Source organism: Sphingomonas sp. IBVSS2, from assembly GCF_002127225.1.
In the GTDB taxonomy this organism is placed as follows: Bacteria; Pseudomonadota; Alphaproteobacteria; order Sphingomonadales; family Sphingomonadaceae; genus Sphingomonas.
This window is the reverse complement of the sequence record NZ_NFUR01000006.1, coordinates 114,533-202,804: the sequence shown is the minus strand read 5'-3', so window position 1 is coordinate 202,804 and position 88,272 is coordinate 114,533. Positions and strand designations below refer to the sequence as shown.

Here is an 88,272-nt window from a genome sequence, read left to right as displayed (position 1 = left end):
AAAACTACCCCTGACCCTTTCCACGGCCGCAATACAGGGGAGGCACGCCGCAGCATCAAGTCTCGACGCGACACGCCACCAATGCCAACCAACCATCGTCGTCGAGCGCCGAGCGCCTGGGAAGAGAACGCGCCGGTCCTTCCTTCCGTCATCCCCCGGCTGCCCAATGGCAGACCGGGACAGACGCGCTTCCCGCCCAGGCCCCGCGCCTCGCTCCACTCCGTCATCCCGCCCAAATCGTCATCTCCGCCAAAGCCGGGATCTCATGCCGTAGCGCAGGACAGGAGCCGCACGAGACCCCGGCCTTCGCCTGGGTGACGGTGGGCGCTTGCCGGGGAATCACCGACCGCGCCGAAGCTCAGGCCGCGGGCGGTTCCCACAGCTCGATCGGATTGCCCTCGGGATCGTGGATGCGGGCGAAGCGGCCGGTCTCCGGCGTGTCCCACTCGTCTTTCGTGGTGATCTCCACGCCGCGCGCATTGAGCTGCTCGAGCAGGCTGTCCAGGTCGCGCACGCGGAAGGTGAGCATGCAGCTCTTGTCCGACGCGAAATAGTCCGTCGTCGCCTTGAACGGCTCGAACACCACCGGGCCGGGTTCCGGATGCCAGAACCACGGGCTGGTCTGGCCGCTCTCGTCGGTCCCGAAGCCGCCGCCCACGCCGAGCACCTCGCCGTACCAGGCCTTGAGCCCCTCGGGATCCTGCGCCCGGAAGAAGAAGCCCCCCAGTCCGATCACCGGCATTCTCGATCTCCTTCTGTCAGGCGGCCTCGGCCACCGTTCCATCGCCCGTCGCGGCCTCGAGCAGGCGGCGCTCGATCGTCTTCAACCGGCCGCCGCTCTCGATCTTATCGCCGATCAGATCGGTCAGATAGAAGGTATCGACCGCGCGCTCGCCATAGGTGGCGACATGCGCGGAATGGATCGTCACCTTCGACTGGAACAGCGCATAGGCGAGGTGGAAGAGCAGGGCCGGCCGGTCGCGCGCATTGATCTCGACCACGGTGAAGCGGTTCGAGGCATTGTTGTCGATCAGCACGTTCGGCTCGATCGCAAAGGCTTCCGCGCGGGGGCGGACGAGCGGCTTGGCCTTGAGCCGGTCCTGGAGCTTGGCGCGGTTGGCCAGCGCATCGGCGATCGTCGCCTTGATCCGGTTGAGCCGCGCCTCCTCGTCAAAGGGGCGCCCCAGCGGGTCCTGGATCAGGAAATTGTCGAGCGCCATGCCGTCGCGGGTGGTGTGGATGCGCGCATCGATGATGTTGCCGCCGGCGACATGGATCGCCCCGGCGATGCGATAGAACAGGCCGGGATGGTCGGCGGCATAGACCGTCACCAACGTCGCGCCGCGCTCGGGATAGACCTGTGCCTCGACCGAGAGCTGCGCATCGCCCGCCGCGTCGATCTGGCGGGCATTGCGCTCGAGCACGTCGGCCGGCTCGGCGATCCAGTAGCTCTCGGTCATCCGCTTCCTGAACGCGGCCATCCGCGCCTCGTCCCAGCGGAGCAGCTGGGCGAGCTCCTCCTGCTTGGCGGCGATCCGCTCGGTCCGTCCGCGCTGCTTGTGGCCGAGGCGGAGCACTTCCTCGGTGGCGTCGTACAGGTCGGCGAGCAGCTGGCGTTTCCAGCCGTTCCACACGCCCGGCCCCACTGCACGGATGTCGACGATGGTGAGCAGCAGCAGCATGCGCAGCCGTTCGGGACTCTGCACCTGGCCGGCAAAATCGAGGATCGTCTTGAAATCGCTCAGGTCGCGCTTGAAGGCGGTGGCGGACATGATCAGGTGCCAGCGCACCAGCCAGGCCACTGTCTCGGTCTCGGCCGGGCTCATCCCGAGCCGCGGGCATAGCCGCCCGGCCACGTCGGCGCCCAGGATCGAGTGGTCGCCGCCACGCCCCTTGGCGATGTCGTGCAGCAGCACCGCGACATAGAGCGCGCGGCGCTGGGCGATCTGCTTGAAGATGCTGGTGCCGAGCGGGTGGTCGTCCTTGAGCTCGCCCTTCTCGATCTGGTTGAGCAGCCCGATCGCCCGGATCGAATGCTCGTCCACCGTATAATGATGGTACATGTCGAACTGCATCTGCGCGACGACCCGGCCGAAATCGGGCACGAAGCGGCCGAACACGCCCGCCTCGTTCATCCAGCGCAGCACTGTCTCCGGATTGCGCGGCGACGTCAGCACGTCGAGGAACAGCGCATTGGCGCGGGGATCGTCGCGCACTTCGTCGACCAGCTTGGCATCGCGCGCGGCGGCGCGCATCGCCAGCGGGTGGACTTCGAGATTGTGCAGGTCGGCCAGCTGGAACAGCTCGATCAGCCGCACCGGATCTTCGCGGAAGAAATCGTCGCGCGGCAGGGCAAGGCGGCCGCGATCGAGCGTGAAGCCCTTGAGCTTGCGGGGGCGGCGCCACAAGGTCGGGAAGCCGAAGCGGCTGCCGCGGGCCGCGAACTTCTCGTCCAGATGGGCCAGGAACACGCCGGTCAGGTCGCCCACCACCTTCGCCTGGAGGAAGTAGAAGCGCATGAACCGCTCCACCTTCGACATGCCGGGCCGGTCCGCATAGCGCATCCGCTCGGCGATCTCGCGCTGGACGTCGAAGGTCAGCCGGTCCTCGGCGCGTCCGGTGATCAGATGGAGATGGCAGCGCACCGCCCAGAGGAAGTTCTCGGCCCGGCGGAACTGGCGGAACTCCAGCTTGGTGAGCAGCCCCTTCTCGACCAGCTCCGCGGGCTCGCGGACGTTATAGGCGTATTTCCCGATCCAGAAGAGCGTGTGCAGGTCGCGCAGCCCGCCCTTGCCTTCCTTGACATTGGGTTCGACGACATAGCGGCTGTCGCCCATCCGCTTGTGCCGCGCCTCGCGCTCGGCAAGCTTCTCGGCGATGAAGGTGCGCGCGGTATCGGCCTGGACCTCCGCCTTGAAGCGCGCCGCGGCCTCGTCGTAGAGCGCGGTGTCGCCCCAGACATAGCGCGCCTCGAGCAGGGCGGTGCGCACCGTCACATCGGCCTTGGACTGGCGCACCATCTCGTCGAGCGAGCGCGACGAATGGCCGACCTTCAGCTGCATGTCCCACAGCGAATAGAGCATCGATTCGATCACCTGCTCGCACCAGCCGGTGACCTTCCAGGGCGCGAGGAAGCCGATGTCGATGTCCGAATGCGGCGCCATCTCGCCGCGGCCATAGCCGCCCACCGCGATCAGCACCATGCGCTCGGCGGCGCTGGGATTGGGGTTGGGGTGCAGCCGCTCCGTGGTGAAGTCCCAGAGCAGGCGCAGGAGCTGGTCGATCAGAAAGGCGCCCGCCGCCGCGATCTCGTGCCCGCGGGAAGGATGCTCGGCGAGGCGGGCGGCGATCTCGGCCCGTCCGGCATCGAGCGCCGCCTTGAGTTCCTTCGTCCCGGCCGCGCGCAGCTTCGCCCCGTCCTTGGCCTGCAGCGCATGCAGCCGCTCGGCAACGCCGCGCCGGTCGATCAGCGCGCGGCGATTGGGGACATTGTCGAAGCGGCTGGACATGCCGCGGAGATAGAGGCTCGCGGCGCGCGCGTCATCCACTCAGTTCCTCCCCCAGGCAAGCCGGGGGAAGAATTGCAGAATCAGCCGACGAAGGCGCGCTCCAGCACGAAGCTGCCGGGGTTCGCGTTCGAGCCCTCGGTGAAGCCATGGCCCTCGAGCATGTGCGCGAAATCCTTGATCATCGCGTTCGAGCCGCAAAGCATGATGCGGTCGGTCTCGGGGTTGAGCTCGGGATGCCCCTGGACCGGTGCCTTGAACAGCCAGCCATTCTCGATGAGCTGGCCGATGCGTCCGCTGGTGCGGAACGGCTCGCGAGTCACGGTGGGTATATAATGGAACTGGAGCAGCGCCTGGTCCGCCACCAGCGGATCCCCCGCCAGCTGCGCGGTCAGTTCGTCATGATAGGCAAGGTCGCTCACCCGGCGCGTGGAATGGACGATCACCACCTGGCTGAACCGGTCATAGATGTCGGGATCGCGCGCCAGGCTCAGGAACGGCGCCAGGCCGGTGCCGGTGGCGAGCATGAAAAGCCGCTTGCCGGGCAGCAGCGCGTCGGCGACGAGCGTGCCGGTCGGCTTCTTGCCGAGATACACCTGATCGCCCGGGCGGACGAGCTGCAGGCGCGACGTGAGCGGGCCGTCCTCGACCTTGATCGACAGGAACTCGATCTCGTCCGACCAGGTCGGGCTGGCGATCGAATAGGCGCGCATCAGCGCCTTGCCGTCCACTTCGAGCCCGATCATCACGAACTCGCCCGCGCGGAAGCGGAAGCTCGCCGGGCGCTCGATCGCGAAGCTGAACAGATGCTCGTTCCAGTGCTTCACCCAGCGGACGGCGCACGTCTGAAACGCGGCGTGCTCGGGAAGGACGATCGGCGGGCGGGCATGCATGTTCACGGGGTCAGGTCTCTCTAATTTCACTTCAACGCCCGATTGCGACGGCAATCCGCGCCACCGCTACAGATAGCGGAAGGCGCGCTTCGGGCTTCACGATCTGCTCGATGATGGCATCGACGCGCGGCTGCGCGCCGGCGCGTGCTAGCGCATGCAGCGAAAGGAGCAAGGCCTCGTCGTCGCCTATTTCCGCCGCGAAAGGCGGTTTGAAGCGAAGTTGGGACAATGACTCGCGCTCGAGCAGCAGCATCGCCATGTTGAGATCGGGGAGCATGTTCGCAAGCCCCTGTCCCTGCAATACGGGTCCCAGCGCCGAGCACGGGCAGCGGCCGGCACGCACGCTCGCCACCCATTGCCGCATCGAGCAGAGCAGCAATCGGTCGATCGGCACGACCTCGGCGACGGAGCGATCCAGGAACTGGTACAAAGGCGATCCCCATGCCCCGGGGGGAATCCGGGCACGCGAATCGCCTTAGCGTTTGTTGCGAATGATTAGCAATAGCGTAGTTTTTATTCGACGCGCGAAAGCCTGGCTATCTCCGCGGTCAGCGCATCGATCTTCGCGTGCAGGCTGTCGATCTGCACCTCCGTGCGCAGATTGGTCTCATAGTCGAGCCGCGCCTCCAGCCGGTCCTTCGCCGCCTGGCGATTCTGGCTCATCATGATGATCGGGGCCTGCAGCGCCGCGAGCATCGACAGCATCAGGTTGAGGAAGATGAAGGGGAACGGATCGAAGGCATGCGCGCCGAGCAGAATCGTGTTCAGCAGCGCCCAGGCGCCGAGGAACAGGCCGAAGCCGATGATGAAGCTCCAGGAGCCGCCCACCGCGGCGACGCGATCGGCCAGCTTCTCGCCAAAGGTCAGCCGCGCGTCGAACAGCGCGTTCGGATCGCGCCCGATGCCCAGGCGGCGGAGATCCGACAGGAAACGGATGGCTGCGTTCATGTTACACCTCACTGCCGACCGGCCGCCCTTCCCGATTTCTCAGGCGGCCGGTACGCGAGGTGAGCGGATCAGCTCAGCGCGGCGGCCCTGGGCGGCACGGTCGATCGACTATGATCGTTGCTGGACATGACCCCATTCTCGGAGTTGTGGCGGTTGCGGGCGCACGACTGTGCGTCCACGGTCGAGATGGCGGCGGCGCCCCCGGATTTCAAATGAAAAAGCCGTCATGTTCGCAGGGGCCGCGCAGGCGCCGAATCCGCTCCCGGTCCCTTCCGGATGCTTAAGCAGTTGATGGGCACCCCGTCCGGGTGCGATGACGGATATGTCTGAGCAACAGGGATTGGATAGTCGCGATGCTTCGGGGATGGGGCGATCTCTTGCCGCCGGATGAAAGACTCCGGGCCTTCGGGCCGGAATCCCGGCGCGCGGTCGCGGCCATCGCGATCGCCGCATGAACGAGTTGCCGGCCGGGCTCACCGCCGAGCAGGTCGAGGTGTTGCGCCTCGTCCAGCAGAATCTTTCCTCGAAGGAGATCGCCCGCCTGCTCGGCATCTCGAAATCGGCCATCGACCAGCGGCTCGACCGTGCACGCCAGGTGCTCGGAGCTTCCTCGCGGCGCGAGGCGGCACGCATCTTCGCCGGGCTCGAGCCGGGATATGACCGAATCACACGTGACCCGGCGGCGCTTGTCTATCCGGCCCCGGCGACTGCATTTCCGTCGGCGGCGGACAGGAACGACATGCCCGTCCAGCGGGTCCAGGCGACGCGGAGCGCGTTCGACATGGATCCGGGGGTTGGACATGTCAGCCTGCGCCAGCTGTTGAAGGGGGTACGGCCACATGATCTCGGTACCGCACAGCGGTTCATCCTCACGCTGCTGGTCGCCATCGGCGTGCCGATGCTGCTCGGCGGATTGAGCATGCTGCTCTACGGCGTCGTCGCCATAGGCCGCCTCTTCCTCCGCTAGCCCTCGCCAAAACCCAATGTCGCAACAACCTGCGCCGGCCCTGCCGCGCGGGGAAAGGAAAACGCATGTCCAATCTCCCGCATCTCGACGCCATCACCATCGTGGCCAGGGCCACCATCGCCGGCGAGCAGGCCTCGGACGCCGCATTGCGCAATCTGGCGGACCTGGTGAGCGCGACCACGACGCAGGCCGAGGCGATCCAGCTTCCGCCCCATGCCACCCAATCCACGCTCGACCATCTCCGCACCGCGATGATCGCCGCCTTCGACAGCCGCCGGGCCGTGGTGATGGCCCATCAGGAACTCGGCGCGCTCGCCCAGCGGCTCGGCGCATCGCCGGAGTCGTTCGGCGACCTCTGGCCGTGCCCGCGCTTCCCGACCGGTGCCACCGAGCAGGCGCCGCGCCTGCGCGCCGCCGCCTAACGGCTTGACCGCGCCCCATGGGACGGGCAGCCGTCCGTCCCATGTGGCACGTCGCAGTCTTTCTGATCCTGCTCCTTGCGAGCGTCGGCTATGCGTTCTGGCGTCGCGGCGCGCCCGAGAGGATCGGAGCGGCAGTCGTGCTGGGAGGCACGCTCGGGTCGTTCTTCGCCGTGTCCGGCGCGCATGCGCGCTGGCTCAATCTGGAAACGGGCCTGCTGATCGTCGACGCGACGATGCTGGCCGCGATTCTGATCCTCGTCGTGCGGGCTAACCGATTATGGCCGATTCCCATGGCCGCGTTGCTGATCGTTCAGGTCGCGGGGCATTTCCTGAAGACCCTCGATCCGCACATCTATCCGTTCCTCTACTGGCTCACCAGCAGCCTGTGGAGCTATCTCGTCACGGCGATCCTGATCGTGGCGACGCGCAACCATCGCAGACGCCTGAAGAAACGGGGGCAGGACGCCTCGTGGAACGCCTCATCGCGCCGTTCCTTGGCGAGCGATCCGGCGATCTTGCGCGAACCCTGATCGCGGCGCACGGCTCGCTCGCCGCGGTGCTGAACGCGGACGAGACGCTGCTCGGCGAGGAGCTGGACGGCGACGATCGTGCCGCCGCGCTGCTCGCGGTCACGCGCGAGATCCACCTGTTCCTGCTGCGCGAACCCATCCGGGACCGCGAGATCGTCGGCAACTATGCCGACCTCGTCGCCTATCTGCGCGCGGACCTGACGTACAAGCGCACCGAGCAGGTCCGCATACTCTTTCTCAGCTCGGCCAACCGCCTGCTCCGCGACGAGATCGTCAGCGAAGGCTGTCTCGACGAAGCGCCGCTCTATGTGCGGGACATCCTGCGCCGCGCCCTTCAGGTGGGGGCCGGCGCGATCATCGTCGTCCACAATCATCCGTCAGGCGACGCGACGCCCAGCAAGGCCGATATCGACATCACCCGGCAATTGATCGACGCGGGCAGGACGCTGGGCGTCGTCGTCCACGATCACCTAGTCGTTGCCGGCAGCGGAATCGTCAGCATGCGGAATCTGGGGCTCATCTGAACCCCAGATCCAGCGATCCTGCCGGACTCGCCCCGGCGTCTGGGCAATCAGATCATGCCCGTGCTGGAGATAGGTCGCGGCAATGTCGAGCCCCGCTTCATCGCAGATCTCGATGGCCTCGGCGGCCAGGCGCAGGGCGCGGGCGCGCGCATCTTCGTTGGACATGCGGGGAAAATAGAGTCGCGCCGGCGCAGGGTAAAGGACGCGTCCCCACAATCGCTACCGTTACGGATGCATCCCCGCTCAGTCCGCCTTCTTCGCCACGCCCACCAGCGCCGGGCGGAGCAGCCGGTCGCGGATCATGTAGCCCGACTGGATCTCCTGCACGATCGTACCCGGCTCGGCATCGGCGCTCGGCACTTCCATCATCGCCTGGTGGCGATTGGGATCGAGCGCCTCGCCCAGCGCGACGATCTTCGAGATGCCGTGGCGCGCAAAGACCGAATCGAGCTCGCGGCCGGTCGCCTCCAGGCCGGTCACCAGGCCCTTGAACTTCTCGTCGTCCTTCAGCTCGGCCGGGATCGCGGCGAGCGCGCGCGAAAGATTGTCGGCCACCGACAGCACGTCGCGCGCGAAACCGGTCGCGGCATAGGTCTTGGCGTCCTGCGCCTCCTTCTCGGCGCGGCGGCGGACATTCTGCGTCTCGGCCTGGGCATACATCACCGCCGACTTCGCCTCGGCGAGCTGCGCCTCGAGTTCCGCCACGCGATCCTGCTCGGCCGCTTCGGGCGCAGCCTCCGCGGTTTCCGCGCGCAGCGTCGTGTCGTCCGTATCCGTCACCTTCGATTCTTCCGTCATATTTCCCTGTTCAGGTCAGCAATCGGGCCAATGTGGCCGCCGTGAAATCCACCATGGGGACGACTCGCGCATAGTTCAACCGCGTCGGCCCGATCACGCCCACCACGCCGACCACGCGCCCGTCCAGCGCACGCACCGGCTTGGCGATCACCGACGAGCCCGACAAGGCGAACAGCTTGTTCTCCGATCCGATGAAGATGCGCGTCGCTTCGCCTTCCCGGGCCGAATCGAGCAGCCGGGCGATCTCCTCCTGCCCTTCGAGCTCGTCGAGCAGCCGGCTGACCTTGTCGAGATCCTCCGTCGCGGCGGTATCGATCAGCCGTGCCTGGCCGCGCACGATCAGCACCGGCCGGCGGCCGCCATCCTCGCTCCACACCGCCAGCCCGCGGGCCACCAGCGCGGCGGCGGCACTGTCGAGCGCCGCGCGCTGCTGGCCGAGCTCGCGCTCCACCCTGGCCCGCGCCTGGCTGAGCGTGAGCCCACCAAAGGTGCCGGTGAGGTAGTTTGCCGCGCGCTGCAGTGCCGCCGGGTCCATACCGGGCAGCTCGACCACCCGGTTCTCGACCGAGCCGTCCTCGCCCACCAGCACCGCCAGCGCGCGGTCGCGGCTGAGCGGCACGAACCCGAACTGGCGGAGCACCGGCTCGGCCTTGGGCACCAGTACCAGCCCCGCACATGCCGACAGGCCGGAGAGTGCGGCGGTGGTGTTGGCCAGCGCCTCCTCCACCGGGCCATGCTCGGCGGCGTTGCGCTCGATCGCCGCGCGCTCCTCGATCGAAGGCTCACTCGCCTGCATCATGCCGTCGACGAACAGGCGCAGGCCCGTCTCGGTCGGCATGCGGCCGGCGCTGGTGTGCGGCGCGGCCAGCAGCCCCAGCTCCTCCAGGTCCTGCATCACGTTGCGGATCGAGGCGGGCGAGAGGTTGAGCCCGGAGATCTGGGCGATCGTCCGCGATCCCACCGGCGCGCCGGTGTCGAGATAGGACTCGACCACCATGCGGAACACGTCGCGGGCGCGGTCGGTCAGTTCGCGGATCGGCGGGGTGATCATGCCTTTGATCTAGGGGCAGCCGCCCCTCGGCTTCAAGGCCGCTCGCCGATCAGCGCCTGGATCGGCAATGCCTCCACGGCATCGCCCAGCGCCTGGCCGAGCGCCCGGTTCTTCTCCGCGAGGCAGCCATAATAGAAATAGAGCCCCTGGCTGTCGCCGATCGCACGGGTCCAGGTGACGTCGACGCTGGGCATGTCGGTTGCCGCCGGCTCGCAATTCTTCTCGCCCGGCGCGTAGCGGACCTGGCCGCTCGCCGGCCGGTACGGCGCCAGCTTGGCGGCAAAGGCGTCATATTGCGCGGGGCTGAGCTTGAACGCCCTCTCGCCGGTCACTGCCGTGAACCGCTTGCCCTCGAACATGCCGGTGCCATCGGGGCGCACGGTGACGGCGTAGATCGGGCAGCGGCCGAAACAGGCGCCGGTCTCGTAGCGGATCGAATCGCCTTCGATCGGCACCGGCCTGCCCGGCCCGCCGCTCGGCTCGACGCAGCCCGCCAGTGCCAGCGTGCCGAATCCCATGATCAAGAGCCTGCGCATTCCCCTGTTCCTCCACGGATCACCCGCCAAGACTGGCGCGTTCCCACCGTTACGTCTACGTGCCGCTGCGAACCTTGCAGGAGACTGAAGCAGATGCGCCCTTCCGGCCGCGCCCCCGACGAGATGCGTACGATCACGATCGAGCCCCATTTCACGCGCCATGCCGAGGGTTCGGTGCTGATCAGCTTCGGCGACACCCGCGTGCTCGTCACCGCCAGCGTCGAGGAACGGCTGCCGCCCTGGCTGAAGGGCAAGGGCGAGGGCTGGGTCACCGCCGAATATGGCATGCTCCCCCGCGCCACCCATACGCGCGGCCAGCGCGAGGCGGCCAAGGGCAAGCAGTCCGGCCGCACGCAGGAGATCCAGCGCCTGATCGGCCGCAGCCTTCGCGCCGTGACCGATCTCAAGCTGCTCGGCGAGCGCCAGATCACGCTCGACTGCGACGTGATCCAGGCGGACGGCGGCACCCGCACCGCGGCGATCTCGGGCGCCTTCGTCGCGCTGCGCATCGCAGTGAACAAGCTGATGGCGGCAGGGCTGATCAAGGAAGACCCGATCACCGCGCAGGTCGCGGCGGTCTCCTGCGGCATCTACAAGGGCATTCCGGTGCTCGACCTCGATTATGACGAGGACAGCGCCGCCGACGCCGACGCCAATTTCGTCCTGCTCTCCAACGGCAACATCGCCGAGGCGCAGGCGACTGCCGAAGGCGCGACCTATGACGAGGAAGGGCTGCTTCGCCTGCTCCGCCTCGCGCGGATCGGCTGCAACCGGATCTTCGACGCACAGCTGAAGGCAATCGGATGACCAGCGAGAGCGAAGTTCCCAAGGACATCGGCCCCCAGGCGATCCGCAAGCTGAAGCCGGGCAGGCTGGTGATCGCCAGCCACAATGCCGGCAAGGTGCGCGAGATTCGCGAGTTGCTCGGCCCCTATGGGGTCGAACCGGTCTCCGCGGCCGAGCTGGACCTGCCCGAGCCCGAGGAGACGGGCACCACCTTCGTCGCCAATGCCGAGTTGAAGGCGCTGCAGGCGGCGGACCTTTCCGGCCTGCCCGCGCTCGCCGACGATTCGGGGCTGTGCGTCGAGGCGCTGAACAACGAGCCCGGCATCTTCTCCGCGCGCTGGGCGGGGGAGAGCAAGGACTTCGGCTTCGCGATGCGGCGGGTGGAAGATCGGCTAGCGGCGTTGCCGCCCGAGACCAGCCGTGACGCGCATTTCGTCTGCGCCCTCGCCCTCGCCTGGCCCGATGGGCATGTCGAATGGTTCGAGGGCCGGGTCGACGGCACGCTCGTCTGGCCGCCGCGCGGCGGCCAGGGCTTCGGCTATGATCCGATGTTCGTGCCCGCCGGCCATGCGCAGAGCTTCGGCGAGATGGAGCCTTCGGCCAAGCATGCGATGAGCCACCGCGCCGACGCCTTCCGCCAGCTCGTTGCCGCGGTGCTCGACCAGGAAAGGTGATTCGCGCCGCGTTAAGGATTTATTTCCCGCAACCTCGAACCCAAAGTTAAGTTATGACCCCTGCAATCAGAGCCAAGCGAGGGGTCGCAGAAATGGGTTCGTTCCGCCAGCTGGCGACGATGATACGACACGTCCACGAGACGCATATCCACGGCATCGCCGAAGAGGATGCGGAGGGGATCACGCTCGAGCAAGGCGGGGCCGGTGCCGACCAGCGCGGATTTGCGGAGGATGCGCAGGTCGCCGAAACGGAGAAGGTGCAAGCCTGACTGCCCTGGGAGCCCGGTCTCCCGGGCCCTTTCCCTGTTCTGCGGAGAACCCCGGGGCTGAGCCTCGCCGGGGGGCGGTGGTGGACAGGGCTGGATTCGAACCAGCGTACGCTTGCACGGGCAGATTTACAGTCTGCTGCCTTTAACCACTCGGCCACCTGTCCATGGCGCCGTTCGGCGAGAGGGGGCCCATTGCCGAAGCCCTGCGCCCCTGTCAACGCCTTGCGCGCAACCTTTGTGCGGCATAGCGTCCGCCGCTTCCATGCAGAGACTTCATTGGGGGGCACCCATGCGCCGACTTTCCTTCGCCATCGCCACGCTGCTCGCGGCCACCGCCACGGTGCCGCTCGCCATCGCCAAGGGCCCGGACGGCCCCAGCGCGCCGGTCGACCAGATCGTGGACCAGGGCACCCGCCACGGCGAAGTGATGCGCATCGCCCAATATCTCACCGATGTGATCGGCGCGCGCCTCACCAATTCGCCCGGCATGCGCCAGGCCGAGGAGTGGACCCAGGCCAAGTTCCGCGAATGGGGCCTGGTCAACGTCCACAAGGAAGGCTTCGAGTTCGGCCGCGGCTGGTCCGCCAGGAACGCCAGCGTGAAGATGGTCGCCCCGCGCCCGCTCACCCTGATCGCCGCGCCGCTCGCCTGGACGCCCGGCACCAACGGCCCGATCACCGGCCAGGTGGCGCTCGCCCCGATGGCCGACGAAGCCGCGTTCGACCAGTACAAGGGCAAGCTCAAGGGCAAGATCGTGCTGATCACCGAGCCTGCGGACATCACCGACGCGACCAGCCCGGACTTCCGCCGCTATGGCGACGCCGATCTCGACAAGGCCGACACGTTCGAGCTGCCGGGCGGCCCTTCCGCCGCCACGCGCCCGCAGCGCGGCCCCGCGCGCCAGATCTTCCTCGCCAAGCGCGACGCCTTCCTGAAGGCCGAAGGCGCGATTGCCTATGCGACGATGTCGTCGCGCAACGGCAAGCTGATCCATGGCCAGAACAGCCAGTTCAGGGTCGGCGCCACGCCGCCGCTTCCCGGCTTCGAGATCGCCGCCGAGGATTATCGCCGCCTTGCCCGCCTGGCCAAGATGGGCGCGACGCCCAGCCTCGAGCTGAGCAGCGACGTCACTTATGACGACAGCGACACCAAGGCCTACAACATCATGGCCGACATTCCCGGCACCGATGCCAAGGCAGGCTATGTGATGGCCGGCGCGCATATGGACAGCTGGGCGATGGGCGACGGCGCGGCGGACAATGCCGCGGGCGTATCGATGGTGATGGAAGCCGCGCGCATCATCAAGGCTTTGAATATCAAGACGAAGCGCGCGATCCGCTTCGTGCTGTGGTCGGGCGAGGAGCAGGGCCTGCTCGGCTCGATGGCCTATATCGAGAACCACATCGCCACCCGCACGATCGACCCGACGCTGACCGGCCCCGCCCGCTATGCGGCCTGGGGCAAGTCCTACCCGATCAAGCCGGGCCCGGACCATGCCAGGCTCGCCGCCTATTTCAACCTCGACAACGGCTCGGGCAAGATCCGCGGCATCTATACCCAGGGCAACACCGCGGTGGTGCCGATCTTCCGCGACTGGCTGGCGCCGTTCAGCTCGTTCGGGGCCACCAAGGTGGCGACCGCCCTCACCGACAGCACGGATCACGTGTTCTTCGACGTGGTGGGCATCCCGGCCTTCCAGTTCATCCAGGATCCGCTCGACTATGCCTCGACGGTGCACCACACCGATGTCGACACCTTCGATCACCTGAAGCCCGAGGACATGCGCCAGGGCGCGATCATCCTCGCCGCCTTCCTGATCAACGCGGCCAACACACCCGATCCGCTGCCGCGCGTGCCGCTGGCGACCCAGCCCAAGACATTGAGCGAATTCTACCCGGCACCGGGAGCGAAGTGATGGCCAAGCGTGGACACCGGCCGAGCCAGGCATCGTCGAACCGCCCGCGTTTCTACGGGCGGCACGCGGTGCTGGCGGCGCTCGACAATCCCGAGCGCACCGTGCGCAAGATCTGGGGTACGCACGAGGCGCTGGCCGGGCTCGACATTCCCTCGACGATCCCGATCACCTTCGCCAATGCCGCCGATCTCGGCCGGCTGGTGCCCGGCGACGCGCCGCATCAGGGGCTGGTCGCCGAAGTCGATCCGCTCGAGGAGATGTGGCTGGGCGACCTGCTCGCCCAGGGCGCGGACGACAACCGCCCGCTGCTCGTGCTCGACCAGGTGACCGATCCGCACAATGTCGGCGCGATCCTGCGCTCGGCGGCGGCATTCGATGCGCTCGGCATCGTCACGCAGGACCGGCATGCCCCGTCCGAAACGGGTACGCTCGCCCGCTCGGCGGCGGGCACGCTGGAAGTGGTGCCCTGGTGCCGGGTGGTGAACCTTGCCCGCGCACTCGAAGAGATCGCCGAGGCGGGCTATTGGCGGATCGGGCTGACCGGGCACGCCAAGGGCACGCTGGCGCAGGTGATGGGCGGCCAGCAGAAGATCGCGCTGGTGCTCGGCGCCGAGGGCGAAGGCATGCGCCAGAACACCGAGGCGCATTGCGACGAGCTCGCGAAGCTGCCGATCTCGGACAAGGTCGAGAGCCTGAACGTGTCGAACGCGGCGGCGATCGCGCTCTATGCGGTGACGGTGCGGTAAATATCTCCCTCTCCCCTGCGGAGAGGGGGAAGCCTCAGTCCTCCTCGGCGATCCGCACGCGCAGCCCGTCGAGCTCGGGTCCGAACGGGATCTGGCACGACAGCCGCGACGTCGCGTCGCGGTCGCCGGCGCTGTCGAGCAGATCGTCCTCGTCCATGCTCATCTTCGGCAGTTTGGCCGCAAATTCCGGATCGACATGGACGTGGCAGGTCGCGCAGGAGCAGCAACCGCCGCACAAAGCGAGCAGCTCGTCGAAGCCGTTCTCGCGGATCACTTCCATCACGCTCAGGCCCGCTTCCCCCATGACCTCGCGCTCTTCACCACTCCTGGTCACGACGATAAGCTTGGGCATGAGATTCTCCTGTTCCGGCCCCGTCCATGCCGCCGAAAACGGCGCTTCGCAAGGCAGGCGCGCATGGGCCTGACCGCTGACCAGCTCAAGGCGTCGCTCGATGCACTGGCAAAGCGCGAGCCGCTGATCGCCGCCGCGATCGGGCGCGTGGGCTATCCCCCGCCCCGCATCCGCGACCGCGGCTACGAGACGTTGCTGCGCACGATCATCGGCCAGCAGGTGAGCGTCGCCGCGGCGCAATCCATCTGGAACAAGATGGCTGCGCAGCTGGGCGCGCTTGCCGATCCCGGCAATATCGCCCGTGCCAGCGACGAGGATCTGCGCGCCGCCGGCCTGTCGCGGCAGAAAACGGCCTATGCACGCAGCCTGGCCGAGGAGGTGACGAGCGGCCGGCTCGATTTCGCCCGCCTGCCGGAGGATGACGAGGAAGCGATCGCCCAGCTGATCCGGATCAAGGGCATCGGCCGCTGGTCCGCCGAGATCTACCTGCTTTTCGCCGAGGGGCGCCCCGACATCTGGCCTGCCGGCGACCTGGCCGTGCAGATCGAGGTCGGCCGGATCATGGGCCATGCCGAGCGGCCGAGCGAGAAGCTGACGCGGGAAATCGCCGAAGCCTGGCGCCCCCATCGCGGCGCCGCGGCGGTGCTGGCCTGGCACCATTACAATTCCGAGATGGACGTGATCTGAGTGCGAGGATGGGCTAGTTCCCTTCCCATGCATGCGGAGGACAGCATCACTTCGGCCGAACTGCTCGTACGCTACGCGCGTGGTGTTCGCGAATTCAGGAATCTGGAGGTTTCGGATGCGGACGAAACCCCGTTGGTCGACGCGGATCTGCGCGGCATCGTGATCGAAGATTGCTTCGTCACCTGCGACTTCACCGGTGCCGATCTGCGTGGCGCTCAGGTTCATGCCAACGTCAAGACCTGCATCTTCGCCAACGCGGATTTGCGCGATGCCGATTTCGCCGGCTCGGCGCTGTGCAGTACGACTTTCATCGGTGCGAAGATGGAAGGCGCAAACTTCGAAGACGCCTATTATCACGGCATCGATTTCGCCGCGGGGTATCTGCCCGAATGGTGATCGTCGGCGGGATGGGACTCAGGCGCTCGCCCCCAGCCCCACCGCGATCGCGCCCAGCGGCCCCGCCATCGTGCCCAGCCCCGGCGTGCCCAGCCGCGTCTCGATATCCTCCGCCCATTCGGCCAGCGCGCCATAGCCACCCAGGCTCTCGACCAGCCGCGCACGCAGCTTCGGGAACAGATAGGGCCGCGCGGCCGTCACCCCGCCGCCGATCGCGATGCGCTCGGGCGCGGCGGTGACGACGAGATTGTGGAGCATGCCGGCCAGGTCGTGCACGAACAGATCCCATGCCGGAGCCTCGTCGGGCAGCTGGTCGCCCGGCATGCCGAAACGCTCGGCGAGTGCCGGTCCGGCGATCAGCCCTTCCAGGCAATCGCCATGGAAGCGGCACCAGCCCGGATAGGTATCGCCCGGCGCGCGCGGCAGGCGCATATGCCCCGCCTCGCCATGCGCCCAGCCCATCACCGGCCTGCCGCCCGTCACCAGGCCCACGCCCACGCCGGTGCCGATGGTGATATAGGCGTGCGCGGCCATGCCCTGGGCGGCGCCCCAGCGGCCCTCGGCGAGCGCGGCGCCTTCCACATCGGTCTGGAAGCCGATCGGCTTGCCGTAGCGCGCCTTCAAGCGGCCGATCAGGTCGGTGCCGCTCCATCCGGGCTTGGTCGTCGCGGTGATCGTGCCATAGTCGCCACGCGCCGGATCGAGCCCCAGCGGCCCGAAGCTCGCCACGCCGATCGCGTCGCAGGTCCAGCGATCGAGCACCCCCTCGATCGCCGCCAGCGTCGCCCGCGGATCGGTGGTGGGCACGGTCACCCGGTCGCGCACATCGTCCGGCCCGGTCGCCAGCAGCGCCACGCATTTTGTGCCGCCAAGCTCGATGCCCGCGATCAGTTTCGCCTCAGTCATGGGGCCCGTTAACGCGGTTCGGCGCGACAAAAAAGGGGCCGCCCGCAGGCGACCCGACTCCCTTGGGGGATTGGCCCGGCAGTGGCGGCCGGTGCAAGGCAGGCCGCCACTCCCCCTTTGCAGTGAAGCCCTAGAACCGGCCCCGCAGCCCGATCATGACCTGGCGGCCCGGATCGTAGAGCGTGAAGGCGGCATTGTTGAACTGGAAGTAGCTGCGCTGCTTCGACTTGGTGAGGTTGATCACGTCGAGCGTCAGCTCCGGCGCCCATTTCAGGTCGAGCACCTTGGCGAAGTCGACGCTCGCCGACATGTCGAACTGCTGATAGTCGTTCGAATAGAGCCGGGCGAGCGCGATGCCGTTCTGGTTCGCATCGGACGAGACCGAACCGCGCTGGAAGGTGGTCGACAGGCGGATGTTGATGCCGCCCTGCTCGTAATAGCCGGTGATGTTGTAGGTCACCGGCGACACGCCCACCGCGACCGCCGGGGCGGCGCCCGAGCCGGTCTGGTCGATCAGCGTCAGGTTGGCGTTGAACCCGAAGCCGTTCAGCCCGATCCTGCCCAGCAGGAAGTCGAGCGGCTGCACCCAGTTCACTTCGAGGCCGTTGACCTTGAGCGTGCCGGTCGCGTTCACTTGCTGGTTGAGCACCACGGTGGCGCCGGTCGGGCCGCCGCGCGAATTGATCGCGGCCTGCTGGGTGGGGGTCAGCGTGTCGAAGGTGACGCCGTACGCGCCCAGTGCCGAGAAGGGCACCGTTACCGTGCCGGTGGTGGTGAAGCCGGTCACTGCCTTGCGGAAGGCCGTGAAGCCGACATAGCCTTCCTTGCCGGTATAATATTCGAAGCCCAGGTCGATATTGGTCGAGAGATAGGGCTGGAGCGACGGATTGCCGACCGAGCCGACATCGGCCGAGGGGCTGGAGAAGTTGAGGCCCGGCAACATCGTGTTCGGGTTGGGCCGGGTCATCGTCCGCGATGCCGCGGCGCGGACCACGGCGGCGTCGCCGATGTGGAAGGCACCGCTCACCGAGGGCAGCCAGTTCGTGTAGCGCGTATCCGTGTAGACGAAGTTCGTGATGTTCGGATAGCAGCTGCCGTCGCGCGGATTGCCCGTGCCGGGGCACGCGGCCGGCAGCGGACCGGGGCCGTCCGGGTCCTGCGAATTGCGCGGATCCGAGATCGAGACGCGGCCGCCGATCGTCTGATCGGTATGCACGTAGCGGACGCCGGCATTGTAGTTGAGGTGATTGTCGCCCAGCTGCAGGTCGCCATTCACTTCGGCATAGGCGCCGATCACCTTCTCGCGGACATAGCCGCCGCTGGCGCCCGTGTTCGACGAGCCCGCCTCGGGCGCGGCATTGTGGAAGGCGTCATAGTTGGACGCCGCCTTGAACGCGTTCCAGTCCACGGTGACGAAGCCCGCCGATGTCGGGCGCAGCAGCCCGGCGAGCTGCGCATTCGAGATCAGCGAGCCGCCATAGGTCACCCCGCCGCTCGCGCCGGAGGAATAGCCGGTGCCATAGGCCGGATAGCTGGGATAGCCCGCCGGCGCCGCGCCGGGCTGGACCAGGCCGTTGCACGGCGGCTGGGTGTTGGGCGAGGGCAGGAACACGCTCGGGCGATTGCCGCACACCGCATTCTGCCAGGCCTGGCTGTTGTCATAGGCGTTGATGCGCCGCGACGTGTCGTCATAGGCGGCGCCGACCTTGAGGTTGAACGCATTGTCGCCCCAGGTCAGATTGCCGCGAACGCCCTTGGTCTCGGTCTGGCGCTTCTCGTCCTGGATGTTCACGCGCCCGCCCGGCCAGGCGAAGTTGGCGGGATTGTTCAGGTCGATGTTCGTCGTGATCGACGGCACGTCGCCGCCGCTATTGTCATAATTCACCACCACGCCCGCATTGGGCGCGGTGAGCACCACGACGCTCGGCGATTCGCGGTGGAAGCTGGACCAGGTGTAGTTCGCCGCGACGTCGAGCTTCAGTTTGTCGGCGATCTCCCAGTCGAAGCCGGGGTTGACGCCCCAGAACTTGGTCTTCTCGATGAAGGGGCGATATTCGAGGAACCACTGCGCATTGGCATAGGTGCCCTTGGTGACCACGCAGCCCTGGGTACAGTCCGAACGGTCATATTGGGTGTTGATCGGGATCGCCGCGCCGTTGCGGCCCACCCAGTTCATGTCGACGCGCTCGAGCTGGTTGTCCTTCCAGCCGAACATGCCGTCGACATAGGCGTGGAACCGGTCGCCCTTATATTCCAGGCTGGCGATCGCGTTGATCCGGTCCTTGGTGCCTTCCTCGAACATCGGGCGGCCCAGGCGCGGGATGATGCCGTTGTCGATCTGCGAGATCGACGCCCCCGGATTGCGCGCGAGCAGGAACGCCTGGTCGATCGTGGTGCCGGTGACCAGGCCCGCTCCCGAATTGGCGGGCACCGTCCCCGGAATCGTCCAGTTGCCGCCGCCGGTGGGATTGCAGCCGCTGGTCGCGCCGCACTGGGCGGCGGACAGGTTCGGGTTGGTCCAGCCGATCGTCTCGAAGCCGGTGGTGCGCACCTTGTTGTGCACGCCGGCAACGCCGAGCAGAATGCCGAAATCGCCCATCGTGGTGCTGCCGAGCAGCGAGCCGCGATAGCCCCAATCCTTCGAATTGGTGTTCTTGGTCAGCTGTGCGCCATAAGTGACGCGCGTGCCCGACCGATCGAACGGCCGCGCGCTGCGCATGTTGACCGTGCCGGCGGCGCCGCCTTCGACCTGGTCGGCGATGCCGCTCTTGTTCACCGTCAGCGACGTGAACAGCTCGGTCGGGAACATGTCGAGATCTACTTCGCGATTGGTGTTCTGCGAGTCGGTGCGGCCCGTCGAAGCGACGGCCACCGGCGCGCCGTTCAGCAGCACGCGCGTGAAGTTGGTGCCAAGGCCACGGATCGTGACGTTGAGGCCCTCGCCCGTCACTTCGCGCGCGATGGTCACGCCCGGAATGCGGTTGAAGCTCTCGGCGATGTTGGTGTCGGGGAATTTGCCGATGTCCTCGGCGAAGATCGAGTCGGTGAAACCCACCGAGTTCTTCTTCGCATTGGTCGAGCTCTGCAGCGACGCACGATATCCGGTGACGACGATCGACTGCTCCGCTTCCGGGACGCTCTGGTCCTGGGCGGCGGCGGGCGTGTCGCCGGACTGGGTCTGGGCGAGCGCGGGCCAGGCCGTGCCGGCGAGCAGCGCGGCGCCGATCACTCCCAGACGGCGCGCAGTGAAACGAGGCGCAACTCGAGCGTGCATATTCCCCTCCTGTGAAGGCCTCTTCCCGGGCCATTGAGCCAATCGCGCGGATCGCGATGTTAGCGGTCACATTTGGCTATGCCGCGCCTGTCATGCTGTCAACTCATACATTTGTATCGCGTTAGTTTGACGCAGGAACAATCACTTATCGGATCGCGACGGGAGAATTGCCGCATCGCACCATATTGTATGAGTATAGTGACACCGTTGCCAGCGCCCGACTCAGGTCGATTTTAGCCGCACCGGGCCATTGCGGAGCCGCCGCCCGGACCACATCTGCGGGCCCTCTCCCTTTCGCTCCCAGGGGTATTCCATGCGCTACAACCAGCTCGGCCGCTCGGGCCTGATCGTCTCGGAACTCTGCCTCGGCACCATGACCTTCGGCGGCGATGAAGGCATCTGGGGCCGGATCGGCCAGCTTCGTCAGGAAGAGGCCGACGGGCTGGTCAAGGCGGCGTTGGATGCCGGCATCAATTTCTTCGACACCGCGAACATCTATGCCGAGGGCCGCTCGGAACGGATCCTGGGCCAGGCGCTCAGGAACCTGGGCGTCGCACGCGACGAACTGGTGGTCGCCACCAAGGTGGTCGGCCGCATGCACGAGGGCCCCAACGGCGCCGGCGCTTCGCGCGGCCACATCCTGGCCCAGGTCGAGAAGAGCCTCGAACGGCTCGGTACCGGCCATATCGACCTCTACCAGATCCACGGCTTCGACGCGGCGACGCCGATCGAGGAGACGCTCTACGCGCTCGACAGCCTGGTGCGGCGCGGAACGGTGCGGTACATCGGCCTCTCCAACTGGGCGGCGTGGCAAGTGATGAAGGCGGTCGGCATCGCGGCGGCCCGGGACTATGCCCCGATCGCCTCGCTCCAGGCCTATTACACGATCGCCGGGCGCGACCTGGAACGCGAAGTGATCCCGATGCTCGGATCCGAAGGCGTGGGCCTGATGGTGTGGAGCCCGCTCGCCGGCGGCTTCCTTTCCGGCAAGTACACGCGCGAGGGCGACGGCGAAGGCCGCCGCGCCGGCTTCGACTTCCCGCCGGTGGACAAGGCCCGCGGCTATGACGTCATCGACGTGCTGCGCGAGCTGGCCGTGGCCAAGGGCCGCTCGGTCGCCCAGCTGGCGCTGGCCTGGCTGCTGCATCAACCTGCGGTCTCGAGCGTGATCGTCGGCGCCAAGCGGCCCGAGCAACTGGCCGACAATCTCGCCGCGGTGGACGTCACCTTCACCGCCGAGGAACTCGCCCGGCTCGATGCGGTGAGCAAGCTGCCGGCGGAATATCCCGGCTGGATGCTCGAGCGCCAGCGCGACTATCGCGGCGGCCCGTCGCCGCGGCGCTGACGCTCAGTCGAACACCAGGGTCAGCGCCTCGGCGAACGGTCCATTCTTGGCGAGGCGCCCCGCTTTGCCCGGCGCCCTCCGCAGATTCGGACGCTTCAACAACGGCTTGAGCATGAGGTGCAGCGTCGCGCGATTGATGTGGCGGCCGAAGCACTGGTGCAGATCATAGCCGAAGTGAATGTAGTCGCTCGCCGGGCGATGCGGATCGAAACGGGCGGGATCGGCCAGCCGGCGCGGATCCATCATCGCCGAGGCGAAGGCGGCGAGCACCGTGTCGCCCGCCTTCACCACGGCCGCATGCGCAGTGCCGCGCGCGATCACGCCATCGGCCAGCACGATGCGCGGCAGCCCCGGCGCGAGCGGATCGAAGCGCATCGCCTCCTGGACATAGCCCCAGAGCAAGTCGTCGTCCCCTGAGCGTGCTGCCGCCTGCGCCCCGGCCAGTGCCTTCGGCCGGCGCAGCAGCTGCTCCATCGCCTGCGGCACGACCATCGGCGGCTGGGGCGGCCCGCCCACGATGAAGCCCATCAGGTTGGTGCGGATCTCCACATCGGAAAAGCCCGGCACGCCCCGCTTCTGCTGGGCCAGGCAGCGCGACAGCACATCGTCCTTGCCCGGCGCCGCCTTCCGCCTGGCGATCTCCCGGTCGATGTGCGCGCGCAGCGCCGGGGCAATCTGGTCGACCTCCGCGCGCAGCGCCGGATCGCCCTTGGGATCGGCGAACTGGAACTCGAACAGCCGGGTTCCCCATACCCGCAAATCGCCCCCCGCCGGATCGGGCACGCCGAAATAATCGCCCAGCACACTGAAGGTCACCCGCCGGACCAGCGTGTCCACCACTTCGATCCGCCCCGGCGCCGCCGCCACGATCGCCTCGGCCATCGCCTCCGCCTTCTGCGCCAGCCCGGGCAGGTCGCCGGGGCGCACCACGGTGCGCATCGCATCGGTGTCGCGGTGATAGAGCGGCGTGTCGGCCATGCCGAGGAAGAAGGGCTCGCCGCCCATGATCACGTCGAGCTTGGGCTTGTAAGGCGCGCCGAACACCGGATCGGTGCCGAACACTTCCTTCACATCGTCATAGCGCGACGTCAGCACCATGCCGCCGAACTTCGCCACCGGCTTCCAGCGCCGCAGGAAGGCGAAGGCGTAGGGCATCAGCGCGAACACCCGCCCCTCGATCCAGCGCGCGATCCCCTTCTTGCCGGGGCGCAGCACCTCGCGCGAAGCCAGCGCGTTCACAGCGCCCCCAGATAGTCGAGCGCCGGCATGCTCGGCAGGAAGAAATATTCCCCGCCCGCCATCTGCACGAAAGTCTCGACGTCGATGATCCGCCGCAGCGGATCCTCGGGAATCGTCATCGTGCCCTTGGGGCCGATCAGCGGATCGGTCTCGTCATAGAGCGTCGCGAAGTTCGGGTTGAGCACCCAGGTCTGCTGGACGAACTCGAACTGGCGGGTGATGTCGGTGTTGAGGCAGATGAACAGCAGCCCGCGATCGACATCGTCGGGCGTCGGCGGCACGCTGATCGTCCTGCCATATTTGCGGCCCCGGCGCAGGATGCGGTGGTTGTTCGCCGCATCGAGCAGGGTCTGCTTGTCCGCCTCGGTCGGCGCCAGGCCGTCGCGGGGATTGGCGCGGCGGACATGGCTGCCCAGCGGGCAGCCCATGCCGTGGGGATCGCGATCCCAGAAGCCGAAATCATTGTCTGCCACCGGGATCGTCCCGCCCAGCGGACAGAGCAGGTTGCCATGCGTGTCGCGCCCCACCACCCGCTCGGCGAGCCAGGTGGTGGTGACGTGCGCCGCCCCCTCGGGATCGCGCTCGCGGATGTGCCGGGCGGCGGCGCGCATCGATTCCCAAAAGGCATAGACGTCCTGCTTGAGCTCGCGCACCACCATATAGCTGCCGTTGCGCCCCAGATCGCGGAAGCCCACGCCCTTGGGATGCGGCGGCAGCCCGGCGGTGTCGCCGATCCCGTCCGCGACCACCGGCCCCTGCGCGATCTCGTTGTGCCCGTTGCGATGGCCCATCAGCACCTCGCCCAGCGGCACGCCGTTCCAATAATCCTTGGGCACGTCGCCGCCATCCCGGTAGACGACGGTGCCCGCCTCGAACGGGATCGGCTGCGAGATGCCGTCGGCGAAACCGAAATGCTCGCGGGCGATGCCCTGCGGATCGAGCCGCAGGTCGAGCGGCAGATGGTGGACCACCCGCACCTCGAACGGCGCCAGCGCGGCGCTCACCTGCTCGCACCAGCCCTCGGCCGCTTCGTCATGCTCGCAATAGAGCAGCAGCAGCGCATGGACCGTCAGCGGCGTCTTCACCCGCTGCTCGGGATTCTCCTGCCGGTCGTCAAAGGCGCGCGCCTCGTCGTCCACCGCGGCGCCGTCGAGCGGCGTGTTGCCGCTCCACCGCGGGCCGCCCGGAATCACCGTGCCCTGCCAGGCATCGCCGCGCCGGTCGCCCAGCCGGCGCAGGCGATCCTCCTGGAACATGCCTTCCTTGAACGGGCGATCGAACGAGGCGAGCGCATTGGCGTTGAGCCCCATCTTCTGGAGCCCCGACCAGGTGAAGCCCATCGCGGCCGCGCGCGGATCGGGCCTTTCGGCATCGCTCACCCGCGCCACCTTGCGCAGCGCTTCCAGCCAGGCGCCGCCGCCCTTCTTCTTCACGCCCTTCCAGCCGAGCTCGAGGAACAGCGCGCGGCCGGTGGGCAGCGCGGCGAAGCCGCTCACCACCAGGCCCTGGGTCTGCGCATTGTCCGGCGCGGCGAGATGCCAGCTCGGCGTGCGGCCGCCCTCGCTCACAGGTCGTTGATCCACGCCGCGGCCTCCTTCTCGCTGAGCTGCTTCTTCCTCAGGCCGCAGGCGATGCGGTAGTTCCGCTCCACCTGCTCCGCGGTGAGGTCCTTGTAGGCCGAATACCAGAAGCGGCTGACCGCCATCGAATGGCGCGCCCATTCCTTGAACTGGCGGCCATGGCTGGCGCCGTCCTTCACCAGGAAACGCGTCGGCGGGAAGCCCACTCCGCAGCTCCAGGCGAGCGTGAGGCCGGCATGCGCCTTCTCGATGAAGTCGTCGAGATAGCTTTCCCAGGTCTGGTCGAAGTTCGAGAAGAACATCAGCCGGCTGTTGTTGTTCACCCGCGCCCAGTGCGCGAAATGGATCGTCCGCATCGAACCGAGATAGCCCTGGCGCGTCCTGGGCAGCACGCGCAGCAGCAGGTGCAGGCCGAGATGCCCCGCGCGGATGATCACGGTCCGCAGCACGCCCGGCTTGATCAGCACCACCGAGCCCATGTGGTTCTGCGGAATCCAGTCCTCGCGCCGCGCCATCTCGCGCAGCATCCGGGGATCCACCGGCGGCGCGTCCTGCGACGCGTCGCGCCGCTCGAGCCAGCGCAGCCAGACGAGCAGGCCCGCCACCACCACCGCGACGCTGCCCGCGCTCCATCCGGCCCAGATCGCCATGTCCCGCCACGCCGACCAGAAGGGCCGGTGCGCGATCGCCGACCAGAAGGGCGCGGCGAGAAAGGCCGCGACCACGACATAGGCCGCCGCCGCGAGCGCCACCGGCCCCAGCAGCTTCTTCAGGAAGAAGCCGAGAAAGCTGAACCGCGTCGGCGTTGCCGTGCCGGGCAGCGCCTTGCCCATCCGGTAGAGCATGCCGGTGAACAGCGCGAACAGCGCCAGGCAGAGCAGCACATAATGCGGCCAGGCGAGCTGGCTCTTGAGGACCAGCCCGGGGATCGACAGCGCAAACACCAGCGCCAGCGCGAACAGGGCGAGCCGGGCATAGTCGCCGATGCCCTGCGCCAGCGGGATGCGCGCCGGCGCCTTCTGGGCCAGCCAGCCGAATTGCGGGAGCAGCGCCGCGCGCAGCCGGGCGTGGATCTCCACCGGCGTGAGCTTGCGATAGGGGCTCGGCCCGCCATCGTTGCTGTGCGCCAGCTCGGCGCGGGTGGCGAGGAACAGCTTGCCCTCGTCCAGGATGCGGTCGCGCGTCATCCCGCGATTGCCGTGGTGGAACACGGTGGGGGCAAGCGTCCGCGCCTCCAGATAGGGGGCGATCGGCGCCCGGCTGCCCGGCGCGGTCACGGCGTCGAACAGCGGGCCCGTATGATCGAGCGGGCATTTGCAGCAGCACAGGAAGCTCCGCAGATCGGGCCCGATCGCGGCTTCCAGCTGCGCCCAGAAGGGCCCGGGCGCGCCGTCGAAATTGGCCTCGATCACGAAGAGCGGGTCATAGTCGAAGCCCGGGAACACGCTGAGCGACAGGAAATGCACCGCCGGCACCGTCGTCAGGAAATCGGCGAAAGGCCCCTTGCCCCCCGACGGATCCTGGCTGCGCCGGTCGCGCAGCGCGTCGAGCAGGCCCGACAGATGGTCGAAGCTCTCGGGCTTCACTTCGAGTGCCACCGATAGCGTGGTCTGCCGCATCCGCGTCCGCCCCCTCAAACGTGCGATGTTTGTAGGCACGGCATTTCCAACAATAATAGGAAATATTCGACTTCACGCCGAAGTGGACGAAACGGTCACCAAAAGCGGCTGCATCCGCAGGGTCGAGGCCCCTTCCCCCCGAATGACATCGGTGTCATAAGCTCCGGCAAAAGGAGAGGAACTGCATGGACATCAGTCGGCGCGCGGCATTTGGGGCGGCTCTGGCGGGCGGCGCGGCATTGGCGGGCGGCGCCGCGGCGCTGCTGCGACCCGGCGAGGCGGAGGCCGCTCCCGACCGGACCCTGCCGGGCGCTCCGGCCCCCGATCGGCAGCGCGGTTTCGACAACCAGCGCATCTGCGATCTGGGCGACGGGCGCTTCCTGAACCCGCTGCTCGCCGGCGACCATCCCGATCCGGCCATCCTGAAGGACGGCGCGGACTATTACATGACCTTTTCGAGCTTCGATTCCTATCCGGGCCTGACCATCTGGCACAGCCGCGACCTGGTGAACTGGCAGCCGCGCGGCGCGGCGCTCACGAAGAACATCGGCGCGGTCTGGGCAGTCAGCCTGGAGAAGCACAACGGGCGCTACTTCCTCTACATCCCGGTAAAGGCCAGCCCGAACTCGATCTTCGTGATCTGGGCCGACCATATCGACGGGCCGTGGAGCGAGCCGATCGACCTGGGCCTGCACGACCATATCGACCCTTGCCACGCAGTGGGCGAGGACGGCTCGCGCTGGCTGTTCCTTTCCGGCGGCGACCGCGTGCGCCTTTCCGAGGACGGGCTGTCCACCATCGGCAAGGTCGAGCATGTCTACGACCCCTGGCACTATCCCGAGGAATGGGACGTCGAGAGCTTCTCGCCCGAGGGGCCGAAGATCCATCGCCACAAGGGCTGGTTCTACATGATCACCGCAGTGGGCGGCACGGCCGGCCCGCCGACCGGGCACATGGTGATCGCGGCGCGCGCACGCTCGATCCACGGGCCCTGGGAGCAATGCCCCGCCAATCCGCTCGTCCGCACCGTCCGCAACGACGAGGCCTGGTGGTCGCGCGGCCATGCCTCGCTGGTCGAGGCGCCGGACGGGAGCTGGTGGTCGGTCTATCACGGCTTCGAGAACGGCTATTGGACGCTGGGGCGCCAGGCGCTGCTCGATCCCGTGGAATGGACGGCGGACGGCTGGTTCCGGATGACCGGCGGCGACCTCTCCGGGCCGATCCGCAAGCCCGGGGGCGGCGCGGCCCTGCCGCATGGCCAGGCGCTGTCGGACGATTTCTCGGGGCCGCTGGCGCTCGGGCGGAAATGGAATTTCTTCAAGCCCGCGCCGAGCGAATCGGACAGAGTGTCCATCGAAGCCGGCACGCTGGTGCTGAAGGCGTCGGGCAAGGCGCCGGCGGACTCCTCCCCGCTGCTGCTGATCGCCGGGGATACCGGCTATGCGTTCGAATGCGACATCGAGATTGCGCCGGGCGGCACGGCGGGGCTGGTGCTCTTCTATGACGAGAAGCTCTATTGCGGGCTCGGCTTCGACGAGAAGCGCTTCGTGACCCACCAGTACGGCATGGAACGCGGGCGGCCGGCGAATCCCCATGGCCGGCGGCTGCGCATGCGCGTGACCAACCGGCAGCATATCGTCTCCTTCCACCTCTCGGGCGATGGCGGGAAGACGTGGAAGCGCTTCGACCGGGGGATGGAAGTATCCGGCTATCACCACAATGTGCGCGGCGGCTTCCTGATGCTGCGGCCGGGGCTCTATTCGGCCGGCGCGGGCGCGGCGAAGTTCCGGGATTTCCGGTTCCGGGCGCTGTAGGTCGTTCTCCCCTCGCTGGAAGGGAGGGGGAACTAACGCAGGTGCGGCAGCCGCCACGCGCCGAGGAGCGCGGCGGTCCGCAACGCGAAGATGGCAATGCCGCCGATCGCTCCCGCCAGGTCCGGGCGCACCCCGAAGCGCCGGACCAGCAGGACGAGCAGCGTCGCGCCGGCGATGGCGGCGGTGGCGTAGAAATCCTCGTGCAGGACCCGCGGGACCCGCGCGATCAGCACATCGCGCAACATGCCACCCCCGCATCCGTTGACCGTGGCGATGATCACGACCGAGGCGCTGTTGAGCCTGTAGTCTAGGCATTTGCGGGCACCGGCAACCGCCGCGAGCGCGAGGCCGCCGCCTTCGAACACGTCGACGAGGAGCGGCGGCGTGAAATTCGCAATCCGGCCGAGGAGGAGCGACGCGACGATGACGACGGACGTCGCCGCGAGCGCCAGCGCCGCATAGCGCCAGTCGCGGAACGGCGCGGGAGGATGCTCCCCGAGCAGGAGATCGCGAAGGACCGCGCCGCCGACCGAGCCGACAAAGGACAGCACCAGGATGCCGAACAGGTCGAAGTCCGCCCGAACCGCCGTCAGCGCGCACTCCATCGCCAGGACGAAGGTGGCGGCGAGATCGACGGCGTCCAGCATCCGGTCGCGGATGCGGCTCGCGGCACTGTCGTCGAGCTTCATGGAGCGGTCCTCCCTCGGGCGGCTCAGGCTAGTGGAGCGGGGCGCAGTGCTCAACCGGGGGCTCCGGGTCCGGAATGGAGGAGGTTGGAGCGATCGCCCGCCGATGCCCCCGGCTTCACGGCCCCCTCAGGCGCGGACGAACAGGTTCTTGAGCCAAAGCGGGCCGGTGCGGGCGGCATCTCGCCAGTCGCCTTCGTCCTCGGTCGCGTCGGCCGCATAGCCCCGGGGGTCGAACAGCTTCACGCGCGCGCCGCGATAGGCGGCGGTGTTGTGCGTCACCAGGGTAAGGCCGTGCTCGAGCGCGGTGGCGGCGAACAGTGCGTAACGCGTCTCGGCAAGCGCGAGCTGGCCACGGCGGCGGGCGATCGCGGCGTCGAGCGGCAGGACATGCCCCTCGAAGGCGGGGACGAGCTGCGCGTCGATCCAGCTCCGCAGCACCGCACCCGCCGCCTTGTCGCGCCGCGTCGCCTCGGCAACGCCGGCCTCCAGCTCGACCAGCGAGATCGCCGAGAGGAACAGCCGCTCGCGCGCCACGCCCGATGCCCAGGCGGTGAGCCCCGCCTCCGCCCCGCCGGCGCGCGCCCTGCGCAGCTCGAAGACGATCGGCGTGTCGAGCAGGAACATCACCAGCGCTCCGGCGGCGCCAGCACGGCGTCGGGCGCGCCGGCGGGCAGGGCGAGCAAGTCGACGATGCTTTCGCGCTGGCCGTTCAGCTGGCGGAACAGGTCGATGCTCATCAGCACATGGGTGGGGCGCCCGCGATCGGTGACGAACACCGGTTCCGCCCGGGCGAATCGCTTCGCCGCGCTGACGTCCTGGTTGAATTCGCGGCTGGTGATCACCTTCATTTCGTACCTATGTACCTAGATTGTCTGCGTTGTCATGTAGGTACGTTACTACTATGTGCGCTCCGCGCAACACAAAGCGCTGCGGAGCCGGAAAAATAAGGGGGGTCGAGCGATTTGCAGTTGCACGCGGCCTGCGCCGTGCGCTCCCTGAAGGCTCGCGACGGGCGGGAAACGCACCGCGCGGGGAATTGGGGGGAGGTAACCATGCTCGATCTGCTGAACAGTGCCTGGCACGCATTGACCGATGTTCTCAGCCCGCACGGGCCCGCGGTGAACGCCGCGAAGAGCTATGCGCCCGGCGACTACAGCATCCATTTCTTCCTGCAGCTGGCGATCATCATCCTGGCGTGCCGCGTGGTCGGCTGGCTCGGCCAGAAGCTGCTCAAGCAGCCCCAGGTGGTGGGCGAGATGATTGCCGGTGTGGTCCTCGGCCCATCGCTGTTCGGCCTGTTCTTCCCCGATCTCCAGCTCGCGATCTTCCCCAAGGAGACGCGCAACGTGCTCTATACCGGCGCGCAGCTGGGTGTCGGCCTCTACATGTTCATGGTCGGCCTGACGCTGCGGCTCGACCATTTCCAGTCCAAGGCGAAGAGCGCCGCCGGCGTCTCGGCCGCGGGCATCGTCGCGCCGTTCCTGCTCGCCGCGCTGATCACGCCCTTCCTGCTGACCGTGCCCGGCCTGTTCACCCCGGGCATCAGCCAGGCGAACGCCACGCTGTTCATGGGTGCCTGCATCGCGCTCACCGCCTTCCCGATGCTCGCGCGCATCATCAACGAGCGCGGCCTCGCCAACTCGTCGCTCGGCACGCTGTCGCTCACCGCCGGCGCGTTTGACGACGCCGCGTCCTGGTGCGTCCTCGCCGTGGTGCTCGCCACGTTCGGCGCCGGGCCGGGCGTGGCGGTGCTCGCGATCGGCGGCGCCGTGCTCTACACCGCGTTCATGCTCCTGTTCGGGCGCAAGCTGCTCGCCCCGCTCGGCCGCATCGTCGAGGCGAAGGGCGAGATGAGCACCGCGATGCTCGCCGTCACCATGATGCTGTTCTGCACCTCCGCCTTCATCATGGATGCGATCGGCATCCACGCGATCTTCGGCGGCTTCCTGATGGGCGTGTGCATGCCGCGCGGCCTGTTCGTCGAGGAGTTGAAGCGCAAGGTCGAGCCGCTCGCCGTCGTGCTGCTGCTGCCGATGTTCTTCACCTATTCGGGCCTCAACACCCGGATGGACATGGTCAACTCGGTCGAGCTGCTGCTGATCGCGCTGGGCGTGCTCGCGGTGTCGGCCCTCGCCAAGTTCGGCGCCTGCTGGGCCGCCGCCCGCATCGCCGGCGAGGACAATCGCACGGCCCTCGGCATCGGCGCGCTGATGAACTCGCGCGGGCTGATGGAGCTGATCATCATCAACATCGGCCTGCAAAAGGGCATTATCGGCCCCACGCTCTTCTCGATGCTGGTGCTGATGGCGATCGTCACCACCGTGATGGCCACGCCCCTGTTCGAAGCGGTCTATGGCCGCAAGGCCCGCGAGAGCGGCGAGCTGGAAGCGCTCGACCCGAAGCTGGCGGCCGCCGCCTGAGGTCCTCCTCCCCGTCCCGCAACACCCCTGCGGGACGGGACTTTCCGAAGGAAGCATGATGAGACGAGCGCTTCTCTGCGCCACGGGGCTGCTCGCCGCCGGCGCCGCCCATGCCCAGGACGTGAAGCTGACGCCCACCGCCGAAGTGCGGCTGCGCTACGAGCATGTCGACCAGGACGGGCTCCCCAGGGACGCCGACGCCATGACCCTGCGCGTTCGTCCCGGCCTGGCCGCCAGCTGGCAGGGCTGGTCGGCGCTGGTGGAGGGCGAGGGCGTGGTCGCCCTCGCGCGCGGCTATAATGACGGCACCAACGGCAGGACGCGCTATCCGCTGGTCGTCGATCCCGAGAATATCGAGCTCAACCGCGCGCAGCTCCGCTATGCCGGCAAGGACGGGCTGGCCTTCACCGCCGGCCGGCAGCGGCTGAACTTCGTCGACGACCGCTTCGTCGGCAACGCGCCCTGGCGCCAGAGCGAGCAGACCTTCGACGCGGTGCGCGTCCAGTATGGCAAGCCGCTCGGGCTCAATCTCGACCTCGCCTATAGCTGGGACGTGCGCACGATAAACGGCCGGGGCGGCACCGGGGCGCGGCCGGTGTCGATCGGCGGCGACAATGTCTTCGCGGTGATCGGCTATGGCACAAGGGCCGGCACGCTGAGCGGCTTCGCCTATCTGGTCGACCAGGACCTGGCGGCGCTGCAGGGCTATCGCCTGTCGAGCCAGACCTATGGCCTGCGCTTTGCCGGCCGGCAGGCTTTGGGCAAGGACCTCACGCTCGGCTATGTCGCCAGCTGGGCGCGGCAGAGCGACTGGCATCGCAATCCCAATCGCTATGCCGCGGATTACTGGCTGGGCGAGCTGACCCTCGCCGCGAAGGCGCTGAGCCTGACCGCGGGCTATGAGGTGCTGGGCGCCGGCACGGGCGCGGCGCTGACCAGCGTGCAAACGCCGCTGGCATCCTATTTCAAGTTCAACGGCTGGGCCGGCAAGTTCGGCACCACGCCGCCGGGCGGCTTGCGCGATCTCTACGGGACGCTGGGCTATGGCTGGAAGAAAGTCGGGCCGCTCGACGCAATCAACCTGGGCGCCACCTGGCACCGGTTCGGGAGCGATCGGCTCGACCAGCATTATGGCGACGAGCTCGACCTGATCGCCGGGGTGAAGCGCGGCCATTATGCGCTCTCGGCCCGCTATGCGCACTACAAGGCGGACAGGTTCGCGACGGATACCGACAAGTTCTGGCTGCAGCTGGACTGGACGCTGTAGGGATTCTCGCGCTCGATTTCCCCTCCCTTCCAGGGAGGGGAGTGACCGATCAGCCGTTGATCGCCCGGATCAGCGCCCGGTGCGTCGGCAGGTCCTCGGTCGCGCGTTCGCTGAAATTCCGGATCCGCGCGAAGAGCCTTTCCGCCGCCTCGACATTGGGGAAGTCGCCGCGCCCGCCCGACAGGTCGGTGCGATAGTCCATCCCGTAGAGGATGTACTGATAGTTGAAGAAGGCGAAGCTCTCGAGGTCGAGCAGGAAGTCGAAGCGCCCCGGCGGGCGGTGGCGCCACTGGCGCAGCAGCTCCTGCAGCCCCTCCGGGATCGAGGCGGGATCGGCATTGTCGCGCCAGAAGGGCTCGTCGCGCCGGCTCAGGCAATAATGCAGCTTGAGAAAGGCGATGATCCGCTCGTAGCGCCCGACGATCAGCTCGTTGAAGCGCCGGGCCGGCGCATCCACGGGGCCGTTGTGCGGGAACAGCTCGGCGATCATCCCCACCGCCGCCTCGATCAGCACCACGCCGGTCGATTCCAGCGGCTCGAGAAAACCGCCCGACAGCCCGACGGCGACGCAGTTCTTCACCCATTGCGCCTCGCGATAGCCCGGCTCGAACGGGATGATGCGCGCCTTGTAGTCGCCATGCCCGACATAGGCGCGCAGCACCTGCGCGGCCTCGTCGTCGGACATGTGGGTGGAGGAATAGACCGTGCCGATGCCGCGCGCGCCTTCCAGCCCGATGTCCCAGGTCCAGCCCGCCTGGTGCGCGGCGGCGATGGTGAAGCTCTCGATCGGTGCGTCGGGCTCGGCATAGGGGATCTTGCAGGCGAGCGCCCGGTCGGTGAACAATATGTCGCGCACCGACTTGAACCGGGCGCCCAGTGCCTTGCCGATCAGCTCGGCGCGGAAGCCCGAACAATCGACATAGAGGTCCGCTTCCAGCGCGCCCTGCTCGCGGGTGACGATGCGGGCGATCGCGCCGTCCTCGCCGAGCTGGACATCGGTGAGCAGTCCGGCGACGTGGCGCACGCCCAGTTCCTCGGCGCGCTCACGCAGGATGCGCGCGAGCCGCGCGGCGTCGAAATGATAGGCATAGTTGAGCGGGCCGGAGAATTCGCCCTCGCCCTGTCTCTTGGGCGCGCGGCGGCTCTCGGCGACGCGGTTCTGGATCGTCACGGCCTCGGCGAAGGGCGGGCGCGTCGCGGCGTCCTGAAGCAGCCAATAGGGCACCAGGCTGGTGCCCTCGGTGTAGAAGGGGGCCTCGAACGGATGGAGATAATGGTGGCGCGTGCCGTCGGGCAGCGGCGCGTGCAGCCAGTCGTTGAAACGGATGCCCTGCTTGAACGTGGCCGAAGTGGCGCGGATGAAGCGCGTCTCGTCGATGCCGAGGAACTTCAGCGTCGAGCGGATGGTGGGGAAGGTGCCCTCGCCCACCCCGATGATGCCGAGCTCGGGCGATTCGAGCAGGGTGATCTCGATCTGGGCCTGGTCGGCCAGGTCGAGGAAGCGCGCGAGATAGGCTGCCGCAAGCCACCCCGCGGTGCCCCCGCCGACGATCAGGATACGCCTCTTGCCCATGCGGCGGGGAGCTTAGCCTTGGGGTAGGAGAAGGGCCAGCGCGTATGGACATTCAGCGATGCGAGATGTCGTTCGCATTCCTCCCCCTCCGAGGGAGGAACGCTGGTGGCAGATCGCATCGCGGAATACCGACGAAAACCCCTACGCGCCCGCGTCGTCCGGCAGGCTGTCGTCGTCCAGCATCTCGGCCACTCGCCGCACCAGCAATTCGGGTTCGAACGGCGTCACCAGGCAGGCATTGGCGCCGGCCCCCATCGCCTCGTCCGCTTCCGCCTCGCCGCCCTTGGCCGAAAGCATCAGGATCGGCGTGCGGCAAAGCGCGGGCAACCGCCGCAGCGCGCGCAATATGTCGAGCCCCTGCGCGCCGGGCAGCGACTGGTCGAGGATCACCAGATCCGGCTTGTTGAAGGCGATCGTGTCGAAGGCCAGCATGCCATGGTCGATCAAGCCCACCATATGCCCCGCCTCGCGCAGCGCCTGCCGCACCGCGGCCCCGGCCCGTTCGTCGTCCTCGACATAGATGATCCGGGCCATTCCACCTCGCATGCCGGGGCGGACCGGGCGCCGCCCCTCTGGATTATCACGCACGGATGACAGTTGATTGCGCATCCGTTTCCACCTCTGTGGCGCGCATGCCTTTCCGTCGTTTTGCAGGAACGCACCGAACCGCGCGTTAAGGCTTTTTCCGCAGAATCAGCGCGATGGCCGGGATAGTTCGCCCCGCGGCCCCGATGGCGCACAATGGCTGCGCGACGAACCGATATCGCGCTACCCTCGCCCGACAACGCCGATTCGAAAGAGAACGGGAGCAGGATCATGGGAGCAGCCACCGCCTATATCGTCGATGCCGTGCGAACCGCCGGGGGGCGGCGCGGCGGCAAGCTGGCCGGATGGCACCCGGTGGATATGGCAGCGGCAGTCCTCGACGCTATCGTCGAGCGCAGCGGCATCGATCCCGCCGCGATCGAGGACGTGATCATGGGCTGCGTCGGCCAGGGCGGCGAACAGGGCTTCCAGGTGGGCCGGGGCGCCGTGCTCGCCTCGCGCCTGCCCGAAAGCGTGCCGGCGGTGACGATCGACCGCCAATGCGGCAGCTCGCAACAGGCGATCCAGTTCGCGGCCCAGGCGGTGCTTTCGGGCACGCAGGACATGGTGATCGCGGCGGGCGTGGAGAGCATGACGCGCGTGCCGATGGGCGCCACCGTCGCGCTCTTCGCCCAGGCCGGGCTGGGCGGCCCCAAATCGCCGCGCCAGGAAGCGCGCTATCCGGGCGTGCAGTTCAGCCAGTTCCTGGGTGCCGAGCTCGTGGCGCGCAAGCACGGCCTCGGCCGCGCCGAGCTCGATGCCTATGCGCTGGAAAGCCATCGCCGCGCCGCCGCGGCGACGGAGCGCGGCGATTTCGACGCCGAGATCGTGCCGCTCGCGATCGATACGCCGGAGGGGCCGGCGCTCCACCGCCGCGACGAGGGCATCCGCTTCGACGCGACCGCCGAGAGCATCGGATCGGTCAAGCTCCTCGCCGAGGACGGCGTGATCAGCGCGGCCAATGCCAGCCAGATCTGCGACGGGGCCAGCGCGGCGCTGATCGTCTCGGAGGCGGCACTGAAGGCGCACGGCCTCACGCCTCTTGCCCGCATCCACAGCCTCACCGTCACCGCGGGCGATCCGGTGATCATGCTCGAGGAGCCGTTGTTCGCCACCGACCGGGCGCTGCGCCGCGCGGGCATGACCATCGACGAGATCGACCTGTTCGAAGTGAACGAGGCCTTCGCCTCGGTGCCGCTCGCCTGGCTGCGGCACACCGGCGCCGATCCCGAGCGGCTCAACGTCAATGGCGGCGCGATCGCGCTGGGCCACCCGCTCGGCGCCTCGGGCACCAAGCTGATGGCTACGCTGGTCCATGCGCTCCGCAGGCGGGGCAAGCGCTATGGCCTGCAGACGATGTGCGAGGGCGGCGGCATCGCCAACGTCACCATCGTCGAGCGGCTCTGAGAAAAGGGAGGGAAGGATGAAGCTCGACGACAGCATCGCCGCGGTGGTCACCGGCGGCGCCTCGGGCCTCGGCGCGGCCACCGCGCGCGCGCTCGCGGCCAGGGGCGTGAAGGTGGCGATCTTCGACCTGCAGAGAGAGAAGGGCGAAGCGGTCGCGGCCGAAATCGGCGGCCTGTTCTGCGAAGTGAACGTGACGTCGGACGACAGCGTCGACGCCGGCTTCGCCCGCGCGCGCGGCGCGCACGGCCAGGAGCGGATCCTGGTCAATTGCGCCGGCACCGGCAACGCCGTGAAGACCGCCAGCCGATCGAAGGAAGACGGCACCATCCGGCATTTCCCGCTCGAGGCGTTCAACTGGGTGATCCAGATCAACCTGGTCGGCACGTTCCGCTGCATCGCCAAATCGGCCGCGGGCATGCTGACGCTCGATCCGCTGGAAGAGGGCGAGCGCGGCGCGATCGTCAACACCGCCAGCGTCGCGGCCGAGGACGGGCAGATCGGCCAGGCGGCCTATTCGGCGTCGAAGGGCGGCGTGGTCGGCATGACGCTGCCGATCGCGCGCGACCTGATGGGCGAAGGCATCCGGGTGAACACGATCCTGCCCGGCATCTTCGATACGCCGCTGCTCGCCGCCGCGCCGCCGAACGTGAAGGAGGCGCTGGCCGCCTCGGTCCCCTTCCCCAAGCGGCTCGGCCGGCCCGAGGAATATGCCAAGCTCGCGCTCTGCATGATCGAGACCGGCTATTTCAACGGCGAGGATGTTCGCCTCGACGGCGGCATCCGCATGGCACCGCGGTGATGTCCCTCTCTGCACGGAGAAGGCTTGTGCATTGAGCGATGCGAGATTTGCCCAGCTTCCTTCCCCTCCGGGGGAGGATTGGTCGAAGGTCGATGTCGCCCCCCCACCCACCCCCATCCCCTCCTTCCAGGGAAGGGAGCCGAAGGAGAAATCATGGGCCCGCTGACCGGCATCCGGATCGTCGAACTCGCCGCGATCGGCCCCACGCCCTTTTGCGGGATGATGCTGGCCGATCATGGCGCCGAAGTGCTGTACGTCCATCGGCCCGGCGCTCCGCCCGATCCGCGCGACCCATTGCTGCGCGGGCGGGTGCCGGTGGAGGCCGATCTCAAATCGTCCGGCGGCGCCGCGCATGTCCGCGCCCTGGCGGCCGGTGCGGACGGGCTGATCGAGGGCTTTCGCCCCGGCGTGATGGAACGGCTGGGCCTCGGGCCGGCCGAGCTCCACATCCTCAATCCGCGCCTCGTCTATGGCCGGATGACCGGCTGGGGGCAGACCGGCCCGCTCGCCCAGGCCGCCGGGCACGACATCAACTATATCGCGCTCGCCGGCGCGCTCCATGCCTTTGGCCGCGCGGGCGACAAGCCGACCCCGCCGGTGAACGCGGTCGGCGATTTCGGTGGCGGCGGCATGCTGCTCGCCTTCGCCATGGCGGCGGGGCTGCTCCAGGCGAGGACCGGCGGACGGGGGACGGTGATCGACTGCGCGATGAGCGAAGGCGCGGCGCTGCTGATGTCGATGGTCTGGGGCTTTCGCGAGACGCTCGGCTGGCGCGACGCGCGCGGCGTCAACATCCTCGACGGCGGCGCGCATTTCTACGACAGCTATGAGACGGCCGACGGCAAATATGTCGCGATCGGCGCGATCGAGCCGCAATTCTATGCCCGGCTGCGCGCTGCGACGGGCCTGGCCGACGATCCGGACTTCGACGCGCAGATGGATCCCGCCGCCTGGCCGACGCTCAAGGGCAAGCTCGCCGCGATCTTCCGCACCCGGACGCGCGACGCCTGGTGCGCGCTGCTCGAAGGCTCCGATGCCTGCTTCGCCCCGGTGCTCTCGATGGCGGAAGCGCCCGCGCATCCGCACAATGTCGCGCGCGGCGCCTTTATCGAGCGCGCCGGCGTGGTCCAGCCGGCCCCCGCCCCGCGCTTCTCCCCGCCTCAGGCTTCGACCAGCGGCACCACTTCGAAGTCATAGCGTTCCCAGCCGCGCTGCTTCGCCGCCTCGGCGAGCGCGGCCTGCTTGCCCGTCGCTTCCCTGAGCGACTTGGCATGCCCCCAGAACACTTCGGTCCGGCCGCCGCCGAGATGCGCGACGATCCGCCAATAATGGGTGAAGGGTACCGCGGTCGGCCCGATCGTCTTCACATAGCCATCGGCCATGGTCGCGGTGAGGATGCGCTTCTTCTTCGCCATGCCCCGACGATAGCGCGCGCCCGTGGCGTTGGCACGCCGGCGTCCCCACATAGCGTGGCGAAACGGAGACTCCGCATGACCGACTATCGCAAGACGCCCGAGGCCGTCGCCGCGCTTTCCCCCGAACAATATCGCGTGACCCAGCAGAACGGCACCGAACGCCCCGGCACCGGCGCGTTGCTGCACAACAAGGCGCCCGGCATCTATGTCGACATCGTCTCGGGCGAGCCGCTGTTCGCCTCGAGCGACAAATATGAATCCGGCTGCGGCTGGCCGAGCTTCACCAGGCCGATCGCGAACGTGACCGAGCTGCGCGACATCAGCCATGGCATGATCCGCACCGAAGTGCGCTCCGCCCAGGGCGACAGCCATCTCGGCCATGTGTTCGACGACGGCCCGCGCGATCGCGGCGGCCTGCGCTATTGCATCAACTCGGCCTCGCTGCGCTTCGTGCCGCGCGCGGAGATGGAAGCCCAGGGCTATGGCGCCTGGCTCGACCAGGTCGAGGACCCCGCCTGAACCGGCCGGGCGCGGGCCCGCCGCCCGCGCCCGATTCGCCGGATGCCCATGGCACCGATCCGGACAGATAACCCCCGCCAGCCCGCAACTTGCCGGCCGTCGGCAGGCGATGCCGCGCCACATTCTGTCGCAGTAATGCAACAGTTTGCATCAATCCGAATTTGGAAGCGGTTCCAATCATTTCAGCCCGATTGACAGATGGCTTCATGATGATAGCGATAACATCAGGGAGGCATTTCGCTCACCCGAAATAAAAATAAAGTCGCGTTCGACATGGAGCGCGCTGGAGGAGGGGTTATGACTAGTCACAGGCGCGTGCCTATACTTGCGCATTCCGTATCCGTCTTCGCCGTCGCCGCTGGCCTCGCCATGCCTGGCCTTGCCCATGCGCAAACCGACAACGCTGTCACCACACAGGCCACGGAGGGCGGCCAGGAAGACAGCCAGGAAATCGTTGTTACCGGTATCCGCGCCAGCCTGGAGCGCGCGATCGCAATCAAGCGCGAGGCACCGGGCATCGTCGACGCGATCTCGGCCGAGGACATCGGCAAGTTCCCCGACACCAACCTGGCGGAATCGCTGCAGCGCATCCCGGGCGTGTCGATCAACCGCACCAACGGCGAAGGCTCGCAGGTCACGGTGCGCGGCTTCGGCCCGACCTACAACATGGTCACGCTGAACGGCCGCCAGCTCGCCACCTCGACCGTGTCGGTGGTCGGCGGCGACCAGAATGCCGACGGCGCGCAGGGCACCAGCCGCTCGTTCGACTTCTCCAACCTCGCCACCGAAGGCGTGCGCACGCTGGAAGTCTACAAGACCGGCCGCGCGGCCGTCCCCTCGGGCGGCATCGGCGCCACGATCAACATCGTCTCGCGCCGCCCGCTCGACGACGGCAAGAGCGGGCTGGACGGCAGCATCGGCGCAAAGGCAGTCTATGACACCAGCGTCAACGACTGCCTCGATTGCGGATCGAAGGTGACGCCCGAATTCTCCGGCGTCCTCAGCTGGAGCGATCCCGACCAGCGCTTCGGCGTCATGCTGTTCGGCAGCTACCAGAAGCGCAACTATACTTCGATCGCCGCCACGTCGAACGACTGGAACATCGTGTCCTACGACACTTTCCTGACCGGCGGCTTCGCCCGCTCGGGCGGCGCCTGCCCTGGCTCCACACCGGGGCCGAACTGCACCGTGGTCAACAACGCGCCGTCGAACCCCAACCAGCTGGTCGCGATCCCGAACGACAGCCGCTACCATTATGCCGAAGGCACGCGCGAGCGCATCAACGGCCAGGCAGTGGTGCAGTTCAGGCCCACCGATGCGCTGACGATCACCGCCGACGCGCTCTATGCGCAGAACAAGCAGCGCGAGACGCGTTCGGACCTGTCCAACTGGTTCAGCCGCCCGTTCGACGTGGTGACCTTCGACGGCAATCCCACGGTCGCTACCGCCACTTATCTGCATGAGACGATCAACGGCCAGAAGGACGAGGGTTTCGAGGCCCAGTCGCGCGCGCAGAGGGGCAAGCTGGAGGATTACGGCCTCAACCTCGAATGGGCGCTGGCGAGCAACTTCTCGCTGAAGCTCGACGGCCATATCTCGACTTCGTCGAGCACGCCGGACAATGCCAATGGCAACTCGTCGACGCTGGTCGGCATGGGCGCCAATGTCGTCGCCGCCCATTCGGTCGATTATTCGGGCGGCATTCCGCGCCAGGACATCACGCTGGGCGCCAGCGGCCCGCTCGACGTCAACGATGTCGGCTCGCAGGTCGGCCGCACCTTCCGCTCGACCCAGCGCCAGCGGGTGAAGGAACTGCGCGCGGACTTTGGCTGGGATCTGGGCGGCGAGAGCCGCTTCGACTTCGGCGGCAATTATCGCACCACCGACATGCGCCAGACCTTCGTCGCCACGCAGCAGACGCTGGGCGACTGGGGCATCACCAGCCCGGGCGACGTGCAAACGCTGGCGCCGGGCGCGCTCCAGGCCTTTTGCCTCGAGTGCAAGTTCCACAAGTTCAATCCCGGCGGCGATCCGGAATCGCAGATCGCCTTTCGCGGCGTCGCCTCGGATCTCTATGCGATCCTCTCGCCTTATTATGCCAATCGCGGCAATGCGGTGGGCACCACCGGCAGGCAGGACAACCAGGTCAAGGAAGACATCTGGGCAGTCTATGGCCAGCTGACCTGGAAGGGCGAGCTGGGCGGCGCACCGGCGCGCCTGGTCGCCGGCATCCGCTACGAGCACACCAAGTCGCACACCACGTCGCTCGAAGCGATCCCGGCGGGCATCGCCTGGGTGTCGGACAACGACTTCACCGTGTCGATCTCGAACCAGACGCAGTTCGTCAGCGACGGCGGCAGCTACAGCAACCTGCTGCCCCAGGTCGATTTCCAGGTCGAGTTCGCCAAGAACCTGATCGGACGCCTGTCGTACAGCAAGACGATCGCCCGGCCGAACTACAACAATCTCTACACCTCGACCACCGTCGGCGGCCCGCCGCGGCCGACCTTCAATGGCGGCATCCCCGGCGCAACCACGGGCAACGCCCGGTTGAAGGCACTGGAATCGGACAATTTCGATGCCTCGCTGGAATGGTATTTCAAGCCGGACAGCTATGTGTCGATCGCCTTCTTCGACAAGCGCGTGCGCAACTTCATCGGCAACGGCCAGTTCAACGCGACGCTGTTCGGCCTGCGCGACCCCAGCTCGGGCGCGGCGGGCAGCCGTTCGGGCCAGGCCAGGACCGCGCTGGGCGGCCTGGGCGCCGATACCAGCGACGGCAATCTATTCGTGATGTCGGCGCTGATCCAGGCCACCGGATCGGTCGCCGCCGCCACCGCGCAATTCGCGGCGCATTACAACGCCACCACGCGCCAGCTCGACGACGACTATCTCAAGCTGATCAACAACACCTACGACCTGAACGGCATCGCCAGCGATCCGCTCTACCAGTTCCAGGTGACGCAGCCGATCAACAACAAGGACGCCGAGATCTACGGCGTCGAGCTTGCCGGCCAGTATTTCTTCGGCCGGACGGGCATCGGTGTCGCGGCCGCCTATACGCTGGTGCGCGGCGATGTCGGGTTCAACCTGGGAGCCAGCCCGGCGGAAGACCAGTTCGCCCTGCTCGGCCTTTCGGACACGATCAGCGGCACGCTGATCTACGAGAAGCACGGCATCTCGGCCCGCGTCGCCTATAACTGGCGCGACCGGTTCCTTTCGGGGATCAACCGCCAGGGCTCGCGCAACCCCGAGTTCACCGCGCCGTTCGGCCAGCTCGACGCATCGATCAGCTACGAGATCACGCCGCAGGTCGCGATCACGCTGGAGGGCATCAACCTCACCGAGACGGCGGTGCGGACCTATGCCCGCGACAAGAAGGAGCTCTGGTACGCGCAAGAGCTCGACCGGCGCTTCCTGCTCGGCGCGCGCTTCAAGTTCTGAAGCCCTTCTCCCTCTCCCCGATCGCGGGGAGAGGGAGTTCAGGGACCGCCCCATGCGTCCCCAAGTTGAGGCTGGCGGTGCTTTGCGCCATGCTGGCCACCCATAGCTGGACCTGCCCGATGCCCCGACCGGTCGCGCTCGACAATGTCGCCCATGCGGATCTCCGCGTCGCGTTCCGCCACGGCGCCGCTTATGGCCATGCGGTCAACCGGGCGCTCGTCTTTCCCACCGAATTCGCCGAGGCGCAGCGCGACTTCCCCATCCTCTTCCGCCGCGACCCCGCCAAGGGGCTCCAGGCCGTCGCCCTGCTCGGGCTCGACCGCGACGAGAACCTGTTCCTCGAGGGCGATCGCTGGACCAGCGGCCATGTTCCGCTGAGCCTCCAGCGCGGCCCCTTCCTGATCGGGCTGACCGCCGATGGCGCCGCGCCGGTGATCCAGATCGATCTCGACGATCCGCGCGTCGGCACCGGGGACGGCGAGCCGCTCTTCCTGCCCCATGGCGGCCAGACGCCCATACTCGACCATGCCGGCCGCCTGCTCGCGGCGATCCATGTCGGCATGGCCGATGCCGGGCCGATGTACGCCGCGTTCGACGCGCTCGGGCTGATCCAGCCGGCCACGCTCGAGCTGATGCTCGACGATGCGCGCCGCTATGCGATCGCCGACCACGAGGTCCTGGCCGCCGAGCGCCTCGACGCGCTCGGCCCGGCGGCGCTCGGCGACCTCCACCAGGCCGGCCATCTCGGCGCCGCCTTCCTGCTCGCCGCCTCGCTCGGCAACCTGCCGCGGCTGATCGCCCGCAAGAATGCGCGGGACGCCGCGTGAACGCCGCGGCAGCCGGCGCCCCGCGGGTCCGCGCGCTGGACGGCGTCGCGCCGAGCGCCATTCCCTATGCCGAATTGCTGGCGGGCCAGGCCCCGGTGATCCTGCGCGGCGTTGCGCGGACCTGGCCGCTGGTCGCCGCCGCCCGCGCGGCCGATACGGCAGCGATCGCCTATCTCCGGGCCTTCGATTCCGGCCAGCCGGTGGTGGGCTTCACCGGCCCGCCCGCGATCCAGGGCCGCTTCCACTATGACGCCGGCCTCACAGGCTTCAATTTCGCGGGGGCCCGGATCGGCCTGGCCGATTTCCTCGCGCGGATCGGGGCTAGCCTGGAAGCGCCCCGCCCCGAGAGCCTCTATGTCGGCTCGGCCGATCTCGACCGCCATCTTCCCGGCTTCCGCGCCGCGAACGACCTGCCGCTCGACGATCCGATGTTCGTGCACGGCGTGCTCGCCAGCATCTGGATCGGCAACCGCACCACGGCGCATGCGCATCACGACATGTCGCACAATTTGGCGGTCTGCGCGGCCGGGCGCCGGCGCTTCACCCTGTTCCCGCCCGACCAGGTCGCCAATCTCTATCCCGGCCCGCTGGAGCCGACCCCCGGCGGCCAGGTGATCTCGATGGTCGACTTCGCCGATCCCGATTTCGACCGCCACCCCCGCTTCCGCGAAGCCATGGCCGCCGCGCAGGTGGCGGAGCTGGAGCCCGGCGACCTGCTCTTCTATCCCGCGCTCTGGTGGCATCATGTCGAGGCACTGGAGCGCTTCAACGTCCTCGTGAACTATTGGTGGAACGAAGCGCCCGCCTTTCTCGACACGCCCCAGACCACCCTGCTCCACGCCATGCTGAGCCTGCGCGATCGTTCGGATGCCGAGAAGGCCGGCTGGAAGGCGATGTTCGACTATTATGTCTTCGGCCCCGCCGGCCGGGCCGCGGCGCACCTGCCCGCACACGCGCAGGGCCCGCTCGCCCCGATCGACGCGACTTTGGCACGGCGGCTGCGGGCACAGCTGATCAACAAGCTCAATCGCTAGGGGGATGGGAATGGACCAGGCACCGATCCGGCGGGTCGTGATCGCGGGCGGCGGCACCGCGGGCTGGATCGCGGCGGCCGCGCTCGCCAAGCTGCTCGGGCCGCTGCTCGACATCGCCCTGGTCGAGAGCGACGAGATCGGCACGATCGGCGTCGGCGAGAGCACCATCCCCACCGCACGCACCTTCCACCAGCTGCTCGGCATCGACGAGCGCGCCTTCCTGCGCGACACACGCTCGACCTTCAAGCTCGGCATCGCGTTCGAGGATTGGGCGCGGGAGGGTGATCGCTACATCCACAGCTTCGGACAGATCGGCAAATCGACCTGGATGGGCGATTTTCACCATTTCTGGCTGGAGGCGCGCGCGGAAGGCTGGGGCGGCGACCTGGGTGACTATTGCTTCGAGCTGCAGGCGGCGCGGGCCGGCCGCTTCGCCATCCCCGAACAGGGGCACATCAACTATGCCTATCACCTCGATGCCGGACTCTATGCGCGTTTCCTGCGCGATTTCGCCGAGCCGCTGGGCGTGCGCCGCATCGAAGGCAGGATCGACGCCGTCGAGCAGCATCCGGAGACCGGCTTCGTCACGGCGCTCCGCCTGGCTTCGGGTGCGCGGATCGAAGGCGACCTGTTCCTCGACTGCACGGGTTTCCGCGGCCTGCTGATCGAGCAGGCGCTGCGGGCGGGCTATGAGGAATGGGGCCATTGGCTCCCCACCGACAGCGCGATCGCGGTGCAGACGGCGTCGACCGGGCCCGCGCTTCCCTATACCCGCGCCGCCGCGCACCGGGCCGGCTGGCAATGGCGCATTCCGCTCCAGCACCGCGTCGGCAACGGGCTGGTCTATGCCAGCGATTTCCTCGACGACGATGGCGCCCGCGCGCTGCTCGATGCCCGGATCGAGGGCGAGAGGCTGATCGAGCCGCGCATCATCCGCTTCAAGGCCGGGCGCCGGCGCAAGCTATGGGATCGGAACGTGATCGCGCTCGGCCTGGCGAGCGGCTTCGTCGAGCCGCTCGAATCGACGAGCATCCACCTGATCATGATCGCGGTCACCCGGCTGGTGCAGCTCTTCCCCTTTGGCGGGATCGGCGAAGGCGTGGCGGCGCGCTTCAATGCGCTCGGCCGCGTCGAGATCGAACGGATCCGCGATTTCATCATCCTCCATTATCACCTGAACCAGCGCGCCGACGGCGGCTTCTGGGACCGGTGCCGGACGATGGCGATCCCCGACAGCCTCGCCGAGCGGATCGCCGCCTTTCGCGACGGCGCGATCGCGTGGCAGGCGTCGGACGACCTGTTCCGGGTCGACAGCTGGGTGCAGGTGATGCTGGGCCAGCGGCTGGCGCCGGGCAGCCATCATCATATGGGCCGGATGATCGTGGAGGGCGAATTGCGGAGCGCGCTGGGTGCGCTGAGGTCCGGCATCGCCGACGCCGTGGCGCGGATGCCGGCGCACCAGCAATTCCTGGAGGGCTACATCGCCGCCTGACGCGATGCCGGCAGCCACCTGATCTTCTCGACAGTCACCGGCGCCAGGCCATCGCGCTCGCACTTCACCAGCCATTCCTTGGCGACCAGCTCGAACGTGTTGGCTGCCGCATATTTCGCGGCGATGCGCACGCGCTTCTTCTCGATCGCCGGATCGAAGCCGGCGGCGACTTTCTGCCTTGCCTCGTCGCGCTTGGCGCGCGCGTCGGCGAGGCCGACTTCAAGCCACTTCCCCAGATGGAGGGTCTTCTGCTTGTCGAGGAAGCGATAGTTCATGCGCCACAGCTTCAAGCCGTTGGGCTTAACCTGGAGGTACAGGCTTTGGGAATCGCGCAGGAGGTAGGGCTTGGTCGCAGGCTTTGCGGCGTTGATCTGGATGTAGGTCAGCATGTCGTTTCTTCCCAGCAAAGCCGGGTCGATCCGGGACAAAAGAGGCACCAACAAAATGATGTGCTGTTGATGGTCTTGGCCGGACGTCACCGGAATTTTAGCCGGCGAGCTTCCGTCGATTTATGCTGTAAAACCAGCCATTTGCTGGACGCCCCCGGACATACTTAGCCCGGGAAAAATGGTGCCAGAAGAGGACCGGCGCGTTGCAACTACGTAACTAATTTCACAGTAAATTTTTCTGCGCCGAGCTTTGTCGGCCCCCGGATTGGCCCCACCTCTGTTCCAATAGCGGTTCTTGGGCCGGTCCCGGTCTGATTGCTTTCAGTGGCCGGCTCGCGAAATCGGACATGATGAGCTCGACCAGCCGCGAAACTGTTGTCTTAAGGATGTTTCGGCGTGCCGGCCGCCAGCTCCGCGGATCTCATAGGCTTACGGGGAGGTTCACGATGGCGCCCGATCTGTTACACCAACGCAATGTCTGCTGATCTGATCAACCGGGAAAAAGCACTCATCTTCCGGATTACCCACCGGGCCAATGTTCCCTGGCTCACAGCGAACGGCATTCACTGCGCTACATCTCCGATGCAGGATCCGGCGTTCCGGCCTATCGGCAATGCTGAATTGATTGGAAAACGCCGGCACCGTGCGCTTCCGCTCGCTTATGGAGGCGTCCTCAGCGACTATGTCCCTTTCTACTTCACGCCGTACTCACCGATGATGTATAACATTCATACGGGCTATGGGGGGATCGAGAAGCAGCACAATGAGGATATCGTGATCCTCGTCTCCTCGATCTCTCGCTTGGGCGAGCTCGGCCTCCCGTTTGTATTCTCCGATCGTCATGCCTATCTCCAGGCGGCTCAGTTCAGCGCCAATCCCGACGATTTGGGTTGGATCGACTGGGGAATGCTTGCGGCACGCAACTTCAAGCGCGACCCCAATGACCCGTCGAAGTTCGAGCGCTACGAGGCGGAGGCACTCGTCCGCACGCATGTACCGGTCGAAGCGTTGATCGGAATCGGCTGCTACAGCGATAAGGTCACCGCATCCGTCGCAGCCGAGTTGACGGCGGGCGGAACAGAAGTGAAGGCACGCACCCGTCCCGGATGGTATTTCCCATGATTCGTTACACCACAGGCAATCTGCTCGACGCGCCCGCTGATGCGCTAGTAAATACCGTGAACACGGTGGGCGTGATGGGCAAGGGCATCGCACTGATGTTCAAGGAGAGGTATCCGGAGAATGCGAAGCTCTACGAGCGCGCTTGCGCGGACGACGCGCTGGAGCCCGGCTCGATCTTCGTCACCCAGAACAGCGACATGTTTGGTCCGCGCTGGATCGTGAACTTCTCGACTAAGAAGCATTGGCGCCACCCGTCGCGGATCGAATGGATCCGCTCGGGGCTCTCGGAGCTGCACCGGTTCATCACCACCAACCATGTACGCTCGATCGCGATTCCGCCGCTCGGCGCGGGCAATGGCGGGCTCGAATGGGATCAGGTTAGGCCCGAGATCGAGCGTGCTTTTACAGATCTGTCGGATGTCGAGATTATCGTCTTCGAGCCAACGTCCAAATATCAGAATGTCGCCAAGCGCGCCGGGGTGGAGAAGCTCACCCCCGCGCGTGCATTGGTCGCGGAGATTGTGCGCCGCTATTGGGTGCTCGGCATCGAATGCACGCTTCTCGAGGTCCAGAAGCTCGCATGGTTCCTCGAATCCGCGACCAAGCGGCTTGCCGAGAAAGACCCGCTCGACCTGCACTTCGCGGCCAATCGCTATGGCCCCTATGCCGATGACCTGCGCCATCTTCTGAACTCGCTCGATGGCAGCTATCTGGCCTGCGACAAGCGCATCAACGATGCAGGCCCTTTCGACGTCATCCGTTTCAATGACGAGAAGAAGGACAAGCTGCAGGCCTACTTCACCACGGACGAAGCGAAGCCCTATAGGGCAGCGCTCGAGGCCACGGCGCAGCTGATCGACGGGTTCGAGTCACCGCTCGGCATGGAATTGCTGGCGACGATCGACTGGTTGATCGCGGTCGAGGGTGTCGAGGCGACGCTGCCGGCAATCCGCCAAGGCATCAAGGCCTGGCCGGGCGGCCCGGATGCCGCACGCCGTAAGGAAGCAATCTTCGAGGATCGTCTGATCGACCTGGCACTGCGGCGACTGTCGCCTCCGGCCGCAGTCGCCCACTGAACCGCCCCTTGACAAGTTTGATCCTATGGCGGCCCTAGATCAGATATTGCGCCGATACGGCGGCGAACCGGATTCGCTGATTCCGATCGATTGCGATGGCCCCGCGCTGCTGCCCTATGCGACGATAACCGCAGCGCGCTCGGCCGAGGATTCAGATCTGGCTCCGCTGATTGGTGTCTACGAGTGGCATGATCGTCCGCTATTCTTTCTCGTCGATGGCGCTTCCGTCGCGATCAATGCCGACCAGCTGGCGCGCATTCGCCGAGTGCTCGCTATGCGAGGCGACACGCCCTATCTCGTCGTTGTTGATGCCGGAAGGCTCACCGTCTACGACATCGCACTCGATGGCCCGGCCGAAAGCGCGCGACTGGCTCTCGGCGACCTCGGGATCGACGAACAGATCGTCATTCCCCATCTTGGCAACATTCGTCCGAGATTGTCAGCGAGCCGCCGCTGGATCGGCGAGGTCGTCCTGCGGCTTCTCACGGGAGCGCTGGATGATCTCGACAGGCTGGACGTCGCGAGCGGCGACGCGATCTCACTCGTCGGGCGGGCGCTCTTTCTCCGCTTCCTCGCGGACCGGGAGATGTTGCCTCTTGCGGTCACCGCGCTGGCAAATGGCGATGCGGCAGCCCTTTTCGACGAACCGGCAAGCGCGGTGGCAGCCTCAGCCTGGCTCGACGCAACCTTCAACGGCGATTTTCTTCCCCTCGCTTCTGAGACGATCGGCTCGCTCCCATCCGACGCGTTCCGGATTCTTGGGAGCATCTTGCGACGGGCGACTGGTAATCAGCTCCATATCGGATGGCACGAGAAATGGGACCAGCTCGACTTCGCCCATATTCCAGTAGGCGTTCTCAGCCAGGCCTATGAGCGATATCTCAGCCATCGCGATCCCGAGACCCAGCGCAACGAAGGCGGCTATTACACGCCTCGCCATATAGCGGACCTCATGGTGCGTGCGGCGTTTGGCGCGCTGGCTCGCGAAGGCGAAACGCATGGCGTGAAAGTGCTCGATCCGTCGGCCGGCGCCGGGGTGTTCTTGCTGACCGCGTTCCGGCAACTCGTTGCCGAGCGTTGGCGCAGTGACGGCTCACGTCCCGACACGAAGATATTACGCGAGATCCTGTACGGTCAGATCACCGGGTTCGATATCAACGAAGCGGCGCTTCGTTTTGCTGCACTTGGCCTGTATCTGATCTCGATCGAGCTTGATCCCAATCCCGAACCGATCGAAAAATTACGGTTCGACGATCTGCGGCCAAATGTGCTTCGCAATGTCGGTTCACTGACCGCCGGCCCGGACGACGACCCGGAACAACCCAAGGGGCTCGGTAGCCTCGGCGATACCGTCGGGGCCGAACATGAAGGCCGGTACGATCTCGTCATCGGCAACCCGCCGTGGGCAACGGCGACGCGCCTCACGAACTGGTCGAATCTTCAGGAAAGAGTTCGGCGACTCGCTCGTCAGCGCTCGGGCGAACCGGCACTCGCCGCTCCGATACCGAATGAGGTTCTGGATCTTCCCTTCGTCTGGCGCGCGATGGAATGGGCGCGCCCCGGCGGCCAGATCGCTTTCGCCCTCCACGCCCGCCTGTTATTCCAGCGCGGCGAGACCATGCCCGACGCGCGCAATGCGCTGCTCGCATCCCTTGATGTTACGGGCATCGTGAATGGCACCGAACTGAGGCGTACCCGCGTCTGGCCTGAAATCACCGCTCCATTCTGCATACTCTTCGCCCGTAATACAGCCCCTCCGCCCGGAGCGGGTTTCCGCTTCACAAGCCCCCATCTCGAGGGCCCGCTCAATGCCAGCGGAGACTGGCGCGTCGATGCAGCGAATGCCGAGGTGCTGCCCAATCGCGATGTCAGGGCCCGCCCCGAGCTTCTCAAGATTCTGTTTCGCGGATCCAGGCTCGACCTCGAGTTGTACGATCGCATCGCCAGCAAGGGCCTGCCCACGCTTCGCGATTACTGGGCAGAACTGTTTGGCGCCGAGAAGGGGCGCCCGCGCAACATGGGCAATGGCTACCAGCGCCTCAGGAAAAGTAGCCGCATCCGCAAGGGCGAGGAGGAGCCGGGAGCATCCGCCGCCTACCTCCATCACCTGCCCGAGCTTCCGAAGGGCGCCGACCTCAGCCTCCTTCTCGACGTTTCGCCTTTTGACCGGTTCTCCGCGAACCGGATACACGACCCGCGTCCGATTTCGCTATTCACTGGACCGCTATTGCTGGTCGCAGAATCTCCTCCCGTCCGGCACGGGCGGATCAAGGCTACGATCTCACTCGGCGACGTCGTCTTCAACCAGAGCTTTCACGGCTACAGCACCCATAATCATCCAGACGATAGCGACCTAGCCAAATATCTTTCCCTGATCCTCTGCAGCCGCATTGCATTGTGGCACGCTCTGATCACGAGCGGGCGCTTCGGTTTCGAACGCGAGGTAGTGGAGAAATTCGTTCTCGACGAGATCCCTCTGCCCAGGTTCGAATGCCTCGGATCCCAGGATAGGCTCCACCTATCTCGATTGTTCGACACTCTTGCGCAACGCGAGACGGACGCAGGATGGGCGGCGGTCGATCTCTGGGTGGCCCAACTTTATGGTCTCGATGCGGATGATCTGGCTGTCATCGAGGACACGCTTCGCTTCCGGCTCCCGTTCGCCGCGAATGTGAAAGCCGCGCAGGAACCGGCGACGCCCCTAGAACTTGGCGGGTTCGTCGATCGGCTGGCCCGCGACCTCGGGCCGTGGGGCATACGCTACGGCCGTGAGTTCACCGTGAAGATACTGGAAACTCCGCTCTTGTCTCCCTGGCGCTTCGTAGCATTGGAACTGGCTGGTTCGCTTCAGTCGGGGAACCTAGCCTGGACGGAGGTGATCGCGGCCGCTGATCAGCTATCGGCGACCGAGATCATTTATGCATCGCAAGATGCGAACCGACTCGTCGTCGGCCGCCTCAACCAGGCGCGCTACTGGTCGGAGAGCCAAGCGCGCCTTGTCGCGCGGCGGCTCGTCTGGGATCATATGCCCTTTCTGTCCGGAACGACGCCCCGGTGACGGGTACCGTACTCAGCCCCCGCCCGGACCTCGTGACCGAACTGACCGCGGGCCAAAAACTGCCGCTTGCCGCCGTCGGGGCAGAACAACTCGATATCATTCTCGAGACCGTGACCCGCGTCTGGCTCGACCTGATGCGAGACCAGCCGACGTCGCTGGATCTCGATGAGGCCGAAATCAACATGATGCTCGCCGCGAGACTCAACAATCTGCGATCTAGTGATCCACTCTGGACCCAGCTGGTATCAACGGTAGCGAGAGGGGTGGAAAGCATCAGCTTCGACGGCGCCCATCTCGAGCGGCGCCCTGATCTTTCCATATTTCTCACAGGCCGCCATCCTTCCTTCCCCATCGTCGTGGAATGCAAGCTCATCGACCGGTCCACCTCCAAAGGCGCCGACCTATATTGCAGGAATGGACTCGCCCGTTTCGTCGAGGGGCAGTATGCTTGGGCCAATCGCGAGGCGGTGATGATCGCCTATGTCCGTGACGATTCCACGCTAGAAGCCCACCTGACGCCGTTGCTGGAACGGTCGATGTCCGGCAACACAGATCCTTGGCACACGCGCGAGCTGCCGATTGCGAGCCCGGGAGCCTCGCTTCCAACCGCCTCCTCCAGCCATGGACGGCCTTTTTTCTACCCGAGCGAAATCGGTGGCAGCACCCCGGGCGACATCGCGATCTGGCATCTCTGGCTTCGCGGAAACTCTCCAGAAACCGGAGACATCGGCCAAGAGTGAGATCACGACTACAAGGTAGTTGAGTGCGAGGTACCTTTGGTAGTCAACCCGCAGCTCACTGGCACGTAGTTTGACGGCCATTGCCGGAGCGTCGTGAAATCGAAAGAAACGACTTAGACTGAGGCGCATCAAGGGTTTCTAGGTGAGGAGTGCCTCTTTGCGTGATCGACTGTCTAGTTCTCCAATCAGCGAATTCCTTACCCTGAGCGAGAACCTAGAAATATATGAGTGTGAAAATTTCTTACTCGATGGCGTAGTCGAAAAGCATGGCCTCGCTTATTGGGCGGCACACACGCTTCATTTCCATCTGGAGCTAGATGGAAAGAAACCTTACACGGCTGAAGAGCATTTTCCTGCTGTGCGAGACCTCATCGCGAGCGGCCTCAAGGCCGCAGGCTTCGTTCGTCAAGGAGGAGATGTCAAGGCGTGTAGTGATGAATTAGCGATGAACGCTTGTCTCATTGGCCAATACACCGAGGAGTGTAGCCTTTATTATCAGGTCAACGCGCTCTTACGCAAAGGCCATCATGGCGAAGATGTGAGTGCACATCCTTTGGTTCCGTGGATTGCGCATCTCAATGCCATCATTCGAAATGAACCAGAGCATCTCGGCGTCACCTTCCGAGGCGCAGCTTTCGTTATTGAGACGATAGAAAAATATATACCCGGGCAGCAATTCGTCTGGGCAAGCTTTACATCGGTCTCGACGCGTATCGATGCCTGCCTTGATGGAAACGTCACTTTCCGCATTCAACCAAAAAGCGGGATTTCAATGCACGGAAAACGCGCCCCACGCTTGATAGCGCGCTACTCTCAGTTTCCAGAAGAGGACGAAGCAATCTTACCGCTGGGGTGCGCATTTCGGGTCATCCGCAATGAGAAGGTCGGTCCGCACCATGAGATCGATCTCGACCTTTATGATCATTGGTAACGAGCGATTGCTAATCTCGTGATACTCGCGTTGCTGGGCAACGGCCTGAAATAACGTCGGCTTTGAGGCGATGAACCGCCATCGCCGAACGACCAGAATTGGGGCGCTTTGCTGACACAGAGAGCACCGGCGCCATTCAAGCAACGCCTTCAATATTAATATTTTTATTACGGGACCGATCGAGTCCGCCCCCAAAACGGCCCCCGTGCAAGCTCCATCCGCCGCGATAGGCATCGCCGGAGGGCTGCCGGCCATCTAGCGCCCGCCCGCTCGCGCCGTAATGGATCATAAAGCAGAACTTCCGCCAACACTTATCATCGCGTCGCGCTTGACGGACTTGGGTTACAAGAACCATTCAGGAACGCGCTGAGGCGGCCGGGAGAGGGTCGGGGTGCGGGGGCGATGTTCGAATGAGTGAAGCTTTTTTTCAGTCGCCAATCTTGAACTCTCCGTATGAAGAGCCGGGTCGTCATTGGGAGCTTGATGGAAATGGCCAGCCGACGAGCGTAATCGTGTCTCGTCGTAGGCCCAGTGCACTTGTGTCGCCTATTCCCAAGGCGCGAAAGGTCCGCGGTAAGGCGATGCAGGCGGACCTGTTAGCCGACGACACGGGCCAGGAGTATAATCCGACGGAAGTCGTCAATGGCATTAGGTCCGCGGTCGAGAGCTGGCGGACACTGCCCGAAAGCCAATGGCAAGTAACCGCGACTACCGCGCGATTGCTTCGTCACTGGCGCACCCACAAGTTCGCCAACCAGAAGCCGTTTTTCTGCCAGGTCGAAGCAGTTGAGACAGTGATCTGGCTGACCGAGGTAGCTCCGCGGTCTTCTTCGCAAGGCAAGCGCTTCTGGACGCATCTCGAAGCCGCCAATGCCGTGTCGAACCCAGAACTCATGCGCATGGCGCTAAAGCTGGCAACTGGCGCAGGTAAGACGACCGTCATGGCGATGTTGATCGCATGGCAAACGCTGAATGCGGTGCGACACCCTAGCGCGAAACGCTTCTCCAAGGGCTTCCTGATTGTCGCCCCTGGGATCACCATCAAGGACAGACTGCGGGTCCTCCAGCCGAACGATCCAGAGAGCTATTATAAGGGCCGTGAGATCGTACCCGAGGACATGCTGCTCGATCTTGGTCGCGCAAAAATCGTCATCACAAATTATCATGCCTTCAAGAAGAAGGACGAGGTGCCGCTGAACAAGGTGCAGCAGGCCGCGCTTCGCACCACTCCGAAGCCGGAGAGCGATGGAGCGATGATCCGTCGCGTGGCGGGCGAGCTCATGGGCCTCAAGAACATCGTCGTTCTCAATGACGAAGCCCATCATTGCTACCGGGAACGCCCGCCGCTGCCCGGCGAGGAACTGAAGGGCGACGAACTGGCCGAGGCCCGGGAGAACAATGAGGCTGCGCGGCTTTGGATTTCCGGCATCGAAGCGGTGAAGCGCGAGCTGGGCGTCTCTATGGTTTACGACCTGTCAGCGACACCCTTCTTTCTGCGAGGCTCCGGCTACCGGGAAGGCTCGCTGTTCGGATGGGTGATGAGCGACTTCAGCCTGATGGATGCGATCGAGTGCGGCATCGTGAAGCTGCCGCGCGTGCCGGTGATGGACAATGTGCCAGGCGGCGACACACCGATGTTCCGCAACCTGTGGGATCATGTCGGTAAGCATTTGCCGAAAAAGGGCCGAGGCAATGCGAAGGGGCTTGACCCCCAGAAGCTGCCCAACGAGCTGCTGACCGCGATCGACGCGCTCTATGGACACTATGAGAAGACGCACGCGCTTTGGCGCGAGGCGGGCGTTGGCGTGGATCCGGTGTTCATCGTCGTGTGTAACAACACAGCCACATCGAAACTCGTCCACGACTATATCGCCGGCTACGAAATTCAGGACGCGAACGGCAATGTGACGCCGGTGACAGGCAAATGCCTGCTGTTCCGCAATTTCGATCCCGATGGATCCGCACTCCCGCGAATGCGCACTTTGCTGATCGACAGCCATCAGCTTGAGAGCGGCGAAGCGATCAGTACCGACTTTCGCGATGCTGCGTCCGACGAGATCGCACGCTTCAAGGATGAGCTGATCCAACGCACCGGTGATCGCGCTGCGGCCGAGAAGATCGACGATGCTGCGATCCTGCGCGAGGTGATGAATACCGTTGGGCGCAAGGGGCAACTCGGCGAGGGCATTCGTTGCGTTGTATCGGTCTCGATGCTGACCGAGGGCTGGGATGCCAATACCGTTACGCACGTCCTCGGTATCCGCGCATTCGGTACCCAGCTATTGTGTGAGCAGGTGATCGGCCGTGCCTTGCGGCGCCAATCGTATCAGCTTCAGGCTGATGGTCATTTCGCTGTGGAATATGCCGACGTGCTGGGCATCCCATTCGACTTCACTGCACAGCCCGTCGTTGCGCCGCCAAAACCGCCCGAAAACATGGTCCGCGTCCATGCAATCAGCCCGGCGCGTGACACGTCCGAGATCCGCTATCCGCGCGTCGAGGGCTATCGCACCGAGCTGCCGAGCGAACGGCTCACCGCGACCTTTTCGAACGACTCGACGCTCGAGCTAACGCCCGAACTGGTTGGCGCGACTGAGACAGTGAACTCTGGCATCATTGGCGAAACGGCCGATCTGACCATCGAGCATCTCGCCGACACGCGCGCAGCTACGATCCACCTCAAACTCGCCGAATGGATCGTGAAGCGGAAAATGACGAATACGGGAGACCGACCCAATGTCGGGCTCATCATCCAGGCGAAGTCGATCGTGCGCCAATGGATGGCCGATCATCTCGTGCTGGCCGGAGGTACGCAGCCGGCGCAGCTCCTCTACTACAACATCGCCGATCGTGTGGCCGACCGGATCATGGCGGCGATCACCCGTGGGCAGGAAGGCGGTGGGCGCGTGCTCGCGATGCTGGATCCCTATAACCGCGAAGGCAGCACCCGACACGTCAGCTTCATGACGAGCAGGGACCGCTACGAAACGGGCGAGCGCTGCCACATAAACTACGCCGTGATCGATAGCGACTGGGAGGCTGAGTTCTGTCGCGTTGCGGACAAGCATCCGCGCGTCCTCGCCTGGGTTAAGAACCATAATCTTGGCTTCGAAGTGCCTTATAGTGCCGGAGGGGAAGCGAAGCGCTATCGCCCGGACTTCATCCTACGCATCGATGACGGCCATGGCCCCGACGATCCGCTCAATCTCGTGGTCGAGATTAAGGGCGCGCGTGACGAAGACGACAAAGACAAAGCTGAAACTATGCGCACCCTGTGGGTGCCGGGGGTAAACGCGCTCAGCGAGCATGGCCGTTGGGGCTTTGCCGAGTTCACCGATGTCTGGACCATCGCTACGGAGTTCGCCGCTAAGGTAGAGGCATGGCTGGACGAGGTTGCTTTGGGGGAGGCAGTCGCGTGAGTGATACACATTCTGTGTATAAATTTAATTGCAAAGTAGGATTTGCACGCCTACATAGCGCCTACATCCGCCCCTTGAGAGTAGGTTCGCTCGAACATCCAGAGCGTTACCGAAATCTTGGGGCCTTTTCGTTTCTGCGCCTCGCGGGAGCGAACGGATGAGCCGCGAAATCGCAATCCTTATCGATGGCGGCTTCCTGACGAAGCGCCTGACCCGCTTGGTAGCGAACCCCGAAAAGCTGACGCCCAAAAAGGTAGTCGCGATCGTCCGCGCGATGTGCAAGGAGCATGTGCAGCGCCTGACGGATGACGACAGCTCCAACTGGCATCAGCACGTCTATCGCATTTTCTACTATGACGCGCCCCCTTTCGAGGGACAGGCGCACCATCCGCTGAGTCGCAAGCAGATAAATTATGCCAAGAGTGACCAGGCGGCTTTTCAGCGTGAGCTATTCGATCTCATGCGCAAGCAACGCAACGTAGCGTTGCGACTAGGCACACTTAGCAAGCTAAGCGGCTGGACACTTCAAAGCGAACAACTGACCAAGCTTCTGCGCACCAAGCCGCTAATCGAGACACTCGCTGCAATACCGCCGCTTGCGGACGGATCGATCAACGTCAGCGCCGCAGACGTGGCTGAACTGGCGGCCCAGGCGAAGCACTGGAACGCGCTTCAGGATTGGATGATCCGGCTCGATCTACGCCAGAAGGGGGTGGATATGCGCATCGGCCTGGACATCGCTTCGATCACCCTCAAGCGCCTGGCTTCAACGATCATCCTGGTAGCGGGGGACGCCGATTTCGTACCCGCCGCCAAGCTCGCACGGCGCGAAGGCTTGCAGTTCATTCTCGATCCGCTTTGGCAGTCAGTGTCGGATGATCTTTTCGAGCACATTGACGGGCTGAAAACCGCGCTGAAGCGCCCGGCCAGCCTGAAGGACAAGGACAAAGCCTGATGGCTAAGAAGCCGCTTACCGTTGAAACTCTGACGCACGACGAGGCGACGCGCCTGAACGCGCCCACGGCGGAGCTGGAAGCGTTCGTGCCGCCGGAAGTGAAGACGCCGATCCGCGCGGCGTACGAGCGTCGCAACCCCGATCTGGACCCGCAACTCGTCTGGCGCGGCAAGGATATGGCCGATTGGTCCGATCTGATCGTCGAGGCGCCGCCGCTCTACATTCAGGAGAAGATCCACCCCAAAGCGCTGGTCGAAGATCTGAAGCGCGCCAGCGCGCGACGCCAGGAGCCGGAGGCCGCGCCGGATCTGTTCGCCGATTTCAACGGGATCGAGCCAGACCAGCGCACCGAGTTCTACGAGCACGACCAGCACTGGTCGAACCGCATGATCCTGGGCGACGGCTTGAAGGTGATGGCGAGCCTGGCCGAGCGCGAGGGGCTGAAGGGTCAGGTACAGTGCATCTATATCGACCCGCCTTATGGCATCAAATTCAACTCCAACTTTCAGTGGAGCACCACCAGCCGCGACGTGAAGGACGGCAAGGCCGACCATTTCAGCCGCGAGCCCGAGCAGGTGAAGGCGTTCCGCGACACCTGGGCGGACGGCATCCACAGCTACCTCACCTATCTGCGCGATCGGCTGACCGTGGCGCGCGATCTGCTGACCGAGAGCGGGTCGGTGTTCGTGCAGATCGGTGATGAGAATGTCCATCGCGTGCGTGCGCTGATGGATGAGGTGTTTGGGGATGAGAATTGCGTCGCCACGATCACCATCACCAAGACGGCCGGTCAGACCGCAGAACTTTTGCCCGGAGTGGCCGACTTCGTTCTTTGGTTCGCCAAGGACAAGGGTAAAGCAAAATTCCGCCGGCCGTTGAGAGATAAAAATCTTAGCGATGACAACTCGGGCGTATATCGCTGCGTTTTCGGCCCGGACATGAACGTGCGGAGGCTTGGCGATCAGGAGCTGTCGGATTTCGCGGCGGCAAATGGCGATGCACAAGTTTTCTGCCTCGATAATTTCACTTCTCAACGCCCGCCCGGCAGCTTTCCAATTAGCTTCAAAGGGAAGGCGTTCACGCCGGGCAAAGGGTACTGGAAAACCGGTGAGACTGGCGCTGAGAGGCTGACGAAAGCCAACCGGGTTTTCGCGGCTTCAAATTCGCTCAGGTATATACGCTTCATCGGTGATTACCGGGCGGCGGAAATAGGCAACGTCTGGACCGATATGGGGACGGGCAGTTTCACGGATGAAAAAGTTTATGTTGTCCAAACAGGCAGCAAAACCGTCCAACGCTGCATCCTGATGACCACCGACCCCGGCGACCTCGTCCTCGATCCCACCTGCGGATCGGGCACCACCGCCTATGTCGCAGAGCAATGGGGCCGGCGATGGATCACGATGGATACCAGCCGGGTCGCGCTGGCGCTGGCCCGCGCGCGAATCATGGGCGCGCGCTATCCCTGGTATCTGCTCGCCGACAGCCGCGAGGGGCAGTTGGAGGAAGGCAAGGTCACGCGCACCGTCCCTGCCGACACGCCCACCTATGGCCGCATTCGCCAGGGCTTCGTCTACAAGCGCGTGCCGCACATCACGCTCAAGTCGATCGCCAATAATGCTGAGATCGACACGATCTGGGAGACCTATCAGACGAAACTGGAGCCGCTGCGCCAGGCGATCAACGCCACGCTCGGCGCCGACTGGCAGGAATGGGAAATCCCGCGCGAACTCACCGCGCAGCAATCCGCCGCGGCCGAGCCCCATGCCGCCTGGTGGCAGGCGCGCATCGCACGCCAGAAGGAGATCGATGCCTCGATCGCCGCCAAGGCGGAGACGGAGTATCTCTACGACCAGCCCTATGAGGACAAGGGCCGCGTCCGCGTTGCCGGCCCGTTCACGGTCGAGAGCCTCTCGCCGCACCGCGTCCCCGCGATGGACGTGGACGACAGCCTGTTCGACGAGCTGGAGGCAGCCGAAGGCCGGCGCCAGGCCGGCGCTGCGTCCGAGAGCGCCGATTTTGCCGAGATGGTGCTGGAAAACCTGAAGCGCTCGGGCGTGCAGCAGGCCCACAAGGCCGATCGCCTGGTGTTCTCTTCGCTCAAGCCTTGGCCCGGCCGCTTCATTTGTGCCGAAGGCGCGGTGCGGCAGGCGTCCGAGGGCGAAAGCGACACGCTATCAGACAGCCCCACGCGCCGCGCCGCGATCCTGATCGGGCCAGAATATGGCACCGTTTCCCGCGCCGACCTGACCGCAGCCGCCCGCGAGGCGATGGAGGCGGGCTTCGACCTGCTGATCGCCGCCTCGTTCAACTTCGACGCCCATGCCTCCGAGTTTGATCGGATGGGTGCACTCACCGTGCTCCAGGCGCGGATCAACCCGGACCTGCATATGCCGGACCTCGCCAGCACGGGCGCCGGCAACCTGTTCACCGTCTTCGGCGAGCCGGACATTCAGGTGCACGATGAGGGTGACGGCTGCATCAGCATCGAGGTGGCAGGCATCGATATGTACAGGGGCGGCGAGATCGTCGCCAGCGACGCCGACGACATTGCCGTCTGGTTCATCGACACGGACTACAACTACGAGAGCTTCTTCGTCCGCCACGCTTACTTCCCCGGCGCGAACGATCCCTACAAGGCGCTCAAGACCACGCTGAAGGCGGAAATCGACGCCGACGCCTGGGAAAGCTTGAAACGCACCCGCTCGCGCCCCTTCCACAAGCCGAAGGGCCGCCGGGTGGCGGTGAAGGTCATCAACCACCTTGGCGATGAGGTGATGAAGGTGGTGGGGGTGTAGATGCTGTTCCAGAATTATGGACTATTCTGGCACGCCGACAGGATCACCTGGGGAAGCCCCGGTAAAGGCAACCAGGGGAAATTGCTCGGGCGCCAAAGGGTAAAGGAAGACCCAATCGACTTCCGATACCAGCGTGGCGTCTACGCTCTGTACGACGAAAACTTCAAAATTCTCTATGTCGGTCAAGCCGGCTACGGAAATAAGCGCCTCTATGACCGACTCGACAATCACATGACCGATCACCTTGGAGAGCGCTGGCAGCGTTTTTCCTGGTTCGGAATAGATCCAGTCGTCGGCAAGGCCGGCAAACGATATGTTGAAGAGCGCGATCCCTCGGCACCACCTGTCGACGCGGTACTGAACCACCTAGAAGCTATCCTGATCGCGGCCGCCGAGCCCGCGCTCAATCGCCAAGGCGGCAAATTTGGTGAAGCAGAGCAATTCTTTCAGTCTTGGGAGGAAGATGACGAAGACGAAGTTCTCGAGGCAATCGGCACGCTGAGTAAACGGCTCGACGAAATTGAGCGACGTCTCAAGCGGCAATGACGCTCCTCTACGCCTCGACCTTCACTAAGGCGCTCGACCGCCTAACCTCTGCTGAACAGAAGCAGGTGAAGATCACTGCCTTCGACTTGGCTCAGGACGAGAGCGGCAATGGGCTGTCGCTCCACCGCGTCGAGGCGGCGCCCGGTTTCTGGACCGTGCGAGTCAACCAGGACATTCGCATCGTCCTGCATAAGGACGGGGACCACACGTTGTTGGCGTGGGTGGGGCATCATAACGAAGCATATCGGTGGGCCGAACGGCGCCGGCTTGTGCCACATGAGCGGACCGGTGCGATGCAACTCGTCGAGGTCGTTGAGCGAACCGAAGAGCGTCTCGTTTACACCGAGAGAGTTCATGGAACTGCGCCAGAACCGGTAGCGACGCACCGGCCGTTCGCGACGCTATCTGATGATGCACTGCTGGATGTCGGCGTTCCGCGTGACTGGCTCGAGGCTGTTCGCTCCGCCGACGAGGCGAGCGTCGATGGTCTTTTTGCCTCGCTTCCGGATGAAGCGGCCGAGGCGTTGCTTGATTTCGCTACCGGCGGGCGGATCGAGGATCATATCGCAACTCCGGCAGAGCCGGGCACCGATCCCTTTTCGCATCCAGATGCGCAACGTCGCTTCCGCGCGGTGGAGGGCCTGGAAGAGCTTAGGGCAGCGCTCGATGCCCCGTTTGCACAGTGGGCAGTATTCCTGCATCCTGCGCAACGCGGACCTGTCACCCGCGACTGGAAGGGCCCTGCGCGCATTTCCGGGTCAGCCGGCACAGGCAAGACGATTGTTGCGCTGCATCGCGCGGTTCACCTAGCCCGCCGCCCGGACTCACGGGTACTACTGACGACTTTCTCCAAGCCGCTCGCCGCCAGCCTCGACGGCAAGGCGATCCTGATGACCGATGCGTCTCCCGAAGTGCGCGAAAGACTGAAAGTACGCGCGATCGACCAGGCTGCTCACGAACTCTACGCGCAGGCGTTCGGCCAGCCGAACTTGGCGACGACCGCTCAGATCAGCGCGGCGATCGGGGTTGCGGTTGAAGCCGGCCTCGGCACCGGCCACAGCCCCGCCTTTCTTCTTGAGGAGTGGGAGGAGCTAGTCGATGCTTGGGGACTTCACGACGCGGAAGCCTATGCTCAGGTGCCCCGTATTGGGCGGCGCACGCGGCTGGGCCTGAAACAGCGTGAGAGCGCGTGGGCGGTGTTCGCCTTTGTTCGCCAGGAGCTCGCAGCTCGCGGTGCAGTGACGCTTGCCGATGTGTACGGACGTCTTACGCGCTGGATCGACGATGGTGGGCGGCTCCCGTTCACCCATGTGGTTGTCGACGAAGCGCAGGACCTTTCTGTAGCGCAAGTGCGGTTCCTCGCTGCAGCCGGACGCACTGGAACCCGAGATGCACTGTTCTTCACAGGTGATCTTGGGCAGCGCATCTTCCACCTGCCCTTCTCTTGGGCGAAGCTCGGGCTCAATGTGCGCGGCCGCGCTCAGGTCCTCAAGGTCTGCTATCGAACCTCGCATCAAATCCGCCATGCGGCCGATCGCCTACTGGCGCCTGAGATTTTCGACCAGGACGGGATTGAGGAAAGTCGGCGCGGAACGGTTTCTGTTTTCGATGGCCCGGAACCGATCGCGCAGCTGTTCCACGACGAAGACGCGGAGATCGCCGGGGTAGCGGCATGGCTTCACGCGCGAATGGACGAGCAGACCGCCGCATACGAGCTGGCGATCCTGATCCGGGGCGAGGCACAATTGGCACGTGCTCGTGCGGTCGTGAAGACGACGGACGACTCAATTGCAGTTGTCACCATGCATGACGCAAAAGGGTTGGAGTTCCGCGCTGTGGCCGTGATGGCGTTGGACGAAGACGTCCTTCCAGATCCTGAGCGGCTTTCAGGCATCGGCGATATGGCCGATTTGGAAGCCGTACAGAACACCGAACGCCACCTCCTCTACGTTGCCGCAACCCGCGCGAGAGACAGGTTAATGCTCTCGGGCGTCTCCCCCGGCTCGGAGTTCATCGATGATCTATTTTGAGCTGGACCATCGCAGCCCGAACCTACCATCTGTGGCGAAGTCGTGCCGCATGTCCCGATTGACGGGTCCACGAGCGTGGTGTTCGTGCTCAGCCGCGCCCAAGCCGAAGCGCGGACGCAAGGGGAAAACGGAAGCCTAGGGATGACGGGGTGGAGGGTCGCCAGCCTGAACGATTTCGGCCGCACACGACTGTCGCAGCATTTCTACATGCGCGACTTCCTGTTTTCGGACATCGCGGCGGTGCATGGCCTGGTCAATGCGCCGGACGATCCGGAACTGGCTGTCGCGGCCGGAACGCAGCTGTGCGAGCAGTTGCTTGAGCCGCTGCAGCGCCTGTTCGGCCGCGTCGCGATCCGCTCCGCCTATCGCTCATGCGCCGTGAACCAGCTCGGGAACGAGAGGGGACATAACTGCGCAAGCAACGCCAAGAACTATGCCGCGCATATATGGGACCGGCGAGATGCCGCCGGCCATATGGGCGCGATGGCCTGCATCGTCCTGGCCGAATTTGTCGATGCCTTCCCCGGCGACGGCGATTGGACCCGGCTCGCCTGGTGGATCCACGATCACCTGCCTTACGCAACGCTCGAGTTCTTTCCGACGAACTGGGCCGTCAACATCGGCTGGCACGAACAGCCGGCACGCTCGATCTACAGCTACGCCAAATGGCAGGCCGACGCGGGATGGAAGCGAAACGGCTACCTGACCCGGCCCGGCATGGCGAACCACGCGACCGGGCATCGGACGGAATGGGAAGCGCTGGGGGAGCGCTTTCCTCTGGCAACTGGCGGGCAGAACTGAAGATGCCGACGTGGTTCATTGCGGACACCCATTTCGGCAAGCAGCCCGGCGGGCGCTGCAAATGGTCCGGCATGTCCGCTGGGGAGCTGGACGCCCTGATCGAAGCCAATTGGCGCGATCGTGTCGCTGAAAACGATGTCATCTGGCACCTGGGCGACATCGGCCCGGACTGGCGCCGCCTCGCAACGCTACCGGGCGTCAAGCACCTGATCCTCGGCAATGACGACAAGAAGGACAAGGAAGAGAGGGCGGAAATCGAGGCCAGTCGGATCTTCGAGACGGTACGCAATCGTCACCGGCTGGAGGTGGATGGCGGATCGCTGTTCCTGATCCACATCCCAGCCGAAGCGAAGCGCAAGCCCGCGCACGAGGTGATCCATGGCCACCTCCACCACTTGCCCTCCGTGCCCGGCCACCGTTCGGTGTCCGTGGATCGAACCGGCTGGGCGCCGCAACGCCTCGAAGAACTTCTGACACGGAGCAGCTGATGCGTGACGCTGAGTTCCGCGCTTGGCTGGGTCGGCGTACCTATCAAGGCCAAAGCCTCACCCAAAAGGGCGTGAATAATCGCGTGCGGAAGGCGCCGCGTATCGAGCGCGCGTTGGGCGAACTCGGCTTTGCCGAGCCAGACCTCGAAACACTGCATGCGAATGGCCGCTGGCCCGAACTTGTGAAAGCAGTCCGCGGGGTCGCGGCAGATTGGCGCTCGAATGAAGCCGCCGCGCGGAAGATGGCGCCACAGGCCACCGATCCCACGCGACAGCTCACCAATCTGATCAACGTCGCGCGGCAGTACGGGCACTTCGTTGAGGGTAAGGATCCGAACTACGATAGCGAGGGGGACGAACCGGAGGCCGAAGAAATCGATGAGGCGGCGCTGGAAGCGCTTAGGGAGCGCTTCCTTGCGGCGCACGACGATTTCGAAAGCGGAGGCGGTTTCACGGGACGGAGCGGCTATCACGAGCAGGAAGATGACTATAAGCGTACGCTGATCGCGGCGGTTGAGGCGCTGCTGGCCGAAAACCCGAATAGCGCTGCGCTCGGCAGATCCTTGCTGGCGGCCGTGCTGGACGACCCCAAAATGAATCTTATCGGCGATCGTCGCCGGAAGGACCATTTGCGCATCGTGCGCGATCGGTCGGATGGAGCCTTCGAGACCGCGGTAGGCACTCTTACCTTATCGAAGGACGAACCGCCGCAGGCAGCAGCGGCGTTCGTCGATACCGCTTGGCCGCTAGTGCTCGAAGGCAGTGAGCACAGCAAACCGTATGGCGACATTCGCGTGCTGGCCACGCTGTTCCAGGCACTAGCGCGCCCGACCGAGGCGATCGCAGTCAGCTACACGCGCTTCTACAATCTCGGCATGGCGCTGTGGGGTCGCTCCCTCTTCGGCAACAACCCGCTCACGGCGGCCGAATATGAGCATGTCCTCGCACTCTCCGCCGAGCTGTTCACCGCCATGCGGGATTGGGGCTGGCATCCGCGCGATTTGTGGGATGTGCAGGGTTTTATCTGGGTCACCTGCGGAGAGAAGCTGGAGATGGACGGAAGCAGCCAGACGAACGGCACGGGGCAGAGCGATCGCATCCGCCAATATGCGCTCGAACACTATGTTCAGCCCGCGCGTGCGCGAGGTGAGCGGAGTCTGTCGATCCGGGTGGGTGAGCTGCACAACGCACTTGGGCTGAAGCAGGCACATCCGAACGTCTGCTCGACACTTCGCGGGCAGAAATTCCTGGCGATGGCGAACCTTCGCGCGCCCACGCATAGTGGCCCCGACACCAGTTCCACCACGGTGCTGATCTTCAATCTTGGCGCGGAGACGCATGCCACTTCTCCCGACGCCGGACCGGTAAACCTGATCCTCTACGGCCCGCCTGGCACCGGCAAGACCTATGCCACGGCCGCCGAAGCCGTCAGGCTATGCGGTGAAGCAGTGCCGGACGAGCGGGAGGCGCTGATGGCGCTCTATCGCTCGCTGCACCAGAAAGGGCGCATCGCCTTCGTCACCTTCCACCAGAATTTCAGTTACGAGGATTTCGTCGAGGGCCTGCGCCCCGTCACTGCGACGCAGGAGGAGGGCACCGGAGCAAGCGCAGGCTTCAGCCTCCAGCCGCAGGACGGCATCTTCAAGTTGGTCGCCGATCTCGCGGCGAACAATCGCGGCAAGGCTGCCGGCGGTGGCACCCCGGTGATCGATCGCAACCGCAAGATCTTCAAGATGTCGCTCGGGCGCAGCTGGGCATCCGAAGACGACGCAATCTATCAGGACGCCATCCGCGGCGGCTATGTGGTGCTCGGCTGGGGCGGCGAGATCGATTGGTCGGGCACGCACTATGACGCATGGGACTCGATCAAGGAACGCTGGCGGCAGGATCATCCCGATGCAAGCGGCAACGATCCCAACTTGTCGCAGATGTTCGCCTTTCGCATCAACATGCAGATTGGCTCGCTGGTCGTTATCTCGGACGGGAACCGCAAATTCCGCGCGGTCGGCGAGATCACCGGTCCGTATCAATTCGTCCCGGGTCCGAACGGGGAATATAACCATCGCCGTCCGGTGCGTTGGCTATGGCACAGCGACGAAAGCCTGCCGCGCGAACTCATCTACGACAAGGAACTGAGCCAAGTTTCGGTGTATCAGATGAACGGCCGCCACGTGAACTGGGACGGGCTGGAGCAAATCGTCGCGGGGGGCGACGCGACGACCACGACCGGGGCGCCGGAGCCCTTCGTGCTGATCATCGACGAGATCAACCGCGCCAACATCTCGAAGGTGTTTGGTGAGCTGATCACGCTTCTCGAACCGGACAAGCGCCTCGGCCAGGAAAATGCGCTCACCGTCCGGCTGCCCTATTCCAAGCAGGAGTTCGGCGTTCCCGCCAACCTCCATATTATTGGCACGATGAATACGGCCGACCGCTCGATCGCGCTGCTCGACACCGCGTTGCGCCGACGCTTCGTGTTCCGTGAGCTGGCACCTGATCCCTCGCTTCTGCCTGAAAGCGTCGACGCCGTGCCCCTGCGCAAGGTGCTGGGGATCGTCAACGACCGCATCGAATATCTGATCGATCGCGAGCACCGTATCGGCCACGCCTTTTTCATCGCGTGTCGGAGCCGGGCGGATGTCGATGCCGCGATGCGCAACAAGATCATTCCCCTGCTCCAGGAGTATTTCTTCGAGGACTGGGGCCGCGTAGCCGCGGTGCTCGGCGAGCCTGCAGGCAAGGGCGGCGGCTTCCTGGATTGCCGCAAGCTCAAGGACCCGACCGGGCAAGGCGGCGAGGAGCGCCATAGCTGGAGTGTGCGGGAGACGTTCGCGGAGGATGCGTATGATCGGCTAGTGGGCAGGTTCCCTCCCGCGACGATCCTCGACGTCGCGGATGAGGCCACGGAGTGACGCATCTCACGGTCCATGAGTGGGGCCGTGTTGCAGTTGGCGACGATGGCTTCTCACGGGAGCAGGCCGATGCGTTGCTCGCCGCGGCTCGGGGACATGCACTCGGTGGTGCCGATGGCACTGACATTCTGTGCGATCATCACCGGTTCCTGCGCGCTCGCCAGGTAGTCGGGGTGGTAGCCGGACGCGGGTGCAGCCTCGAAATCCTGCCCAAGGTCGATCCCGACAGCGTTGAGGAAGGGACCGCGACGGTGCGCAGCCGGCTTGTCCATATGCTCGACGTCGCACTGGGTCTCGATCTCTCGACCGGAGAGGCGACGGCGATGGCGCATCGTGCGGACTCGCTGCTCGAGTTGTTCATTACGCTTTTTGTCGACCGTCTGTTGGCGGAGGTACGTCGAGGCCTGCCCCGCCTCTATCGGTCGCGAGAGGAAGATCTGCGCGCGCTTCGGGGTCAGTTGCATGTAGGAAGGCAGTTTACCGTCAATGCTGTGCGACCGGACCGGCTCGCTTGCCGTTTCGATGAACTTGGCGCCGATGTCCCGCTGATGCAGATCATGAAGGCATGCGTGCTGCTGCTCACGTGGCATGCGCGAGCCGCGGATACGCAGCGCAAGCTGTCAGAACTCCGCTTTCTGTTCGCTGACATAAGTGATGTCCCGTCCGGCGCCTTGCCGTGGCGGGAGGTTCGGATCGATCGGTCGAGCCGGCGCTGGCGCACGCTGCTTGAACTGGCGCTATTGCTACTCGGCACGCGGTGGCAGGAAACTCGTGCCGATGCTCGCGCGCCGGAGGGCGTAACGCTTCTCTTCCCGATGAATGAGCTGTTTGAGCATTACATCGCTGTGCAGCTACGCCACGCTCTCGCCGACACCGAACTCGACGTCGTGGCGCAAGGAGGCTTCGCTTATTGCCTCGGGCCCTGGAGAGACGGCACTACCGTGGTCGCGGACAGTCACCCCACACGCCCAGACATTCTCGTCAAGCGTGGTAACCGCGTCGTCGCCGTGCTCGATACTAAGTGGAAGCATCCCGAGAAGGGCATCTCGCACGCTGACATCTATCAAATGATGGCTTACGCGCGCCTGTACGACTGTCAGCGCCTGACACTGCTCTATCCCGCGCTCCCGGGGGAAGAGGCTCTGAGCACCCACTCTCGCGGCATCGCGCGGGGTGCGGAGCGCCTCGACGTTGCAACAATTTCACTTGAGCAACTGCCTACTGATGTACGAGCCGCGCTTCGTCATCTGGTGGCGAACGCACTTACCTGAATTTCCAAAAATTTTCTGCGCGAGCAATCGACCATAGTTAGCCGAAAACGACCCCCACCCCGTCTTCATAAGGGTGGTACCCTTACGGTTAGGGTTCAAATCGACCCTAGGAAGGGTGCCTTCGGACAATTCAAATTTTGGCCGGAGCGAGCGCTGCAATATCGCACAAAGCGCACTCCTCGGTCGCTCGCGGCTCTCGCGCTTCATCGACCTTATCTGTCGGGGGACCTAGTCGAACCATCCAGCTGCGCGCTGAACGACCAAGGTCTCAGTTACCAACTCACGCGGCATTCGGAAAACACTATCGGAACTAGGCTACCATAGCGAACTCACCACACTCGTCTAACGATGATCGCTATCTGCCCGTCTAGGCAAAGACTGGAGATCGCGCGTGTATTTTCATTGTGGGCTTCTCAATCCGATGGACGCTCCGGAGAAGCTGATGGAATTCAGGCGGTCCAATTGGCACACGCTGCCCGACGATATGCGTCGCGAACTCCGCATCTGGCTCGCCATGCCTGGGTTCAGCATCCGCTATCACGTTGAGGCGCTCGGGCATGAGCCACGATTGGTGAAGCAGTTCATGGGAGCATATGAAGAGCTGAAAGACGAGGTGCTCGAAAACTGGGCTTCGGCTACCAAGGAAGACTGCATCAAGCTCGGCTATCTTCGCCCAGAAAAGGGCGATCTCCCCCTGATTACGAAACTGGAAATCCGCCGGGAGTACATGCGTGGCAGCCGCCAAAACGCAATCGCTGAGGAGTTCGGCGTCGCGCCGGCAACGGTGAACAAGCTGTGCTGGAGCCTGCCTGATGAGGTCGATCACCTGCCATCAGATCTCTATCGAGTCCTCGCCGACGATCGATACTTGAATGCGATGTCAAAGATGGATGCCGGACGGTTTCGTTTACCTCGTATCGGCGAGCATACGATCTGGCCCGAGAGCGCGGTTCCGCCTGAGATGCAGGCGCGCCTCGCGGAGATGATGGCGCGGGTGCCAGCTTACGAGGACCAGAAAGAACAGCAACCGGTCCCGTCAAATCTCGATCCGATCGATGAGGCAAAGTTGCTCGCGATGGTCGGGCGACTCCGCCCGACCATCGAGCCTTCCCGCGGCCGCACGCCAGTCCCGGAGATCGCGTCCGAGGAAATGGCGCGAATTATCGAACGGATGGTCCGGCTGCCGGTCTACGAGAGCGAGAAGACGCCGCAAACAACCCAGTCGCGCCACGACCCGGACGACCAGACAAGGGCGCTCGCGATCTTCGAGCGAGTTCGCTAACGTGCCAGCGTTCCCGAGACCGCTGACTTGCGTCAGAGCTCTCGCCCCAGGCGATAGCGATTTATTAAGGGGATGGCCGGGGGCCATACGGATGCGCGCGAAATGGAGCCGCCTCCAACTCTGCCCGCGTCAACAGTGCAAGCAGATCACTCTGCGGATCTCGCGAAAGAAGATCGCGTTGGACTATAATATAAGCCCCGCCAAATCGCCTCTATATACAACAAAAGATTTAAATAAGACTTATATAACCTAGTCACGATCTCTTAGTAAAAATTCTTCATCTGTATAGTAGAATGAGTGAAAGAACAGCTGGGCGCTACGGCCTTCATAAAATTGACGGGCGACAACCCAATGGCAGCGGCGGCCGGTCCGAATGCATTTTTTTGGCTGATAACTAGGTTATCCGTGTTTCTTCGAAGTGGCGCGGTTGACGCTGGACTCCAGGACTCTTACGTCACCCTTCGGACCGACCCGGCGCGCCAACGCCGAGCCGGTCCTGACCACCAACCGTCTTTACAGGAGACGACCGAATGGCTGCAGCAGCCCATAGCGCGCCCGATGGCGCGTGGAATACCCAATTCCAGAACTATCTGAACCTGATCCAACAGCTGGAGCATGCCGAGCCGCGTCAGCATGAACGGCTAGAGCGCGCTCGGGCGGAGGTGCAAGACGCCCTGCTGGACATGCCGGCGCCTACACTTACCGCAGTGTTGCAGAAGCTCGCGATCCTGTTCGAGGGCGAGCTTCACGGCCTCGATCAGGCGTCCGAGGAGCGCCGCCTGATCCTCGAGGACTTTGAGGGCCTGATCCAGGCCCAGAGCGCTCTGCTGGGCGCCTGATCCCCCGAATATCGCCACCTCGGCCGCCTGCTGCTTGCCAGCGGGGCGGTCGAGGTGCGAGTCCAGAAGGAACGATAATGCTCCCCACCTACATCGCGCAGGAGCTCGTGCGGCGCCTGTCGCCGGAGCGCATGCGCTCGCTCACCCGCGCCATCGGCCTTGACCCCGAACAGCAACTACCTGACCTGCAACCTCGCTTTCATATTGAGCGGGAGCTGACTGGCGCCATCGATTTCAACATGACGATCAGCATCCTCGGTGAGTGCCTGTCCGTCCCGTGCCGCTTGAGTTTCACCGCAGACCTCGCGGACGATACCGACGATCAGACCGGCGCACCGATCCGGGTGCTGGGTGCCATGCAGCAGCAGTTGCATGCACTATGCGCAACCGGTGAAGACGAACCGGTCTTCGAATGGCGACCGTTCGACCAGCGGCTCCTCCCCACTTCGGCGCTCTCCATGCTCGACGACCAGGTGGATGAGCTCGCCCGAGCCATGGAGGCCGGCCGACCCGAATAGAAAGGCGAAACCTAGCTTCGATGCCCGCGCGCTCTGGTTGCGCCTTGGCGCGTGGGTAAATGGCGAACTTCCCTGAACAGAAGAGGAAGTAGTTTTGGAACGTAAAGCTTACCGCGTGAACGAAGTGGTACTGTCTACCGGCCTCGGTCGCTCGACCATCTACAAGCTAATGGAGGAAGGAAAGCTCAGCCGGATCAAGGTCGGTTCGATCACGCTTATCCCTGCCGCTGACGTCGATGCGCTCTTGCAGCGCTGTGCCGCATAACGGGGAGCGACATCGTGGCGCTTTCAGTGAAGCAAATCGACGCCGCGCGTGCCGGCGACAAGGACTATAAGCTGTACGACGAGAAGGGTCTCTACCTTCTCGTCGCGAAGGCAGGCTCGAAGCGTTGGTACATGAAGTACCGCCATCTCGGGCCCGAGAAGAAGCTCAGCTTCGGCGCCTATCCCGAGGTCAGCCTGAAGATCGCTCGCGCCAAGCGCGATGAGGCACGGGCCCTGCTGGCCGACGGTAAGGACCCGCAACGGGAGAAGCAGGCGAGCAAGCTCGCAGCGCAGATGGAGGCAGCGAGCACCTTCAGCGCCGTCGCCAAGGAGTATATCGACATGCGCGAAGCAGAGGGGCTCGCCCTCAGCACCGTCGAGAAGACGCGGTGGCTGCTATCTCTTCTTCCCCCAAGCTTTCGGCAGCTCCCGGTCAGTGATGTCACAGCACCGATCCTGCTAACTGCCGTGCGGGAAATCCACGGATCAGGCCGGCGGGAGACTGCGCGGCGCCTGCGCTCGTTCGTCGGGCGGGTTCTCCAGTACGCCATCTTGACCGGACGGGCCCAGATCAATCCCGCTCCGATGCTGACCCGCGTGCTGGCTGCTCCGAAGGAGAAGCACCATCCGGCGATCGTCGATGACAGAAAGCTGAGCGCCCTCTTGAGGGCAATTGACGACTACCAGGGATACCCCTCGACGGGTGCAGCATTGAAGCTATCGCCGCACGTGTTCCAGCGCCCGGGGGAGATCCGGACGATGCGATGGGCGGACCTCGATTTCGGTCGGGCGCGCTGGAATATCCCTGCCGCCACTATGAAGATGCGGAGGGACCACAGCGTGCCGCTGTCGCGCCAGGCGCTCGAGATCATCCGATCTATGGATGCGGCCTCGGGCGGCACCGAGTTCGTATTTCCTGCCTTCCACTCGTTCCGGAAGCCGATCTCGGAGAACACGGTGAACCAAGCGCTCCGTCGGCTCGGATATGGCGGGGTGATGACCGCCCACGGCTTCCGGTCAACGGCCAGCACCTTGCTCAATGAGAGCAGGCGCTGGCGCCCCGACGTGATCGAACGCGCCCTGGCGCATGAGGAAAGGAACGCCGTCCGGGCGGCTTACAACCGCACTGACTACTGGGACGAGCGTGTCGAGATGATGCAGTGGTGGTCGGACCGTCTGGACGCGCTTAAAGCAGCAGCGAAGTGAGCCAAAACCATTTGGGGGCCCGCCGATTTCAGCGCCCCCAAATTGGCCCCCAACGCCTCGTGGTTAGAGCCAAATTCAGGCGAACGGCGGCGGACGGCCACTTCGAGTTTTTCGCTATTTTCCTGAGGCTTAACCCATCCGCGAATATCGCGGGATGGGGTAATGGTGCCCAGAAGAGGACTCGAACCTCCACGCCCTTGCGAGCGCCAGCACCTGAAGCTGGTGCGTCTACCAATTCCGCCATCTGGGCACGGGGTAGGCGAGCGCCTCTACGGGTGCACCTTTGGGCTGTCAACCGCGCCTGGAGCAAATTTCGTGCATCTCGCCATTTTTCCGGTCGGGCCCGGCGTGGCTTTCCAACTCCGGGAGGTGAGAAACCCCGATGCCCGTGCCATATGGCCAGTAAATCTCACTTCTCCTTGGCGTTACGTACCCCGCGCGGGCGCCCGTCCTGCACGCTGGCCGACTGGAACGTCCCGCCGGGGCCATTGGTGTAGTATGTGTTCTGCGCCGCGCTGCCCGCCACCGCATAGGTCACCTGCGCCTGCACCGCCCCGTCGAACCAGGCATAGCCGATCGTCGTCGTTGCACTCGGCGCGGCCTAGTAGCTATAGCCGTTCACATAGCGATAGCCGGTGCTCACCGACGAGGTCAGCGCCCCCAGCGCATAGCCGCTGCCGGCATCGTCCGAATAATAGTTGGTGGTGCTGGTGGTGACGAGGTCGTTGCCCTGTTTCTGGTAGACATTGTCCTGCCACACCCGCCCCTTGGCATCCCAGGCCTGGCCATGGTCGTAGAGGACCGTCCCGCCCTCCACCGAATCGATCTGGCGCGTCTGCCGCCCGAGCAGGTCGTAGAGATAGACCCCGCCGCCCATGTCCCGGTCGATCACGCCGGTCTCGATCAGCGATCCGGCGCCATTGTCCTGATAGCCCGACGCCGTGATCTGGACCGAGCCGAGATTGCCCAGGCCGTCATAGCTGTAGGTCTCCAGGCTCTGGCCGTAATAGCCCCGCTCCTGCAGCTGATAGTCGCCATTATAGCCCGGCTGCTCGACAGTGAGCTCATGGCCCAGCGCGGGGTCGAAGTCCGGATACCAGACCCAGACATTGACATAGCCGCTCAGCGCCTTGTCGCTCAGCGCCGTGCGCCGCTGCCCCGCCGCGTCATAGCTGAGGTCCACACCCCCGGCGCCCCGCACGATCCGACCGCCCGACAGCATCCCGCGATCCGTCACCACTCGGTTCATGCTGTCGTACCGATACCAGAACGTCGTCGACTGCGGCCCGTCCACCGTCGACACCGCGCCATCCCCGCCGAGCAACCTGTAGGCGTTGCTCTGCACGCGGATGTTGCCGTTCGCATCGTAGCGCCAGCTCACCGATGCGGCGGGCGCCACCCCATTGCCCGCCTCGCTCCATGTCACCAGCCGGTTCAGCGCATCATAGGTGGCGGTAATGTCGTCAAATTCGGCGTGGCTCACAGCGCGATATGCGCGAGTATATCCGACCGGAACCGTCTCTACGGCAACAGGACGCTGTTATTTAGGATTATGCTACGACAATGCCGCCATCTAAGCGCGGCGGGACCATGAGAGTAGTTTCCAGCAGGTCGTCTTTTGCGGCAATGACATAGAGGCACTCGCCTTCTTCAAAATCGCCCAAGGCGTTTTGAATGTCATCCACTGTCGTTTTGTCCTGGCGAACCGCAAGAGCATGCGGCCCGACCACCTTGGCGCCGATTCCAACCAGAGCTTTCTCGACAGCGACAGACCGCTCTGCCGAGCGCGCCGAGATGAAGATGAAAAGTTGCCCCGGCATGGCGAGCTTAAAATTCTCAATCGTCATCTCACCAACCTCCAATAGGACGAATACTTCCATCGCCTGCATTTGCCAGCCTAAACCGTATGGCGAATGTCCCTTCGCTATTCACAATCACCGAAGACCTTTGACCCAGCATCGAGAGTGCTGCCCGGTCTGCCGCACTCGGTTGGACTGCGAGAAAACCTGACCCAGGCTGGGTATGCAGAATAAGACGTGAGTTCAAAGGAATTTCGCCCATCTGCGGCCCAAGCTCGCGGAGGAAAAGCTGGCCGGACGCTCGATCTCTGAAAAACGCCACCTCATTGCCGCCGGCCCTTGAAGCTGCCGCAATGTCTTGAACGCCGAACTGCCCTCGACTGACTGGAAGAGTGCCGCCAGCTTCGCGGATTTGATTGAGTAGTAGGCTCTCACCTTGGCCTGCGACGGCTGGGCCTTCTGTGGCAATCCTCACTCCAGCTGTCTCTGCGGCAACAGAGCAGCCGCTAAATCACGGGCCTTCCATCAAGCGCGCCTCAGCACTGTTTTCATCGACGATGACGACGATTGGACCGTCGATCAACGTCCCCTGAGGACTGAAAAGATCATAGATCACGTTCCATTCGCCGGGATACCTGGTGCTCGCCTTTGCTTCCACGAAGGCCATCCTGTGACCCTTTTTGTCCATGGTCTCTAAGAGACTGTCCGCCGCAGCGCGGGCTTCGTCTTCGGTCATCGTATCCCTCCCACGGCATAGATATAGTCGACAGCGTGCGTTCGCTGTTCAGGTGTAAGCGCACCCCACCTCTTTGGCGAGTTCTCTAGCGCGTCAAACACATACTGCTCCTTGGCAATCCGCCCTTGGGCAGAATACGCTTCCGGCCCGAGCTTTCGATACTGAATGTAGTGATTTAGCTCGTGCCAAACCTCATATTCAGTGGGATTGCTCTTAAGAGCCAAGCGTCCATTCACGGCGTCGAAGCCGCCCGCCTTTCCGAGCGGAAGGAACTCGTCACCAACCTGCAAAGTCACGCCGCGCCTGCCGAGATAGCCCTCCAAGCGACCGAGCTTAGTCGTGTCGTAAAGCACACCGCCAAGGCGACCTTCAATAAAGTCAGTTGTCCCCTTTGCGGCAATGAAACTGCGATGTTATACGCAATCATCCAAGTATGCGGCAGTTTCGATCAGGCGTTCCTTGATTGCCAGTGTATCAAAAAGGAACTCCCCTCCTTCGGGACGATACATTGCCAACATTTCGACGGTCTGCTGCAAATAATCATCCGATGGAAACTGGTCATCGAGAGCAACTTCGATCTCGTTCGCCGACTCAATCGACGTGTCGCTCCCTGACACGAAATTTTCGATCAAGGCTTTCAGATTTTCGTTCACTGCTACCTCGGCTTTGGGTTGATCACGGTGATTACACGCTGGCCTGTCGCCTCGTCTACTATGACTCGCGGCCTTCCAGGAAGGGTAGGGTTCTCAATGGTAAGAGTGCCGCCCTGAGGATGATAGCTTCGTTTGACAGCGATGCCACCGTCCAACACAGCGTCTATTTCCCCTGGCGTCATAGCTATTCGGCCGCCAGGTGGATTCACCATTCGGTCAGCCGCATGAAACATGATTTGGCGACCACCTGGCGTTGTCGTTGTTCCAAGCAATTGCTGGGTCGCAAACTCCCCGTCAAAGACAACCGGCAGGGCTGTTCTCCCCCTCTCTGCGGCACCTACCGCAGCTTCGGTCCTGGTTAGGGTAGTGGCACGCCCCGCGCCTCTTAGCGCGAGAAGCTCCGCCGCGATCATGGTCGTGTCGAAGGCGCCTTCCCCGGCCTGACCGTAGTTGCTGGTCGCCAACCCGTCGATCACGTTGCCAGCGCCCATACCAGCCGCGGGGACCAGCTCGGCCATGCCGATCGCCATCCCCCATGCGCGTTGGCCATTGCGCCACGACACCCCCGGATCCACCCCAATTCCGCCCGACACATGCCTTTTATCTTGCGTCTCCTCCCATGCCCCCCGCCAGCACCCCATGCCCCGGACAACCAGCGGCTAAAGAAGGAGGATAATTCAGAAGCTTAGCATCAACCCGGCACCAAAACGGCACCGGGCATTCGCACCCCAGTGCCGTCCATCACCCTAAATAACGATGTGCAGACAATGGCTTACGACACGACAGTGCCAGCCCTTCATCTTGCTTTCAGGCCGCAACAGCTCTCCCCGGCGGTTCAGGGTTGCCCTCCGTCCAGTTCCAGCCCGTGGCATCAGCGATCACGTCCTCAAAGTCACACGATGCCGTCACAAAACGCCCCTCATCTCGGAGGCTTTTGACCAGTGTCGCGACCCCAGATTGGAAGTCAGCGAGTTGATCCGGAACCTGCTCCAAAGTACCCAGCTCAACATAATAGCGTGAGCATTCGATAAACTCGTAGGGCACCTTAGCCTGAGAAGATGGATCGAAGTTCTCGTTCTCATACACAGGGTATTCTACCCTGATATCTGCAAAGGCGTCACCTGCCGCATCGTCCAAAGCCGCTTCGAGTTTTCCGATATCGTCGTCAGTATCGACGTATAGTTTGCAGTAATACGGGTCTGGCATGATGCCTCCTAAAATCCAAATGCGAGCGGCGTTTGGGGTCCGTTATCAAACACTCCCCCGCCTCGGATCACCGATATCTGCACCTTGTTTTGTGGCACATTCAAGGTGCGCGATATCGTCCCCCGTACTCCCCTCAATCCGGCTTCACCGGTCTGTATTCTACCATCACGGATCGCAATATCCCTAGTCCGCGACAACGCGCTGCCAGCCCTAGGATTCCCAAAGCTTTGGGTGATCAGTTCGTCAAATCTGTCGGGCGACACGCGGATGCCAAAGTCGATATCAGACCCGGCTCTTGCAGTACCACCAGAGCGGGAGCCCATCACGAAGATGTCGTCGCCGTAACCCAAAGCGCCGACCTCGGCCCGCACCTTGCCGGATACAACGTCAAAGGTTCGCGGACCCATGCCCTGCGGAATTCTCAGCCCAAGACGGGGAGCGCCGAACGCGGTAGTCTCTGCGGCCCCGACCGCAGCCTCAGCCCTTGTGAGGGTGGCAGCACGCCCCGCACCTCTCAGCGCGAGAAGCTCCACCGCGACCATGGTCGTGTCGAAGGTGCCCTCTCCGACCTGACCGTAGTTGCCGGTCGAGAGCCCGTCGATCACGTTGCCAGCACCCATGCCGACCGCGGGGACCAGCTCGGCCATGCCGATCGCCATCCCCCATGCGCGTTGGCCATTGCGCCACGACACCCCCGGATCCACCCCAATTCCGCCCGACAGCTGCAGCATCACGTCCGCGGTCAATGCCAGCTGGTTGCTGACGAATGCTCCGCGCCCTTCCGACGTGGCCAGCCATCCGAATCTATTGCCAAACCCCTGCGCGATCCCGCCCAGGAAAGTCGTCGGCACATCGGCCGAGCCAGCAGACGCGGCCACGAGCGCGGTCGTGATCGTCGCGCCGCCGCCGAGTGCATAGGACTTGCCGTCCGCGATGTTCACATGGTCGCCGAGATAGTCCTCGCTCCGCGCGTCATACCATTCGCGGTGCAGGATGCCATCGACCGTGCGGTCGATCGAATACAGGCCCCCGCCTCCCGACCGCGTGATGACCGAACGCGCCTGGGCAAGCGCCTTGCCGGCGAACCTCCCGCCTTGCAGCTGCCGGACCGGCGAGTAATAGCCTTGCCCGACGGAGTAATAGGTCCTGCCGCCTCCGTAGCGCCTCCCTGTCACCACGATATTGGCGCCGGTATCCGCTATGGCTGCGTTGCTGCCCGCCGAAGCCGATGAACCGGACGAACCGGTCAGCGGAGCCAGCGAGGGCCCGGCAAAGCCCGGCAGGTCCGAAAGCGGAGCGCCGGTGAGCGCCAGCTCCCCGACATAGGCGGGCACGCCGACCTGCCCTGCGGCCCTAGGCCCGTCGAATCCAGCGGGCGGCGTGTCGGCAAGCCTATCGGCAAGCAATCCCCCGACAGTCTGCGCGATGATATCGGGCAGCGCCGCCAGGATGTTGTCGCCAAAGTCAGTGCCGTCGATCAGGCTGCGCGTCGCGGCGTTGGCGAGGCCGCCGGCGGTGTTCTTCACCACGTCGCCCGCGAAGCCGCCCAGCCTGCTCGCCCCCGCCAGCCCCGCGCCCACGCCCGCCGCCGCCACGCCCGCAAAGTCGAACCGCCCCTGCAGCCCGGTGGCCACCCCGATCCCCTGCGAGAGCGTGCTCCCGATCATCGCCCGCGCCGCCTGGCCCAGCGGCGTCGTGCCCACGCCGATCTTGTCGAACGCGCTCCTGCCGCCCAGCCCCTGGAGTTCGCGGCCCAGGCCCGCCGTCACCGCCGAGCTCACCCCTGCCATCGCCAGCCCCTTGAAGTCGAAGCTTTGCTGCGCCCCCGTCGCGATCGCCACCCCCTGGCCCGCCGCATTCGCCATCAGGCCGCCCAGCACGATCCCCTCGAACGACTTGAAGAACGGCGACAGCTGCGGCAGCGCAACCGTCACCGCGATCGAGACGATCGCCGCCAGGATCGCCCCGAGCGCGCCGCATTTGTTGCCCTTCTGGGTCGGCCTGGGGTTGGTGGGGCTGAGGCTGCCCAGCGCCTCGGCCGGGTCATAGGGCTTGAACGTCGCCGCGCTGTTCGAGCTGCGCACCACCCCTGCCGGGATCGTCAGCCGCTGCCCCGCCACCAGCGTCGCCGAGGCCGACAGCCCGTTCGCCTCCGCCAGCCGATACCACAGCCCCGCATCCCCCCAGAGCTGCGCCGCCACTCCCTCCAGCGTCTCCCCGCCCTGCGCCTCGTAGCTCCCGCCCGCGCCACCCTGGCTGAAGCTCGTCAGCGCCCGGTACGCCTCTCCGAACACCGCGCGCCCGCCGCCCGTCAGCGCGCCGTTCCGGAACGCTCCCGTCCCCGACACCGCCTGCCGGCTCGCGATCGAGCTCAGATACGCCGCATCCACATTGTCGTTCGTGACATTGCCCATCTCCCGCCCGTTGAACCGGTACCAGAGCTGGTGCGGATCCCCCAGCGACGCATTGTTGTCCGTCTCGTCCCGCCGCAGCACCTGCCCCGTCGCATCCAGCACGAACCCCACCCCGCGCGGCCGCCCGTCGGCGATGCTGGCGCTCGTCGTCAGCCCGCCCGCGCTCAGCGCATAGCTGGTGTTCCACTGCACCGACGTGTCGCTCGCATTCGGGCGATACGCCACCGACGACTGCACCGCCCCGTCCCACCATTCGAACCCGTTCGCCGTCACCGTATCCGGCGCCGCCGCGTCCGAGCCGTTCTTCCAGACGTTGCTCGTCGTCGAGACCAGCGCCCCCAGCGCATAGCTCGCCTGGCTCCCCGCGTCGTAGCGATTGGCGATATAGCTCACCAGCAGGGTGCTGCCCTGCCGCGTCGTCTGCGTCTCGCTCGTCACCTGGCCCTTGGCGTTGTAGACGATCGCGCTGCGGCTGTACGCCACCGTCGTCCCGTCATTCTCATAGTCGCTCTGGCCGACCAGCCGCCCCTGCAGGTCATAGTCGAACGCCGCCCGCTTCACCGCCGCACCGAACGTCCCGTTCGGCGTCACCGTCGTTCCGCCATTGGCGCTCGCCTGCTCCGACGATACCCAGACCTGCGCCAGCTGCCCATCGGCATTGTACGTATAGGTCTCGACCACCTGGCCCGAATAGACCGCGCGCCCCGACGGCACCCAGTTATACCCCTGCCATTCGTACATCGACGGATCGTCCGCCAGCACCACCTGCCCCGAGCCCGGGCTCGTCGCCCGCCAGCCCCGCCATTCCAGCCCGTCCGAGTACGTCGTCACCCGCACCCGCTGCCCCGCCTGGTCATAGGCGATCCCAACACCGCCCCCCTCCACCATCCGGTTCATGCTGTCGTAGCGATAGACGTCCGCCTTCGTCGCCACGAACCCCAGCGCCACGCCGTTCTGGTCCAGATAGCGGAAGCTGCTGTTGGTGCGCATGACGTTGGAATTCGCGTCATATTGGTAGGTGGAGCTGGCCGGCGGGGTGATCGAAGGCGTGTCCCCCGCCTCGCTCCATGTCACCAGCCGGTTCAGCGCGTCATAGGTGGCGGTGGCATTCTGGATGACCACGCCGGCGCGGGTGCCATATTCGGTGAGCTTGTTGCCGATCAGGTCGTAGGTGGAGCTCTGGGTGGTGGTGATGCCGCCCGCGCTCGTGCTCATCGTGCCGAGCTGGCCGTTGCTCAGCCAGGTGTAGCTCGAACTCTCCGTCCCGTGCGCGCCGGTGATGGTGCGGCTCGTCATCCGGCCGGCCCGGTCATAGCCGGCGGTGGTGACATGGCCGCCCAGATCGGTCTTGCTGGTCAGCCGCCCGAACTGGTCGCTGCTCGAGACCGAGGTCATGCCATTGGCATAAATGGTGGTCGCGACCCAGCCGCCGAAGCTCCCCATGCCCGTGGTGGCCAGGCTGCCGTTCCACGCATAGCTGGTCGAGGTGGTATCGCCGCCGAACGCAACCTGCAGGGTGATGCGGCCGAGCGCGTCATATTGCGTCCGTTCGCGCCCCGCATAGCCGGTGACATTGTTCCACTGGCCGATCCGCTGGCCCAGCACGTCATAGGCATAGGATTGCACCAGCGTGCCCGCCGCCGTCGCCGGCCGCGTCACCTGGATCAGGCGGCCGAGCTTGTCATAGGCCATGGCGGTATAGCGGTTGAGTTCGTCCCATGCGCCCGTGCGGTCGCCGAACACGTCATAGCTGTTGTTGACGATGCCGCCGTCCGGATGCCATTCGCGCACCACCAGCGCTTCGCTATCGCCATAGCCGGTGCCCGCCAGCAGCTGGCGCGTGGTCTTCACCCCCGAGCCCGTCTCCACGCTGTTGGCGTCCTGCGTCCCGATCAGCCGCCCCGATATGTCGTAGAACATCCGCTCCGTCGGGCGGACATTGGACCGGATCTCGCCATTCTCCATCGTCGCCGAGACGACCGGCCGCTGGATCTGGATGACCCGGCCCATGGCGTTGTAGCTATAGTCGGTCTGCCGGCCATAGGCGTCGGTTTCCCAGGCCAGCTCGCCGAACGCGGTATAGCCGCGCCCCGTCGCGATGGTCTGCGCCGCCCCGCCCATCGCCGTGCGGCGGAGGATCTGCACCGCCTGGATCGCCTGGCCGCGCCCGTCATACACCGTCGCGCTCGCCGTCACCGTGCCGCCCGCGATCCGCCCGATCGCATCCGCCTGCGACATCCCCGACAGATCGGTAACCCCGTCGCTCTCCAGGCTCAGCGTCTGCCGGCCGGCCTGGTCATAGCCATGGATCCGCCACACCCCGTCGCCCGCGTTCGAGCGGATCAGCCGGCCGCCATTGTCATAGGCGAACTGCTCCTGCCAGCCGCCATTGGTGCCGCGATCGGTGATCTCGCCGAACGCGTTATAGGCCATCCGGGTATAGCTGACTTCGCTCCAGCTGCCGCCCGAGACCGTGTTCACCGCCTGGCGCACGATATTGCCGGCCAGGTCATATTGGTAGGAAATGCCTTCGACGACCGTGGTGCCGTTGCCGACCGCGCTGCCGTTGCCGAGTTCGCGCGTGTAATATTCCCCGATCTTGCGCCCCGCCGCGTCATAGACATAGCTGCGCGTCTGGCCGAGCGCGTCGACCGTGCCGGCGAGCCGCCCGGCGCCGTCGTAAAGGTTGGTGGTGATCCGGTCGTTGCCCGAGATGTAATAATTGCCCTGCCGCGTCACGGTCAGCTGGCCCAGGCCGTTATACTGGTAGCGCACCGTCGGATTGACGTCCCCGCCCGGCGTCGCGAACGTCTGCCGCATCTCGAGGCTCAACCGCCCGGCATTGTCGTAGCTGTAGAGCGTGACGTCGCCCGTCGCCTCGGTCTTCGACTTCACCTCGCCCAGCGCGTTGTAGGTATAGCGGATCAGCGACGTGCCGCTCGCGCCCGACAGCTGGCCGTTCGCCAGGTTCAGCGACCACGCCTCCACCCCGCTCCGGGCCTCGGTGAGCCGCCGGCCCATCCGGTCATAGCTGAACTCGGTGACCCGGTCGGCGGTGGACGTCGCGGCGCTGTAGCCGGAGGTCGAGACGCCGCTCGCCTGCCCCGCATATCGCCGCTCGGACAGGACATTGCCCTCCGCGTCATAGCTCCAGCTCGTCGCATAGGATGCGCCGTCCACCTGCGCGATCCTGCGGTCCAGCACGTCGTAATAGCTGTAGACCATGGCACCGTCCGGCCCGGTCGTGCGCACCACATTGCCCACCACGTCATAGTCGTAGCTCGTGGTCAGCGTCGCGCCCGTCGCATGGACGTAGCTGCTGCCGTTCCAATAGCCATAGGACTGGCCGGTGACGCTGCGCGTCTTCAGCCGATCGGCATTGTCGTACGTATTGACCGTCTCGCGGTAATTGCCGTCCGCCGGCGCGGGCGGCGTCCCGCCCGCCGTGCCGGGCAGCGCGACCAGCGCCGCATAGGTGCGGCTGCGGATCAGGTTGCCCCCCGCATCATAGGCGAAGGTCGACAGCACGCCCTGCGGATTGCCGGCGCTGCCCGTCTGCACCACCGTCGCCACCCTGCGGTCCAGATCGTCATAATAGACGAGCGTGCGCGCACCGTTCGCATCGATCGTCTCGACCCGGTTGCCGCGCGTGTCGTAGCGATAATATTCGGTCGGCGTGACGGTGGTGGGCGACAGCCCCACCGCCACCGCCTCGCCCCATTTCGACGTCAGCCGGTTCGCCTTGTCATAGGCGAACCAGGTGTCGCGCTGCTCGGCCAGGCCGTGCGCCTCGATCCGGTGCACCACATTGCCGCGCGCGTCATATTCATAGAGGTTGCGGTAGTAACCAGTCGCGACCTCGTTCCCGTAGGAATCATGGACAGGCGCGACTATGAATTCGAAGCGTAGCAACCCCCGCCGATAATATTCGTATAGGGTGACCCCGCCGAGCTTGTTCACGAAAGAGGTGCGGTTGCCGAACGCGTCATAGCCGCTCGTCTCGACCCCGCCCTCGGCATCGGTGGTCGTCACCACCCGGCCGAGCTTGTCATAGGCGAAGCTGGTCGTGGCTCCTGCCCGCGTCACGCTCGCCACTTCGCCGAACACCGTATAGCTGGTCGTGGTCGCGTAGTTCAGCGCATCGACCACCGACGTCACCCGGCCCGCCTGGTCGTAATAACTATACGTGCTGAAACCCCGCGCGTTGATCGTCCGCGTCACTTCGCCGAACGCGTTATATTCGAACACCGTCGGCGAGCCGTACGCATTGGTCTGGCGGATCACCCGCCCCGCATGGTCATATTCGAAACTGGTCGCATGGGCGTTGGGGTCGCTGACCTCCACCAGGTCGCCCAGCCCGTTATAGGCATAGGTGGTGATCGCCTGCTCCGCCGTGCCATAGGCCGCATAGACCGACGCCTTCCGCCCCGCCGCGTCATAGGTGTAGTAGGTCCGGCTGTCGTCCTGCCCGCCCTCCGACAGAATGTCCCACGCCAGCAGGCCCGTGGCATAATAGTAGAAGCGCCGCGATTGGCCTTCATTGGTGGTGGTGAGGGTCAGGCGGCCGTTCGCATCATAATAGCTGTTGGTGCCCGCCCATTGCCCGCTGAGCGCACCGTCGACGGTGTAGATCGTCCAGCTGTCATTGGCCGAAACGGGCGTGTCCCAACGGGCGCTGAAGCGCACCCTGCCGGCGCCGTCATAGTCGTTGCCGGTGATATAGCCTTCCGCGTCGACAGTGTAGCGCAACTCCCCCGTCGCATTGTAATAATAGCGGGTGATGCGATCGCCCGATGTGGTGGTACCGCTCGCCCAGGCGTCCATGTCGCCCAAGCTCGGCAGCGATCCGGTCGGCCGCGCCGTGGCATATTCGACCTTGCGGATGACCTGACCCCTGGCGTCATAGGTCAAGCCAACCACCGCGCCGGCGGCATCGATCGAATAGGCCAAGCGGCCCGCATTGTCGTAGGCCGCCCAGCCCGTGCGGTTGGCGGGATCGCTCGCCAGCGCGGCGACCGCGGCCTTCACGCTCGCATAGCTGTAACTCGACAGCGCGCCGAGCGTGCCGGCATAGCGGGTGGTCTGGCGCACCAGGCCGATGGCCGCCGAGCTGCTGCCATAGCCATATTCGGTGACCTGCCCCAGCGCATCGATCGTGAAGCGCAGCAGGTCCTGCCCGTCATAGACATAGCGCACCGAGCGGTCGCTCGCGCTGGTGCCGGCGCTGTCGATCAGGCTCTGGAAGCTGCCCGATGCCCGTAGCGCCGCATTGGTGATGTTCGCATAGGCGATCTCCTGCACCTTGCGCCCGGCACCGTCATAGAGGGTGCGCGTGAGATAGCCTTCGCCATCGAGCGCGCCGATCTTGCGGCCGGCCTTGTCGTAGAAGATCCGCGCGACGCTGTCCTTGCCGTGCGCCGCCGGCAGCCAGGCGCTGGGGCCGTTCACCTTGAACGCGTCGAGCTGCCCGCTGCTCAGCTTGTTGGCATAGCCGGTCGTCTTCACCAGCCGCCCGGACGCATCATATTCATATGCCGTGACCGAGCCGTCGCCCTCGATCGCCTCGATGACCCGGCCTTCCTTGTCGTAGACCGACCAGGTCCAAAGATCGGCGCCATTGGGACTGGGCCGGATCGAGGCCATCTCGACGTTGGAATTGAGATCGGCGACCTGCGCCATTCCGCCGGTCCAGAGCATGTAATGGATGGTCGCGATCAGCCGGTCATTGGCGTCGTAGCGATATTCGGTGGTCTCGCCATTCTCGACGATATCGGCCACCTTCCGGCCGGCCTTGTCGTAGAGATAATAGAATTTCCGGCCGGTCGCGTCGGTCGTCATCCGCAGCCGGCCATTCTTGTCATAGCCGTATTGCGCCGTGCCGCCCTCTACGAACGCACCGCTCTCGGTGGAGCTGACCAGCTCGCCCGCCTTGTTGTAGGTCGAGGTCTGGACGAAGCCATTGCCCAGCGTGACGATCGTCTGCGTCGAAGCATCGTTGAACACGATGCTCGTCGTCCCGCCATTGATGTCGGTCTTCGCCGTTACACGGCCCAGGCCGTCATAGGCGTAGATCTCGCTGTTCCTGCCCGCAACGACTGAGGACAGCAGCCGTCCGGCAGTATCGTACGTAAAATATTCGTGCGTATAGCCGTCGGCGACCGAAGGATTGCCGCGACTATAGGAAGCGCCATAGCTGACCCGCTGCGACAGGTTCCCGCGCGCGTCATAGGCGAACACGACGCTTTCGATCTGGGTCTGATCCGCGGTGTAGTTCGCCCAGTTCTCCAGCTGCGCTTCACTGAGCGGAGTACTCGAATCCAGGCCGGTCAGGTCATATTTCGTCCGATATTGGCTGGTCAGCCAGTTCTGGCCCAGGCTGTTGTAGAAATACTCGGTCACGTCGCCTTCCGCGCTGATCGCGAAGCGCAGCCGGTTGGCGCTGTCATAGGCATAGCGGGTGGAGCCGGTCCCCGACCGGGTTTCGATGAGCAGCTTGTTGCCCGGACCGAAGACGCGCTCGGTGACATTATCGAGCCGGTCCATCGCGAAGACGACATTGCCCCAGCTGTCATGGGTATAAGTGGTGGTCTGCCCGGCGGGATCGGTGACGACGCTGAGGTTCCCGTCCTCGTCATAGGTGAACATCACCGTCTGCGGCGCGGCGCCCGCCGAGGCCGGTGGTGCCGTGATCTGGGTCAGCGCCCCGGCATAGTTATAATGGAGGGTGGTCGCCTGGCCGGCGGGATCGGTGACGACCGTATAGTCCGCGCCATAGGCGATGCTCGTGGTACGGGTATCGCCCGCCGCGACGGTCTGGCTGAGGCTGGTGACGCGGTTGGCGCCATCATAGCCGATCGCGAGGTAGGAACCGTCGGTCTCGCTGATCGTCGCGACCAGCTTCGAGCTGCCGTGATAGCTGTAATAGGTCGAATAGACCGCGCCGCCGCTGGTCAGCTCGGTATCGACCCGGCTCAGCCGGTCATAGCCGTCGTAATAATAGCGAGTAAGCGTGCCGTCGCCCGAGTTGACCTCGGTGATATGGTTGCCGCTCCAGGTGTAGGTGAGCGTTTCGCCATTCGCGGTGGTGATCGAGGTGAGCTTGTCGCCGGTATAGCCATAGGTGAGCGCGTTGCCGCTCGTGTCGCTGACCGTCGACAACCGATACCATGGGCTCGGGCCGCCGGCGGCATAAGTCTCGACGGTGCCGGTATCGCCGTCCGTCCAGCGAAAGACCGAGCCGTCCCAGGTAATCTTGTCGTGGACGCCGCCGCCTTCGGTGGTGACATAGGCGGAACCGCTCCAATAGTAGATGATCTCCGACCCGTCCCCCAGTTGGTGCGTGACGGAGCTGCCCCAGCTATTCGCCGTGCCGTTGAGGCTCACTGCGCGCTGGGTGCTCTGGCGCCAGTTGTCGCCATTGTCGTCACTCTGGTTGCCGAGGCTGTTATAGGTGCGGCTGACTCCCGCATCGGGGCCGCGGCCGACCAGGAACTCGTCCCGCTGGCTGATCAGCAGATTGCCGTTCGCCGCGTTGAGGAATATCTGTTCGCCGCTCCGCCCGAAACCTGCCGAGCCCAGCAGGCCCGACGAACCCAGCTTGCTTCCCGAACCGCGCTCGAATCCCGTCCCGGCGCCCGTGAAGATCGCAACCATCCATTCCCCCACAGCTCGATGCGGAGCACGGAATGCACCGCTCGATAGGAGCAATCGGCGGAATCTCGCTTTTGTTTAGCTACGGCGCAAAATTTCGGCCGGGCCCCGGGGGGAGGGTGCGTGCTGGATCAGGTCCCGCACGCAGCCGCGAACCTGGACGGCAGCCAACGACCCGATAGCCGCAGGCGAACCGCACGACCGCAACCGCGGCACGGAGCCACGCCGGTTTGCGCCCGTCCCTGTGTGCCCTGCAATCGAGAGCGGAATGCACTAGAAACGGTTTCTGATGGTCAGGCGGATCGTCCTGCCCACCGGGTCCTGGTCGTCGGGACCATAGCCTGGCGCCGGGCTGCCCGTTCCCAGGCGGGCGCGGGGCCGCGCATCGAACAGATTGTCGATGTCCAGCCCGAGCCGCATGCCTGCGGAACGGCGCGGCGCGGCGCCATCTTGGCCCGGCCGGATGGCGCGTGCCAGCGCATAGCTGAATTTCAGATCCACCGTGCCGATCGCGGATACCAGAAGATCTTCGGGACCGTCGCGGCCCGTGTCGCGCCGCACGCGATAGCCGCTGCGCCAGCGCGCCGCCAGGTTGACGCCCCATGGCCCGTCTCGCCCGTCCATCTGCACATCCAGCTGGTGGCGCGGCACGCCACCGCCGTCCCCGACCAGCCGATCCATTTCCGGCAGGCCCGCATGGATCATGGTGCGGTTGCGCAACTGCAGATTGTGGTTGATCGCGATCCGCAGCGTGCCCGGCTTTGCCCCGCCGAGCGGGAGGGTGACGCTGAGGTTCGAGGCCAGGCTCTCGGCACGCGTGGAACGGAAATTGATCGGCCGCCGGTCTATGGCGGTGAGCCGTCCGCCGGCGTCACGCGTGAACCGTTCGGGGAATGCCGCCTCCAGTTCGGGCGTGGCTTCCGGCAGGGAGCCGATGCCGTTGACGGCATTCGATCGCTGCAGGCTGACGCTCCCGGTCAGGTTCCAGGGAGAGAATGGACCCGCCGATGCCGATAGCGCGCTCCTGTCGAAGCGTGGCGGAAGCAAATCCGGCGTGCCGCCCAGGATCGGCAGGACTTGCGCGGATTCCCCGGTGACGAAGTCGAACACCGTGATCGGCGCGCCATAATAGGCCGGTGCAAAGCGCTGCGCATCGGGTACGCTGTCGATCGTGGTCGACCAGTTGCCGATCAGCCGCAGCTTGGTCAGGGGCAGCCAGATCAGGCCGGCATTCAATCCCTTGCCTTGTCCGGCGTCCGTCTGACGCAGGGTGCCGCCGAACGTTGCGGACATGCTTCCCAGCAGGCGCTCGATCGCCGAGCCGTTGCCGGGGGAGGGCGCGCGCCAGAGCGGAAGCGACACGGTGCCGCCCAGGTTGAGGTCGCGGGCGGAAAAGGCCTGCTTGGGTCCGGCGCCCAGGATGGACGTGCGAGACAGGGATGCCCGCGTGGTCAGGTTGACGGTCACCGGTCCGGCGGGAAGATTGAATATGGGGCGGTTGGCTGACACGGCGGTCGCCAGCGATTGCTGGCGGGACGCGGTATCTGCCAGGCCCGACTGGCTGCTCGTGGAGAGCTGTCCGGTCAGCGATGCCTGCAGGGACCAGCCCAGGAGCGAGCCGCTCAGGCCGCCGATCGCCACCAGGTTGCGCGTGGTGTTCCGGCTTTCGATCGGTTCGCCGCCGGACAGGGATATGGCGCGGTCGCTTCGTATCTGACCCTGGATGTTGAGGCTCGAGGACCAGCGCCCGAGGGCGCGCGTCAACGCCAGATTGGCGTCCACGGTCTGAACCCAGGGGCGGAGACTGGTTGCCTCATAGCCGGGATGGTCCTCCAGATAATGCGATCGTTCCGCGCCGAGCAGCGCGGAATCCCGTGAGGCGCGGATGCCGAACTGCGTCGTGCTGTTGCCGGATATGGCG

74 protein-coding genes and 2 tRNA genes (1 of these 76 running past the window's edge) are annotated in these 88,272 nt (G+C 65.1%); 42 read left to right on the top strand and 34 right to left on the bottom strand.

Annotated elements, in window-relative coordinates:
• Nucleotides 1-358: 358 nt before the first annotated feature.
• From CAP40_RS18250 to CAP40_RS18230, 5 genes are all read right to left on the bottom strand, one after another.
• Nucleotides 359-742, bottom strand: a complete 384-nt coding sequence (locus tag CAP40_RS18250; RefSeq protein ID WP_086130977.1) for a VOC family protein — start codon at nt 740-742, stop codon at nt 359-361.
• Nucleotides 743-758: 16 nt separating this feature from the next.
• On the bottom strand, nt 759-3,509 hold the full coding sequence (locus CAP40_RS18245; RefSeq protein ID WP_086130995.1) for a [protein-PII] uridylyltransferase: 2,751 nt from the start codon (nt 3,507-3,509) through the stop codon (nt 759-761).
• An 80-nt stretch (nt 3,510-3,589) separates the two neighbouring features.
• Nucleotides 3,590-4,399: a ferredoxin--NADP reductase gene (locus CAP40_RS18240; RefSeq protein WP_086130994.1), complete on the bottom strand. Its 810-nt coding sequence runs from the start codon at nt 4,397-4,399 to the stop codon at nt 3,590-3,592.
• A gap of 31 nt (nt 4,400-4,430) precedes the next feature.
• Nucleotides 4,431-4,829, bottom strand: coding sequence for a hypothetical protein (locus tag CAP40_RS18235; RefSeq protein WP_086130976.1), 399 nt, complete (start codon nt 4,827-4,829; stop codon nt 4,431-4,433).
• Between the two features lie 83 nt (nt 4,830-4,912).
• Nucleotides 4,913-5,347 (bottom strand): DUF1003 domain-containing protein, encoded by a 435-nt coding sequence (locus CAP40_RS18230; RefSeq protein ID WP_086130975.1) that lies wholly within the window; start codon nt 5,345-5,347, stop codon nt 4,913-4,915.
• Between the two features lie 451 nt (nt 5,348-5,798).
• Between CAP40_RS18230 and CAP40_RS18225 the strand changes: the two genes are divergently transcribed.
• The 4 genes from CAP40_RS18225 (at nt 5,799) to CAP40_RS18215 (ending at nt 7,790) form a co-directional block, all read left to right on the top strand.
• A complete protein-coding gene (locus tag CAP40_RS18225) occupies nt 5,799-6,314 on the top strand; it encodes a helix-turn-helix transcriptional regulator (RefSeq protein ID WP_086130974.1) in 516 nt (171 codons plus the stop codon).
• 65 nt (nt 6,315-6,379) lie between these two features.
• Nucleotides 6,380-6,736, top strand: a complete 357-nt coding sequence (locus CAP40_RS18220; protein ID WP_086130973.1) for a hypothetical protein — start codon at nt 6,380-6,382, stop codon at nt 6,734-6,736.
• Nucleotides 6,737-6,777: 41 nt separating this feature from the next.
• Complete coding sequence (locus CAP40_RS20600) at nt 6,778-7,266, top strand: hypothetical protein (RefSeq protein ID WP_179188358.1); 489 nt, start codon at nt 6,778-6,780, stop codon at nt 7,264-7,266.
• On the top strand, nt 7,206-7,790 hold the full coding sequence (locus tag CAP40_RS18215; RefSeq protein ID WP_179188357.1) for a RadC family protein: 585 nt from the start codon (nt 7,206-7,208) through the stop codon (nt 7,788-7,790). Before CAP40_RS20600 ends, CAP40_RS18215 begins: the two co-directional genes overlap by 61 nt.
• Here CAP40_RS18215 and CAP40_RS18210 read toward each other — a convergent pair.
• From CAP40_RS18210 to CAP40_RS18195, 4 genes are all read right to left on the bottom strand, one after another.
• Nucleotides 7,737-7,955 carry a hypothetical protein gene (locus tag CAP40_RS18210; protein ID WP_086130971.1) on the bottom strand — a complete coding sequence of 73 codons (219 nt, stop codon included), beginning with the start codon at nt 7,953-7,955 and terminating at the stop codon, nt 7,737-7,739. The two genes, CAP40_RS18215 and CAP40_RS18210, sit on opposite strands and share 54 nt — an antisense overlap.
• 78 nt (nt 7,956-8,033) lie before the next feature.
• Nucleotides 8,034-8,588 (bottom strand): nucleotide exchange factor GrpE, encoded by a 555-nt coding sequence (gene grpE / locus CAP40_RS18205; protein ID WP_086130970.1) that lies wholly within the window; start codon nt 8,586-8,588, stop codon nt 8,034-8,036.
• 10 nt (nt 8,589-8,598) lie between these two features.
• Nucleotides 8,599-9,639, bottom strand: a complete 1,041-nt coding sequence (gene hrcA / locus CAP40_RS18200; RefSeq protein ID WP_086130969.1) for a heat-inducible transcriptional repressor HrcA — start codon at nt 9,637-9,639, stop codon at nt 8,599-8,601.
• 32 nt (nt 9,640-9,671) lie between these two features.
• Nucleotides 9,672-10,175 carry a DUF6438 domain-containing protein gene (locus tag CAP40_RS18195; RefSeq protein ID WP_086130968.1) on the bottom strand — a complete coding sequence of 168 codons (504 nt, stop codon included), beginning with the start codon at nt 10,173-10,175 and terminating at the stop codon, nt 9,672-9,674.
• A gap of 93 nt (nt 10,176-10,268) precedes the next feature.
• Here CAP40_RS18195 and rph point away from each other — a divergent pair, with 93 nt between their 5' ends.
• The 3 genes from rph to CAP40_RS20595 all read left to right on the top strand — a co-directional run bounded on the left by rph (nt 10,269) and on the right by CAP40_RS20595 (nt 11,904).
• Nucleotides 10,269-10,982 carry a ribonuclease PH gene (rph, locus tag CAP40_RS18190; protein ID WP_086130967.1) on the top strand — a complete coding sequence of 238 codons (714 nt, stop codon included), beginning with the start codon at nt 10,269-10,271 and terminating at the stop codon, nt 10,980-10,982.
• Nucleotides 10,979-11,635 (top strand): RdgB/HAM1 family non-canonical purine NTP pyrophosphatase, encoded by a 657-nt coding sequence (gene rdgB, locus CAP40_RS18185; protein ID WP_086130966.1) that lies wholly within the window; start codon nt 10,979-10,981, stop codon nt 11,633-11,635. Before rph ends, rdgB begins: the two co-directional genes overlap by 4 nt.
• Before the next feature lie 92 nt (nt 11,636-11,727).
• The gene (locus CAP40_RS20595) at nt 11,728-11,904 is read left to right on the top strand and encodes a hypothetical protein (RefSeq protein WP_179188356.1); all 177 of its coding nucleotides are present in this window, start codon (nt 11,728-11,730) and stop codon (nt 11,902-11,904) included.
• A 78-nt stretch (nt 11,905-11,982) separates the two neighbouring features.
• Here CAP40_RS20595 and CAP40_RS18175 read toward each other — a convergent pair.
• A tRNA-Tyr gene (locus tag CAP40_RS18175) sits at nt 11,983-12,068 on the bottom strand.
• A 125-nt stretch (nt 12,069-12,193) separates the two neighbouring features.
• Between CAP40_RS18175 and CAP40_RS18170 the strand changes: the two genes are divergently transcribed.
• Together CAP40_RS18170 and rlmB are read left to right on the top strand one after the other, a co-directional pair.
• Nucleotides 12,194-13,819, top strand: a complete 1,626-nt coding sequence (locus CAP40_RS18170; protein WP_086130964.1) for a M20/M25/M40 family metallo-hydrolase — start codon at nt 12,194-12,196, stop codon at nt 13,817-13,819.
• Nucleotides 13,819-14,565, top strand: a complete 747-nt coding sequence (rlmB, locus tag CAP40_RS18165; RefSeq protein ID WP_086130963.1) for a 23S rRNA (guanosine(2251)-2'-O)-methyltransferase RlmB — start codon at nt 13,819-13,821, stop codon at nt 14,563-14,565. The genes CAP40_RS18170 and rlmB overlap by 1 nt, the downstream gene beginning before the upstream one ends.
• A gap of 34 nt (nt 14,566-14,599) precedes the next feature.
• On the opposite strand, the gene CAP40_RS18160 is transcribed toward rlmB, so the two are convergent.
• A complete protein-coding gene (locus CAP40_RS18160) occupies nt 14,600-14,917 on the bottom strand; it encodes a 2Fe-2S iron-sulfur cluster-binding protein (protein ID WP_086130962.1) in 318 nt (105 codons plus the stop codon).
• A 63-nt stretch (nt 14,918-14,980) separates the two neighbouring features.
• Between CAP40_RS18160 and CAP40_RS18155 the strand changes: the two genes are divergently transcribed.
• Nucleotides 14,981-15,604, top strand: a complete 624-nt coding sequence (locus CAP40_RS18155) for a DNA-3-methyladenine glycosylase (protein WP_086130961.1) — start codon at nt 14,981-14,983, stop codon at nt 15,602-15,604.
• A 27-nt stretch (nt 15,605-15,631) separates the two neighbouring features.
• Nucleotides 15,632-16,000: a pentapeptide repeat-containing protein gene (locus CAP40_RS18150; protein WP_086130960.1), complete on the top strand. Its 369-nt coding sequence runs from the start codon at nt 15,632-15,634 to the stop codon at nt 15,998-16,000.
• An 18-nt stretch (nt 16,001-16,018) separates the two neighbouring features.
• Here CAP40_RS18150 and CAP40_RS18145 read toward each other — a convergent pair whose 3' ends face one another.
• Both CAP40_RS18145 and CAP40_RS18140 read right to left on the bottom strand, forming a co-directional pair.
• The gene (locus CAP40_RS18145) at nt 16,019-16,906 is read right to left on the bottom strand and encodes an ROK family protein (RefSeq protein ID WP_086130959.1); all 888 of its coding nucleotides are present in this window, start codon (nt 16,904-16,906) and stop codon (nt 16,019-16,021) included.
• A gap of 130 nt (nt 16,907-17,036) precedes the next feature.
• Nucleotides 17,037-20,180: a TonB-dependent receptor gene (locus CAP40_RS18140; RefSeq protein ID WP_086130958.1), complete on the bottom strand. Its 3,144-nt coding sequence runs from the start codon at nt 20,178-20,180 to the stop codon at nt 17,037-17,039.
• Nucleotides 20,181-20,493: 313 nt separating this feature from the next.
• Between CAP40_RS18140 and CAP40_RS18135 the strand changes: the two genes are divergently transcribed.
• Entirely contained in the window at nt 20,494-21,525 is a 1,032-nt protein-coding gene (locus CAP40_RS18135) for an aldo/keto reductase (RefSeq protein WP_086130957.1), read from the top strand.
• Between the two features lie 3 nt (nt 21,526-21,528).
• On the opposite strand, the gene CAP40_RS18130 is transcribed toward CAP40_RS18135, so the two are convergent.
• The 3 genes from CAP40_RS18130 to CAP40_RS20590 are packed head-to-tail and all read right to left on the bottom strand — an operon-like array spanning nt 21,529 to nt 25,963.
• Nucleotides 21,529-22,764, bottom strand: a complete 1,236-nt coding sequence (locus CAP40_RS18130; RefSeq protein ID WP_086130956.1) for a cytochrome P450 — start codon at nt 22,762-22,764, stop codon at nt 21,529-21,531.
• Nucleotides 22,761-24,347 (bottom strand): hypothetical protein, encoded by a 1,587-nt coding sequence (locus CAP40_RS18125; RefSeq protein ID WP_144034427.1) that lies wholly within the window; start codon nt 24,345-24,347, stop codon nt 22,761-22,763. Before CAP40_RS18125 ends, CAP40_RS18130 begins: the two co-directional genes overlap by 4 nt.
• Nucleotides 24,329-25,963 (bottom strand): hypothetical protein, encoded by a 1,635-nt coding sequence (locus tag CAP40_RS20590; RefSeq protein ID WP_179188355.1) that lies wholly within the window; start codon nt 25,961-25,963, stop codon nt 24,329-24,331. The genes CAP40_RS18125 and CAP40_RS20590 overlap by 19 nt, the downstream gene beginning before the upstream one ends.
• A 185-nt stretch (nt 25,964-26,148) precedes the next feature.
• Between CAP40_RS20590 and CAP40_RS18115 the strand changes: the two genes are divergently transcribed.
• Nucleotides 26,149-27,777: a family 43 glycosylhydrolase gene (locus tag CAP40_RS18115; protein ID WP_086130954.1), complete on the top strand. Its 1,629-nt coding sequence runs from the start codon at nt 26,149-26,151 to the stop codon at nt 27,775-27,777.
• A 32-nt stretch (nt 27,778-27,809) separates the two neighbouring features.
• On the opposite strand, the gene CAP40_RS18110 is transcribed toward CAP40_RS18115, so the two are convergent.
• The 3 genes from CAP40_RS18110 to CAP40_RS18100 all read right to left on the bottom strand — a co-directional run bounded on the left by CAP40_RS18110 (nt 27,810) and on the right by CAP40_RS18100 (nt 29,314).
• Nucleotides 27,810-28,466, bottom strand: a complete 657-nt coding sequence (locus CAP40_RS18110; protein ID WP_086130953.1) for a trimeric intracellular cation channel family protein — start codon at nt 28,464-28,466, stop codon at nt 27,810-27,812.
• A 126-nt stretch (nt 28,467-28,592) separates the two neighbouring features.
• Nucleotides 28,593-29,090, bottom strand: a complete 498-nt coding sequence (locus CAP40_RS18105; RefSeq protein WP_086130952.1) for a PIN domain-containing protein — start codon at nt 29,088-29,090, stop codon at nt 28,593-28,595.
• Complete coding sequence (locus CAP40_RS18100) at nt 29,090-29,314, bottom strand: type II toxin-antitoxin system Phd/YefM family antitoxin (RefSeq protein ID WP_086130951.1); 225 nt, start codon at nt 29,312-29,314, stop codon at nt 29,090-29,092. The genes CAP40_RS18105 and CAP40_RS18100 overlap by 1 nt, the downstream gene beginning before the upstream one ends.
• Nucleotides 29,315-29,518: 204 nt before the next feature.
• Between CAP40_RS18100 and CAP40_RS18095 the strand changes: the two genes are divergently transcribed.
• Entirely contained in the window at nt 29,519-30,886 is a 1,368-nt protein-coding gene (locus tag CAP40_RS18095) for a cation:proton antiporter (protein WP_086130950.1), read from the top strand.
• A 58-nt stretch (nt 30,887-30,944) separates the two neighbouring features.
• Nucleotides 30,945-32,153: an alginate export family protein gene (locus CAP40_RS18090; protein WP_086130993.1), complete on the top strand. Its 1,209-nt coding sequence runs from the start codon at nt 30,945-30,947 to the stop codon at nt 32,151-32,153.
• A gap of 49 nt (nt 32,154-32,202) precedes the next feature.
• Here the strand turns inward: CAP40_RS18090 and CAP40_RS18085 are convergent, their stop codons facing one another.
• Nucleotides 32,203-33,726 carry a tryptophan halogenase family protein gene (locus tag CAP40_RS18085; protein ID WP_086130949.1) on the bottom strand — a complete coding sequence of 508 codons (1,524 nt, stop codon included), beginning with the start codon at nt 33,724-33,726 and terminating at the stop codon, nt 32,203-32,205.
• Nucleotides 33,727-33,867: 141 nt separating this feature from the next.
• Nucleotides 33,868-34,260, bottom strand: coding sequence for a PleD family two-component system response regulator (locus tag CAP40_RS18080; protein WP_179188354.1), 393 nt, complete (start codon nt 34,258-34,260; stop codon nt 33,868-33,870).
• A 282-nt stretch (nt 34,261-34,542) separates the two neighbouring features.
• Between CAP40_RS18080 and CAP40_RS18075 the strand changes: the two genes are divergently transcribed.
• The 3 genes from CAP40_RS18075 (at nt 34,543) to CAP40_RS18065 (ending at nt 37,714) form a co-directional block, all read left to right on the top strand.
• Nucleotides 34,543-35,718 (top strand): acetyl-CoA C-acetyltransferase, encoded by a 1,176-nt coding sequence (locus CAP40_RS18075; protein WP_086130947.1) that lies wholly within the window; start codon nt 34,543-34,545, stop codon nt 35,716-35,718.
• Nucleotides 35,719-35,734: 16 nt separating this feature from the next.
• Nucleotides 35,735-36,517 (top strand): SDR family NAD(P)-dependent oxidoreductase, encoded by a 783-nt coding sequence (locus CAP40_RS18070; protein ID WP_086130946.1) that lies wholly within the window; start codon nt 35,735-35,737, stop codon nt 36,515-36,517.
• Nucleotides 36,518-36,667: 150 nt separating this feature from the next.
• Complete coding sequence (locus CAP40_RS18065) at nt 36,668-37,714, top strand: CaiB/BaiF CoA-transferase family protein (protein ID WP_179188361.1); 1,047 nt, start codon at nt 36,668-36,670, stop codon at nt 37,712-37,714.
• Here the strand turns inward: CAP40_RS18065 and CAP40_RS18060 are convergent.
• Nucleotides 37,678-37,932 (bottom strand): hypothetical protein, encoded by a 255-nt coding sequence (locus CAP40_RS18060; protein ID WP_086130992.1) that lies wholly within the window; start codon nt 37,930-37,932, stop codon nt 37,678-37,680. The genes CAP40_RS18065 and CAP40_RS18060 overlap by 37 nt on opposite strands.
• A gap of 75 nt (nt 37,933-38,007) precedes the next feature.
• Between CAP40_RS18060 and msrB the strand changes: the two genes are divergently transcribed.
• The 5 genes from msrB (at nt 38,008) to CAP40_RS18035 (ending at nt 45,248) form a co-directional block, all read left to right on the top strand.
• On the top strand, nt 38,008-38,451 hold the full coding sequence (msrB, locus tag CAP40_RS18055; protein ID WP_086130944.1) for a peptide-methionine (R)-S-oxide reductase MsrB: 444 nt from the start codon (nt 38,008-38,010) through the stop codon (nt 38,449-38,451).
• 297 nt (nt 38,452-38,748) lie between these two features.
• Nucleotides 38,749-41,895: a TonB-dependent receptor gene (locus tag CAP40_RS18050; protein WP_086130943.1), complete on the top strand. Its 3,147-nt coding sequence runs from the start codon at nt 38,749-38,751 to the stop codon at nt 41,893-41,895.
• An 89-nt stretch (nt 41,896-41,984) separates the two neighbouring features.
• A complete protein-coding gene (locus tag CAP40_RS18045) occupies nt 41,985-42,722 on the top strand; it encodes a SapC family protein (protein ID WP_256924353.1) in 738 nt (245 codons plus the stop codon).
• Nucleotides 42,719-43,756: a cupin-like domain-containing protein gene (locus CAP40_RS18040; RefSeq protein ID WP_086130942.1), complete on the top strand. Its 1,038-nt coding sequence runs from the start codon at nt 42,719-42,721 to the stop codon at nt 43,754-43,756. Before CAP40_RS18045 ends, CAP40_RS18040 begins: the two co-directional genes overlap by 4 nt.
• A gap of 10 nt (nt 43,757-43,766) precedes the next feature.
• On the top strand, nt 43,767-45,248 hold the full coding sequence (locus tag CAP40_RS18035) for a tryptophan halogenase family protein (protein WP_086130941.1): 1,482 nt from the start codon (nt 43,767-43,769) through the stop codon (nt 45,246-45,248).
• Here CAP40_RS18035 and CAP40_RS18030 read toward each other — a convergent pair.
• On the bottom strand, nt 45,233-45,727 hold the full coding sequence (locus CAP40_RS18030; RefSeq protein ID WP_256924352.1) for an Arm DNA-binding domain-containing protein: 495 nt from the start codon (nt 45,725-45,727) through the stop codon (nt 45,233-45,235). The two genes, CAP40_RS18035 and CAP40_RS18030, sit on opposite strands and share 16 nt — an antisense overlap.
• Nucleotides 45,728-46,111: 384 nt before the next feature.
• On the opposite strand from CAP40_RS18030, the gene CAP40_RS18025 reads away from it, so the two are divergent.
• The 19 genes from CAP40_RS18025 to CAP40_RS17940 all read left to right on the top strand — a co-directional run bounded on the left by CAP40_RS18025 (nt 46,112) and on the right by CAP40_RS17940 (nt 71,893).
• Nucleotides 46,112-46,759: a DUF4433 domain-containing protein gene (locus tag CAP40_RS18025; protein WP_086130939.1), complete on the top strand. Its 648-nt coding sequence runs from the start codon at nt 46,112-46,114 to the stop codon at nt 46,757-46,759.
• Nucleotides 46,744-47,835, top strand: a complete 1,092-nt coding sequence (locus CAP40_RS18020; protein ID WP_256924350.1) for a macro domain-containing protein — start codon at nt 46,744-46,746, stop codon at nt 47,833-47,835. Before CAP40_RS18025 ends, CAP40_RS18020 begins: the two co-directional genes overlap by 16 nt.
• 25 nt (nt 47,836-47,860) lie before the next feature.
• The gene (locus CAP40_RS18015; RefSeq protein WP_086130937.1) at nt 47,861-50,893 is read left to right on the top strand and encodes a class I SAM-dependent DNA methyltransferase; all 3,033 of its coding nucleotides are present in this window, start codon (nt 47,861-47,863) and stop codon (nt 50,891-50,893) included.
• A 32-nt stretch (nt 50,894-50,925) separates the two neighbouring features.
• A complete protein-coding gene (locus tag CAP40_RS18010; protein WP_256924349.1) occupies nt 50,926-51,633 on the top strand; it encodes a hypothetical protein in 708 nt (235 codons plus the stop codon).
• A 157-nt stretch (nt 51,634-51,790) separates the two neighbouring features.
• Nucleotides 51,791-52,564, top strand: a complete 774-nt coding sequence (locus CAP40_RS20265) for a hypothetical protein (protein ID WP_144034425.1) — start codon at nt 51,791-51,793, stop codon at nt 52,562-52,564.
• Nucleotides 52,565-52,974: 410 nt separating this feature from the next.
• On the top strand, nt 52,975-55,983 hold the full coding sequence (locus CAP40_RS18005; RefSeq protein ID WP_086130936.1) for a BPTD_3080 family restriction endonuclease: 3,009 nt from the start codon (nt 52,975-52,977) through the stop codon (nt 55,981-55,983).
• Nucleotides 55,984-56,140: 157 nt separating this feature from the next.
• Complete coding sequence (locus tag CAP40_RS18000) at nt 56,141-56,938, top strand: NYN domain-containing protein (RefSeq protein ID WP_086130935.1); 798 nt, start codon at nt 56,141-56,143, stop codon at nt 56,936-56,938.
• On the top strand, nt 56,938-59,736 hold the full coding sequence (locus CAP40_RS17995) for a site-specific DNA-methyltransferase (RefSeq protein WP_086130934.1): 2,799 nt from the start codon (nt 56,938-56,940) through the stop codon (nt 59,734-59,736). The genes CAP40_RS18000 and CAP40_RS17995 overlap by 1 nt, the downstream gene beginning before the upstream one ends.
• Nucleotides 59,737-60,282: a GIY-YIG nuclease family protein gene (locus CAP40_RS20260; protein ID WP_144034424.1), complete on the top strand. Its 546-nt coding sequence runs from the start codon at nt 59,737-59,739 to the stop codon at nt 60,280-60,282.
• Nucleotides 60,279-62,312, top strand: coding sequence for a 3'-5' exonuclease (locus CAP40_RS17985; RefSeq protein ID WP_086130932.1), 2,034 nt, complete (start codon nt 60,279-60,281; stop codon nt 62,310-62,312). The genes CAP40_RS20260 and CAP40_RS17985 overlap by 4 nt, the downstream gene beginning before the upstream one ends.
• Before the next feature lie 75 nt (nt 62,313-62,387).
• Nucleotides 62,388-63,113, top strand: a complete 726-nt coding sequence (locus tag CAP40_RS17980) for a hypothetical protein (protein WP_218822173.1) — start codon at nt 62,388-62,390, stop codon at nt 63,111-63,113.
• A gap of 2 nt (nt 63,114-63,115) precedes the next feature.
• Nucleotides 63,116-63,601, top strand: coding sequence for a metallophosphoesterase family protein (locus tag CAP40_RS17975; protein WP_086130930.1), 486 nt, complete (start codon nt 63,116-63,118; stop codon nt 63,599-63,601).
• Nucleotides 63,601-66,513 carry an AAA family ATPase gene (locus tag CAP40_RS17970; protein WP_086130929.1) on the top strand — a complete coding sequence of 971 codons (2,913 nt, stop codon included), beginning with the start codon at nt 63,601-63,603 and terminating at the stop codon, nt 66,511-66,513. The genes CAP40_RS17975 and CAP40_RS17970 overlap by 1 nt, the downstream gene beginning before the upstream one ends.
• Nucleotides 66,510-67,784, top strand: a complete 1,275-nt coding sequence (locus tag CAP40_RS17965) for an McrC family protein (protein WP_086130928.1) — start codon at nt 66,510-66,512, stop codon at nt 67,782-67,784. Before CAP40_RS17970 ends, CAP40_RS17965 begins: the two co-directional genes overlap by 4 nt.
• A 442-nt stretch (nt 67,785-68,226) precedes the next feature.
• Nucleotides 68,227-69,066, top strand: a complete 840-nt coding sequence (locus tag CAP40_RS17960) for a hypothetical protein (protein ID WP_144034421.1) — start codon at nt 68,227-68,229, stop codon at nt 69,064-69,066.
• Between the two features lie 530 nt (nt 69,067-69,596).
• A complete protein-coding gene (locus CAP40_RS17955) occupies nt 69,597-69,905 on the top strand; it encodes a hypothetical protein (protein WP_086130926.1) in 309 nt (102 codons plus the stop codon).
• Between the two features lie 77 nt (nt 69,906-69,982).
• Nucleotides 69,983-70,423, top strand: a complete 441-nt coding sequence (locus CAP40_RS17950; protein ID WP_086130925.1) for a hypothetical protein — start codon at nt 69,983-69,985, stop codon at nt 70,421-70,423.
• A gap of 94 nt (nt 70,424-70,517) precedes the next feature.
• On the top strand, nt 70,518-70,688 hold the full coding sequence (locus CAP40_RS17945; protein WP_086130924.1) for an AlpA family transcriptional regulator: 171 nt from the start codon (nt 70,518-70,520) through the stop codon (nt 70,686-70,688).
• Nucleotides 70,689-70,702: 14 nt separating this feature from the next.
• On the top strand, nt 70,703-71,893 hold the full coding sequence (locus CAP40_RS17940) for an integrase arm-type DNA-binding domain-containing protein (RefSeq protein ID WP_086130923.1): 1,191 nt from the start codon (nt 70,703-70,705) through the stop codon (nt 71,891-71,893).
• A gap of 163 nt (nt 71,894-72,056) precedes the next feature.
• Here CAP40_RS17940 and CAP40_RS17935 read toward each other — a convergent pair.
• The 11 genes from CAP40_RS17935 to CAP40_RS17895 form a co-directional block, all read right to left on the bottom strand.
• A tRNA-Leu gene (locus CAP40_RS17935) sits at nt 72,057-72,143 on the bottom strand.
• Nucleotides 72,144-72,302: 159 nt separating this feature from the next.
• Complete coding sequence (locus CAP40_RS20585; protein WP_179188353.1) at nt 72,303-72,443, bottom strand: hypothetical protein; 141 nt, start codon at nt 72,441-72,443, stop codon at nt 72,303-72,305.
• Nucleotides 72,444-72,494: 51 nt separating this feature from the next.
• Nucleotides 72,495-73,376: a hypothetical protein gene (locus CAP40_RS17930; RefSeq protein WP_086130922.1), complete on the bottom strand. Its 882-nt coding sequence runs from the start codon at nt 73,374-73,376 to the stop codon at nt 72,495-72,497.
• Nucleotides 73,377-73,443: 67 nt separating this feature from the next.
• Entirely contained in the window at nt 73,444-73,782 is a 339-nt protein-coding gene (locus tag CAP40_RS17925; RefSeq protein ID WP_086130921.1) for a hypothetical protein, read from the bottom strand.
• 421 nt (nt 73,783-74,203) lie between these two features.
• Nucleotides 74,204-74,428, bottom strand: coding sequence for a hypothetical protein (locus CAP40_RS17920; RefSeq protein ID WP_086130920.1), 225 nt, complete (start codon nt 74,426-74,428; stop codon nt 74,204-74,206).
• Nucleotides 74,425-74,751 carry a zincin-like metallopeptidase toxin domain-containing protein gene (locus CAP40_RS17915; protein ID WP_218822172.1) on the bottom strand — a complete coding sequence of 109 codons (327 nt, stop codon included), beginning with the start codon at nt 74,749-74,751 and terminating at the stop codon, nt 74,425-74,427. Before CAP40_RS17915 ends, CAP40_RS17920 begins: the two co-directional genes overlap by 4 nt.
• 90 nt (nt 74,752-74,841) lie before the next feature.
• The gene (locus tag CAP40_RS17910; protein WP_144034419.1) at nt 74,842-75,081 is read right to left on the bottom strand and encodes a hypothetical protein; all 240 of its coding nucleotides are present in this window, start codon (nt 75,079-75,081) and stop codon (nt 74,842-74,844) included.
• Between the two features lie 2 nt (nt 75,082-75,083).
• Nucleotides 75,084-75,599 (bottom strand): hypothetical protein, encoded by a 516-nt coding sequence (locus CAP40_RS20255; RefSeq protein WP_144034418.1) that lies wholly within the window; start codon nt 75,597-75,599, stop codon nt 75,084-75,086.
• 289 nt (nt 75,600-75,888) lie between these two features.
• Entirely contained in the window at nt 75,889-76,287 is a 399-nt protein-coding gene (locus CAP40_RS17905; protein ID WP_086130917.1) for a hypothetical protein, read from the bottom strand.
• 8 nt (nt 76,288-76,295) lie between these two features.
• Nucleotides 76,296-86,354, bottom strand: coding sequence for a LysM peptidoglycan-binding domain-containing protein (locus CAP40_RS17900; RefSeq protein WP_086130916.1), 10,059 nt, complete (start codon nt 86,352-86,354; stop codon nt 76,296-76,298).
• Nucleotides 86,355-86,624: 270 nt separating this feature from the next.
• On the bottom strand, nt 86,625-88,272 hold the 3' portion of the coding sequence (locus CAP40_RS17895) for a TonB-dependent receptor (RefSeq protein WP_179188351.1). Its footprint extends 527 nt past the window's final position; 1,648 of the gene's 2,175 nt are visible here — the last part of the coding sequence; the start codon falls outside the window, past its right edge; its stop codon occupies nt 86,625-86,627.

Excerpts from the sequence above, each read along its gene's own strand:
- CAP40_RS18100 (WP_086130951.1), bottom strand. The coding sequence starts at position 29,314 with ATGAAGGTGATCACCAGCCGCGAATTCAACCAGGACGTCAGCGCGGCG.
- CAP40_RS17925 (WP_086130921.1), bottom strand. The coding sequence starts at position 73,782 with ATGCAGGCGATGGAAGTATTCGTCCTATTGGAGGTTGGTGAGATGACG.
- CAP40_RS18020 (WP_256924350.1), top strand. The coding sequence starts at position 46,744 with ATGGTATTTCCCATGATTCGTTACACCACAGGCAATCTGCTCGACGCG.
- CAP40_RS18150 (WP_086130960.1), top strand. The coding sequence starts at position 15,632 with ATGCATGCGGAGGACAGCATCACTTCGGCCGAACTGCTCGTACGCTAC.
- CAP40_RS18015 (WP_086130937.1), top strand. The coding sequence starts at position 47,861 with ATGGCGGCCCTAGATCAGATATTGCGCCGATACGGCGGCGAACCGGAT.
- CAP40_RS17920 (WP_086130920.1), bottom strand. The coding sequence starts at position 74,428 with ATGACCGAAGACGAAGCCCGCGCTGCGGCGGACAGTCTCTTAGAGACC.
- CAP40_RS18145 (WP_086130959.1), bottom strand. The coding sequence starts at position 16,906 with ATGACTGAGGCGAAACTGATCGCGGGCATCGAGCTTGGCGGCACAAAA.
- CAP40_RS18220 (WP_086130973.1), top strand. The coding sequence starts at position 6,380 with ATGTCCAATCTCCCGCATCTCGACGCCATCACCATCGTGGCCAGGGCC.
- CAP40_RS18070 (WP_086130946.1), top strand. The coding sequence starts at position 35,735 with ATGAAGCTCGACGACAGCATCGCCGCGGTGGTCACCGGCGGCGCCTCG.
- CAP40_RS18095 (WP_086130950.1), top strand. The coding sequence starts at position 29,519 with ATGCTCGATCTGCTGAACAGTGCCTGGCACGCATTGACCGATGTTCTC.
- CAP40_RS17960 (WP_144034421.1), top strand. The coding sequence starts at position 68,227 with ATGGAATTCAGGCGGTCCAATTGGCACACGCTGCCCGACGATATGCGT.
- CAP40_RS18025 (WP_086130939.1), top strand. The coding sequence starts at position 46,112 with ATGTCTGCTGATCTGATCAACCGGGAAAAAGCACTCATCTTCCGGATT.
- CAP40_RS18170 (WP_086130964.1), top strand. The coding sequence starts at position 12,194 with ATGCGCCGACTTTCCTTCGCCATCGCCACGCTGCTCGCGGCCACCGCC.
- CAP40_RS17905 (WP_086130917.1), bottom strand. The coding sequence starts at position 76,287 with ATGCCAGACCCGTATTACTGCAAACTATACGTCGATACTGACGACGAT.
- CAP40_RS18085 (WP_086130949.1), bottom strand. The coding sequence starts at position 33,726 with ATGGGCAAGAGGCGTATCCTGATCGTCGGCGGGGGCACCGCGGGGTGG.
- CAP40_RS20255 (WP_144034418.1), bottom strand. The coding sequence starts at position 75,599 with ATGGCCGAGCTGGTCCCCGCGGCTGGTATGGGCGCTGGCAACGTGATC.
- rlmB (WP_086130963.1), top strand. The coding sequence starts at position 13,819 with ATGGCCAAGCGTGGACACCGGCCGAGCCAGGCATCGTCGAACCGCCCG.
- CAP40_RS18225 (WP_086130974.1), top strand. The coding sequence starts at position 5,799 with ATGAACGAGTTGCCGGCCGGGCTCACCGCCGAGCAGGTCGAGGTGTTG.
- CAP40_RS18160 (WP_086130962.1), bottom strand. The coding sequence starts at position 14,917 with ATGCCCAAGCTTATCGTCGTGACCAGGAGTGGTGAAGAGCGCGAGGTC.
- CAP40_RS18140 (WP_086130958.1), bottom strand. The coding sequence starts at position 20,180 with ATGCACGCTCGAGTTGCGCCTCGTTTCACTGCGCGCCGTCTGGGAGTG.
- CAP40_RS17970 (WP_086130929.1), top strand. The coding sequence starts at position 63,601 with ATGCGTGACGCTGAGTTCCGCGCTTGGCTGGGTCGGCGTACCTATCAA.
- CAP40_RS18155 (WP_086130961.1), top strand. The coding sequence starts at position 14,981 with ATGGGCCTGACCGCTGACCAGCTCAAGGCGTCGCTCGATGCACTGGCA.
- CAP40_RS18250 (WP_086130977.1), bottom strand. The coding sequence starts at position 742 with ATGCCGGTGATCGGACTGGGGGGCTTCTTCTTCCGGGCGCAGGATCCC.
- CAP40_RS18090 (WP_086130993.1), top strand. The coding sequence starts at position 30,945 with ATGAGACGAGCGCTTCTCTGCGCCACGGGGCTGCTCGCCGCCGGCGCC.
- CAP40_RS18210 (WP_086130971.1), bottom strand. The coding sequence starts at position 7,955 with ATGTCCAACGAAGATGCGCGCGCCCGCGCCCTGCGCCTGGCCGCCGAG.
- CAP40_RS17900 (WP_086130916.1), bottom strand. The coding sequence starts at position 86,354 with ATGGTTGCGATCTTCACGGGCGCCGGGACGGGATTCGAGCGCGGTTCG.
- CAP40_RS18080 (WP_179188354.1), bottom strand. The coding sequence starts at position 34,260 with ATGGCCCGGATCATCTATGTCGAGGACGACGAACGGGCCGGGGCCGCG.
- CAP40_RS20590 (WP_179188355.1), bottom strand. The coding sequence starts at position 25,963 with ATGCGGCAGACCACGCTATCGGTGGCACTCGAAGTGAAGCCCGAGAGC.
- CAP40_RS18110 (WP_086130953.1), bottom strand. The coding sequence starts at position 28,466 with ATGAAGCTCGACGACAGTGCCGCGAGCCGCATCCGCGACCGGATGCTG.
- rph (WP_086130967.1), top strand. The coding sequence starts at position 10,269 with ATGCGCCCTTCCGGCCGCGCCCCCGACGAGATGCGTACGATCACGATC.
- CAP40_RS18075 (WP_086130947.1), top strand. The coding sequence starts at position 34,543 with ATGGGAGCAGCCACCGCCTATATCGTCGATGCCGTGCGAACCGCCGGG.
- hrcA (WP_086130969.1), bottom strand. The coding sequence starts at position 9,639 with ATGATCACCCCGCCGATCCGCGAACTGACCGACCGCGCCCGCGACGTG.
- CAP40_RS20600 (WP_179188358.1), top strand. The coding sequence starts at position 6,778 with ATGTGGCACGTCGCAGTCTTTCTGATCCTGCTCCTTGCGAGCGTCGGC.
- CAP40_RS17955 (WP_086130926.1), top strand. The coding sequence starts at position 69,597 with ATGGCTGCAGCAGCCCATAGCGCGCCCGATGGCGCGTGGAATACCCAA.
- CAP40_RS18035 (WP_086130941.1), top strand. The coding sequence starts at position 43,767 with ATGGACCAGGCACCGATCCGGCGGGTCGTGATCGCGGGCGGCGGCACC.
- CAP40_RS17985 (WP_086130932.1), top strand. The coding sequence starts at position 60,279 with ATGACGCTCCTCTACGCCTCGACCTTCACTAAGGCGCTCGACCGCCTA.
- CAP40_RS18105 (WP_086130952.1), bottom strand. The coding sequence starts at position 29,090 with ATGTTCCTGCTCGACACGCCGATCGTCTTCGAGCTGCGCAGGGCGCGC.
- msrB (WP_086130944.1), top strand. The coding sequence starts at position 38,008 with ATGACCGACTATCGCAAGACGCCCGAGGCCGTCGCCGCGCTTTCCCCC.
- CAP40_RS17950 (WP_086130925.1), top strand. The coding sequence starts at position 69,983 with ATGCTCCCCACCTACATCGCGCAGGAGCTCGTGCGGCGCCTGTCGCCG.
- CAP40_RS18115 (WP_086130954.1), top strand. The coding sequence starts at position 26,149 with ATGGACATCAGTCGGCGCGCGGCATTTGGGGCGGCTCTGGCGGGCGGC.
- CAP40_RS17995 (WP_086130934.1), top strand. The coding sequence starts at position 56,938 with ATGGCTAAGAAGCCGCTTACCGTTGAAACTCTGACGCACGACGAGGCG.
- CAP40_RS18195 (WP_086130968.1), bottom strand. The coding sequence starts at position 10,175 with ATGCGCAGGCTCTTGATCATGGGATTCGGCACGCTGGCACTGGCGGGC.
- CAP40_RS18240 (WP_086130994.1), bottom strand. The coding sequence starts at position 4,399 with ATGCATGCCCGCCCGCCGATCGTCCTTCCCGAGCACGCCGCGTTTCAG.
- CAP40_RS20260 (WP_144034424.1), top strand. The coding sequence starts at position 59,737 with ATGCTGTTCCAGAATTATGGACTATTCTGGCACGCCGACAGGATCACC.
- CAP40_RS18245 (WP_086130995.1), bottom strand. The coding sequence starts at position 3,509 with ATGTCCAGCCGCTTCGACAATGTCCCCAATCGCCGCGCGCTGATCGAC.
- CAP40_RS20595 (WP_179188356.1), top strand. The coding sequence starts at position 11,728 with ATGGGTTCGTTCCGCCAGCTGGCGACGATGATACGACACGTCCACGAG.
- rdgB (WP_086130966.1), top strand. The coding sequence starts at position 10,979 with ATGACCAGCGAGAGCGAAGTTCCCAAGGACATCGGCCCCCAGGCGATC.
- CAP40_RS18045 (WP_256924353.1), top strand. The coding sequence starts at position 41,985 with ATGCTGGCCACCCATAGCTGGACCTGCCCGATGCCCCGACCGGTCGCG.
- CAP40_RS18230 (WP_086130975.1), bottom strand. The coding sequence starts at position 5,347 with ATGAACGCAGCCATCCGTTTCCTGTCGGATCTCCGCCGCCTGGGCATC.
- CAP40_RS18050 (WP_086130943.1), top strand. The coding sequence starts at position 38,749 with ATGACTAGTCACAGGCGCGTGCCTATACTTGCGCATTCCGTATCCGTC.
- CAP40_RS18135 (WP_086130957.1), top strand. The coding sequence starts at position 20,494 with ATGCGCTACAACCAGCTCGGCCGCTCGGGCCTGATCGTCTCGGAACTC.
- CAP40_RS18005 (WP_086130936.1), top strand. The coding sequence starts at position 52,975 with ATGAGTGAAGCTTTTTTTCAGTCGCCAATCTTGAACTCTCCGTATGAA.
- CAP40_RS18000 (WP_086130935.1), top strand. The coding sequence starts at position 56,141 with ATGAGCCGCGAAATCGCAATCCTTATCGATGGCGGCTTCCTGACGAAG.
- CAP40_RS17975 (WP_086130930.1), top strand. The coding sequence starts at position 63,116 with ATGCCGACGTGGTTCATTGCGGACACCCATTTCGGCAAGCAGCCCGGC.
- grpE (WP_086130970.1), bottom strand. The coding sequence starts at position 8,588 with ATGACGGAAGAATCGAAGGTGACGGATACGGACGACACGACGCTGCGC.
- CAP40_RS18060 (WP_086130992.1), bottom strand. The coding sequence starts at position 37,932 with ATGGCGAAGAAGAAGCGCATCCTCACCGCGACCATGGCCGATGGCTAT.